This is a genomic window from Geomonas edaphica (assembly GCF_004917075.1).
Taxonomy (GTDB): domain Bacteria; phylum Desulfobacterota; class Desulfuromonadia; order Geobacterales; family Geobacteraceae; genus Geomonas; species Geomonas edaphica.
The window spans coordinates 288,358-403,344 of record NZ_SSYB01000001.1; the positions used below are offsets into that span (position 1 = coordinate 288,358).

Genomic DNA, 114,987 nt, shown 5'->3' on the forward strand with positions numbered 1-114,987 from the left:
ACGGTGAAATACCGATAGGTAAGCTCCAGCGTCTCGATCACCAGGGCATTCTCGCCGGAGTTCAGGTCGCTCACCTGCCACTTCCTCGGTATGGCGTGCGATACCTGCCACGTCTTTAACGGTTCACCTTTTTCATTCATCAGGATGACGTTCAGGTCGGTGGGCTCGAACTGCCGGTCCCGGAAGGCCCGCAAGAACCACTTGATCACCTCGGAATCGGTCAGCATGCCGCGTTTCAACACCAGGTCGGCGTACTTCGTGCGCACGGGGAGCTTGTGGGTGAAGCGGTTTTCGCCCCCCTCCTTGTACTCCTCCGTGTCGTACTCGACCGACAGCCCGGAGACCATCTGGAATCGGACGTCGTCCTTGTTCTTGCTGATGCCGAACTCGACCCGGAAGTAGAAGGCCCAGGGGGGATAGTAGTCCACCATGGCGGCACCCCTAGACCTTCATCAGCTTCAGCCCCTCGTGGGCGACCTCGAGGGTCTCTATGGCAGCCTCGTTCGCGTCCGACTTCAGATCCGGGGCGGTGACCTTGACCGGGAAGCAGCGGGTCGCGGTCCAGGCCGCCACCGGTTCGTGCTTCTCGTTCAAAAGCCTGATGATGATGTCGCGCCGCCCTTCGACCCGCTCGTTGGCAACCGCCTCGAGCCATGTGTTGTAGTCGAAGTCCTTCTCGAACTTGCCGCGCTTCAGGGTGAGGTTGTTGTTCTTAACCAGGCCCGGCATGGCGATCTTGTTGAAATCCCTGCTGTCGCTGTGGCGGTACTCGATCTTTTCCCGCTCCATGACGAGCCCGGTGACCTCGGTGAAGCTGATCTTCGCCCCGCCCCAGTCGACCTGGAAATGAAACCGCGGTAGTGGGTACTCTTGCGCCATGTCTTTCTCCTTTCTATGTTGAACTCATGTTCCCGCCCCCGGAGGGGGAGGGCAGGGAGGGGCGCGCAGCGTCGGCACCCGGCTTCCTTCCCCCCTCCCGACCTCCCCCCTCCGGGGGGAGGAGGATCAGGATTCCGCCATCTTGTGCGAGAACCGGAAGATGATGAATTCGGCGGGGCGCACGGCGGCGAGTCCCACCTCGACGATCATGCGCCCCTCCAGGATGTCGATCGCTGTCATGGTCTTGCCGAGTCCCACCGCCACAAAAAAAGCATGCTCCGGTTTAATCCCCTGCAGCGCCCCTTGGCGCCAGATCACGGTGAGGAAGTTCTCCACCATCCCCTGCACACGGACCCAGGTGTTGGCGTCGTTCGCCTCGAAAACGAAGGGCTCGGTGGCACGCTTGACCGACTCCTCCACGAAATTGAAGAGCCGGCGCACGTTCACGTAGCGCCATTCGTTGTCGTTGCCGGCGAGGGTACGCGCCCCCCAGACCAGGGTCCCCTTGCCGGTGAAGGCGCGGATCGCGTTGACCGATTTTCCCGCCACTGGGTCGACGTTCATCTGGTCCTGTTCCACGTTGGAGAATTCGATGGTCGGCTGGATCACCGAGTTCACGCTCACGTTGGCGGGCGCCTTCCAGACGCCGCGGCTGTTGTCCACCGCCGCGTAAATCCCGGCCATGGTCGTGGAAGGCGGCAGCCTGCAGGCCATGTCGGTGATTGCAGCCTTCGCCTGCTCGTAGACCCTGTTGTTACCACCCTTCAGGGTGTCCAGTTTCACCGGCGCAGCCGCCGTACCGTTCGTGGTGATGGTTACGTCCACCGCGGTATCGTCGTAAGCGAAATCGAGGATGGTGTCGATGTTCGGCGCGTACACCGCTCCGTACTTCAGGTTGTTCACACCGATGCCGCTGGAGCGGAAGTTGTTCACTGCGTTCAAGAGGTTCCCACCGGGATCCGAGAGCGAGATGGAGTCACCGTGCAGGTCCATGATCACGAAGCGGTCCTTGAGGTCGGCGCATTGCGCCAGGGCCGCGTCGTGCAGCGCCTTGAAGTCGGCGATGGAAAGACTCTGGGCCTCGGGGAAGATGATAAGGGTCGGTTCGTCCTTTTTCGCCAGGGTGTCCAGCCCCGCCTTCAGTTCGGTCTCGACCAGCGCACCGCCGAAAGTCGCCTTGTAGGCGCCCACCGAGACGATGTAGCAGGGGCCTCCGCCGTTGGCGAAGAACATCTGCATCGCGTAGTACATGATGTGCTTGGAGCGCGCGTTCTCCGCCACGGTTGCGGTTGACTTCAAATCGACCGTGACGCTGTTTACCTGGGTTTCCTGCACGTCGACGTTGATGTCCTGCTCCTTCTGAGGTCCGCCGAAGTACTTGTCGTACTCGACCAGCGAGGAGATGCGCGTCGGTTTCAGGGTTAGGTCCCCGGGTGTCACGTCCTCCGCCTTTTCCGTGTAGCCGATGAAAGCGGGAATCGCAGTTTCTACCGGGGCCACGGAAGGAGGAAACTTGGGTATCTCTTCGATGTAAACTCCCGGTGTCTTGTACAGTGTGGCCATGGGTGCTTCCTCCTTTTTACGTGAGAGGCTTTGTGCTTGAAGCGCCAGCCGTTATACCGTTACCGCCGGTTTGTGGTGTATGTTGCGTACGATCTCAAGGATCAGGCTCTCTTCCTTTTCCACGAAAGCGAACTTCAGGTCGAGCATGCGCATGATGTAGAGTACGAACGGGTACTGTTTGCCTCCGAGCGTCCCCCATAGATGGTTCACCTCTTCCAGGGTCGGTGAGTATATGTCGAGGATCAGCTTGAAGCTCTGTAACTGGTCGAGCGGGTTGATCGGCACGCTGGAAGTGGTGATGGAAGATGGATCGACGCTCGTCTCAGTGAAAACGTTTCTGAATTGGAAGTACCGGATTACGCGGGAGAGTATCGAAAGGGCATTCACGTAGTCGCTGTGCGTTGCCGTCATCAGGAGCAGGAAGTTCAGGAATACCGGCGGGTTCTCGTAGGTTGCCTTTAGCGTCGCCTCGTTGCGCACGTAGTTGGGAACGTTCTTAAGCGTCTTCTCCTCTTTCACGTTCACTGCCGAGATGTAGAGCTTGTCGCGCGAGACGCTGCCGCTTCCACCGCCTGAGGCAAAGATGTCGGATACGTTGCCAAGGTTCACGCCGTCGCTCATGTTGTACACATCATGAAGATGTTTGTTCAGTTCGTTCATTATGATGGTGAGGGCGTGGGATATCATGGCTTCTCTCGCTGCGCCGTGCGCTTCCGGATTGAAATACACTAAAATTCTGCTGCCTTTGGTGTCCTATTGTCAGGGCGGCGCGCGTCCCGACAAGTACGGACGCAGGTGCCGACGTGGTAATGAGAAGTTAAATTTGAATAAAATAATTAGGATTGGTTAAAAATAGCGCGGCTCCAGAAGATGTCAACTACACCGACAAAAAAATGGAGTCAGCTTTTGGTGGAGGGCACTGCTGAGAACGGTAGCCTTAAAGCTCCCCCCTTTGCGAAGGGGGGACGGGGGGGATTTGCTTCGGCAGGAATTTCAGATGGACTCGGAATCGAGGTCTGCGCGCAGGGAGAGCCCGCAGTGCAGGCAGTGGCGCTTGTGGTAGGTGGGGAAGAAGGACTTGATGTGGAAATAGTTATCGCAGCTCGGGCATCTGGCGAAGGCGACCAGCATCACGCAGTTCCAGAGCATGATGAACCACACGGTGAAGACGATGGCGAGGGCAGTGTTGGAACCGCTGCACTCGATGGTCAGCCAGACCTGGGGGAAGTAGATCGCGATGACGATCCAGAGCATCTTGCGGCGGCGCCGTATGCTTCTAAGCCCGATGCCGACCCGATAACGCTCGGTCGGCGTTTGCGATTCGAGCCTGACGCCGCCTAGCTGTCCCCTCTGACGAAGTAGTTGGCGCATGCCATGTCGATGTTTTCCCGGGTGAGCCTCGCCGGGACGCTGTTGTATCGCGATTCCACCACGATCTGCTCGATGAGGTCCCGTGGGTGGCAGGCATTCGGAACCGCCCCATACCTCGGGTAGCACTCGTTCATCAGATAATCGAACACCGCCTGGTCGTACGGGACGTCGGCGCCCTGGCATACCATTTTGAATATGAGCTGAAACTGCTCCATTGTGGGGCGGTCGATGGCGACCTTGTACCTGATCCTGCGCAGGAACGCCTCGTCCAGAAGGCTGTTCGGGTCGAGGTTCGTGGCGAAGAGGACCAGCATGTCGAAGGGGACGACGAACTTCATACCCGTGTGCAGCGTCATGAAGTCGATGTTGCGATCGAGGGGGACGATCCAGCGGTTCAGGATCTGCCTCGGCTCCACTTGCTGTCTGCCGAAGTCGTCAAGGATGAAGATGCCGTTGTTTGCCTTCAACTGCAGCGATGCCTCGTAGTACTTCGAGATGATGTTGAAGTCCAGGTCGAGCATCCTCATGGTGAGCTCGCCCCCAACCATGACCACCGGCCGGCGCACGAGGACCCAGCGCTGGTCGACGCTTTCCTGCGGCAGGACCGGCACTACCGGCATGTGGTTCACCGGGTCGTACACGGTGATGATCTGCCCGCCGATGTCGATGGCGTAAGGGACGTACACGAGGTCCTCCGGCACATGCCCGATCGCCTCGGCAATGGCGGTCTTGCCGTTGCCTGGAGGTCCGTAGATGAAGACCGTCTTACCAGAGGTGACGGCGGGCCCCAGGCGTTTGAAGAGGTCCTCGCTGCACACGAGATGGGAGAAGCCTTGCCGCAGGCTGGCGTCGTTTATCGCCACCGACCTTATCGTCTGCAGTTCCACCATGTTCCGGTAATCCTCGATGGATACCGGTGCCGGCCCGGCGTACCGGCAGAGCTCCATGAGCTCGGAACTCCTCTTCTGCCCGAGCTCGGTGATCTTGAAGGTGTAGGTCGCGGAGGCGTAGCTTGTGGCCCCCTTGATCTCGACCAGGCGCTCCCGCTTCAGCACTTCCAGCACCGCCCCTACCACGGAGAGGGGGAGCTTCACCCGTTCGACCACGTCGGCCATCCGGAACTCCCCCATGAAGAGGATGTGCTTCGTGATCAGGTCGGCGATGAAGGAGAGGTCGAGCCCGGTATCTTCTACGGTGCGTGGGGGAGGGGGGTCCTTCTGGTATAGCTTCTTGATGTCTCTCTCGGTCACAAAGCCGAGCGCGATGAGGTTCTGCCCCAGTCTCCCGCCGTAGTGGCGCTGTCTCTCTATCCCCGCATCAAGCTGAGCCTTCGTTATCACGTTTTCCTTAAGCAATTTTTCGCCGAGTACTAGCATTGGTGTCCTCAAATGTAGGAATAATTCCGTGTCGACGGGTAGAATTCTAGATCAAATCCGCTATATGTAAAGGGTGTGAGACTGGAACGGCTGGTTGCTGACTTAACGGGGTACACAAAAGCCAAGTGATATATTGACATATTTTAACGCTTGCGTCCACCTGATACAGTGAGACCGTGCGGGGACCATATGGGCAGACTCGATGTGAGAGTCCGGACTAACCTGGACTCTGTCGTCCAATACATCTCGAGGGATGAGCGCCACTGCGAAACGGTGACCATCAAGGAGCTAAGCCTCAGCGGGGCTTTGGTGTCCGGTCTCACCACCCAGCTCCCCGAGCTCTTCGCTATCCGGCCGATACTGCCGGGAGCAGGGGAGGTGGAACTGCGGGCCAGGTTGGTGCGACGGAGCGAAAACGGCGCCGCCATCCGTATTTTCTATTCCGACAAGAAAACCATGCAGGCGCTTTGGCAACACATCAAGGGGAAGCTCGCGCCGAGTGATGATTGCCCGTATTGCGGCCACCCTGACGATTCCCGTGAAGGTTCCTGCGACAGATGCAACCTGTACCTCAATTTCGGTAAGGACAGCTACCTGGAACGGCACATCGAGAACACCTTCGCGCAGCGCCTCAACATCCGCCTGAATCGGCTTAACCTCGAGCACATCGACAAGATCATCGACTTCGTGGATTCCAAGCTGCTGAAGATCAAACATCGCTCTCCCGACAGCGAATTCATAGGCATTTCGGAGGGGATGCTCGCCGTCTTCGCGATGATCCGCAAGGTTGCCCCGACCGAGATGAGCGTCCTTCTTCTTGGCGAAAGCGGCACCGGGAAGGAACTGACGGCAAAGGCCCTGCACGACCTGAGCGCGCGCAGGGGTGGGCCGTTCGTTGCGGTCAACTGCGCCGCCATTCCTGAAACCCTGCTTGAGGCGGAGCTTTTCGGTTACGAGAAGGGTGCGTTCACGGGAGCCTACGCCACGAAAAAGGGGCGCTTCGAGGCCGCCGATGGCGGCACGCTCTTCCTCGACGAGATCGGCGACATCCCCGCTACGCTCCAGGCGAAGCTTCTGCGCTTTCTCGAAGACAGGCTCATCGAAAGGGTCGGCGGCTCCGGCTCCAGAAAGATCGATGTGAGGATCGTCGCCGCGACCAACCGCGACCTGCAGAAGGCGATGGTCGAGGGGGGCTTCAGGGCCGATCTCTACTACCGCCTGAACTCCTTTACCATCAAGCTCCCCCCGCTTAGGGAGAGAGGCGAGGATAAGGTCCGCTTGGCCAGGCATTTCCTGGAGAGATTTGCCGCTGCCGAAAACCGGCGCATCGATTTTTCCGCCGCTTCCGTAGAGGCGATACGTCAGCACCGATGGCCGGGTAACGTGAGGGAACTTGAAAACAAGGTGCGCAGGGGGTTCCTGATGGCCAGCGACGGGCTCATCGAGCCTGCGTGCATGGAGCTGGAAGAGGATTTTCACTATGCCGCTGCGCATCCTTCACCTGATACGCGGCCGGGGCCTTCCCGTGCCGAGTCCAGGCGAGAGAGCGTCCTTCGTGCGCTTGAGCAAAATGACTATGTCGTCGCAAGGGCCGCACGCCAACTTCAGATAAGCAGGCCGAGCATGTACGCCCTTATAAAGAAATACGGCATAAAGAAGGATGACGCGAAGTAAGGACGCCGCCGGGCCTGTTTACAACTGCTTTACACTTTCTTTACACTTTTCCGTTACAGTTCGCTTACACCCGCCTGGTCATTCTTTAGAGCTGGAAATCCAACCGCTCTGTAAAACTTCTTGATAACAGTTACTTACGGCGGATTGGTCCGTTGCGCTGCAGTGGCGGCACACAATGTGCTCAGGATATACTGAATCTAATAATTGCAGAACTGTCTTAAACGTATTTAATGAAATATCAATCGTATACAGAGTAATTATAAAAAAATAATTTTATTATTTTAGCGTACCAAGTTGACTTAATTTAATAACTGATTTACAAGTTAACCCAAACCGACAGCCGCGCGTGACCCCGGAGATTTATGCCAGTAGTCAACCTCAAAGAGTTTGCCAGGACGCGCATTCGGTTTGACAGCAGTGGGCAGGGGCTTGTTGAGTATGCGTTGCTGCTTGTTCTGATAACGGTGGTTATCATCGCCATAGTTGCCGTCTTAGGGCAACAGCTCGGCAATACGTACGAGTTGATCAACGCCACAGTGCCAAACGTCGGCAAGTGACTCGATACCGTTATTCCGCGGCATCTCGCCAACTATATGTTAGCGCCGTATAAAACAAAAAAGGAGACGTGTTATGACAGATTGGATCAATATGCTGTACGTTCGCCTGCTCACCGGGTTCACTTCCCTGAAAAATCAAAAGGGCCAAGGGTTGGTCGAATACGCCCTCATTCTCGTGCTCATCGCTGTGGTGGTAATCGCCATCATGACCACTTTGGGCGCGAAAACAAACAATGTCTTTAAAAATGTCAGCGACGCGATGAATAAGTAATCGGTTTAAGCTATCAAGGTGAGGAAAAGGAGAATCGAAGTCTATGAAAGATATTTAATCTTTTGTACGCTTTGATTCTCTTTTTTTTGTGTTAGATTTTCTTGACATCGGCTGCTTAAAAGATTACCAATGTAGACTAAATCTTGATTTTTTATTTTTAGGAAAAAACAATGAAAGATCAAAGAGGACAGGCGATTGTCGAGACAGCTATAATACTTCCTATTCTTATCTTGTTAATCATGGGGCTGTTCGAATTCGGAAGATACATGTACCTGAAGAACACCCTGAACAATGCAGCCAGGGCCGCAGCTAGAGCCGCGGTCGTAACTCCGAAGTACGACGCTTCGACTCATCCAGACGGTATGGCCACTTCCGACACCACCCATACCCTTATCTGTGCTGATAACAGTAACGCTGAGTTTGTTGCGTCTCCTGGAAACGGAGTAGTCTACAAGACCCTCTGCCAGTCTCTCTATAACGGCATACCTAAAGCCGAAGTCGTCGTCAACGTTTCATATGCTGATCTGGCCAATCCTACGGGGCTTAGCGCCGGTGACAGCGTAAAGATCCAACTAACTTGGGACAAATACGAGGCTATCCTTCCCAATCTCATCCCTATCACCAACATCATCCATGGGGAAGCCTCGATGCGTTATGAATAGTTTGCTGATCTTCTTCAGGAGGTGCTATGACACGCCCCAAGGCAGTAATCGTTGTGGCGATTCTTGCTCTTGTTTTCGCAGGGATTGCAGCCTGGCTCACCTTCAGTTACTTGCAAGGCGAGACTAACAGGACCAAGGCGGTGCAGCCGCAAAGTATCGTCGTGGCGTCCACCGACATCCCCATAGGTAGTGCCATTAGCGAGCCTCAGCTCAAGGTTACTTCCTGGCCGAAAGATACCATTCCACCTGGCAGTTCCTCTGACATCAAATCCCTTGTCGGTCGCGTCGCCATCCGCCCTATTTCCCGTGGAGACGCCGTTACCGAGCAGAAGTTGAAGCCCAGGGCAGGGGTACCCGGCTCGGGTTTCATGACCTACATTATTCCGCTTGGGCACCGAGCCGTGACAGTCGCGGTGAACGAGGTTGCTGGGGTGGCTGGCTTTATTACCCCAAATGACCGCGTCGATGTAGTCCTCACCACCCCGATCCCCGGAACAGAGAAAGAGAAGATCAGCAAAATAATCCTTCAGAACGTGCCGGTTCTTGCTACAGGGCAGATCACCGACCAAAAGGAAGGGAAGCCGGTTGTGGTTCCTACCGTCACTCTCGACCTCACACCAGACGATTCGGAGAAAATCGTTCTCGGCAGCAGCCGCGGTTCACTCCAACTGCTCCTCAGAAACATAGCCGATGTGGGACCGACTGACGCACGCGGCGCCACCATCGCACGGGTGCTTTCGGGCACCCCCCCGCCGGCCTCATACATGCCCGCTGCTGAGCCCGCACAAGCAAAGACTGCGGTCAAAAGGGCGGTGCGTAAGAAAAGCGTGGCAGTCGCACCGAAAGCCAAGGCGCCGGCGCCGACTGTCCGCTCTAGCCACACCGTGACCCTAATCGACGGCGGCGTGCGCACTACCAAGGAATTCGTCCTTCAGTAACGGCAGACCACATAGCTCACGAATGAGGTGCTTTGATGATAATTGTCCTGAAAAAACAACTGCATTTGCTGGTCTGGGCGTTGTTGGTGGTATGTGCGTGCGTATCCGCGGCTCACGCCGGCGTGCCTCTGGAGGTTGGGCTTTACAAGAGCATCCTGGTGGACTTCAAGAGCCAGAACAAGAGGATCGTGCTGGTTACCTTGTCCAACACCCGTAAGGAGGACAAGGAGAAGGACGTCGCGGAGACCGTCGCTGCGGCGAAGCCGGGCACTACTGATCCTTCCAACGTCGTCCCGGCTGGGGCGGCTCGAAAGAGAAGCTCCGAGGCCGATCCGGGAAATACAAACAAGTTCGTGGTACCGGAAATCCTCTCGGAATATGTACTCAAATTGGATGGAATCAGCATCGGCAGCACCAGTATGATCATTTGGACCAAGGCCGATGGGGATGAGCGACCAGTGGCGACCTTTTTCGACCTCAGGGTGGTAGGAGACCGGGAGGCCATCCAGAACCAGCTGAAAGAAATGGCCCCCAACGACTCCATCGAGGTTCAGTACGCAAACGACACCGTCGTCCTTTCAGGAAATGTCGCGAACGATCAGACTAGGGCCAAGGCGGTCGAGGTCGCAAAGGCATATGCTGCCAAGGTGATCAACAACATCACCGTGAACGAGCCTCAGCAGGTGCTTTTGCAGGTCAAGGTCGCCCAGGTCGACAAGACATCACTCAGAAAACTCGGGATCAGCTTCCTGGTCAAAGGAAGCACCGCTGAGGGATACTCCAACCTCGTCGCCGGGCCTGACGGAACTCTTACTGGAACCTCTTCTGCGATAGGGGATCTTGCTTCACTTGGGTCTTTCCAAGCGGGGGTCTCGTATTTCCCTGCCGGTATTGGTGCGGTGCTCCAGGCTTTGAACTCTAAAGGGTTAGCCAAGGTGCTAGCTGAACCGAACCTGCTGGTTAAAAGCAACCAGGAGGGGAACTTCCTGGCTGGGACCAAGATACCTCTCAGCGTAGTTGAAAGCTCCAATGGCACCGCGGCAACGACCATCAGGTACGAGACGGTTGGCATAAAACTTAAATTCAAACCAGAAGTCATGGAAAACGGGATGATTTCGTTAAAGATCAACCCGGCCGAAGTGAGCAGCATTCAGGGATATCTGCCTGTCAACGGGTATCCCATCATCGATACGAGAAACGTGGACACGAGCGTCGAGCTTAAAGACGGCGAGAGCCTGGTCCTTGCCGGACTGCTTCAGGAGGAAGAGATCAAGAACATGTCCAAGATCCCACTGCTAGGAGACATCCCGATTCTGGGTGCTTTGTTCCGCTCCAGCAGCAAGGACATCAAAGAAAAGGAACTTGTCTTCTTCATCACACCAAAGATCGTAAAACCTACGGCGCCGGGAGTAAGGACCGAACTGCCGACCGACAAGAAGCTTACTCCGGAGCAGGAGAGGGAATTGTCATGGATGCCTTTAGGCGAGTGAAAAAAAAGGATGCACGCGGGTTCGCTCTTGTCTACGTCGCGCTAATGATCGTCGTGTTGGTCGGCTTTGTAAGTCTAGCGGTGGATATTGGATACATGTACGTCACAAAGGGGCAGCTTCAAAACGCAGCTGATGCCGCTGCTCTTGCTGGCGCCGCAATGAACCTCACGGACAGCGCATCTGTTAAACAAAAGGCAATCGAATTCGCGGCCAGGAATAATGCGGCCGGAGATGCTGTTACTGTTACTGAGGGAGACGTGAGTATCGGCAATTGGACTGCAAACGCCTCGCCGCCATTCTCAACGGCAAGAACGCCTGTTAACGCAGTCCGGGTCCTGGCGCGCAGGACGGTAGCCGGCGCGACAGCCGCCGAACAGGGGCAGGTACAACTGTTTTTCGGCAAGATCTTTTCCTTGCTGCCTGGGGGAGGGCAGGGGTGGGGCGAGATGGCAGCTGTTGCTGAGGCCATCGCCATGCGGCCGCCCCGGCCCACCATCCCGATCGCCCTTTGCGAGACGCCGTGCACCATGCCCACACCGCCGACTGTGGAAGCACCCGTTAAGTTCTACTTCAAGCAATCTGGAGCCACCGCCCCTCCGCCTGAGTTCACCGTCGGGTGGACCGATTTCTCCTTTTCCTCTCCGGCGACCGACCTAGGTCCTCAAAGCGACATCGCCAAGTACATACACCAGGAACTGCACCCCCCGGACGTATGCAACAAGGGAATCTACACCAACAACGGGGTTGGCGAAGCCGTTCAGGAGTTAAAGCAGGAGTTCACTGTACAAAAAGACGCCGATGGCAAATGGGAGGTCATCGTTCCTATCGTCGCGCCTGGCGTTGATAAGTACGGGGCGACTGTTCCTTCGTGTCCACCCGGCGATCAGCCCATACCGTATCCCCTGAGTCAGTATGCCGTCGCCTGGATCGTGAATGTGGAAAAGGGGGCATCACCGGGGGTCACTTTCAGCAAACTACAATGCTTACCTTGTGGAGATCCATCTCTCATGGGTAAATCGCCCGTGCTGGTCAAATAGCACTGTGCTCAAAAGGATTGTTTCATGCAGCCACTCATCACCCTGGTCATCATAGACAGCGATCACTCCGCCCGAAACGCGATTGAAGCAACCCTGCGCCCATTTTCAGAAACTATAGGGATCGTCGGCTCGGCGAGCAATTTCACCGATGGCCTTAGGATGATCGAGAAGTCGTCGCCGAACGTCGTCATGCTGGAGGTAGACGACATACAAAATGGTATGCGGGAGGTGCAACACATCTGCGCAAAGTTCCCGAGGACCTCAGTGATCGTGAGCGCCGCTGAGAAGAGTTCCGACTGGATCCTGTCGCTGATGCGCGCCGGTGCGGTGGAGTATATGCTGCGCCCCATCACCCAGGAGGAACTAAAACAGGCGTTGCAGAAGGTGGGACGCTTCCTCTTCGCCAAAGGCACCGAAGACACCCCCCGGGGAAGGATCTTTTCTGTCTACTACCCGACAGGAGGTGTGGGAACCACCACGATCGCGGTGAATCTCGCTGCTAGCCTTGCCTCAGAAGGGACCAGGGTCGCCTTGGTCGACCTTAACCTTTACTCAGGCGACATAAGCACTTTTCTCGATGTTAATCCCACTTACACACTCAGTAGCGTCACCAGCAATCTGGATCGCCTGGATGCCAATTTCCTCATGTCGGTCATGACCAGGCATTCCTCAGGACCATTCGTTCTCACCGAACCGAACGAGGTGGACGACGCCATCTCCATAACTCCGGAACAGGTGCATCGCATCCTTGAATTTCTACGCAGCGTATTCACCTATGTCATTGTCGACTGTGGCGGGCCACTTGCAGGCTGCAATATGGCGATCTTCGAATCATCAAACCTGATCCTGTTCACCACGGCGCTTAGCCTTCCCGCAATTAAGAACAGCAAGCGCTATCTCTCCGCCATGGAAAGAAAAGGGCTGCGCAAGGACCGGCTGAAACTAGTGGTGAACCGCTACCTTCCCAAGGCGGATATTCAGGTGAAAGATGCCGAGAAGGTGCTTGGGCATACGGTGTTTCAGACCATACCCAACGAGTACATTGATGTAGTCAATTCCATAAACAAGGGGATGCCCGTGGTCAAGTTGGCGCCAGGATCACCGGTCAGCAAGGCCATATTGAATCTAGCTGGACTGGTGTCAAAGCCTTAATCACAGGCAGTCTCAATCATTACACCTACGTTAAAACAAGGGGTACCAATGACACCCAACGACCCTTTTCGCTTACCTGGGGCCATGAAGGACCAGGAATTTTTTCAGGATCTGAAAAGTCGCATTCATCGTCGTCTTATAGAGCGGCTGGATCTAGCGAAGCTCGACCTCTTAGGAAGTAACGAACTAAACCGTGAGATCGGCTTTGTCATAGAGAACCTGATCATTGAGGAGGGGGTCCCGCTAAATCAGTTCGAACGCGACAGACTCATCGTTGAGATACAACATGAGACCTTCGGCTTGGGACCGCTGGAGCCGCTTCTCGCCGACCCAAATGTCTCTGATATCCTGGTCAATAAAAGCTCGCAGGTGTACGTAGAGCGCTTCGGCAAGTTGGTAAAAAGCGAGGTCTGTTTCAAGGATAACGCGCACCTGTTGCAGATCATCGAACGCATCGTTTCAAAAGTGGGGCGGCGTATAGATGAGTCCTCTCCTTATGTTGACGCCAGGCTTCCCGACGGCTCTCGTGTCAACGCCATCATCCCGCCGCTTGCCCTTGATGGGCCAGTGCTTTCCATCCGCCGTTTTGGGCAGGATCCGCTCAGGATGAGCGATCTCATCAACCTGGGAACTCTCGATCACCGAATGGAGAAGCTCCTCGAGGGGGCGGTCAGGACGCGGTTGAACATCCTCGTTTCCGGCGGCACCGGCACCGGTAAAACTACCATGCTGAACGTACTCTCCGAGTACATCCCGCACGATGAGCGCGTGGTGACCATTGAGGACTCCGCGGAGCTTCACCTGAAGCAGGAGCACGTGGTCCGGCTGGAGACGCGCCCTCCAAACATAGAGGGGAGGGGAGAGGTGACTCAGCGTGACCTGGTCCGCAACGCCTTGAGGATGCGGCCTGACCGCATCATCTTGGGCGAGATCCGCGGTGGCGAGGCGCTGGACATGCTCCAGGCGATGAACACCGGCCACGACGGCTCGATCTCCACGGTCCACGCCAACACCACGAGGGACGCGCTGGCCCGTATCGAAACCATGGTGCTCATGGCTGGCATGGATCTCCCAGAGCGGGCAATACGCGAACAGGTGGCATCAGCACTGAACGTTGTCGTGCAACTCGTCCGGTTTTCCGACGGAACGAGAAAGGTGGTTAAACTCTCCGAGATAACGGGCATGGAGGGAAACACCGTCGTTATGCATGACATATTCGTTTTCGACCAGAAGGGGATTGACCAGGAGGGGAGGGTCATCGGCAATTACCGTGCGACCGGTGTAAGGCCGATGTTCGCAGAGCGCTTTAGGGTTTACGGTTTCGAATTGCCGCAGGGCATCTTCGAGAACTAGGAGGAAGGATAAGTGCTGGCCATAGTTGTCATAACCTTCATCGCAGTGTTCTTCCTGTTTTTCGCGGTGTACCTCGGGGTATCCACGGTAAGGACCTCGCCCAAATACCAGTTGAAGAGACGTTTGCAGCGCTTGGCTAAATCCTCCGACTCCCAGGGGATGTCGGAGGATCTGCGCGCGGAAATCATAAGGGAGATCCCTCCACTGGACAAGCTCTTAGGGTCGCTGCCGCTCACGCGTGACCTGGATAAGAAGCTCGATCATGCGGGACTTGAAATCACCTCCTCGCGCTTTCTTATCATTGCGGTGTCCGCAAGTGCTTTTTCATTCGTCCTGATTCTGCTGCTGTCCAAATCCTTTCTGAGCGCTCTCGTTTGCGGCTTTGTCGTCTCGCTTTTGCCTTTCGCCTTCCTGCATCACAAGATCACCCAGCGCCTGGAGAAATTCACCGAGTTGTTTCCCGATGCGCTCACCATGATTTCTCGGTCGCTGCGGGCGGGCCACTCCTTCACCAGCGGCATTCAATTGGTGGGTGAGGAGATCCAGGACCCTGTCGGAGAACTCTTCAAGACCGCCTACGATCAGCAGCTTCTGGGGCTCAGGATAACCGAGACTTTGAGTAATCTAAATGAGAGGATCGACAGCCTCGATCTTCGCTTTTTCACCACGGCGATCGCCATCAACAACGATGTTGGCGGCAATCTCTCCGATATCCTCGACAACCTGGCTCTTACTATCCGTGAAAGACTGAAGATAAGGAGACAGGTCCGAGTGTACACAGCGCAAGGTCGCATGACCGGGTACGTGCTCGGCGCTCTACCTATCTTTACCTTTATCGTTTTCAACATCCTGAACCCGAAATACGAATCGGTACTATATAAGGAAACCCGCGGACTTTACGTGCTGGGGGTCGCCGTCATCCTGCAGTTGGTAGGCTTCTTCGTGATCAGGAAGATCATTAGGATCAGGATCTAAGGGGGCGTCGATGGTCTATGCAATAACCGCAACTGTGTTCGTCGCTATCGTTCTCCTTACTGTAGCCGCCATCTATCCGTACCTGGCCCGGCGCAGCGTTGTGCAGAGCAGGCTGGAGAAGTTCGAAGTGCAGGTGCCGAGCAAGGTTGAGTTGGTCCCCGAGGCGCCCAAATGGTACGACCGTCTCGGCGAGTTGGGGCGATCGATCAAGCTTTCCTCCAAGGAGCAGGGGAAATACGCAAAAATTCTCGTGGCTGCAGGTTACAAGAAGGAGAGCGTATTCGTCTTTTTCGGCTGCAAGCTATTGCTTGCCATGGTGCTGCCTACTGGGTATCTGCTTTTCTACATGGTGTTTAAGGGGTTCGTGCTTACCACGCTGGTCATGCTCATCGCGCTGATACTGGCCATAATCGGCTATCTCTTGCCTAGCCAGGTGGTGATGCATCAGTACAGGGAGCGGCAGTTGAAGATCTTCCATACCCTGCCTGATATTTTGGACCTTTTAACAGTCTGCGTGGATGCTGGACTTAGTATGGACGCTGCGCTGATAAAGACGACTGAAGTGCCACAGTTCGCCAAGGACCCTCTGGCCATGGAGATCAAGGTCGCCACGATGGAGACTCGGGCGGGAAAACCCCGCATCGAGTCCCTCAAGGATATGGCCGCGCGCACCATGGTCGACGACGTGAAATCCTTTGTCACCATGCTGGCACAGACCGAACGTTTCGGCACGAGTCTAAGCCAGGCGCTGACCGTTCATGCCGAGTCGCTGCGCACAAAGCGCAAACAAAAGGCTGAAGAAGCCGCGGCAAAAACGACCATCAAGATGATCTTCCCCTTGGTTGTGTTCGTTTTTCCGGCCTTGCTTGTAGTCATTCTCGGACCGGCTTATGTGCAGATCAGCAGAACCCTATTTAAATAGCATTTGAGAGCACTCATATCGCCAGTGCAGATAAAGGAGGCAGAACCATGCATTTCGATTTCAACAGCGCCCTATTGATGATCATTGCGGTCGAACTGGCTCTCATCTACTCAAGACTCTGCAGAAAATAGGGTAGAGGTTTGGCTCCCGAGGTGTTCGCAGGTTTGGTGAGGGAGTCGCCATGAGGAGAAACACCGCCGAAAACTGTTATTAATCAAGAAGGAGGCCGCATGCGTTACTTTCATAGGATTGCAATACTGTTACTCCCGGTCTTGATGCTGGCGCTGACCGGATGCGGCAGCAGTTCCGGCGGAAATGCTGACCCGTTCAATCCCGGCGGGACCATCGGCGGGACTGACACGGGAACCGCCCCTTATACTCTGACCGTTATTCCGGCCAAGACCGCAGCGTTGGTCAACGAGGAGATGATAGTCACGGCGACCCTGAGGGACGCCAACAGTCGTCCCGTTGCCGATCAGACCGTCAACTTCTCCATAGCGGCGGGACCCGCGACGGCGGTCATCGCCTCCGCCAAAACCGATTCCAACGGTGTCGCCCTGGCCTTCATAAGGGCCGGTGCAACCGCCGTCACGACCAACGTCATAGTTCAGGGAGCGTCCACCGTTTCCGGCAAGAGCGTTGTCGGCTACGGAAGCTTTCAGGTCTCACCGGCGGACGTAAACCTCAACAGCGCTCGGTTGTCCCTTGCTACCAGTTCCAGTGCGGTCAGTCCCAACCAGGAACTCCTTATTACCGCGACCGCTCGTGACGGTTCGAATAACCCGGTCTCCAATCTCCCTGTGAGCTTCAGAGTCGCTGCCGGACCTGCCACGATGCTCACTACAAGTTCCGTCACCGATTCCAACGGTCAGGCAACGGCTATAGTGAAAGCCGGTAACCCTTCAGCCGTAGCGAACGTGATCGTCGAAGCAACGACTACGGTAAATACCGATCAGGTCGTCGCGAACGTACCATTCCAGGTGGTACCTACGGCGAACTCGACGGTCAGTTATCGGTTGACCATGACTCCGAGCAAACAGGTTGTAGATAACAACGAGGAGTTTTACGTCACCGTCTTTTTGAAAGATAGCGGAGGAACCCCTGTTCCCGGCAAAACTGTCAACTTCAGCGTCGCTACCGGCGAAGCCTCCGTTATAACCGCCGCCGCCACCACTGGTTCGTCAGGCGAGTGCTTCGCGCGCGTTCGCGCATTAAACCCCGCCTCTACCTCTGCCGTCATCTTGCAGGCATCCGCCACTATTGATACCACCACGGTCACGGCGTTGGCGCCGGTGCAGATAACAACGCAGCCTTTGTCCGCCTCCATCATCAAAATGGCACTGGTCAGCGACAAGGCTTCGGTGGGTGTCAACAGCGACGTCATTTTAACCGCCTCCGTCACCGATTTGCAGTCTCCTCCGAAGCCGGTGCAAAACAAAGATATTTCCTTCAAGGTACTGGCAGGCCCGGGCAACATGGTGGACTTCTCAGGTAACGTCTTGGCACAGGGTGTCGCCACCCTCGCAACCACCGATTCTCTTGGCAATGCCGTTTGCCGCCTGAGGTCGGGAACCGTTAATTCCAGTTCCAGTATCATCGTTCAGGCCACCACAACCGTGAATGACACCCTCGTCACCGCGTACACCACCATCGAAGTCGTGCGTCAGAACAGCTATGTGATTAATTTCCTCACCTCCAAAGCGCCTACCGATCCGGATGGCACCCTGAACACGCTTTCCGCGACTCTACCCGCCGATGCCGCCGGACTTTTCACCTTCAAGCAGCTCGTGCCTTTCCAGGCGCTAGATAACAACGGTGTTCCTTTGCCGAATCTCGATGTCTCCATTGAGATAAACAACACGGGGAGGAACCCAGATACCCAGATACAACTGATACCGCCGCTGCCCGGCTCGGCTGTGACATACCCGGGCGCCAATCCTTTAATCGTCACGGTCAAGACCGACGATCACGGCATGGGAATATTCACCTGCAATGTGTCGCTTGAGGCTCCTGGGCCTGGTGGATTCAACGCTGAGTCCATCATTTACCAGGCGACGGCCACCGTTGATGATGTAACGTTGAGGTCTTATGGAGGATTCATAGCATCGCTCACCCAGGAAAAGGCGACTGCGCCGTAAGTTTCCCTCTGAACCTACAGCTACAGGAGGCATGATGCGTAAATTCATTTTCTTGGTATTTTTTATCTTTTCCTTCTCGGCGGGGAGTGTCATGGCCGCAGACATCGACGGCAGGTTGGGCATCAGCGGTAGGGTCGGGTTTGCCGTTCCACTTCAGGATGATTTCATCACGGGAGCAACTGATTCCCAGACCGGGCTTGCCGCAGGGGGAGGGCTCATCTACGGCCTGAATAAGCACCTCGCTGCTGAATTTGAGATAACCCAGGTGCCAACCATAGATCTCGAGGTTTCTGGTGCTAAAGTCGGTGAAGCGGCTTTCACCGATCTTTCTCTCGGACTGCAGTACCGCTTCACCCCTGACAGGCCGCTGGTTCCCTATCTGGGAGCTGGTGTGGATCTAATTACTGGCGACTTCAAGAACCAGTCCGGGCAGAAGTATGATTTCGAATGGACGGCGGGAGGGCATCTGAGCGCGGGCATCGATTATTTCGTCAGCAAAGGAGTCGCCCTGACCGCCGAGATCAAGGGTCTCATCGCGGCAAAGGCCGACGTCAAGTCTACACCTTTGGAATACGATCCAACTAGCGTCGTCGGTACCGTAGGCCTCCGGCTTTTCCTGCCGGACGGTTTGTTTAGGTGACATGAAGGTGATGAACGCCACATCGGGGAGGGAAGTCGCCGGCAACGTGACTGTTGCCGGTTCCTTTTTCAGCCGCTTGAAGGGGCTGATCGGGAAAAAGAGCCTGCCGGACGGTGAGGCGTTGTGGATCAAACCCTGCAACAGTGTCCATACTTTCGGCATGAGATTTCCCATCGATGTCGTTTTCCTCGACCGCGACCTTCAAGTCGTCGCAGTTAAGGCGCGTCTCCGACCGAACGCAATTTCGGGCATCCACCGGAAGGCCTGCAGCGTCCTCGAGCTCCCAGCCGGCGCGCTTTGTGATGCGATCACCGCAATAGGCGACCGTTTCGAGATAGGTTGACGTGGAAAGTGACATCCTAAACGGTGAGACCGCTAGGCGACAGGTTGGAGGGGAGGCCATGCGTTCATTTTGCCTGTTCGTTGCCTGTCTTGTTATCGTCTGCGGCGCCGCCGTCTATGTCGGCGCGGTGCCAACGCACAGGTTTGGTCACGACATCTTCTTTTTCCTGGACAACGGCTGGCGCGTCGTCAACGGTCAGCGTCCTCACCTTGACTTCACGAGCGCCTGGGGACCTCTTTCCTTCTTCATCGCGGCCTTTGGACTTTTCTTGTCCCATTACTCCGTTGATGGCATCGGTTACGGAAACGCCGCCTTCGCCTTGATCATCTCGTTGTGGGGCTACCGGCTCAGCCGTGGCGCGATGCCATCTTTGCCTCGCCTCTTTGTTTGTCTTTACCTTGCCCTGCTGGTCGTATCTCCCTATCCGCTTGGCTGGGGTGTTTTCAGCTCGAGCTACGCCATGCTCTATAACCGTTACGGGTACGCCTTGCTCGGACTCTTGATGTTGGAGACGGCATCAGCCCGTGCACGTATGGAAATAGGCGTTGCGAAAGATGACGCATTCGGAGGTTTCTCAGTTGGAGTTCTATCCGCACTTACCCTTTTCCTCAAGGCGAACTTCTTCGCAGGGGCACTACTGATCCTGATGCTTTCCCCATGCGTCGCGCGCCCATCCGCAAGGCGTATTGCCGCGACGGCTGCTGGTTTCGCACTGACCTCGCTGTTGTTCCTCGCATACCTCGACTTCAATATCGCCGCCATTTATCACGATCTTCAGATGGCTGCCGGGGCGAGGGGGGCTGGTTTTACGTCGAGGGAACTTAGCTTCAAGTTGCTTCTTAACCTGCCGTCACTGTTGTTCATCCTATTTCTGTGCGCTCTGAGCGGTCGCGCAGGCGGGCAAGCACGGTACGTTGCTGCTGCATCGGCAGGGATCTGTGTCTTTGCCATAGACATGCTCTTACTGGTCAGCAACCAGCAGTACCGTGAACTGCCGCTCACCGCGCTTTTGGCTTCGTTTATGGCGGTGGACGCTTATCGGGGGGGGCGTGAAGGTAGCCGACACAGGACGGCCCTGTCGAGGTCCGTAGTCGTTGCCGGAACTGCGTACTTCGCGGTCTCCTTTGGCAGTCAAGCCGTCGGCCTTGGTTACGCGGTCGAGCAGAAGCGACGCCCTGCCGATATTGGAAATGTGACGAAGTTCATCTCCGAGCCTTTGCACCCGCTTTACCTTTATGACGAGCCAAACGAGCCGGCAAGCAACGGCAGCCGGTATGTCGCGTATGTGAATTCAGGGGTGAGCCTGCTGCAGCGGTACGCGGGAACTGGTGATACCGTATTGACCATGGATATGATGAATCCTTTCTCCTACGCCCTCAGGAGACCCTCCCCAAGGGGGGGCATGGCCGCAGCGGCCTACAAATGTACCCTCAGTGATGCGTACCGCCCGTCAGGCTCACGGTTTTTTGGAAATGCTGACATCGTGATGGTCCCAAAGCAGCCGGCATTGCGTCCCGTCATGTTCGACCAACTCATGGCGGCCTATGCCATCCCTTTGCATGAACGCTACCGGTTGGCCGCCGAGACGGACATGTGGTTCCTGTACCGGCGCAAAAGCGCATCCCTAGCAACTTCTTTTCAAGGTGGTGCTGATTGACCTCAAATAAATTAAGACGCTTTTCTCCGCTTCCGTCGATCGCGGATTTTCTGTTCGTTGCCATCTTTCTCCTCATTTCGCTGCACCGAGGAAAAGACCTCCTGAAGGATGGTGACACCGGCTACCACATCCGCGCAGGCGAGTACATCCTGAGGACGATGAGCGTCCCGACCCATGACATGTTTTCCTATCTGTCGCCTCCCTTGCCCTGGACTGCGCATGAATGGCTCTCCGAGGTCATCATGGCTCTCGTGCACAGCGCCTTCGGCCTGACGGGGATCGTCATCTTCTTTGCTTTTCTCATCGCTTTGACGATACAGCTCCTCTTCGAAACGGTCCATGCCGGGGAGGGAAATATTCTCGTGTCCTTGGGCGTCGTGATCCTGGCTACTGCCGCCTCCGGGCTGCACTGGCTTGCGAGGCCCCATGTCTTCTCTTTCGTGCTCATGGTGGTCTGGTACCACATCCTATGTCTCTACCAGTACAAGAGCAGGAACCTCCTCTACACCCTTCCTTTTATCATGGTGCTATGGGCAAATCTCCACGGCGGCTTCATGGGGGGATTCATTCTGCTTTTCGTTTTCTTGGCGGGCAACGCCTTTGACGCGCTCTTCTCTGACGGTGATCGGAAACATGCTCTTAAAAAATTGAAGGTCCTTGCGCTTACTGCGTCACTGTGTGTAGCCGGATCCATTCTAAACCCTTACGGTTACCACCTACTGCTGTTCCCCATTAAGCTTACCTCGTCAAAATACCTGATTGATGGGGTGTGTGAATTCATGTCACCGAACTTTCACGAGATGTATGTCAGAGGATTCGAAATATACCTGTTGGTGTTTGTAGCTGCGTTGGCATGGGCAAAAAAGAAGCTGCAGGCTCAGGACGTGCTTTCCATAGTTCTCTTTCTGCACATGTCGTTGTACTCCGCACGTTACATCCCGCTCTTTGCCATCGTGGCCGCACGTATTTTGGCACAAAAACTGTCTGAATCCATCGAAGAAAAGGACAACGCCTTCACACGTTTCCTTAAGGTGCGCTCGAGGAATATTTCTCGGCTGGATGCATCGGCGGTAAGGTATTTGTGGCCAGTTGCTTCGATTCTTCTTGTTGTATATGCCCTTGCCGCAGGAAGAATTGCATACGGTTTTGATCCTAAAATCGAGCCGGTGGCAGCCACTGAGTTCATAAAAAGAGAGAGCATTGCAGGCAACATGTTTAACAGCGACGAGTTCGGCGACTACCTCGTATACGCTGCTGCACCGGCGTACAAGGTATTCATAGACGGCCGACTGGATATGTACGGTGTCGACCACTTGAAGGAATACCATAAGGTCACCGAGTTTAAGCAGGGGTGGGAAGATGTGTTGGAGAAATACCGCATAACGTGGATATTTTTTCCTGCGGATGCCCCACTGGCGCGCTACCTGTTGCTGCACAAGGATTGGAAACTGATCTATGCCGACAAGGTGACGAATATATTCGTGAAGAACATCCCGCAGTACAGATACCTCATCGAACGTTACCCTGCGGTTAAACCTGCCGTTGTAGACAATAACGAAGCTGAAGATTGAGCAGGGGGGCGCTTAGGCGCATGAGCTGATAATGGAAAACGGTGTCAGGCTTTCAAGAAGAGTGGCGCGAGGTGATGCATGGTGGGCGGTCCTTGGATCGGTTGCCGTGCATGCGCTGCTTTTCGCCATGGCATCGGCCAGCACCATCTATTATCCCCAGACCGGTAACACCGCCAGGTTCGACATCCTCTGGCTTTCCGCTTCGTCTATTCCATCCGAAGTACCACCTGCACCCGCTGTTAGCCCGGCGCCCCAGGCGGCCTCCTCTGATGCAGTCCTTGCAGCCGATTCATCGGAAAAAACTGACGTGGCACCTCCTGAACCGGCCGCATCTGAAACGGCGGCAGCTCCGCCGGCATCCGACCACCCTCTCTTGCAAAAGGATTCTTCTGATGCTGAGCCGGCGATGGAGGTGATGACTACGCGGGTGGTGGTGAAAAAAGTGCAGCTGCAGAAAGCGCTGCCTCCGGAGCCTAAGAAGGAAGCCGCACTGACCGGGCAATCCACCGATGATGTAGAGGACGAAGAGCAGTCTGCAGCGACGACCGAAGACGAGACTCCGGCCGTAAAAGCCGATGCAGAGCAGAAAGAAGCCGAACGCGCGGCGGCTGCGGCGGCGAAGGCCCGGGCGATAGAGGAGCAAAAGGCAGCCGAAAGGCAGCGCAAGGAACAGCAGGCGCAGGAAAGGAAAAAGGCTGCCGAGGAGCGCAAGGCCGCCGAACGTGAACGGCGGCAAAGGCTTGCCCAGGAGAAAGAGCGGGTCGCCGCGGAAAAGGCGGAAAAGGAACGCGCCGCGGCGATACTGAAAAAACGCACCGAGCAGGAACTGCTGGATAAGAGGGTGGCGGAACGGGAACGAAAAACTGCGGCGTTGGCGGAGCAGGAACGTATTACCCGGGAACGTGAACGCGTGGCGGAGGAAAAGGCTGAGCAGGAGCGCTTGGCCGCTTTAGAGAGATCCAAAAAGGCTGAATTGGCGCGACGCGAAAGGACCAGGCGGGAACAGGAGCAACGTGTCGCGGAACGCGCTCTGCAGGAAAAGCTCGCGCGTGAGCGCGCTGAAGAAAAAGCAGCTTTGGAACGTTTAGCGGCGGCGGAAAGAAAAAGGCAGGAAGAACAGGAGTTGCAAAAACGCCTGGCCGAACAGGAGCGGAGGGCTGCGGAGCGAGAGGAAAAAGAGAGGCTATCCCGGATGCGCAAGCGGGCGGCGGCCGAACAGGTCGAGCAGGAGCGCATCGCCGCAGCACAGAAAAAGAAGATCGAAGAGCTGGCTCAACAGGAACGGTTTAGGGCGGAACAGGAGAAGAAGGCAGCACAGAAGGCGGAAGCGGAACGCCTCGCCCGCGAGCGCGAGCGGCTCGTCGCTGAGAAAGTGGAGCGGGAGCGGGTCGCCGCGCTCGAGAAAATGAAAACCGCCGAACAGGCGTTGCAGGAAAAAAAGAAGGCGGAGCAGGAGAGAAAGGCGGCAAAGAAGGCGGAAGCGGAACGTCTCGCCCATGAACGCGAACGGCTCGCCGCTGAGAGGGCGGAGCGGGAGCGTAACGCCGCTCACGAGAAGAAGAGACAGACCGAGCAGGCGCTGCAAGAAAGGAAGAGGGCGGAGCAGGAGAGAAAGGCGGCACAGAAGGCGGAAACGGAGCGTCTCGCCCATGAACGCGAGCGGCTCGCTGCTGAGAGGGCGGAGCGGGAGCGTGTCGCCGCGGCTGAGAAGAAGAGACAGATCGAGCAGGCGCTGCAAGAAAGGAAGAGGGCGGAACAGGAGAAAAAGGCGGCACAGAAGGCTGAGGCGGATCGTCTCGCACGAGAGCGTGAGCGGCTATCTGCTGAGAAAGCCGAGCGAGAGCGGGCGGCTGCGCAAGAGCGCAGGGAGCGGGTAGCCCAGGCCAAACCTGCTCCCTCTTCCGGGCCGGCAGCTGCCATCGCGCCAAACAACGTGTCGCAGCCTGCCAAATCGGTCTCAAAGCCGGACGAAACGGTGACGTCAAGAGCTAAGCCTGCCGAGTCGAAAGGTCTCGTGCTGCCGGTCATCTACGGTGATCTGAAGGTCGTCGTACAAGGGGAGGGGAACCTCAAAGTGACGGTGCTCTTCAGGGAATACCCGAAATCAAAGCGCAGCAGAGCGCTTACCCGTAGTGAATCGAAACGGGAGCAGAAACTCACCCCCATCGTCGTCAGGACCCCCGATCATGCCGAGGAGGCCATCGTCGAAAAGACGGCGGACGGTATTTATACCTTTATCGCGGAAGGAGACGGGGGGGCTCCCGTCAAGGCGAACTGCCTGGTGAAGATCTACGAAAAGAGCAAGACCGCAAAGACCAGACGCCTCGGCGCCAAAGCCATCTCCGGCAAGACCGTGGTGGCGAGGGTGCTCATGCCCGAGGGGATCATATGGGAGGACGATGCCGCCTTTAGTGGGAGCATGCAGGACTCCGACGGGGTCACCAAGTTCATCTCTGACACTGGGCTGGTCTGGAAGGAGTACGTACCCTAAGTATCAAGTGACGGCGCGGGGCGATCCTCTTTCAGGGCGACAGTACCCATGCAAAAACTTGCGAGAAAACAGCAGTTCTCTTCCCATATTGCGACACGTTCCCTGTGTATTCTCTCCGCTCCGGCAACGTACTCATCGTAGTGTTCGATTAGGCTTAGCACTCCGGCCCTGATCGATGCCGGCTCATTGGCCACGAACACCGCGCCGCATGGATAACTCTCCCGCAGCACGCGCCAGTCCGAGAGCACCATGGGCTTTTTCACTGATACCGCCTCGTAGGCTCCCTGCTGCATGGTGTCCTCCGTGTCCACAAGGACCATCACCGCTTGACAGGCATGCAGGAGGGCGAAATATTCGTCATCGGGCAGGAACCCTGTGAAGGTGACGTTCGGCGTACTAATTCCAATCAGCTCAGGGGCGAGGCGTTCGAAGTTTCCGGTCACCATAAAGGAGATCTCGGGAAGCTGCGCCGCGGCCGCGATTATCTCAGCGACGGGTTCGTCGGGATCGAAAGAGCAAATGACCATGACATGGAAGCCGTCGCTTAAGTGGACAGGCCTGCAGCACGGTATGTTCATTACGATGTCGGAGATGATGCGTGTCTTTGCCCCCCATCCGCTGTACACCTCCTGGAAAGTCTCGTTGGTGATCACCACGAGAGCCGCCTTGCGGGCGACAAGGCGGTGCAGTCCCTGGAAGAGGCGCCACCGCTCGGCCAGCGCACCGGAATGGCTGTCCATGATGAAGCGCCCCCCGAAAATCGCGCAATGCAATGCGACCGTCGCAGCCGCGAATACGGGAGGATTGGTGACCAGGATCGTCCTGGGGCGCTTACGCCAAAGTAAAAGAAGCGTCTTAAAGGTCTGCACCAGGTAGCGAAACGGGGCGTTCCAGAGTGTTCTTTTTTTCAGCGAACAGATGAAATGGCACTCCGCTCCCAGTGCCGCCGCTATGGTCTCATTTCTCTTGTCGTAGGGAAACCACTTGAGAAAGACTGTCCCCCGTTCCGTGCCGTTAGCGTTCATATGGCACCTCCGCCGCACTGCGGTCTGCACCGAAAACGTACCTGTCGAAAAGTTTCAGCAGCGGCTCAATTGTCGTCCGGTTGTCGAAATCCCGTTCGATTCGCCTGCGTCCACCTGCACCCAGGCGTTCCCGCAAAACGTCGTCAATGCAAAGGGTGCTGATCGCTGCCGCCAACTCCTCCGGGGCGTGCGGGGGAACCAGCAGACCGTGTCTGCCGTCCTCGATCAGCTCTTCTTGCGCCGTGCTTCTGGTGGTGATGACTGGCAATCCTGTCGCCATTGCCTCCATCAGGACGTTGGGCAGGCCGTCGCGACGCCCATCGTCGGCTATGACGCAGGGAAGGACAAAGATCCAGGCCTGGTGGTAATACCCGATGAGCCCTTCCTGCGTGACGCTTCCTACCAGCCGGACCATCCCGGAAAGCCCAAGTTCCGAAATGAGCTGTTCCAGTTCATCCCGCATCGGCCCCTCGCCAACGATTACGCATTCGAAGTCTGGCAGCTTTTGCCGCAGCAAGGAGCAGGCCCTGATAAGATCAGGGAACCCTTTGGTCGGACCTAGGCTGCCGACGCTCAGGATCCGGTTGCGCACCCTCACTTTCTCCCCGACCGGCGGGATGAATTTCCTCACGTCCAGGCCGTGGTAAACCACATGGACCTTTTCATCACATCCCGTTTGTTCACGACAAATGAATTCTTTTGCGAAAGTGGAACATGTCGCCACGAAAGCGGCTTCCCGGAGTTTTTCAGGCAGGAGCAGGCGGTCATGCCAGATGTCGTGAGCGTGGCCGGTGAAACTGTAGGGGATGCCGGTCAGCAGGTGCACCACACGGGCAACCGAGGTGGACTGTGAGGCGTAATGCGCATGGACGTGAGTTATGCCTTCGCGCATTATGCGACGGGCTAGCACCGCTCCTTCCCCGAAATGGGTGAGACTGCGGATCCTGTCCCGGAAGTTGTTGTGCGTCCCGGTGAGCATCTTGAAAAGGGTGCCTAGGTAGGTGAGGGGGGTGCGGCAGAAGAACCATGCATGGCTTCCCAGCAGCTCGCCAGCTGGTACCGGCAGCAGGTAGGACGTTTCCTCCCGCAGCTTGAGCGCCTCGTTGGAAACCTCAGTTTCGCCTGGCTTACGCAATGAATACAGTGCCACCGCAACGTTGCGCCTCTTAAGCTCCATGACTTCTCGATATATGAAGGTTTCCGTGAGGGATGGGAAGTAGTTGGCCAGGTAGGCGAGCCTTTTCATGAGGTCTCCGTCGATCTGTAGATGCGATTGCCGGCAGGCCCGTCGCCGGTTTAAGTTCGTCACTGCGTGGGATAGCTCTTGAGGAACCTCTGGTAAAAGGCCTGCAGCGGCGCGGTCCATGCGAAGCACCCCTCGAGCTTTGCCTGGAACAGCCGCAGGTCGTCGTCTCGGCCTACGGGCATCCTTCTCAGTGCGAACACGTCGTCTTTCGGGCTGATGTGCCCTCTCTGCATCGTGCAGCAGCAAACGTAGCCGTTGGTATTCAACGCTTCCCTCAGGTGGGCCCTGAAAGATGGCCAGTGTGGATGGCGCATCGGAAACGAGTAGGGGAGGGCAAGCGAATGAACCGGTGCCCCGTGCTTTTCCTCGATCATTCCTTTTGAACGTTCAAGTTCCAGGCACAGCTCGTTTTTTGTGAGGTTCGGGGTGAAGGGGTGCGAATAGGTATGGGAGGCGATCTCGATCCCAGCCTTTTGCAGCTTGCTGACCTGTTGCCAATCCATCGGTTTGCCGCCGTCGCTACCAAGCCATGGAAAAGGCGTGGAGGCGCCGATATGCCCGGCCGCCAGGAAGACGGTGGCTGGCATTCTGAAGAAGTCGAGCTCTGGAAACGCATGGGTGTAGGTATCGAGATAGCCGTCGTCGAAGGTAACGACCACGCTTTTCTCGGGCGGTTCCTCGCCAGCCTCCACCAGCGCGGCCAGCTCTCTCACGGTCATAGGCGCATATCCCTCTTCGGTTATGTACCTCATCTGCTCCTGAAATTCGGTAAGCGTTACCGAATCGGGCTGCAAGGGGGCACTGCCGTCCTCGATGCGGTGGTAGACCAGCATGGTAGCGGCCGGGGCAAGGGGAATGTTGATCAAACTGAGAGCGTCGGACAGCAGGACGGAAATATCTTTTTCAGCTTTCATTTCTTAGGCTCCGTCGGCGCCCTGGGCGGCCGGATCGATCAATCCTTTCACTATGTTGAGGTAGTTCAGCTGAATGCGGTCCCAGCTGTTGTCCTCGACGAATTTAAGAGAGTGCCGCACCTGCCTCAGTCGCATTTCCTTGTTCCTGTAGAGATCGGTCACCGCTGCGGCAAGATCCGCGCTATTGCACGGCTCGAAGAACTTCACCATCTCGTCGGTGTAGTAGAAGCTGTGCCCGGCGGTCCTGGAGATTACGATGGGGATGCCGGAAAAGATGTAGTCGAAGGATTTGCTGCTCACCGCCTCGTTGGAGAAGATGAGATTCTTGGTCGGTACTATTCCCAGGTCCGCATCCTTGAGTACCCTGGGAAGCTCGTAAAATGGGACCCCTTCGTGGAAGAACACGTACTCCTCGAGCTGCAGGGTCTCGCTGCGTCCTTGCAGCGCTTCCAGTAGTCTGCCTCGTTTTGCCGGGTAGATATGAAGCTTTACATGAGGGATGTGCCGCTTGATGAGCGGCATGGCGTCAAGCAGTGTGTCCACTCCGAAGTGCTCCTCGACTGAGCCGTGGTAAAAGAGGTTGAACCGCCCGTCACGCGGTTCGCGCTCGACAAACTTGAAGATCTCGTTGTCCGGCACGTTGAGCATGACCGAGCATTTCTCTGGGGTCGTCGAGCGGGAGATGAGGGCATTGCGCCAGAGATGGGTCACCGTGATCACATGGTCCGCGAAGCGTGCGGCAGCTTTCTCCATGGTCTTCAGCATGCGTACCACCGGATGACTTTCCTTGACGCCCAGTTTGCGCATAAAGAGTTCAGGGCCTATGTCGTGGATATCGAGGATGACCTTCGCTCCGAGCAGCTTTCCGATCACGGTGGTGAAGATGGCGGCGTCTGGCGGCGCAGTGAAGTGAATCAGATGGTATCTCTTGCTGAGACTCATGTAGGAAAGCAACAGGAAGGTCTTGTTGAAGAAGAAAAGGAGTCTGGCAAAGTAGGCGAAGGTGCTTTTTTCAGCACCGTATCGCGGAACTATCTTGCGCACCCTCATGCCTTCATAGATGCCGTCGACCTCCTCACTCGGATGCGCCCTAAGGCATATGATGTCGACGTCGAATCCCCCTCTTTTGAGCGTGATCGCCTCTCGATAAAGCAACTGCGAGAAACACTGGTAGTAAACGAAGCAGGCACGCAGTTGTTTGTTTTCCGATCCTTGCATCAATTCCTCCTCCGGCCCAACAACGTCAGCCTGCAAAGGGATCTTCCAGCGCAGTGACACATAGCCCACTCGCTGATCCAGAACTGTCCAAAGATTAAAATAATTTTACCGTTGCCGAGTATATCTTGACCCCTGGCCGTGTCAAGGGAGTCCTGGAGCAGCTGCGTCCGGACGGACGGTCGGCCCGACGGTACCGGGATGGGACAAAAAGCTGCCCTTAGTGTGACGTTCGTCACCATCAGAGTGGCGGAAGTTTACTAAGCTACACCTGCAACGAACACAAACGAATACGCCGATAACGATAAGACTAGACCACCCGCGAGGGTGGGACGGAAAGCCTATAGGGTCTCACCGAGACAGCCGGGATGCCGAACTATCGCCCACAGACGATTCACGTCTGCCGCAGCAGATCAGGTTCGGTCCATCTGGAGCTTGGGAACACCCCACGCGCCGTTACGGACAACTCTTTTACCTTCAATGACTGCGGCCGACGGCTCCGTCCCCGGCGATACGAGGTACCTCCCGGCCAAACCCAGCACCAGGGAGGTAGAAGTGCAAAAAAAGAAGTGTAAGCTGCCACTGTGGCAACGTTTTTCAGTCAACCCCGCAACATTCCTCACCATTGCCGCCATTCTCTTCGCGTGTATCTCACTCGTCCCGGTTTCGAAGGCCTGCGCAGCCCAAAGCACGCTGTCATGGTCCGCACCTGCCACGTACTCCGACGGCACCTCGATGGCGGTGAGCGGGTACAAGGTCTACCAGGGTACTGCGAAGGGAGCCTACACGGATAGTGTTGACGTCGGCAACCTGACCAGCTACACCCTCAGCAACCTCGTGAACGGGTCGACCTATTACTTCGCCATTACCGCCTATGACGGGGCCAAGACGGAAAGCGCTTACTCGAACGAAATGTCTAAGTCCTTCGGCGCTACCTATTCCGTCACGGCCACCTCTGGCCCCGGCGGTAGCATCAACTTCCCCTCTGGCACCAGCGTAAGTACCGCCACCAGCGGCAGCTCCGTAATCAAGACCGCGTCAGTACCACAAGGAGGCAGCCTTAGCCTCTCCGTTGCTCCGGCATCGGGATACGCCATTTCCGGGGTCACCGTTGATGGTGCCTCGGTCGGCGCGGTCTCCAGCTACACCTTCAGCAACGTCACCGCCAACCATACAGTATCGGCTACCTTCGCATCGACCACTACCACCACGCCGACGGGGCACTGGGACGACATCACCACGGGCACCTCCGCCTACCAGGACGCCACGCCGAGCTATATGGAGTTCAGCCCGGTGACGGCTGACGCAACCGGCAAGGTGAGCGCGCTGCGGGTGAAAATCTATCAGTATGGCTCCCCGACCGCGATCAGGCTGGCACTCTATTCGGCTGGGGGCACGAAGCTCACCGAGGGGACCATGACCGTCTACGCCGCTGGCTACGCCACTGTCTCGGTCCCCGCGGCATACGTCACCCAAGGGACTACCTACTACATCGCGGCTCAGGCCGCATCGAGCATGCTGTACCGGTTCACCTGCGGGTCGACCACGGGCGGGTACGAGGCGCCCAACTCCTACGGCAGCGGTCTTCCCGCGGTACTTCCGTCGGGCAGATGGGGCGGCAAGCTCCTCAATGCGAGCATGTACATCCAGTAACCAGAAGCCTGTAAGATGAAGGAAAATACGCTAGACTTGACCGCTGTGAAAACCGCGGCAGAAGGAGAAAAGATGAAGAAGTCGTTGAGACTTTCCATGATGTTGCTCGGTTTCATGCTGTTCGGCTACCTGCAGCAGGCCCAGGCAACCACTTACTACGTCGATTTCGACTACGGCAGTGACGCCGCGAACGGCCTTGCCACCACCTCGAGCTGGAAGAACATTCCCGGGACCAAAACCGCCGGCAACGGCAGCTTTCTGAGCGCCGGCGGCTGGAAACGGCTGGTGGCGGGGGACGTGGTGATCGTGAAAGGGGGGAGCAAGCACACCTCGCAGGGCGGCGGCATGATCCAGATAGACTCCACCTGGTACGACAACGGTACTGCCTCCAGCCCGGTCACCATCAAGGGTGATCCGTCCTGGGGGTCCGGTCAGAGCGTGATCGACGGTTCCGGCATCACCGTCCCCAACTGGGCCGGCCTCGTGAACATCTCAAAAAGGGATTACATCGTCTTCGACGGCGGCGCCAACGGCATCAAGGTGCAGAACTCCGGCTACAACGGTTTCCAGACCACCGGCAATTACAACACCCTGCGTAACGTGGAGGTGTACAACTCGATCTGGGCGAACGTGATCTTCGTCTCCCCCAGCTACCCGACCACCTTCTTGCAGGGTGCAACCATCGACCGCGTCGTCGCCCACAAAACCGGCATCAACGACGACTGGGCCGCGAACATCTTCCTTACCTACGTCAACAACGCCGTGATCTCCAACTGCACCGCGTATGATTCCAACACAGGTTCCGACGGTATCCACCTGGGCTCCTGCACCAACAGCTGGGTGCTTAACTGCATCGTGCACAACAACGGCGAGCAGGGGGTGGACGTATCCAAGGACGGGGACAACAAGAACCGCGACGACTCATGGAACGTGACGGTGAGGGACTGCATCGGCTACAGCAACTACAAGCAGAACTTCGACTCCAACTCCTCCTCCCGCGACATCTACTTCATCAACAACACCGCCTGGGATACCGCCGAGAGCGAGAAGGGTGACGGCAACTTCCAGGTGTACGAAGGGGGCAGCAGGGTCTTCTTCATCAACAACACCAGCGCCGCGAGCAACGACTTCGGCTACGGCATCGCCTGGTGGGGGGGCTATTACAACCTTGCTTCCGGCACCTACAACATCTACCTGATCAACAACATCTCTTCCGCTGACTCCGGAAAGAGCGTGTCGGTGGAAAACGACTACTCGGGCAGAAGTTTCGCGGTCAAATACTACAACTGCCTCTTCAACTCGGCTTACGGGGGGTACGTGGTCACCGATAAGTCTGCGAACTACACCTCCTCCAGCGTTGCTAACAGCACTGGCGGATGGACCGGCTCAGCATGCATGTCGACCGACCCCTATTACACCTTGCTTGGGTCGAACTGGGACACCACGAACCTGCAACTGCAGTCGAGTTCTCCGGCACTCAACAAGGGGGTATTCCCCTTCACCACCTCGGCCTCCGGCTCCGGCACGACCATCACCCTGAACAAGCTAGTAACTGACATCGACGCGCGCATGGTTTTCCGCCCCGGCGACACCATCCAGATCGAGGGGAGCGGCAGGTACCAGATCGCCTCGGTACCGAGCTCGAACCAGATCACCCTTACCACGTCTGCGACCTGGCAGAGCGGCAAAGGCGTATGGATGCCGTGGCCGAACCAGAAGCTCGACATCGGGGTGATCAAGGCACCGACTACCACCGTCAAGATCCCCTCCGCCCCGGTGCTTCTCTCCGCATCCTAAGCACCGGTTGAAAGCCGATTGAGGCGGCGTGAGCCGCCGACACAAACCAAAGAGGCCCCGTTTTCTCCGGGGCCTCTTTTTGTTCACCGCCCGCAGCCGAACTTCTTCATTTAAGGAGTGAGCGAGCCGGTTTTCTTTGCCGCATCACGGCGGCTCCACGTACGACCTGCATGGCCTCTTCGTTTTTCAGGAGTGCCGCCAAGGTGAGGTAGGCGAGAAAGGTGAGGGGAACCGTGATGGCAAGCCTTGCCAGCGGGGCGAGGAGAGGGAGAAAGGCATTTTCCGCCTGGCGCAAAAGCGGCACCGCGACGGCCACCGCGAGCCCCGAGGTAAGAAGAGAGCGGCCCATCTCACGCAAGGGGAGGGCTACGTACTTCCCATTCAGGATCGCCAGGAAGGCCGATATGGTGGCCAGGCTCGAGAGGGAATAGGCCAGGGGGAGCCCAAGCTCCGACCAGATTCGCGAGAGAAAAAATGAGAAGGCTAGCTGCAGGAGTGCTCCTGCGATGCCGACCTTGACCACCAGCATGGTGTCCTTGTAGGCGTAGAAGACCGGAGTGGTGATGGCACCGATGACGCCGCCGTACATGACCCCGGCGTAGAGGACGAGGCACTGCCAGGTGAGGTGCGAGGAGGCGGCGTCAAACTTGCCGCGCTGGAAAAGAACGGCGATCCCGTCCTCGCCGCTCACCACGGCCCAGCTTATCACCAGCATCATGAAAAAGGTAAGCCAGCGGAAGGTGCCGCCGAAGGTGCCGCCAATCTCACCCTCCTCCTTTCGTGAGGCGAGCTCCGAGACGTGCTGCAGCAAAACGATGGATATGCCCGAGACCACCAGGCTGCTGCAGGTGGTTACCAGCTTGAAGGCGTAGGCCAGCGAGGCGATGCTACCGGCGGTGAACGAGGAGGCTATGAAGCGCTGAATGAGGTCGTCTCCCCGGTAGAAGAGCGCGCCGCATAAAAGGGGCATGATAAGCCTGATCACCCTGCGAGTGTTTTGGTCCAGCGGGAAGGGGGAGAGTCGAAAGCGCGGTATGTGCCGCAGCACCGGGACCAGCATGAAAAAGGTTAGGGCGCTGCCGGCAAGGCCTCCCCACGCGGCGGCCTTGATGCCGAACCCCTTTGCGAATAGCGAAACAACGAGCAGGATAGTCGCACTGTTGGCGACCTGGGCCAAGGCGGGGTAGAGAAAACGCTTCCGGGCGTAGTAGGTACTGCCAAGTAGTGCTGAGAGGCCGGAGAAAACGATAACCGGTGTCTGCACACGGAAGAATGAAGCCGCCTCCCCTTTGGTGGCGTTGGCGAGTCCGGGAGCGGTCGTCCCTATGACGTCCAGCGCCATGATGTAGCTCAAAAAGGTGATCGGCACGAGCACCATGAGGGAAATGTTGAACATGTCGTTCACTATGCGCCACGCCGCGGACTCCTCCCCGGAAGAGAGTTTCTCCACGAAGACGGGGATGAAGGTGTAGTTCAGTGAACCGCCGAACACCGCCACCACCATGGCGGGTATGGTCAGCGAAACGAGGTAGGCATCCATCTGCTCGGTGGTGCCGAAGTAGGAAGCAAGGATCACCTGGGTGGCAAACCCGATGGCGGTCGAGAGAAGCGTGCAGAGGGTGATCCCCGCCGAGGAATGCACCAGGCGCCGCACGCCGCGCCTTTGTTGCCCCTTCGTGTCATCCATGGTCACTCCTTGTTGGCCCCTTCTGCCGCGTTAACGAGGGCGTCACCCAGCCCGAGCATCAGGAAATAAAAGGAACAGATGATCGATGAGGCCCAGGTGAATTCGACCAGGTTAAGAAAAGCGATACCGACAATGGAGGTGACGATCCAGAGCGCGATGCGTCCATCTTCGTCGGTGCTGCACCGGGCGAGAGGGTAAAGCTTGATCACCGGCGTCGCGAACAGGAGGATGACGGCGATGAACCCGATGATGCCGGTCTCGGCGAAGACCAGCAGGAATACGTTGTGCACCACGTAGACGAAAGACCATCCGTAGTCCGGGGGGATGTAGTGGTTCATGGCGAACCAGTAGTTATTTATGCCGACACCGGTCACGAAGTGGGCGCGAATCATCCGGGCGGCGATCAGCATCAGGTACCACCTGTCCTGGGCGGACCCCTGGTCGTCCGAGGATATGCGTGAGTCGACGATGCCGGACAACAGCACCACGGCGACGCCTATCGCCAGCAGCGGGTAGACGTATGGTGGGGGGCGCTTGATGCGGGCGCTACGCACGAAAAGGGCAAGGGCGCTTAGCGCAAAAGTACACCAGCCGCTCCGGGAGAAGGTGAAGAGCAGGGCTGCCGAGCCAAGGCAGAGGATGAAAAAGTAGACGGGGCGATTCGCCTGTTCGTCATGGAGCAGCTTCACCACCACAAGCAGCAGAACCGGGATGATGAAGGCCGCGAGCGCGTTGGGCACCCCAACGGTGCCATGGCTGCGGATCAGATCGCCGAAGCGGGTGAGTGCGGCATGGGTACCGGTGCGCAGGAAGCTGTAGTAATCCTGGGTGAAGAACTGCACCGTTGCCAGGCAAGCTTGGAAGGATAGGGCAGCGATTAGTGCGGAGCAGGCGACCGGGATGTACCGGCGATCCTGGAGTACGATCCGGCTGATGCCGTAATAGATGAGGGCCAACTTCCCGAGCTGGAACACGGCGATGTACCCGAAGACGGACCATATCGAGCCGGGGACGGAGATCAGGCAGGCTGCGATGAAAAAGGCGATCGGGCGCCAGAAGATTACTCTCGCACGCAGGCGGGGGAGGTGCAGGGTTTCCAGCTTCCATGCCACGAGCAGGCTCAGAAAGATCAGGTCCGACAGGGTAAGCAGCATCCCCCCAGCCCATCCGCTGAACGCGTCCCTGGATGGCTCGAATAGTGTGTAGTCTATGGAGATCGGGATGGTGAAAATGGCGAGAAAAAGAATAGGCTTGATCATGATTATGCCCCGGTTGCCATGCCGCTACGCCGGGCTGGCATCGACGGGCATCACTACCTGACGTACCACCGGGGCCTGGCTCTGCAGCGAATACCTTTCCTCAACGGTGCGGCGCGCCTTAGCCCCCATCGTCCGGCGCATCTCCTCGTTGGTTACCAACAGCGACAACTTCTTGCACCACTCCTCGTTGTCCTCCGCCAGGAAACCGTTCTCCCCGTCGTTAATCGCCTCAGCATTGAAGCCCATCCGTGAGCAGACGACGGGAAGGCCGCACCCCATGAACTGAAGGAGCTTGAAGCTGCTCTTGCCGAGCGTAAAGGTGGTCTCCGGCAGCGGCACGATACCGATGTCGAAGGAGAGAAGATCGGACATCTCCCTGGCAGCCTCCCACCTCATGCGGGTATGGGGCACACGAGGCAGCGACACCTCTCCGTTGGTTACGATCCTTATTTCCACCCTCTCACCGAGCCTTTCGCCGACCCGCTCTAAGGCAACTTGCACCAGCTCCAGAAACACCGATGTCTGCGGTGATCCGATCCACCCGATGACCACCTTCGCAGCATGGCCATGTGTCTTTACCGGGTAACTCTCAAGGTCGAGCACCATGGGGACCACCATCACGTTCGCCCCGTGGGGGCGGGCGAAACCGGCGAGGTAGTCGTTAGCGACCATGGTTACGTCGCTTAGGCGCACCATTTCTCTTACCGTCTCCCACCCGGGCCTGCGCTCCAGCGGCAGGTTGTAAACCTGCCCGGGCTGCTCGGCGAAGACCGCATCGTCGAAATCGTATAGGACCCTTTTGCCGAGCCTCTTGAAGAAACTCCACAACGGAAGCCAGAAGATGTCTTTCTGAATGAAGATGGACCTGCTGCGTAGTCCCCAGAAGAAGGTGCGCCAAAACCACGGTATCCAGAGGTGGCAATGGACCCTCTTGCGCCTGGGTGGCTTCACCACGCGGTACGAGATGTTGTTTCGGTCGAAATCTTGGAGGTACTGGAAGACGCGGTACCTGCTGCTTGGAGCGTCGAGGGGATCACCCCGTACCACGAAGAGCACCTGGATGGGCCATCGTGAGCTGACCGCCCGCTCGATCGGGGCGAAAAGCGCGGTCAGTGGAAGCTTCCATTGCATCGTTTCCTCCGGTAGGCCAACTTGAGCCCTTCAGTAAAGCCGCTTGTAGATGCACTCCGGGATGTGGAAGGTCCTTTTGTTGAAGACGACGCCGAGGATGGCGCCTCCATGCTCGGCGATCCTCATTTTCGCGGCCTCAGCTAGACGCCAGCTCCCTTCCGCGGCGAACACCAGGATTACTCCGTCGCAGAACCGGCTGGTGGCCAGGGTGTCGGCAGAGAGTAAGGCGGGCGCCGAGTCGATCAGGACCAGATCGAAGCTTTCTTTGAGTCCGCGAAAGAGTGGAGCGAGTGTCGCGCCGTCCGCGCACCAATGAGGGAGTGAAGCGTTGGGGGCTATCGGTGCCAGATGAAGGGACTGCTCTTCAGCTTCAACGGGGTAGCAGGCCCTCGTCACCGGCTTCCCGTCTGCGATTGCTTCGATCCAGCCATATGGCTCTTCCAGGCCGAAATGGGCGTGCTGTGAAGGGGCGTGGTGTGCCGCGTCCAGGATCAGAACCCGCTTCTTGAGCATGCGAGTCGCAGCAACCGCAAGCTCGCGAACCACGGTGGAAACCCCTTCCTTGCCCTTGATGCCGATGAACTGGATGACCCTCGGGGCGTGCGCCGGATCAAGGTTGTCGATGCTGCGGCAAAGTGCGAGCATCTCCGTATCCGTCGTAAACCGGCTCCAATCATCTGCGTTCTTCAGCGGGGCGGCGCCTTGCTCCTCGAAACTGCAGGCGTCCGTCTTTACGTCGTTTTTGTCCTGCCATGGCCAATGGATCATTTTCAACGCTCGCTCCTTCCATCGCTTGGCGGCTAGAGCCGCTGCCTTATGCTCAGCAGAACCTTGAGTCCCAAACGCCTTTCCACCGCCTGAGGGGTGGCGAGACCGGGGGTGTAAAACTCCGAGACGATGGCAATCCCGACCCCTGCGGCGAGGCCGAGGCCCAGGCCCAGCAACAGAACCTTAACGACCTTGGGCTCCACCGGCTCAACGGGAACACTGGCCTTCTGTATCACGCTGACATTGGCTAACTTAAGTCTGTCCATGGCGTTGGAGATGCGGGCCTCCTCCGCACGGGCCACGAATGATTGGTAGTTCTTTTCATCGATTTCCTGCTGCCGTTTCAGCCTCTGGATTTCCTCCGCACTTTGTTCCAGCAGTTGAATCCGCTGGGACACGCTTTTGCCTTCTTCTTGCAGCGCGACAAGCTTCGCCCTCTGCGCCTTGAGTTCGGTTTCCGCGTTGACCAGCTCCGCTTCTGCGCTTCGGTAGGCGGGGTCCGCCTCTCCCGGCCTGCGGTTTCTTCTGGCTTCCAGCTCTTTAAGCGATGCCCTCACCGCTGCCAGCCGCTCCTTGGCGAGCGGTACCAGCGGGCTTGAGTCGGGATAGCTTGCCAGCAACTGCTACTCTTCCAACTGCATGTTCAGCAGTCTTGCCTCCGCCTCGTCCATCGGCCTCTGGGTGCCGGGTTCCGAGGCGGTCGAACCCAACGCCAGCACCTTTTCCGCTCTGGATTTAAGGATCGGAACCCTGGCTGCCAGGGCGTTGATGCGGTTTTCCACCTCTATCTTTTCACTCTCGATGGAAGCCGCCCTGGTAAGCAGTAGCCGCGCCTGCTCTTCCTGCGAGACGATGCCGTTTCTTTGTCTGAACTTTTGCAGCGAGTTGCCGGAATCGAGCAGTTTCGACTGGTAGTGGGTCAGCTGGTTTTCGATGAAAGCAGTGTCGGCATCGCTGAAGACCTCTAGATGTTTCTCCTTGAACGCCTCCACCATAAGGTTTACCGCGAGCGCGGCGAGTTGCGGATTCTGGTGCTTGAAAGAGATCTCTATCACGTTGGAATTCTTCACCTCCTGCACCGTGAGGCTCCGGCTGAAGTTCAAGGCCGCGGCCTCCAGCCTGTCCTTCTGGTCTGGGAGGTCGAGCAGTTCCGGGTAGAGGTTTTCAAGCTTTATGGTCTTGATCACCTTCTTCACGGAATCGAGGCTGGTCAGAACCTGAATCTCCGAATTGATGATTCCGTCCTGGCTGACCATCAACTGTCTGCCGCCATCCACCTCGGTGCGGTTGCGGAACTCCCTGCCGATTTTGATCAGCAGCGTGGACTTCGCTTCGTAGACGGGGGGCTTTGAAAGGGGTAGTGCGGTCAGAGCGAGAGTCGTCGCTGTGAACGCCATCAGCATCCTGTATCTGAACCGGAAAAGGATGACGAGCAGGTCTCTGGCGCTGAACGCCGCATCCTGTCTGATCTGGGTTTCCTCGGTTTTCATAATTATTTCCCTGGCTTTAGGGGCGATCCGCTGTCAAACTGTGACCGCCTGGCTTAAATGTCATTGGTTAATTTAACTTAATGCAGCGAAGATGATAGCCGCTATGGTTACGGTGTCAACAGATGGGCCGCCGACGGGAGGCAACTTTGAATTCAGCGAAGGGTGAAAGGACAAGAGCAGCTTGACAGACGAGAAGTGTGGCTTTACGCTGATGTCCGTTAGGCGCGTCTAACCGGATAGGTGGGCAAAAAAACTAGTCATGGAGGAGGCGATGAAGATGCAACGAAGGATCAAGCGTGATTATCGGCGACTTTCCCCGACAAAGTTCCTCGCATTCATTCTGGCGGTGCGACATGCACTCACCAGCAACCCAAACTACCCTGATTCCTTTTGGGGGGCGAATCTGGCCCTTCTACAGGTATTGTTCGAAAAGATCTCTGGATATGAAGTGGCTTTCCGGGTCGCCCGCAACGGAGATCGGCTTCTGATTCATGACCGCGAAAAGTTGATGGAGGAGATCGTGGCGCTCTTGGACGAGATTGCCTCGCTTTTGGATGCAGCCTCGGTGCGGAATCCGGACGCTCTATCCACTACGGGCTTCACCATCACCCAGGAGTACAAGAATCACAACAACAGGACCAAACAGCCGTTGACCGCTTCCGATGACTTCACCGTGGTCAACCTCGGTGAACCTGGCAAGGCTCTTGCCCGCGCCTCAACGGTATCCGGTGCTTACAATCACGAGATTCATATCAACAGGGGAGATCCGGCACGCGAGGCCGACTGGTTCCACGGTTCGATGTTCCCGGATGCCACGAAAATGCTCTTGGAGAACCTGCTGCCAGGCAACACTTTTTTCCGCATGAGGCATCACGGTGCCGAGGGGCCAGGGCCTTGGTCACCTATAACCAGCGTTACTATTTCTTGATCAATCTGTTATTCGGTCTGTCGTAACTTGTGGGGGCGCCGAAAACGGCGCTCCCACTTTATCTGGAAACCTCTCCTTACGTCCCCAGATGCTGACAACCACCTACGCAGCTAGATCCCACACGGATACTTTTTCCACAGCGCCAAGTTTGTCCGTTCGACTACGAAGCCCGTGAGGGCCTGTAAAATCCTTTGTGTAAATGGCCATTTTCGGTTAGAACCCACTCGATAGGAGGGAACCGATGGCCAGTGTAGATTAATTGCTTGATGCTTTGATTAAAGACTGCAAGAAACCCGAAGACATCGTAGGTGAAAACGGGCTTTTGAAACAGTTGACTAAGCGCGTCCTTGAGCGGGCAATGCAGGCCGAAATGACAGATCATCTTGGCTACGAGCGACACTCCCCAGATGGCAACAACAGCGGTAACTCACGCAACGGCACGTATAAGAAGACAGTCAAAGGCGAATTCGGTACGCTTGATGTTACTGTTCCGCGAGACCGTAATGGGACATTCGAGCCGATTATCCTCTCAAAAGGACAGAGCCGCTTTACCGGCTTTGATGACAAGATCATCTCCTTGTACGCCCGTGGGATGAGTACCCGTGATATCCAGAGCCACCTTCAGGAGATGTATGGCGTCGAGGTTTCGCCAACGCTCGTCTCGCAGGTTACTGACGCCATCGCTGATGAAGTGAAACAGTGGCAGAACCGGCTCTTAGACGAGGTGTATCCCATCGTTTATCTCGACGCTATCAGAGTGAAGGTTCGCCATAATAGTCACGTAATCAACATTGACTAAGATCTGGACCAGGCCAAATCCGGGGTGGAAATTGGCTCTTAACCAGTTCTCGATCATTTACGAAGGAAGAATGCCAGTTATGTAGCTGAAGTGGCATTTACACAAAATCCTTTACACGCCCGCCCGTGATCGTGATGCCCCGGCGCGCGGTCGTGATGTCACAACGCGCGGTCGTGACGTCGCAACGCGCGGTCGTGATGTCGCAACGCGCGGTCGCGATGACACAACGCGCGGTCGCGATGACACAACGCGCGGTCGCGATGACACAACGCGGGGTCGTGATGACGCAACGCGCGGTCGTGATGTTGCAACGCGGGGTCGCGATGACACAACGCGGGGTCGTGATGACGCAACGCGGGGGCGTGATGACGCAACGCGGAGTCGTGATGACGCAACGCGGAGTCGTGATGACGCAACGCGGAGTCGTGATGACGCAACGCGGAGTCGTGATGACGCAACGCGGGGGCGTGATGACGCAACGCGGAGACGTGATGACGCAACGCGGGGGCGTGATGACGAAACGCGGGGTCGTGATGACGCAACGCGGGGTCGTGATGACGAAACGCGCGGTCGTGATGACGCAACGCGCGGTCGTGACGACGCAACGTGCGGTCACGATGGCAAAGGACTAGGTCTTGTGGACGAATGCGATCACTATGGGCAACCGGAGGGGGCGGTAGGGGGAAATTCAACGACCGACGACTGTCCGGAGACAATTAAGTCCTTACAGAATTTGGCGCTAAATGGTTCATTTTGGGTTGGTTGGTATTCCTCCATTTTCGGGGTAAGTCCTCACTTTTTCGGGGGTCTTATCATTAGAAGGTGGATTTAAGAGACAATAAAGTCCTTACCTTTTCCTGGATTCGTTGATGCGCCTCCCTAGAGCTTGTAAATGTTGTCAACCGGCTTCCAATGATGACCCATTATCGGCGTCCAAAGTTGACCCAGTTGCAACAAGATATCAAGTAGTTAGGATCTGCAGACGGGGTGCATCAATGCCGATGGTGGGTTAAAGTTGCGATCCGATTCACAATCCGTCTACCCCGAATGTCTTTAGGAGCGCACGGACCTCAGTTTTGGTGAGCCCTGCTTGTAACAGTGGACTTTTGATACCTAGCTCGTTGAGCGCTTTGAAGCCGGGGCGATAATCGTCGAGATCGTCGACGTTTGTCCCTTCCAAGACCTCACTGGCCCTAAGGTCCGTTGCCATTCCCTTGAGTAAAGAGAACAGGTGGTATTTGCACAGGTAGCAGTGGTCCGGCGGGTTGTTGCGGATCACTTCAGGGAAGGGGTGATCGACAACGAGGTGCCGGACTCCCGCGTGATCCGCAACTTTTCTTGCTTCGTGGACCTCGGCTTGGGGAACGTAAGGAGGGGCAAGAGTCACGGCTAGAACTTCGTCGCCAAGGGCCTCACGAGCGGCATAGAGTAAAAGGGTGCTGTCAACTCCCCCCGAAAAGGCCACAATTACTCGTTGCATGGCGCGCAGGTTGTTAAGAAGGTTTTGATATTTCTGAAGCATTGGATCTCCCGAAAGTGGTACTTAGGTTCTAGCGGTGAGGAAGCCCGAGCCATTCCCGGATCCGGTCCTCCGCGTAGCGAACAGAGCCACCCACGATGGGGAGCCCCTGCATAACAGTTGCACCGGGGCAAACCCTCCGAATATCCTTCTCGCTGCTACCCATTCCACTACCTTCGTGGGTGCAAAATGGCACGATGGTTTTTCCTGAGAAATCATGCTCTTCTAAAAAGGTGAAGACGGCCATTGGCATGGTTCCCCACCAATTTGGAAACCCGAGGTAGATCACCTCATACCCCGAAACATCCTCCAGGTGCGAAGACAGTTCCGGACGTGCATTCTGTTTTAGTTCCTTTTTGGAGACCTCCGTCGTCTCGTGGTAGTCAATGGGGTATTTTTTTAACGTATCGATTTTATGTACTGTGGCACAGGTGAGCTTTTGGATGATCTGAGCGGCAACCTCGGTATTCCCAACTGCCAGATTGACGATGTCACCGCCGACATAATTGCTGCCAGCGCGCGAATAGTAGGCGATCAAGATTTTTCCTTTGTCCATGTGGGCTTCTCCCTCCATTTGTTTAGTGCACCACCCGAGTATCTTCCAGGTCGTCGGGGTCCCGGCTTTGGTGCAGAGTGATATTACCTCAGGAACATCGCGCAGTAATATCACGATTCTGTTGTATTATTGCCCAATCCGCTTGATGCACTGTATGTTGTTGAAAGCTGTATGTGGGGGGAGTAACATGTGGGCAGAGTTTGGAATTAGGTAACCACTTAAGTAAATGCGGAAAATGGAGGACCTTGTGGAAAAGAAGATGGAGTCTTTAAACGATGCTATTGCTCGATGGACCGAATATGGCGAGCAGCACACCACTGCGATCCCCGGTCTTTCGCTGTTTAGGCGGCAGGAACCTTCCGAGCCGGTAAGCGGCATATACGAGCCGAGCGTATGTGTTGTGACTCAAGGAGCAAAGGTGGTCCAGTTTGGTGAAGAGTCTTTGGTCTATGACGCCGAGCACTACCTGATCACGGCCGTTCATATACCGACGCTGGTTAGGGTAACCGAGGCGAGCCCTGAAAAGCCCTACCTTGGACTCAGGCTGAAACTCGACTTGCGGGAGGTCTCACAACTGATGCTCGACTCCAACCTCCCTAAACCGCGTGCTCAACAAACCAGTCGTGGTATGGCGACCGGTGAGGTCACGCCGCAACTGATCGGGGCCTTTGAGCGATTGCTTGCTTTGCTTGATGATCCTATGGATATCCCCATTATGACCCCAGTCATCCAGAGGGAGATCGTCTATCGCCTCCTGACGGGGGATCAGGGAGAGCGGTTACGGCAGATTGCTTCAACTGGCAGCCAGAGCAGTCAGATAGCCCGGGCGATCGACTGGCTGAAGGGGAATTTCAGCAGCCCATTACGGATCGAAGATCTGGCGAGCAAGGTCAACATGAGCACTTCGACTTTCCACCATCATTTCCGTACCCTAACTGCCATGAGTCCGCTGCAATACCAGAAAATGTTGCGCCTGAACGAGGCCCGGCGCCTGATGCTGGCCGAGCGGATCGATGCTACAACGGCAGCCTTCAACGTAGGGTACGAGAGCGCTTCGCAGTTTTCCCGGGAGTATGGCCGCGTCTTCGGGGCTCCTCCGCTGAGGGACATTAACAGGATGCGGCAAGCAGCAGCATAAGTGATTTAGTGTTGTGAAAGGTGGGGACAGTTCGAATGGAGGGACACCGCAGGGGTCTCTCCATTTTTTTATGTGCCTGTTGTCCTGCCGTTTTCCCTCGGTATCCTCTTTCGCTCAAAGCCATACGCCTCTTCAGGCCGACCAGTTCTTTCGCCTCCATTGCCTCAGGGCAATCGCTTGTAAACCGAGACTCTAGCTGTAGTGCGCTCCCCCCGTAGTTGCGACCTCCCATTGCCACATTCTCTCCCCTGCGCATGACTTTTTATTACGATTCGGACGATCAGGCAAAAATGAGACAGGATCGAAATATCCCCCTGTCTGCGACTTATGTATATTTTAAATAGTGAAAGGCCATGGGCAATAAGGCAATGTCCTGGCTTGGAAGTGGAAAATGACGAGCGTCGTGTAGTCTTCTAACGTGCTAATAATTCGACGGTGTTAGGTCGTGGTGGCATCCGGGGATAGCTGTAATGCCTCTAGTAAAAAGGCGCAAATCGTAGAATCGTGCAAATATCAAGCAGGATCGGGGTAACGGAATCGGTGGCAGTTAACTTATAATTTCAACAGTCGGAATTATGATACAGGGAGAAAAAAATGAAAACGCGAAAATTGGGCAACAATGGACTTGAAGTTTCCGCTATTGGCATGGGGTGCATGAACCTCAGCTTTGGTACCGGGAAAGCGGTAGATTTCAGCGAAGGAGTTCAGGTCATTCGTGCTGGATACGAAAAAGGCATCACCTTCTTTGATACTGCAGAGGCGTACGGCCCTTTCACCAATGAGGAGTTGGTTGGTCAGGCCCTGGAGCCCTTCCGGAAGAAGGTCATCATTGCCACGAAGTTTGGCATGATCTCCGAGGAGGGCGGCCTCAATAGTCGGCCCGAGCATATCAAAAAAGTCCTTGAAGCTTCCCTGAAACGGCTGAGAACGGACTATATCGACTTGTTTTACCAACACCGGGTCGACCCCAACGTCCCAATCGAGGATGTTGCCGGTGCGGTAAAAGAGCTGATACAGGAAGGAAAAGTCAAATACTTCGGGCTTTCTGAGGCGGGAGCAGACACCATCCGCCGCGCTCATGCTGTTCAACCGGTGGCCGCGGTCCAAAATCAGTACTCGATCTGGACCAGAGAACCGGAGAAGGAGGTGCTGCCGGTTTGTGAAGAACTGGGAATTGGATTTGTCCCCTGGGGCCCCCTTGGGACAGGCTTCCTGACAGGAGCCATTACTCCGGACACCAAATTCGACAGCGCAACAGATCTCAGGGCTTCTTTCCCGCGTTTCACCCAGGAAGCGCTTAAGGCCAACATGCCTCTGGTTGAAATGTTGAACGACATTGCCCGCAGCAAAGGCGCGTCCACAGTGCAGATCGCCTTGGCCTGGCTGCTGGCTCAAAAGCCGTTCATCGTGCCCATTCCCGGGATGGACAAGCTTGAATACATCGAAGACAACATCAAGTCGGTTGATCTGGCGCTGACTGCGGCCGACCTGAAGGAGATAGAAGAGCGGCTCGCCGGCATCTCCATTCAAGGAGATCGGCTTTCCAAGGAGTTGCTGTCACTCTCAGAGGAGTAAGCCTGTCAGGCATTGCTCAATGAAGGAGTCAATTATGAAGAACGTCATCGTAGTCATTGGTGCTGGATTGATCGGTCAAGCTATCGCTCGGCGGGTTGGCGCAGGCAAACACGTCCTGCTGGCAGATTTGCGGCAGGGAAATGTTGAGGTTGCAGCGAAAGTCCTAAGCGATGCCGGTTTCGAGGTGAGCATCGCAACCGTTGACGTTTCGTCTCGCGCTTCGGTCCACGCACTTGTCGAAACTGCAACAGCGATTGGCGCTATAGCCGGAGTCGTTCATGCTGCAGGTGTGTCCCCTACGCAGGCGGCTCCGGAGACGATCCTGAAGGTTGATCTCTATGGCACCGCACTGGTGCTCGAAGAATTCGGCCGTGTCATCGCCTCTGGCGGAGCGGGCATTGTGATAGCCTCTCAGTCGGGACACCGCCTTCCAGCACTGTCGCCTGAACAGAACAAGGCTCTGGCAACTACACCGACCGAAGAATTGCTCGCCTTGCCCATGCTTCAGCTAGATGTGGTGACCGACCCGCTTAATGCTTACCAGTTATCTAAACGCGGTAATTCGCTACGGGTTATGGCAGAGGCGGTGCGATGGGGCAAACGTGGTGCGCGGGTCAACACCATTAGCCCCGGCATTATCTGCACACCTCTTGCTAAGGACGAACTGGCCGGTCCCCGCGGCCCCGGGTACAGGCGCATGATCGAACTTTCCGCGGCTGGGCGTATCGGCACTCCGGACGAGGTGGGCGCCGTCGCAGCCCTGCTGATGGGACCGGAGGGTACGTTCATCACCGGCAGCGATTTTCTCATGGATGGCGGTGTAACCGCTGCTTACTGGTACGGCGAACTAGCTCCAAAGTGAAGGAACGTTTGCCGGTAGCCACCAAGATATTTTTGTAGACCACTAATAATGAACAGGAGAATCAACATGAATAACTTCGTTTACAGTATTCCCACCACGGCTTATTTCGGAAAGGGCCAAATCCAGGTCCTCGGTGAAACTATCAAGAACCATGGCGGCTCCAAGGTTCTGTTGGCGTATGGCGGCGGGAGCATTAAGCAAAACGGCATCTACGAGGTGATTCTTGAGCAGTTCCGCAAGGCCGGCCTCGCACATGTGGAACTGAGCGGGATCCAACCCAACCCGAGGATCGAAAGCGTCGAGGCAGGGATTCGGGTCTACCGTGAAAATGGCTGTGACTTCATCCTGGCAGTAGGGGGCGGGTCGACCCTGGACGCCTGCAAGGCCATCGCTGCCGGCGTGAAATACCATGGCCCCGTGACGGATCTTTTCGTCGATGAATCGGGCATCTCGTCAAAGATCGCTGCCGTTGCTCCGCTGGCGACTATCCTGACCATGGCGGGAACTGGGTCGGAACTGGATATGGGGGGGGTCATCACCGTTGGCGACGATCACAAGAAAAAGGTCGTCCTGCATCCTCTACTCAATCCCAAGTTTTCCATCCTTGACCCCGAGTACACCTATACCGTGCCTGAATATCATTCGATGGCCGGAGTCGCCGATATCTTCTGCCACCTGATGGAGCAATACTTTACTCCCGAGGCCGCGACGACCGTTCAGGATCGCATGAACGAGGGGGTCATGAAGGCGGTTCTGGAGGAGGCACCGAAGATCCTTGCTAACCCGAAGAATTACGACGCCCGTGCCAACATCATGTGGGCCAGTTCTATGGCCTTGGCTGGATTCCAGTTTGTGCTCGGTAAGCCTGGATTTCCCTTCCCGCTGCACGGGATGGGGCACGAGCTTTCCAGCAGGTACGACATGACCCATGGTGTCACTCTTGCGCTGCTGACGCCAGCCTGGATGCGTCATACCATGACTACCGCTCCGGAGCACCTGCCAGTCTTCGCAAAGTTCGCCCGCAATGTGATGGAGGTCCGTGAAGCTGACGATGCTAAAGCGGCAGAAGAAGGCGTTAGAAAGCTCGAAGCCTTTTATTCCGTCATCAAGATGCCGGCGAACCTGCGCGAGGCAGGGGTAAAGGAAGAAGACCTTGAGATGATGGCAGCCAAAGCTGTGGAAAACGGGAAATTGGGCATACTGACATCGATTGGTAAGGAAGAGGCGCTTCAAATCATGCAGATGGCATTCTAAAGCCAAAGTAGAAGGATAATGAAATGAAAGCAATTGCGATAAACGGCAGCCCCAGACCGGGCGGCAATACAGAAATCCTGCTCAAGAAGACTCTTGAGCCGTTAGAAGCCGCCGGCTGGGAGACTGAGTACCTGCGTATCGGCGGGAAGCCCCTTAGGGGCTGTATAGCCTGCATGAAGTGCGTTGAGAAACAGAACGGCAAGTGCGCCATAGAAACCGACGGCATGAACGAGGTGATCGAAAAGATGTTCGCCGCCGATGCGATCATACTTGGCTCGCCGACTTACTTCGCCGATGTCACCTCCGAACTGAAGGCCCTGATTGATCGGGCAGGCTTCGTTGCCTTGGCTAATGGCGGCGCCTTCAGCGGCAAGATCGGTGCTGCAGTGGTGGCGGTGCGCCGCGGTGGGGGGACGCACGTTTTCGACACCATCAACCACATGTTCCTCACCTCATCGATGATCGTGCCTGGCTCCCTCTACTGGAATCTCGGCGTGGGCTGTGCCAAGGAAGAGGTGCATGAAGACGCAGAGGCTATTCAAAATATGGAGCATCTCGGCCAGACCATCGCCTGGCTTGCCAGGGGCACTGCGGCAGCCTCTGCCGCTGCTCCTTTCCCGAAAGTTGCAGTTGAGCTCCATTAGGTAGAAGGGAAAAGGACCGGCGAACAGCCGGCTTAGCAACAACTACTGCATGTGAACCATCAAAGGCACAAAAGACGTAACCCCGAACCGGTACCGGCGGACTGCAACGGGGTTACGTCTTTAGCCTAGGAGCTTTAAATGGAAGACGTGGATCAACTTGATTTGTGGGTGGATAGCGATGTTTCAGTTTTTGAGGAACCCAGACCGGGATGGTATGTGCTCGGCGTGCTCAGCCTTTTGATGGGTTTCGCATCTATATCGACTGACCTTTACCTACCCGCCATGCCGTTGATGACTAGCTCCCTGCACGCCGATACCGGGATGATAGAGTGGACCATTTCTGGATATCTGGTCGGATTCAGCTTTGGGCAGTTGTTGTGGGGGCCGCTCAGCGACCGCTACGGTCGTCGCTTGGCTATCGGCGGCGGGTTGATCCTGTTCGTGCTCGGCTCAATTGGTTGTGCACTCTCCAACGATGTCCTGACGTTGATCGGATGGCGGGTGGTGCAGGCGTTGGGCGCCTGTGCAAGTGTTGCTCTTTCCCGTGCCATGGTGCGTGATCTTTACCAGGGGACTAAAGCCGCTCAGATGCTGTCCACGCTGATTACGGTGATGGCCGTCATGCCCCTGGTAGGCCCCCTGTTGGGCGGGCAGATTGTTTCGATGTCGGGTTGGCGCGCGATCTTCTGGTGCTTGGTTGCAGTCGGGCTCTTTACCCTTGGGGCGCTTTGCACCATCCCTGAAACCCTGCCCCTAAGCAGCCGCAACAAAGATCCGCTCGGTAAGGCGCTTCTCAGCTATTTTGAGCTGCTGCAGAATCGCAGGCTGCTTGGTTATTTGGGAGCGGGTGGCTTTCTGTATGCCGGTATGTTCGCCTACGTTGCGGGCACACCCTTTGTCTACATAAGCTACTACCATTTCCCTGCTCGCCTGTATGGTCTGCTGTTTGGCATGGGGATCATCGGTATAATGGGGGCCAACATCGTGAACCGGTGGCTGATTGGGCGCTTCGGCTATGACCGGATTCTCGTGGTGGGAGCCATTGCGGCCTCAGCCACTGGCATATGGGCCGGGTTCGCCGCGTACAGCGGTCTGGGAGGGCTTTGGGGACTCGTGATGCCGTTGTTTCTGTTCGCTTCCACGACGGGACTCATTGTCGCCAACTCTATCACCGGCGCACTGGCCGATTTCCCACAGCGGGCCGGCGCCGTCTCGGCATTGACGGGTGCTGTTCAGTACGGAAGTGGCATCTTTGGTTCTGGACTCGTTGGACTGTGGGCGGACGGCACTCCCTGGCCGCTGGGGCTGGTCGTCGCGCTGAGCGGCGTCGGCTGCCTGTTGTCGACTGTGTTGCTGTTACCCTCTAGAAAATGAAAACGGTGTGCGTCACAGGGAGGTTCCAATCATGAAAAAAGTTGTTCTGAATAACGGCGTAGAAATGCCTATCTTGGGCTTTGGCGTTTTTCAGGTGCCCGACTCAGTGGAGTGTGAGCGGAGCGTCTGCGATGCCCTCGAGGCGGGGTACCGACTGATAGACACTGCGGCTGCGTACATGAACGAGGAAGCCGTCGGCAATGCGCTCAGGAAATGCAGCGTTACCAGAGAGGAGCTTTTCGTAACAACAAAGCTGTGGGTTCAAGATGCTGGTTACGATAGCACCAAGCAGGCTTTTGAAAGATCTCTCAACAAGCTGCAGCTCGATTACCTGGACCTCTATCTGATCCATCAGCCCTTTGGCGACGTCTACGGCTCGTGGCGGGCAATGGAAGATCTCTACCGGGCCGGAAAAATCAGGGCTATTGGTATCAGCAACTTTCACCCGGACCGGGTCATGGACCTCGTCGTCCACAACTCGGTGATACCTGCCATTAACCAGATCGAAACCCACCCGTTTTGCCAGCAGGTCGAGGCCCAAAAGTTCCTGGAGGAGAACCGCATCCAGATCGAATCTTGGGGGCCATTTGCAGAGGGGAAGAACGATCTGTTCGCCAACGAGCTGTTGAGGTCCATCGGCGAGAAATACGGCAAAAGTATCGCGCAGGTTGTACTTCGCTGGCTGATCCAGCGTGGCGTAGTCTCAATCCCAAAGTCGGTGCACCCTCACCGCATCCGGGAAAACTTCGATGTGTTCAATTTTGAACTCAGCGTCGAGGACATGGCGGCAATCGCGACTCTGGACCAGAAACAGAGCAGCTTCTTCGATCACCGCGACCCTGTGATGGTCAAGTGGTTGGGTGAACGAAAACTCGATCTCTAACACATAGGACCCCACAACAGCACATCGCCTCGACGGGGCGCCATAACCGTTTCTGCTCGAGCGATGTTAAAGGAGAATAGCCATGAAGAAGCGATTGCTAGGAAAGGATTTGGAAGTCTCAGCCATAGGTTACGGTGCCATGGGGCTTAGTCACGGATATGGACCGGCAACCGACAAGCAGCAGGCTATTGAGCTGGTCCGCGCGGCCGCCGAGCGAGGCGTGACCTTCTTCGATACAGCACAGATTTACGGCGCGGAGAACGAAGAGATCGTGGGAGAGGCCCTTGCACCTCTGCGTGGAGAGGTGGTGATCGCCACAAAGTTCGGATTCGAACTCGGGCGCACAGACAACCGACAGGTTCTCTGCAGCCGGCCGGAGTATATCCGTGAGGTCACCGAGGGGTCGTTAAAGCGACTCCGGGTCGAGGCCATTGATCTCTACTACCAGCACCGGGTTGACCCCAATGTCCCGATCGAGGAGGTTGCCGGCACGATAAAAGACTTGATTGCCGAGGGGAAGGTGAAGCATTTCGGCCTATCAGAGGCCGGCGTCGAGACCATCCGCCGCGCCCACGCGGTCCTGCCGGTAACAGCGGTCGAGAGCGAGTATTCCATGATGTGGCGACAGCCTGAAGACGAACTGCTGCCTGTCCTTGAGGAACTCGGCATAGGCTTTGTGCCCTTCAGTCCGCTCGGCAAAGGTTTTTTAACCGGTAGCTTTGACAAAAACTCCACCTTTGACAGCTCAGATTTTCGCAGCATCGTCCCGCGTTTCTCACCTGAGAATCTTGATGCCAACCAGGCACTGGTCAACCTCGTAAAGGAAATTGCGGCTGATAAACAAGCGACACCCGCCCAGGTTGCTCTAGCGTGGGTGTTGGCGCAAAAGCCGTGGATTGTGCCGATACCGGGTACCACCAAACTCCAACGTCTGGAGGAAAATCTTGGCGCAGCCGACGTTGAGCTGTCGTCTACGGATCTCGGCACCATCGCGCGTGCCTTAGCGAAAATAGAGGTGCATGGCGATAGATACCCTGCCCACCTGCAGAAGAGGGTGGGACGCTAACTGAAATGACAGCCTCCGGGCCGCTGAGGAGTTAATGAGGGACATGAGACCACTTCTTATCCTAGCAACCACTTGTATCGCGATGTTGATCACTGGTATATCGGAGGCGCAGACCATGCAAAATCGTCTAAACGCGAAACAACGGGCAATGATCCCCATCGCTGCATTCACTGCCAACGGCGATCTCGACAAGTTAAGAGTGGCGCTAAGTGATGGCCTCGATGCCGGGCTTACGGTGAGTGAGATCAAGGAAATCCTGGTCCAACTTTACGCCTACGCCGGCTTTCCCCGAAGCCTTAACGGCATTGGCACCTTCATGACTCTTATAAACGAGCGAGAAAAAAAAGGTATCAGGGACGAGAAGGGGAGGGAATCAAGTCCTCTGCACACGAACCGAACTAGCCTCGAATTTGGCACCGAAAACCAGACCAGGCTAGTGGGACAACCTGTGACAGGCCCTGTTTTTGATTTTGCCCCAGCGATCGACCAATACTTGAAGGCCCACCTCTTCGGCGATATCTTTCAGCGCGATGTGTTGACTTGGCAGGACCGTGAGGTGGCGACAGTGGCGGCTTTGGCGAATATCGAAGGCGTTAATCCCCAATTACGCGGACATCTGGCTATCGCTCTTCACAATGGCCTGTCCCCAGAACAACTGCGGGATCTTATCGGTGTTCTGCGGGCAAAGTGCGGCCCGAAGGTTGCGGAGAACGCTGTAGTCGTTTTTGAGGAGGTTCTAGCTTCCAGAAAGCAAGTACCGGTGGGAGAACGCCCTGTTATGGATAACGTCGAGGCTACTGCAGACCTCCAAAAGGAGAAGAACATGAGTCAACACAGTGATCTCCGCAATGGCGGTGTTTTCCCCGTCGGAGAGAAAAACGAAAAATATGCCAAGTACTTTACTGGCACAAGCTATCTTAAGATGCTGTCGACGGAAAGGATGTTTATAGGCAATGTGACCTTTGAGCCGGGTTGCCGGAATTTCTGGCATATCCATCATAAAGGAGGACAGATTTTGCTCGTCACTGGCGGACGCGGCTGGTATCAGGAATGGGGAAAAGCCGCGAAGGAACTCAGGGCCGGTGACGTGGTTAATATTGCACCAGAAACCAAGCATTGGCATGGAGCGGCTAAAGATAGCTGGTTCTCCCATGTGGCAGTAGAAGTCCCCGCAGAGGGCGGTTCCACCGAATGGCTTGAGCCGGTGTCCGACGAGGCATACACCCGGTTGCCGAAGTGATCAAATCAGTCGAGCGATGACGGCTATAGAGAACGCGGTACAAAATGAACGCCAACGCGTGGGTTGACAAAACGAGCGTGAGCGATCGGTACTAGGGGGATCAGTGAGCCAGGCATTCACTCCATTACTTTCCACATGGCAGAGCTTCTACGTCATAGTTGGTTCGGCAGTTGCGGCGGTCATTGCCATCCAGTTCGCCAAAATTCCTGTTTTCCAAACCAACAAAGAGAGCATTTCGTGCTGATTTGGGCGGCAATAATGCTTTTAAGGGCTCAAGGCTCTTGAGGTAATTACTGATATGTTCCATTGCCTCCGGAATTATCGAAATACGCTCATTTTCGCTATCCTTGCTGTGTCGAATGGTCACGATACTCGTGTTACCGTGACAGGTTATGTCCTCGATGTCAATGTTGGCAATTTCTGTTCGATGTAAAAGGGCGGTTACCGCCAAGGCAATAATGGCCTTATCTCTAATTGCTGTAGATGCATTCACAAGTGCCTGTCGTTGGGTCTTAGTTACCCTGTCTGCAACGCACGATGAACCAAGTCACCAATGAAACTGATGTGACGGAGGAAGTGATGAAAAGCTTATTGGAGACGGAAGCCGACCGTAAAAACAATGCCATTACGATTGACGCGGCAAAGAAGAATTTGAACCATGTGTGCAGGTTCCTTTCAGGGGCCGCTCGGGCGCTAATTACCCCTTGAAGAGCCGCTCCTGCATCAAACAAAGCCGAAAAGCAGATGAGCCTTCAACTGTTGGACATGAACAGGAAACTACAATAATCAAGGCGCCTAGAGCTGTCAAAATACTTCTGGCCGGCGGCAAGCCAGACGACAATACGAGGTTCTGATTACACGGCTTACAGTCGTTTCCTGGCATTAGGCAACAAAAACTGTGGCGTGAATTTACCGGCCAGTAAACGGAGGTAGGTAAATTCATCTACCACTATCAGGTTCTTTTCCCATATTTTAAGCCGAGTTTGCTCATCCTCCCCCTTAAAGTGTTAGGGTTAATGCCGAGTAGTTCTGCTGCACCTCCAGGACCATGGACCTTTCCTTTTGCCATTTTCAAAACTTTACTTATATGCGCAGCCATAGCTTCATCAAGATTTATTGCCCCCCCGGTAAGTTCCTCACTTATGGATGGTGTTTTTGCACTCTTTTCGTCCAGCAGCAGTGAATCAAATTTCAATTGACCGCCTCTGTACCGGATCAGTTCTCTCTCCACGAGATTTTCCAGCTCTCTAACATTCCCGGGCCACCAGTAGTTCATCATTCTTTCCAACACGCCTGGCGCAATGGCAGGGGGGGAGGAGATGCCAAATTCCCTGCACTTAACCTCTACGAAATGCCGTGCGAGGGCTGGGACATCCTCTCTTCTTTGCCTGAGCGGCGGCACGATGATCGGAAACACGTTCAATCTGAACCAAAGGTCCTCCCTAAATTGGTTTTCTGCCACCATACCTTCTAGGTTGCGGTGCGTCGCAGCGATCACGCGGATGTCAACAGGGATTGCCCGATCTCCTCCTACTCGTTCTATCTCTTTATGCTGTAGCACGCGCAAAAGCCTCACTTGTGCTTGGGGCGGCAGTTCGCCGATCTCATCCAGGAAGATGGTCCCGCCATCTGCCCGTTCAAAACGTCCGCGCTTTTCTGTAATCGCCCCAGTGAAGGCTCCCTTTTCGTGACCGAAGAGTTCGCTGTCTATAAGGCTCTCGGAAATGGCGCCACAGTTAACCTTGATAAATGGGCCATCTTTGCGCGAAGAGGCGAAATGGATGGCGTTGGCAATGACGTCTTTTCCTGTCCCGGTCTCCCCCATCAGGAGAACCGTGTTGGAAAGTGGAGCGATTTGCTGAGCCATCTCCATAACATTTCGCAGTCCTGAATTCCCCCCGATGATTTCGTCCCCCAAACGGGGCACCAATTCGCTACGCAAGAAGCGGTTGTCGTCCAGAAGGGTATCCCGGTAACGAAGCACCTCTCCATAAGAGAGGGCGTTCGCTAGTGCTAATGCAAACGGATCTGCCACCGTAGACAGAAGCTCTGCATCTCCTTGATTGTATCTGCCTTCACCGTATGCTCGTAAAGCAAGAACCCCTATTAATTCGTTTTCTACACGGAGGGGTAGGACAAGGTCTGAATTCCCAGCTAATTCGACAAGCTCACTAATCATTTTTGCAGGACCGCTTAAGGCTCGGGCATCCATAATTAGTGGTCCTGAAAGCTTTTGGCCCCACCCCCACACAAGTTCCGGCAACGGCACGATCTCTTTTGCCGCCTCTCCATCACTGTTCGCAAAGTGTGCTATTCGCCGGATAGCTCCGAGTTGGCTGTCCATGATGTCGAGATAAATCTCATCCAAGGGGAAATGCTCCCGCAAGTAGTCAAATGCGCGTTTCACGGCAACCCGGATGTCCAGGCTGCTGCATATCTTGAGGGTAACCTCTCTGAAGAATTCATCTTTATTGACTGCCATAACGATGTGAGCTCCGCTAAACCGACTTGCTCATGAGCCGGTGGAGGACTTTCTGTCCTGTTGTTAGATAAACTGCCCAGCAATAACCAATATCTTGTGACAACAGCCAGCTTGGTTGGTCATACCGGTAATGGAGGGGGCCGCTGGTCTTGATGGGGGTGAAGATGAGCTGGAGATCTGCAACCGGTAACTCCTCTACACGTGTGGGTGTGTTTTTGTTTTGCCCAACAATTGTTATATTAAACGATTTACCAGATCGCGCAATTTAAGGCAATGGCAATTTGTCATATTTGGTTTTTAACTTTGCGGCTATAATCGTAAATAATCAAAAAACAACGATATTGTTGATTGGCACGAATGTGGCTTTGCTTAAACCGTCAACGCCTCGTCTGAGGCATATGCTTGGTTTTTCGAATATAAAATTGAGGTGTACAATGAACAAAATAATTGAAATCGTCGAATTCACCGATCCGGTCTGCACCTGGTGCTGGGGCAGCGAGCCTGTTCTGCGTAAGCTGGAAACTAGATTTGGAGAACAGGTAAAAGTCAGTTTTATCATGGCAGGTTTGGTTAAAGACATCACTGCATTTTACGACAGTTACAATGACATTGGAGGGGACCCGGTCCGCTCCAATAGGCAAATCGCCAAGCACTGGCTTGAGGCTTCCCAGCGTCACGGGATGCCTGTGAAAATCAATGGATTCAGCTTGTTTTCACGGGAGCGCGTGTCTTCCTACCCGTTGAATGTGGCTTACAAAGCTGCACAAATGCAGGATCAAAACCTAGCGGACAGATTTCTTAGGCGCGTTCGTGAAGCATCGGCTGCCGAGGCGAAGTTGACAAATACCACCGAGGTGTTGGTGGAATTGGCCTCAGAAGTAGGCCTGGATGTCGCCCGCTTCGTGGAGGATTTTTCCAACGGGGCCGCCCAAAAGGCATTCGCGCAGGATCTCACGATAACGCAACGATATAATGCCCGAGGTTTCCCCACATTTCTCGTCCGATTTGAAGGGAAGGAGACTCTTTTACGCGGATACAGGAGGTATGAGGATTTCAAGGCTGTGATTGGGCTGATGACAGAAGGAGAGATCGCTGAGCTGCCGATTTCGCCCAGCGAAGAGGCTGTCATGGCGTTTATAAGAACCTATCTCTCGGTAGCGCCGGTTGAAATAAAAATGACCTTTGACCTAGCCGATGCCGAATGGGATTCGATGTTGGATTCGCTGCTGGCAAAAAGAATGATTGTGCGCCGTGAAGCGGGAAATGGATACTTTGTCTCACCCAAAACCGGCGGTGCGGTTTGCGATACCGTAGCCGGCACCTGCACAGCAGTTTGATCATAACCTAGAAAACGTTAGTCCCCATCGGGACCAGCAGGCGTAGTCAAATCAGATGTATGAATTTGATACAGAAGGAGACAATTATGAAAACGGAAAAATTCACAGCAACAAACGCAGCCATGCTTCTCATCGATCATCAGGTTGGAACCTTAAGTTGGTGCTGCAACATCCCACAGGAATTAATCAAGAATAACACGCGTGCGTTGGCTCGAGCAGCGAAGGCCCTGGATATGCCCCTGATTCTCACAAGCAGTATGGAAGAGTACACACAGGGGCCTCTGCTCAAGGATCTGGAAGAGATCGCACCGGAAGAGCACGCTCGCAGAGTGAAGCGTTTTGGGGTGGTGAATGCTTGGGATGATCCCAACTACAAGGCGGCGGTCATGGCTACCGGACGGCGGAACTTGATTATTGCGGGTCTCACCAATGACGTATGCATCGTTTATCCCGCGATGAGTGCGGTAGAGGAGGGCTTCAACGTACAGGTGGTAGTGGATGCTGGTGGCTCTCCAACCCAGATCGCAGATGAGACCGCTCTAAGGCGCATGGAGCGTGCGGGGGTGACTCTTACCTCAACAAATCAGCTTATAGCCGAGTTGGCTGGATCATGGACAACCGAAGGCGGCTCAAAACTGATTCAGATATTGTTCGAGGAAGTGCTGGTGCACCTCGGCAAACCGTCTACCTAAAAGGATTCTGTGCAAGCTGCATGATATTTTGCCCCTCAGGAGCCATCCTGTGGGGCAAAATGCCATCAGAGGTATCATTCGGAGCGGACCGAGTCGATCTCCTAGTTGTTCTCCTTAACCACACCATCTTTCATCACTAGTTTGTTCTATCCCCCCCAGAACGTGAATTGCCCCCCACTTACGCCTCCTGGGCAATAACCTGCAGTATGCAGGCATATCGCACAGGCAGGAGCAAAGCCCAACGGCATTCCCTTATTTAGTAAATTGCTGAATTTAACAAAGGCAAGCCCCGCAGTTTTGCTTTATTTGGTGATTGTCTAAACGCTTGTTTTTAAATACCTGTTATTACATAACAATTTCTTTGGCATGAATGTCGCTATAGCAATGATAAGTGATTTAGCAAGACTGGGGAATTACCAAGTGCCCCCCCTCTGTAAATCCTGATCTCGCTACCATTCATGAAACAAAATGGGAGGGAAAGACAATGTATGGATATCAGCTGACATTTTTTACCCAGCAGGACCGAACACATAAGAATCGGTGCCTGGGGGAATGGCTCATTGAGGAGGCGCTTTGCATGGGCATCAAAGGCGCAACGCTGTTCACTGCCGCAGAAGGTTTTGGTAGAGAGCGAAAACTACACTTCGTAGGATATTTTGATGTCTCCGATCAACCTATAGAGGTCTCCATGGCAGTCAGCGAGGAGGCGGCCAGCATATTTTTAGAGCATTTGAAGCAGGAAGGGATCGATGTCTTTTACATCAAGTCGCCCATCGAATTCGGCACAACGAGGAATCGATAAGCGATCCGGCGACTTTACAAGCTTCGTTCAACACTTGTCTGGGGTAGATCATGCGGTTTGGAAATGAAAACGTTTTTGACATGACTAGAAAGTTCACAAACCGGCCGGATGGAAGAAAATACATCCGCCACTTGCCCGTGTTCCTGAGCCTCGCCTTCCTGAGCGCATGCGCCGTCGGCCCTGATTTCAAGAGGCCGGTGAGCACGCCTCCCGCGCACCTCATGGAGACCACCGACGAAATCGGCAGGCAGAGCCAAGTAGTGACGGGGAAGATGGAGACAGCATGGTGGACGCTGTTCAACGACGAGATCCTGAGCGAACTTCAAGAACGCGCTCAGAAAGGGAACCTCGATCTGCTGTTGGCGGCTGCGCGTCTGGCGCAAAGCCGTGCGCAGACCGGCGTCGCCAATTCTGTAGGGCTTCCGCATCTCAGCCTAGGCGGTTCCTATGCGCGGGCCGCGGACAGTGCAAACGGCCAAATGGCGCTACTTGGCGCTCCCGACAGTCCGTACGATATTATGCAGGCGGGATTCAACGCGAGTTGGGAAATCGACTTGTGGGGGCACGCCCGGAGGACCGGCGAGTCTGCTGCGGCATCGCTGCAGTCAAGTGCGTTCCAACGAGAAGGGGTGCGCGTATCGATTGCCGCAGAGGTCGCTCGCGCCTACATTCAGTTGCGCCACGTCCAGACGCAATTGGACATTACCCGCCAAAACCTGGCCATTGCCGAAAATGCTCTTAAGCTGGCGGACAGTCGCGTGAAAAATGGCGTAGCCACCCGCTTCGAGTCGTCGGCATCGGCTGCACAGTTGGCATCGACAAAGGCGCTGATCCCGCGTCTCGAGGAACAACGTGACGCGCTGATGAATGCCCTGGCATTGCTGCTTGGTGAACCTCCTCGTGCACTGAATTCCTTGTTGACACCAACGCACCAAATCCCGCCCGTGCCAAGCAAAGTGCCAATCGGATTGTCCTCTGAACTTGTGCGCCGTCGCCCCGACATCCTCCAAGCCGAAGCACGCCTGCATGCTGCGACAGCTGCCATCGGTGTAGCCAAAGCTGATTTCTATCCGCGCATAAGCCTGAACGGCAGTCTCGGTTTTCAGTCCCTCAACCTGGACACCTTCGGCAACTGGGCATCGCGCACCTTCGCAGTGGGACCGACTCTCTACCTGCCCCTCTTCGAAGGTGGCAGGCTAAAAGGCACGCTTGCCTTGAGTGAGGCTCGTCAACAGGAAGCGGCGATCGCCTACCAGCAAACGGTACTGCACGCCTGGCATGAAGTTGATGACACGCTCAGCGCCTACGCTGATGTCCAAAGGCGCAGGGAGCAACTCACACTCGCCTTCGACGAGTACCGCAAGGCCTACGCTGTCGCTCTGAGGCGCTATGAGCAGGGCGCCGCAGAATATCTGATGGTGTTGACAGCGCAACGCTCATTGCTGGCCAGCCAGATGGAACTCGCCGACAACACGAGCCGTGTCTCCATCGCCATGGTCAACCTGTACAAGGCGCTAGGGGGGGGCTGGGCAGCCCAGACGGGTGAATCCGGAGGCCCGCAAAAATGAGTGCGAATCAGGCTACATCAACTCCCGCACCTCCTGGTAACCCACCAGCGACTCCATTCAGTGGGCGCCTGTTCACTGGTTTCCTTGGCATCCTCATTTCCGCCATGGTAGCTGGCCTAAGCAATCGCATCGGCTCTCTGGCGCTGGCCGACGTGCGCGGGGTACTTGGCCTTGGGGCAGATGAGGGGAGCTGGCTCAACACCGTGTACGTTGCCGCGGAATTGATCGCGATGCCTTTCTCTATCTGGTTGGCAACGATCATTTCCCTTAGGCGTTTCCACATGTTGATGACGGGACTGTTTGTCCTGCTCTCTCTCATCATCCCCTTAGTACACGACCTGTCTGCCTTGCTGTTGCTGCGCAGCTTTCAGGGAGTTGCGGGGGGGATGCTGATCCCGATTCTCATGCTATCGGCGTTGCGGTTTTTCCCAATACCAATTCGCCTGTACGGTATGTCGCTGTACGCCCTGACGGCCACTTTTTCGCCCAATCTAGGGCTCTGGATGGCCAGTAACTGGACTGATGTTTGGTTTGATTGGCGCCTGCTTTATTGGCAAAACCTGCCTTTCGGGTTACTGGCGATGGGGATGGGATGGTGGGGGATTCCACAGGACCCGACACGGCCAGAGCGTCTAGGACAGACCGACTGGTTCGGCATGGTATGCGGCGCGGCGGCCTTGGGAATGCTAGCCATCGGGCTGGACCAGGGGGAGCGCCTGGATTGGTGGCACTCTGACTTGCTCTGCTGGTTGATCGGTGGCGGCATTTCCATGATGGTCGTCTTCCTGATCCGCCAGTGGTATTACCCGGCCCCTTTCATCAAGCCGCAACTGTTGCTGCAAAAACGAAACTTGGGCGTGGGGTTTTCAGTCTTCGTTTTCCTGCTGATGGTAATGATGTCCAGCTCGAAGTTGCCGGGGATGCATCTTGAAGCTTTATGGGGCTACCGCAGCTTGCAGAGCGCCCCGATCGGGCTGCTGATCGCTTTGCCTCAGCCTGTTCTATCGCTTGCCGTCGCATCGCTATTTTACCGGAAGTGGTTGGACGCCCGCATAGTGATGGCATCAGGAATAGGGTTGATCGCAGTCGCATGTCTGCTCTGCACGCATATAACGGCCAGTTGGATTGTTGATCAGTTCGTACTAGCACAGATGCTGCAGGCCGCCGGGCAGGCCATGGCGGTGGTTGGTCTGTTGTTCTTGACGACCAGCGTGGTGCAACCGATGGAAGGCCCTTTTGTGGCCGGCACCATCAATACCCTGCGCGCCTTTGGGGTAATTTTTGGCGGTGCTATGATCGGTCATTTTTTCCGTCTACGTCAGCATTTTCATTCGGAGATGCTTGTGGATCGCATCGGCCGGATTTCTGCGAATATACCGCTATCCCAAGACAACCTAGCCGCATTAACTGACAGTGCTCGTCAGCAGGCTTTTGTTTTGGCCAATGCTGACAGCTATCTGATGCTCGCCGCGCTGGCGGTCCTGCTCATACCTTTCGTATTACGAATGGATTACATAGCGGCTCCGGCTCGGCAAACCTCAGCACCTATCACAAACAAAGGATAAGACAATGGCATTTCCAAAAACAGCAATGATCATTTCCGGTCTCCTTCTTGTGTCCGTAGTCGGAGCGGGTATTTACCTTCTCAATCATCACCAATCCGATGCGGATAGGCAATCAACCGATGATGCATATGTACGGGCGGATTTTACCCTGGTAGCCCCGCGAGTTAACGGGCAGATAGCTCGTGTTCTTGTGGACGATAACGAAACCGTAAAGGCTGGTCAGCTACTGGCGGTAATCGACGACCACGACCTGAAGGTTTCCGTCCAGAGCGCTCAAGCAGAGGCAGGAGCAGCACAGGCCGCCATTGAAAGCCTGAAGGCAACCATCAAGCGAAATGCGTCAACTATCCAGCAGGCTCAAGCTGCCGTTAGGTCGGATGAAGCTTCGATTGCCCTCGCGAAAGCCAATACTGAGCGTTATCGCAACCTGTCAACTGATGGTTCAGGAACTCGCCAGGAGGCCCAGAATGCGGAGACCCAATTACAGGTGCACCTGGCAGCGCTCGACCGCGACAAGGCCGGCGTAGAAGCGGCCCGACAGCAAACATCGATACTTGAAGCCGATCTGAAAAAAGCGGAAAGCTCGCTGCAGCGGGCCAAGGCCGTACAAGCTGCGGCCGAACTCAACCTTTCCTACACCAAGATCGTCGCTCCCATAGACGGGACCATAGCACGCCGTTCCGTGCGCCAGGGTGCCTTCGTCACCACCGGTATGCCTCTGCTGGCAGTGGTGCCACTGGATAAGGTCTATATCGAAGCCAACTTCCGGGAAACGCAGCTTGCCCGTATTCGCCCAGGACAATCCGTTACGATCCGCGTTGACACACTGCCTGGCGTGGTCCTTTCGGGCAGCGTCGCAAGCTTGTCACCAGCAAGCGGTGCTTCATTTGCCCCAGTCGCACCGCAGAACGCAACAGGCAATTTCACCAAAATAATTCAGCGTTTGCCTGTGCGCATAAGTATTGCCCCCGGCCAGGTCGCAAGCAAGCAATTACGAGTTGGCATGTCTGTGCAGCCAACGATTGAGATTGGAACAGGTCCGAACGCAAAAAAGCAATCGAAGGATGATGAGGAAGGATAAACAACCAATGAAAAGTCGAGAATGCCTCCAATTGATCATTAGATATTAACTGCTTTGGTCTATGTCCGCATCAGTGCTGTCATCTGCAAAATGGGGATATGGGAACACCAGGCGAAAGCCAACAGGAAAAACACTATGAAGGAGAACATCATGGCAAAATTACTCTACGTGACCTGCAACCTTAAACCTATGGAAATTTCCCGCAGTCTTTCAGTGGGGAATGAGTTTCTAAACGAGTACATAAAGCATAACCCGGAGGACGAGGTGCATTTTCTTGACCTTTACCGAGACAACATTCAACGCATCGATGCCGATGTGCTGTCTGGTTGGGGGAAATTGCGTAGTGGAGACGGTCTCGCATCCCTCTCCTACCACGAAGGACGCAAAGTCGACCGCATCTGGAAGCATGCAGACCAATTCATTGCAGCAGACAAGTATGTGTTCGTGACACCGATGTTCAATCTCGGGTTCCCTGCGGAATTAAAGATGTACATAGATACGGTATGCGTGGTTGGCAAAACATTCACCTACACTCCGACCGGCGCTGTGGGCCTGCTGAAAAATCAGGGTAGAAAATGTCTCCATATTCACTCGAATGGGGGCTTCCACTATGGCAATGAAGAGGACCATTCGGTACCCTACCTTAAGTCGATTATGGGCTTCATGGGGATCGAAAACTTCGAAGCAATCGTGCTGGAAGGCGTCGATGCCATGCCGGACCTGGCTGAAGAATACAAAGAAGCAGCTATGATAAAGGCCCGCTTGGCCGCACTGAGCTTTTAGAGGATGAAAGTCGTAGTCTTGCTCACTTTGCTCGTCTGGGTCGGCGTCTGTCTTGTAGCTTTTTTCTACAAAAGAGAGCGTTGAGGAGCGATCTTCATGGGAATGTCTTCTATGGTGTACCAGGGAACGGACAGCCGATTCCACCGGATCGTCAACGTGATAGATGACGTGGCGTGCCATGTGGTCGAAGGTAGACAGCACAATTGGAGAGAATCCATTGCCCTCCTACTTTTGCAGATGGTAGCTCATGTTCAAGATGAGGAGGACCACCTGAAGGTGCTCGGGTTACCGAACTATCAGCAGCACTGCGAGCACCATAGGTTCATCTGCAGACTTGCCGCTAGGATTGTCCACGGGCATGGCTACGGCGAAAACGTCCCTGCCCGCGAACTGCATTTTCTCAAGGCGCAGTGGCTTGAGCACGTGCGAAAATTTGATTGCGACTACTAAACACTCACGCGACCCCCGATATTTCCATCTTAGCGATATGTCCTAATTTCAAACCCTTCTGCTTTACGGTATTTGATACAATAAACCAATATTACCAAATGCGGTGAACATATCACCGCATTTGGTATCCTCCCACCGTTCAAAAATCCCCAATCGTTTTAAATTAGCACGTTACGCAATGGCACAATTCTAGCTCTTAAGCTGCCGGAAATCGTGCCCCCCTATTTTTGCATCTCTCACATCGTAGTGATGTTTCACCATTTATCAAACAGGAGGAGGTGGTCAATTACAGGGTCTTCTGATTCACCAGTTGTTCCAATGCAAAGTAAGGAGGCTTATTTGATGGGGGTTAGAGGGTTGCAAGGAGTGTTGTTCTTCTGCTCGCTGTTCGCCGCCTCAACGAGTATGGCGACGGAGATACATGGCAGGAGTTCCACGCAGTTTCAGTTATTCAGCAATGAAATGCTGAATGGCAAACGACAGATTGAGCTGGCCGAATATCTGCGGTTCTCAATCACTAACATCGACAAGGAGGGAAAGTTCACTATTCATGGCTATGGCAGGGGGGCTCAGGACTTCACCAATGGCGACGGCCTCAATGGCAGACTCTACTACTTCTATGGGGACTACCGTGACCTTTATGAAAAGATCGATCTTAGGATTGGTCGCCAGTTCGTAGATGTCTCAGCTGGCAGTGCCATCGTTGACGGGGCACTGATCGGGGTGAAAAACGTAGGACCTGTTGCGTTTACGGTGCTTGGTGGCCACGACGTGGTGTTCGGCCTTAACGGCGAAACGGGAAACGCTGGCAATACCGTATTCGGTCTCGCTGCATACTTGAGCGGTTTCCGAGAAACCGATGCGGAGGTCAGTTGGCTCCGAAAATTCGATGGCAGTGATATCACGAGAGACATCATCGGTGGCTCGTTTAAGCAGTACCTCTTCAACAACGTGAAGCTGTACGGCAATGCAAAATACGACATCACTGCCGAGGCATTCAACGAGGTTCTGGGCGGGGTAAAGTACTTCCCCACATCGGATCTCATCTTTACCGGGGAGTACTACAGGAGCTATGCGACCTTTGATACAACTTCAATCTACTCTGTGTTTGCTGTGAACGACTACACCGAGGCGCTGTTCAGAGCCGACTACACCTTGAATGACAGGTTGTCGATGAACTTTGGGTACAACCGTCAGTGGTACGGCGACGGCGGCCATGCCAACGTCTACCATGTAGGCACCGGCATCCGCCCGATCGAGCCTTTGAAGGTGAACATCGAGTATGACAACCGAAACGGTTACTACGGCAACACGAACGGTGTAATCATCGATGCGACCTACGACCTCAACAAGGTTTCCCAGGTTGCCGCAGGGTTTACCTACGATGTGTACCAGCGCGATTCCATGACCAACGAGGAAACCGCGCGCAGGTACTGGCTCGGTAGCTTCTACAAGCTTGCCAGCAATATGGGGGTCTCAGGAAGGATCCAGGACGACGTGAACGCCCGCTACGAGACCAACGTGTCGGGGCGCGTGAGCTTTGATATCGACTTCTAGAAAGGGGTACTACAGTGAGGAACTTGTTGTTTATGTGTATGCTGTGCCTCCTGCCCGTCTTGTATACCAAACAGGCATTGGCTGAAAAGCAGCAGCACAAGGAATACGCCCAGGTGACACTCTCTGAGTGCAACGATTGCCACAAGGGCGAGGGCGTCGCACTTAACCACGATAGGGACTGGGTGCGCGGCCATCGCACCTTAGCAAGCAAAGCCAACAACAACTGCGCCCAATGCCACACCCAGGCCTACTGTCTTGATTGTCATCAGGGCGGCGGCATCAACTCGGATCTCACCAGGTCCAACTACGGTCGTGACTATGTGCCTAAGAGCCATCGCAGTGACTTCGTGAACCTGCACCCGATCAAGGCCCAGGAGAACCCGCAGACCTGCTACCGCTGCCACGACCAGAAATACTGCAACTCCTGCCATGCTCGCTTTCCGAAAGGTAGCATGAGGATCAAGTCGCACTTGATGCTTGGGCCGAATAACCAACGGTACGCACCTGCAATCAACGAACATGCCATCGAGGCTCGGCGCAACTTGCAATCCTGCCAGGTCTGCCACCCGGAAGGTGACGTTTGCATCCAGTGTCACTCCAGCGGCAAGACCAATCCGCATCCGCGCAATTGGAAAGGGATCAGCTCGAACTACAAGGACAAGGCCGGAAACAAGGTCTGCCTTAAATGCCACATACCAGGAACATTTTGATACACAGCCAAGGAGGATTCAGAATGATCAATAAGGTAGTAAGATTTTCGGCGGCCATAACGATGCTTTCGACCGCTTTCATCGCAGGATGCGGTTCGAGCAACAAGGAAGGGGGCTCCTCTGCTGATGTGTCTAAAATCAGCGAGGCAGCATGCGCCCAGTGCCATAGCACCGCCATCGACCCGGTTGCAGGAACACCGATATACCAAGCGTACCTGGCGTCGTCACATTATACCAACAACTTCCACGTGGTCGGCTGTCAGGACTGCCATGGCGGCGGTGCGCAGCACAACGGCGTCGGCCCTATCCCCTACACCAACCCAGATGCATCCGGCAAGTGTTTTTCCTGCCATACCGGCCACTTGAGCGCTGCACACTACGCCGCGGCCACCACCAGCGACGTTCTCACTGCGGCGGACGCGATGTACGTCAGCAAGAATTATCAAACCTCTTGCACGAGTTGCCATGATCCCCATCTCGGCAACAACGGCATCCTAGACGGCAAGGTGAACACGCTGACCGGTCAGGCGAAGGGGACCCAGCATTCGGATTGGGCTGAGTCCGGGCACGGAAACGTAAAGGGGGCCGCCTGGGCAACTTACGACTTTAAGAACCGAAAGATCGGCAACAGCTACACCTGCCTGCGCTGCCACACTTCGACAGGCTTCATCCACTTCGTGGACGGAAATTTTGCGTCACCCTTCCCCACGACGACTTGGGCACAAACTGGTGACACCAGCAGGGAAGTTCTTACCTGTAAGGCTTGCCACACCGACTACAACTTCAAGAATCGGGTACGTCGCGTTGGGGCCTATACCGCCTCCTATGGGGTAGCCGGCCCCCAGCAGACCGTAGCCTATGCTGACGCTGCGACCTCCAACCTTTGCGTACCGTGCCACACCGGCTTGATTAACGAGGCCGGCATCGAAGCAGTAACTGACTTCGGCAATGCTGATTTTTCGGCTGTCAACCCGCATTATCTTGCCGCCGCAGCCATCCTCTACAGCAAGGTAGGATTCAAGTACTACAGCGATCCGGCTGCATATGATCCGTCGCTTGATTTCAGCAACACCCATTTCTCTCACAAAAACATCGGCATCAACAACTACGTGTTGCCTCTGTCCATTCCAGGATTCAGCTTCGGAGCCACCGGTACAGATGGTCCTTGTGTCTCCTGCCACATGACGAACGGCACCCACACCCTTTCGGTCGTGCCCGGCATGCAGGCCGGCGGAATCTGCACTAAATGCCATCAGGGTGGTTTTGCAATGACTGCCACAAAACTGGAAGAGGAGAAGGCAGGGTACCAGGCATCGCTTGATTTCTTGCAGGCCATGCTCTCCTACTATGGAATGAGCTACACATCGAATTACCCTTACTTCGCAACGAAGAACTGGAATGCAGTCGGCCCAATTGGTGGGAACGGCAAGCAAAACATGGGGGCTGCTTTCAACTTCAGCCTGCTAAAGCATGAACCCGGCGCCTTCGCACACAATCAGATCTACGCTAAACGGCTGATCTTCGACTCAGTCGACTACCTGCAGCACGGTAAAGTGACTGGGGCCATCAGCTTCAGTTCGTTCTCCAGCGCCACTGTTCCGGTCTCGGCCGCTAGAGGCTACATAGGTACTAGGCCTTAAAAAGACTTTTGTTGTCATAATGAGCCCTACCCACCCAAGGTGGGGCTCATTACGTTTAGGACTGCGCATGGGAAACTGTAGGAATCGTAATTTGAAGGGCAAGATTATCTTGGTAACTGACGCACACAAACGCTTGGGGCAAGCTTTAGTTTGTGCACTGCTAGGACGGAGGTGCCTCCCTTTGGACTAGTAGGGGGGGTAACCGGTCTACTCAACTGCCGATCGACAATTAGATGATGTTGCGTGCAAAGTTGCTAGAAAAAAGTAGTTGACATAAAGTTTTTGAGGGGATATACACAAGTCTACAAAAACGACAGGGTAATAGATGATATCTAAAAAGACGAAATACGGCCTCAAAGCTCTTATCTACCTTGCACGTCAGTATGAGCAGGGACCGATCCTGATCTCAGATTTAGCGCGTGACGAGAACATCCCGAAAAAGTTTTTGGAAACCATCCTGCTCGCCTTGAAGAATAGTGGCATCCTGCAGAGCCGGAAAGGGAAGGGGGGCGGGTACTACTTGGGCAGGTCACCCCGACAAATCACTGTGGGGCAGGCGATCCGAGTGATGGAAGGCCCGCTGGCGCCGGTTCCTTGCGTCAGTGAAACTGCATACGCCAAGTGCACTGAGTGTGGCAACGAGAATACCTGTGGCATTCGACTAGTCATGAAGGACGTACGTGATGCCATCGCGCAGATCGTTGACAACACTACTCTGGCTGATGTGCTGGAGCGTATAGGACAGGCGGAATTAGCCGAAAAGAACGTCGTAGATTTCAGCATCTAGTAAACCCCTTTTTTTTGGCTTTAAAATCTACTAAATCTGTAGACTAACACAACTAGGAGGATGTCATGAGAAAACAGATCCGCACCGCACTTGCCACGCTGCTGGTAGCAGCAATGCCCCTCACCGCTTTCGCGGCACAGGAGTTCCTCAACGTCTCTTACGACCCAACTCGGGAGCTGTACCAGGACTACAACAAGGCTTTCGCCAAGAGGTGGAAGCAGGATGTGACCTTCAAGCAGTCCCATGGCGGCTCCGGCAAACAGGCCAGGGCCGTTATCGACGGCCTGGAGGCGGATGTCGTGACACTGGCACTTGCCTACGACATCGATGAAATCCACGGTAAAGCGAAGCTCATTCCCGAGAATTGGCAGAAGCGACTGCCGAACAACAGCTCCCCTTACACCTCCACCATCGTCTTCCTTGTGCGCAAGGGAAACCCCAAGAAGATAAAGGACTGGAATGACCTCGTGAAGCCCGGCGTCGCGGTGATCACCCCCAATCCCAAGACCTCCGGCGGCGCCCGCTGGAACTACCTGGCCGCCTGGGCCTACGCCTTGAAACAGAAGGGGGGCAACGAGGCGAAGGCGAAACAGTTCGTTGGAGATCTCTTCAAGCATGTGCCGGTGCTCGATTCAGGTGCACGTGGCGCCACCACGACCTTCGTGCAGCGCGGCCAGGGCGACGTGCTCCTCGCTTGGGAGAACGAGGCCTTCCTCGCGGTGAACGAACTGGGCAAGGACAAATTCGAGATCGTGGTTCCCTCGCTGAGTATCCTCGCTGAACCGCCGGTTGCCGTTGTGGACAAGGTGGTCGACAAGAAGGGGACCAGGAAACTTGCCGAGGAGTATCTGAAATATCTCTACTCGACGGAAGGGCAGGAGATAGCTGCCAAGCATTATTATCGTCCGCGTGACAAGAAGGTTGCTGCGAAGTACGCCAAAGTTTTCCCCAAGGTGAAGCTGGTGACCATTGATGATACCTTCGGCGGCTGGCGCAAGGCCCAGAAGACCCATTTCGCCGATGGCGGGGTATTCGACCAGATCTACAGCGCAAAGTAGTGTGTGCTGCATTAAGCTAATCGGTCCTGGAGGGAGCATGAAAGCCATACCCGAAAAATCTGGCCAATGGAGTAAGGAGCTTGAGCAGAGAATCCGTCTTGCACTCCAGGACCTCCGCTTCGGGACGGTGACCCTTGTTGTCCAGGACGGCAAAGTCATCCAACTCGACAAGAACGAGAAGATCAGGATTTAGTAAGTTGTCAGCATGAAGCGGCGGCCCCCGAGGGGCGGCCGCAGGAGTTACATTAATTCCCTACACAAACCTGTCGCCGACCAGACAAACTGGAGGCCAGGCCATAACCGGATGCACGGTCATGCCTGGCCTTTTTTGTTGGCGCAGACATTCCCAGAGGAGAAAGCACCCATGTCCAAGCAGCGATTTCTGTTCACCTCCGAGTCCGTCACCGAGGGGCACCCCGACAAGCTGGCGGATCAGGTTTCTGACGCCATCCTCGACGCCCTGCTGGCCCAGGATCCTCACTCCCGCGTCGCCTGCGAGACCAGCGTCACCACGGGGCTCGTACTGCTGTTCGGAGAGGTCTCCAGTGCTGCGCACGTTAATTTTGCCCGTATCGCCCGGGACACCATCGCCCGGGTCGGCTACACCGACGCCAAGTACGGTCTGGACGCGGAACATGCCGCCGTCCTAGTGTCCCTGGGCCAGCAGTCGGCAGACATTGCCCAAGGGGTGAACGTCGCGCTGGAGCAGAGGAAGGGTGAGGAGCACGACGGCTACCTGGACTCCGTTGGGGCAGGGGACCAAGGTATGGTGTTTGGTTTCGCCACCGATGAGACCCCCGAATACCTTCCTACCAGCATCGCTCTGGCACACAAGCTGGCTAGGCGGCTTGCCGAGGCGCGCAAGTCCGGTGAGATCCCCTACCTGCGCCCTGACGGCAAGACCCAGGTGACCGTGGAGTACGAGGGAGACGTTCCGGTCCGGGTGGACACGGTGGTGATCTCGGCACAGCACGACCCGGAGATTGACCTCAAACAGATCCGAGCCGACCTGATCGCCAAGGTCATTGGGCCGGTGATACCAGACACGCTGCTCGATGCCGGTACCCGCATCTTCGTCAATCCGACCGGTCGTTTCGTGACCGGCGGCCCTCACGGCGACGCTGGCCTTACCGGCAGAAAGATCATCGTGGACAGCTACGGCGGCTTCTCGCGTCACGGCGGGGGAGCCTTCTCCGGCAAAGATTCCACCAAGGTGGACCGCTCCGGCGCCTACGCGGCCCGCTACGTGGCCAAGAACCTTGTTGCGGCGGGGCTGGCGAAAAAGGTTGAGGTACAGATCGCCTACGCCATCGGCGTGGCCCGCCCGGTGTCCATCTTCGTTGACAGCTTCGGCACCGGTTCCTTGGCCAACGAGGAATTAGCAGGTCTGATCGCGTGCCACTTCGACCTGAGGCCTGCCGCGATCATCGAACAGCTCGATCTCAGGCGCCCTATCTACCGCGACACCGCGGCCTACGGCCATTTCGGCAGGGTGGATCTCGATCTTCCTTGGGAACGGACTGACAAGGCGGAGACATTGCGCCAAGCGGCACGCGAAGTGGCGATCAATTGAATCGAAGGAGGCATGGCATGTCAGTAACCATCCCGAAAGAGGCTGCGCAACTTCTCAAGGATCCAGAAACGGTCAAGGTGCTTGCCACGGTCGACGAGGCGGGCTTCCCGCACCTTGCTGTCAAGCAGTCCCTCTACCTGGACGAGTCGGAACGGCTCGTCTACACGGAGCTGCTGGAGTCCTCACGTACGAACCGCAACTTGGTACGGAGCAGCTGGTTCGGCGACACCGTCTCGGTCCTCGTGAGCGGTCCGGAGGGGCGAAGCTTCCTGGTTAAGGGGAGGCCGGTGAAGACCCTCATCGCCGGTCCGGTTTTCCGCTCGCATTACAAAGAGATACGATGTGGATGTCGCGGCGGTCTGGATCATCGAGCCTGAAGAGGTGAGTGACGGCAGTTTTAAAAACAGCAGCAGGGAAGGAGGCCTCGGGCTTTCCCTGTTTCAACCACCTGGCCCGGCTGGCGAGGAACCCGGGGCGGCCGCCTAGGCGTATGTTCAGCAAACACAGCAATCGATAGAGGACGTCATGGCACGTGTAAATGTCGTAATTAAAATGGACGGACCACTCAGCCGCCTAGAGGTGATCGAGAAGTACCCCGAGATCCCGCCGCTGGTTATCCTGAAGGCCGATGTGCAGCGGCGCGGCGTCTACTACAGCGATGCGGCACTGGCTGAGCTGGATCTGGACCTGCATGCCATCACCGGACCCACATCTTTGGGACGCGTGACGGCAGGATCGCAGCGAGGCCGGTGCTCTTCAGCACCGTCGAACGGCGCACCGTGCTGCGCTGGGGCATGAAACTGTGAAAGGAGGCGCAACATGGCCGGACAGCATCTCGTCATCGTAGGGAAAAGAGGCGTAGGAAGGTCAACCGTAGCGGCCAACGTGAGCGCTGCACTGGCGGAGGCTGGACGCCGGGTCCTGCTCATCGGGTACGACAACCACAGGAGCTCCGCGTGCAACCTGGCGGGAGGCAGCGAACTGAAGGCGCTTCCGGCCTGGCGGCACGGGGAGGAGCCTCCCCTATACGCACGCGGCTACCGTGGGGCCCTCTGCCTGGAAACTGGGGGGAGCGTGGCGGACGACGAAACAGCGCAGGCGGCTCTTTTGGACCATCCCCTGATCGAGGCTTATCGGCCGGAGTTCGTGCTGCATGACGTAGCCTGGGAGCCTGGAAGCAGCTTCCGGCTGCCGGCTGGGATTGACGGCGTGGCCAGTGTCCTGGTGGTCACCTCTGCCGACCGTTGCGCACTGCAGGCGGTGAACCGGCTCTTCGGCTGGCTCAACACGGTCGCCGCCGCCAACACCAGGCTGGCGGGCGTGGTGGCCAACAACCTGACGGGGCCGCTGCAGGAGGCCATCGTGTCCGATTTCGCAGGACAATCCGGGGGGGCTGTCACGGCGACCATCCCGCACTCCGTCATGGTTTTGGTAAGCGACTTCTATTGCCAGACTCTTCTCGAGTCCGCGCCCTTCTCGCACGTCACCTACGCCTACCGCAAGCTGGCGAAAAACCTGGTCGAGGCGGCAACGCAGCGCCGTCCCAGGCAGCTTGACGACGACGCCATGAAAAAGTGGTACGGGAAGTGGGGTGACATCATCGCCGAGCTCGAGACTGGCGTGGTGACCGGCGGACTCGGGATCTAGACAAGGAGGATGCCAAGATGGCACCCATTTACGACAGCCTTACCGAGCTCATCGGATCAACGCCACTGCTGCGTCTTAACCGTTTCGCATCCGGTTTCGGGGCGGAAGTCCTGGCCAAACTGGAAGCATTCAACCCTGGAGGGAGCGTCAAGGACCGTATCGGCTACGGCATGCTCATCGAGGCCGAGGAGCAGGGACTCATCAACCATGATACCGTCATCATCGAGCCGACCAGCGGCAACACGGGCATCGCGCTCGCCATGGTGGCGGCGGCGCGCGGATACCGGTTGGTGCTCACCATGCCCGATTCGATGAGCGTCGAGCGCCGCAATCTGCTCAAGGCCTACGGGGCCGAACTGATACTTACTCCGGGGGCGCAGGGGATGAAGGGCCCGATGGAGGCAGCCCAGGAACTTGCGGCCCGCATCCCCAATTCCTTCGTGCCTTCGCAGTTCAAGAACAAGGCGAACGCGGCCATCCATCGCGCTACCACCGCCGAGGAGATCTGGCAAGACACGGACCGGAAGGTGGACATCGTGGTGGGAGGGGTGGGGACCGGCGGCACTCTCACCGGCGTCGGAGAGGAATTGAAGGCTCGCAACCCTAAGGTAAAGATCATCGCGGTGGAGCCCTTGGAGTCCCCGGTACTCTCCGGTGGCCTGCCGGGCCCGCACAGCATCCAGGGGATCGGCTCCGGGTTCATCCCCGAGTTGCTGAACATGAAGATAATCGACGAAATCTTGAGGGTGAGGTCGGGTGAGGCCATCGAGGCTAGCCGGCGGCTAGCCAGGATGGAGGGAGTTTTGGCCGGCATCTCAGGAGGCGCCGCTGCCCATGCCGCCTGCCTGATCGCGGAACGCCCGGAGAACCGCGGCAAACGCATCGTGGTGGTGCTGCCGGACACCGGTGAGCGCTACTTGTCCACGCCGCTCTTCGCCATTCAGGAAAAAGGCCTATGAATATCCTAGTAAAACTATAGAATAGTAAGTTGACATTTCCTGATTCTTGCAGTAGTGTACATGTCACCACTTTAAGGTTGTTACTTTACGGCAAAGGTCGTGAAAATGCGCGGTCGTCCGCGGTCAAGGCATAATTCTAAGGAGGAAACATGAACTGGAAAACTGTGTTGGTTACCGCTGCCGCCGCGGTGGCACTGGCGAGCGGTGTCGCATTGGCGGGGAAACCCGTGCTGAAGGTGGGAACCGAAGGGGTGTACGCTCCCTTCACCTTCAAGGACAAGAATGGCAAGCTGACCGGCTACGACATAGAGGTGCTGCGCGAAGCGGGCAAGAAGGTCGGCTTTGAGGTCAACTACGTCCCCACTCCTTGGGACAGCATGTTCCTCGGTCTCGAATCCAAGAAGTTCGATGTCATCGCCAACCAGATCAGCAAGAACCCGCAGCGTGAAAAGAAATTCCTCTTCTCCGATAACAGCTACCTCATCTCCGGGGCGCAGTTGATCGTTCGCGGCGACAAGCAGAACTTGAAGAGCCTCGAAGACCTGCGCGGCCTCAAGGTGGGAACCGGCGCCGGGAGCAACTACTCCAAGATCCTGGAAGAGGCCAACAAGAACAAGCAGTTCGAGATCAAGTATTATGACGGCAACTTCACCACCGTACTGCAGGATATCGTGACCGGACGCCTCGACGCGACCATCAACGACCGCCTCACCGTCGGCTATAACATCAAGCAACTCAAGCTGAACGTGAAACCGGTCGGCAAGCCGGTGGACCTGGTGCCGAGCTACTTCGTATTCCGTCAGGACGCCGACGGGCAGAAGCTGAAGAAGCTGGTGGACGACGGCCTCAAGGCGCTCAAGAAAGACGGCACTCTCGCGAAGCTCTCGATAAAGTGGTTCGGCGCTGACTACACGAAATAGCGGGAAATCGACATGCCACCGTTTCTAGACTTCGCCTTCATGCGGGAGATTCTGCCGGCAATTCTCGAGGTTCTCCCGATTACGCTGGAACTGACAGCTGTCTCCATGGCGATTGCGCTCTGCATCGGGTTGGTCGCCGCACTGGTGCGCTTCTTCCGGATCCCACTGCTCAGCCAGGGGGCGACCTTCTATATCTCTTTTATCCGGGGAACACCGCTGCTGGTGCAGATGTACCTTGCCTACTACGGCATCCCCAAGACGCTTGAGTACCTCGCCGTACAGGGGATATTCCAGCTTGATGTGAGCAGCATACCCGCCATCGTCTTCGTCTACTTCTCGCTTGCGCTCAACGTGGGTGCCTACCTGTCGGAGACTATCAGGGCGGCCATAGAGGCGGTGGACAGAGGGCAAATGGAGGCTGCAGTATCGACCGGGATGGGGCGATGGCAGGGGATGCGCTGGGTGATTCTTCCCCAGGCGTTCACCATCGCGCTGCCCAATCTCGGGAACACGCTGATCAGCCTGCTGAAGGACACTTCGCTTGCTTTCATGGTGTCCGTTGTCGAGATAATGGGAGCCGCTAAGCTCGAAGGAGCGCGGACATTGCAGTTTTTCGAGGTGTATATCGTCGTAGCCTTGGTGTACTGGACGATCTGCTTCTTGATAGAGCAGGTGCTGACGCTGTTGGAGTCGAGACTCAAACAGTCGCGACTACGCGGAGCGGCAGCCTAGGCGTCAACCTTCAGGCTATAGATGGTGCATCACAACGTGCCGGACTGACTGGAAAACCAGAGGTCAAGGGTAATCTCCCTTGGCCTTTTTTCGTTGTCTGACGACAGAACACAGGAGGGAACAGCTTATGGGCAACATCTATGGAGACAACTCTTTATCGATCGGCAACACCCCGCTGGTGCAACTGAACCACGTAACGGGCGAGGCCAAGGCCACGGTGCTGGCAAAGATCGAGGGGCGCAACCCCGCCTACTCGGTAAAGTGCCGCATCGGCGCCAACCTGATCTGGGACGCCGAGAAGCGCGGCGTGCTGAAGCCGGGCGTCGAGATCGTGGAACCGACCTCAGGAAACACCGGCATTGCCCTCGCCTACGTGGCCGCGGCCAGAGGCTACAAGCTCACCCTCACCATGCCCGACACCATGAGCATCGAGCGGCGCCGCGTGCTGGCTGCCCTGGGCGCGCACCTGATCCTCACCCCCGGTGCGGAAGGGATGAAGGGGGCAATCAAGAAGGCGGAAGAGATCGCAGCTTCGGAGCCGAGTCGTTACTTTATACCACAACAGTTCAAGAACCAGGCGAACCCCGCCATTCACGAAACGACGACCGGCCCGGAGATCTGGAACGATTCAGACGGCGGCGTCGATGTGTTGGTGGCCGGGGTAGGAACCGGCGGGACCATCACCGGGGTCTCCCGCTACCTGAAGCAGACCAGGCAGAAGCAGATTGTGTCCGTGGCAGTGGAGCCCCAGGAGAGTCCGGTCATCAGCCAGACTCTGGCGGGTGAGGAGCTGAAACCGGGACCGCACAAGATCCAGGGCATCGGCGCGGGCTTCATCCCCGACACCCTCGATCTGTCTCTGGTGGACCGGGTGGAGCAGGTGACTAGCGAGGAGGCCCTTGAGTTCGCCAAACGGCTCGCCAGGGAAGAGGGGCTTCTGGTCGGCATCTCCTCAGGCGCCGCGGCCGCGGCTGCCGTGCGCCTGGCACAGCGCGAGGAATTCGCCGGCAAGACCATCGTGGTGGTCTTCCCCGACGGAGCCGAGCGCTACCTGTCCACCGCGCTCTTCGAGGGAATCTGATGGGCGCGCAGAGTCTCGAGCCATGGAATCCGGAACTGGAGCAGATCGTGAGGGAGCTGCTCGCCACTGTTCGCTTCGGGACGCTCACCTTGGTGGTCCAGGACGGGCGAGTTATCCAGGTGGACCGTAACGAGAAGTACCGTCTCAACAAGCCCGGTCACATCGACGGCAGCGGCATCTGAAAGGCCTTACTTGTTGAACTGCGGGGCGTATATAGGACTGAGGGCGCAGGCCGAAGCGGTCAAGGATTAGGACAACACACACAGAAAAGGAGCTAACGAAATGTCCGGTAAGAAAGTGAAAACCATCGCCATCTATGGCAAGGGTGGCATTGGCAAATCCACCACCACCTCCAACATCAGCGCTGCCCTCGCCGCCTCCGGCCTTAAGGTAATGCAGATCGGTTGCGACCCGAAAAGCGACTCTACCACCACCCTGCGCGGCGGCGGCTACATCCCAACCATCCTCGACACCCTGCGCGAGAAAAAGAATGTGAAGATGGACGAGGTCATCTTTCGCGGTTTCGGCGGCATCTACTGTGTCGAGGCGGGCGGACCCGCCCCGGGCGTGGGGTGCGCAGGACGCGGCATCATCACTTCGGTTGAGCTGTTGAAACAGCTGCGAGTCTTCGAGGAACTCGAACTGGACATCGTGGTCTACGACGTTCTGGGCGACGTCGTCTGCGGTGGCTTTGCCGTCCCGGTGCGCGAGGGTATCGCAGACCATGTCTTCACAGTCTCCTCTTCGGACTTCATGGCGGTCTATGCTGCCAACAACCTGTTCAAGGGGATCCAGAAGTACTCCAACAACGGGGGGGCGCTCCTGGGCGGCGTCATCGCCAACTCTATGAACTCGGACTACCACAAGGCGATCATTGACGACTTCGTGGCAAATACCCAGACCCAGGTGGTCGAGTACGTTCCCCGATCAGTCACGGTGACCCAGTCTGAGCTGCAGGGAAAAACGACCATCGAGGCCTTTCCGGATTCGGAGCAGGCAAAGGTGTATCGCGCCCTCGCCGAGCGGATTTACAACCATACCGACTCTAAGGTGCCCACCCCGCTGAACGACAAGCAGCTGCACGAGTGGGCTCTCAAGTGGGCCGACACCCTGCTGGCAATCGAGACCGGCGAGGTGAGAAGCAGCGGTGCCAGCATATAGAAGGACACAGGCGACGCAACTAAGGGAGGGGGCATGGCAAGTTCAAGGACCAGAGAAAGGGTGGCCCAGGGGCATCCCTGTTTTGGCGGGAACCGCCACAAGAACGGACGGATCCATCTCGCCGTGGCGCCGCGGTGCAACATAACCTGCGGCTACTGCGACCGCAGGCATGACTGTGCTAACGAAACGCGTCCCGGTGTGACCAGCAGGCTGCTCACCCCGATCGAGGCGCTGGCACAGGTGCGGGACGTTATGGCCCGCACTGACTACGGTTCCCTCATTAAGGTGATCGGCATCGCCGGGCCTGGTGACCCTCTGGCCAACGAGGAGACCTTTGAGACCTTTAGGCTGGTCCAGCAGGAGTATCCGGAATTGCTCTTCTGCCTGAGTAGCAATGGTCTATTGCTCCCTGACCGGATCGGGGAACTCGCAGACATCAACCTGCACAGCCTTACCGTCACCATCAATGCGGTGGATCCCGGGGTGGGGGCGCATATTTACCGGCAGGTCCGCTACCGTGGCCGCATCACGACCGGCAGGGAAGGGGCCGGGATCCTTATTCGCAACCAATTCGAGGGGGTTCGGCTCGCGGCGGAGCGCGGGATAGTCGTCAAAGTGAACACGGTGCTCATCCCGGGGACCAACGAAGGACAGATCCCGCTAATCGCCGAGAAGGTTAGTAAGGCCGGAGCCTTCTTGATGAACGTGATGCCCATCATTCCGCAGGCGGCCTTCGCCCACGTGCCCCCACCGACAGCGGATCAACTGGAGCAGATCCGCCAAGCCAACGAAGGAACCATCGCGCAGTTTCGCGGCTGTCAGCAATGCCGCGCGGACGCCATCGGACTCATCGGCGGCTGCGCAGATAATAAAGCGGCAGTGAAGGAACACGTCAGAAGGAGCGGACAATGGTGAAGGTGGCGGTTGCTACGACAGATGGACTTACCATCAACGAACATTTCGGGCAGGCACGCGAGTTCCGCCTGTACCGGGTTGAGGAGGACGGCAGCTATGAACTATTTGAAGTTCGGCCGATCGCAAATGCCCCTCGTGACAACGCTCGCGTCCACACGGCGGAGACGACTGTGGAACAGCTGGCGGACGTAAACGTGGTCCTCGTAAGCCAGATCGGACCACATGCCGCAGGGAGCCTCGCCAGGCGCGGTATAAAGTCGTTCACTGTAAAGGGGGGCATCGACAGGGCCTTAAGTGCCTACGGCAAGCGGCACAAGCTGCTCGATCTGGAGAGTGCGGGGGGGACCGGATGCCGGCCCCGGGGCGGCTCCTGCGGCTGCTCGCAGAGGGGGGGCAAATGAGTGCCTCCTTCAAGGAAACCATGTCGTCGAAAGAGCGCACCGTCGCGGCGCTGACCGGCAAGCCTTTCGACCGGATACCGGTCAACCTCCTGATCAGCGATCATGCCGCGCGCGTCATCGGCGTGACCGTGGGGGAGTACAACAACTCCGCCCGGTTGCTCGCCAAGGGGCAGATCGCCGCCTGGCGCCGTTACGGCGCGGACAACGTCAACACCGGCCCGGGGCTTACCGGCGTCGCCGAGGCGATAGGAAGTAAGGTCGCCTTCCCGGACAGTACGCCCTACATCGCGGAGAATGTCGTGGTCCACGAGTCGCTGCTCGACACGCTGCGTATCCCCGATCCGGAACGTGACGGGCGGCTGCCGCTCTTTCTCGACGCGGCGACGCTGGTGCTCAAGGAGATCGGCGACCAGGTGCCGCTGGGGATGACCTGCGCCGGTCCCTTCACCACCGCCGCCGGCATCCGCGGCACCGAGCGTTTCTTGAGAGACCTGCGCAAGAACCCGGCGTTCGCGCACCGCCTGCTGCAACACTCCACCGCGAGCATCATCCGTTTCGCCAAGGCGGCGCTGGAGCGGGGCGCGCGGATCGGTCTTGCCGATCCGACCGCCTCCGGGACCATGATATCGTCGGCGCTTTTCAAGGAGTTCGCGCTTCCCTACCTTAAGGAGGTATGCGCTGCCGTCAAGCAGGAATGCGGCGCAGCCCCGTCCCTCCACATCTGCGGCAACACCACGAAGATCTGGCAGGAGATGACTGATACCGGTGCCTCGGTGTTGAGTCTCGACGACGCAGTCGATCTCGCCGAGGCCAAGCACCAGGTCGGGGAGTGGGTGGCGCTTCTGGGCAACGTCCGGCCCAGCGCCGCCATGTACCTCGGTACTCCGGAGGACGTTACCCGTAACGCCAGGGAATGTCTCGCCAAAGGGTGTGACAACCCGAAGGGGTACATTCTCGGCTTGGGGTGCGGCCTTCCCATCGACACACCGCCCGCCAACATCGATGCCCTGGTCGCCGCCGCCAGGAACTATGGACGCTGGCCCCTGGACCCGTCGCTCTGGGCAGAGGCGAGCGCGGCATAGAAGGGGAGATGGCAGCTGAAATGACATCTTTGGAGTGCGTGCGCTCTGAAACGGACCCGACCCGGATCATCGCCTGCGAGGTGATGAAGGAGGAACTGCTGGCGGTCCCGCTGCACAGGGAGGTCGAGTTCGAATTCGTCTCGATGGGGCTGCACCGCTGGCCGGACAAGATGCGCGAGGAACTGCGCCGGTTCCTGGCGGAGACCGACGGAGTGCGGCGGGTGGTGCTGGCCTTCGGGTTGTGCGGCGGCGCCGTTTCCGGACTTGCCGCAGCGTCGGCCGAACTCCATATCCCGCGGGCACACGACTGCATCCCCGTCCTGCTTGGCTCCAGCTACTCACACGAATCGCTGCTGCAGGAGGAAAAGGGGACCTTTTTCCTGTCCGGCGGCTGGCTGGAGGCGTCAGAGCTAGGGATCTCCCCGGCCGTACCAGCTAAACTGACCTCAACCAATTCCCGGAGTTCCTGGCTTTTACCGAGGTGCTCCTCTTAGGTTCCTGCAATTCCTTGCCCTCCAATGGCGCTTTACTTCTCACGATTTCTCTTTCCTTTTGCTGACCTCTGTGCTGGTGAATATGTCTTTTGTTACTATACCAAATCAGTAGATTTTTTTGTTGACAATGATGATGGAGTAATGATAAACATTAGTCCACCAATTCGATGGAATTATTATTCTAAACCTAAGGGCGCAGCGTGGCCGGCCATTAGGAAGCCTGGCGGTAGTGCAGCAGGGAGGGACACATGGCCTGGTCGAGCGGAAAAAATAACGTCTTACCAGGCTTCACTCCGGCGCTTGGTTACACCATCTTTTACCTGAGCCTTATCGTGCTCATTCCCCTTTCCGCGCTCTTCTTCAAGACCGCCACCCTCACCTGGGACGGATTCGTCGCGGCGGTGACCGCTCCGCGTGTGCTCGCCTCCTACCGGGTCACCTTTGGCGCGTCGCTCGCCGCGGCGGTCATCAACGCCTTCGCTGGGGTGCTGGTAGCCTGGGTGCTGGTCCGCTACCGTTTTCCGGGCAAAAAGCTGATCGACGCTCTGGTGGACCTCCCGTTCGCGCTGCCTACCGCAGTCGCCGGCATTACCTTGGCCAGCATCTACTCACAAAACGGCTGGCTCGGGCGATACCTTGAGCCGCACGGCATCAAGGTTGCCTTTACGCCGCTCGGCATCGCCGTCGCTATGGTCTTCATTGGCCTCCCCTTCGTTGTGCGGACGGTTCAGCCGGTACTGGAGGAACTGGACCAGGAGATCGAGGAGGCCGCTTCCTGCCTCGGGGCCAACCGATGGCAGACCTTTCGCCGGGTGCTTTTGCCCACCATGCTCCCCGCGATCCTAACCGGCTTCGCCTTGGCTTTCGCCCGCGCCGTCGGCGAGTACGGCTCCATCATCTTCATCGCCGGCAACATGCCGATGGTTTCCGAGATCACGCCGCTGCTCATCATCACCAAGCTGGAGCAGTACGACTACGCCGGGGCCACTGCCATTGCCACGGTCATGCTGGTGGTCTCCTTTTTCATGCTCTTGTGCATCAACCTCTTGCAGAAGTGGAGCAGGCGTTTTGCTGAATAGGGGCGATCACCCGGGAGGAATCGATGATGCAGGTAGGTAAGATGACACAAAGATGGGAAGGGAAGGGCGCAGTCACGGAACCGACGTGGGTGCGTTACTTGCTGGTTACCGCGGCGCTCGCTTTCCTGGCGCTCTTTCTCCTGATGCCGCTGGCCGCGGTCTTCGTGCAGGCCCTCGATAAGGGGTGGGAGGCCTACCTCGAGGCTCTCAAGGAGCCGGACACCATCTCGGCAATCCGCCTCACCCTGATCACGGCGGCGGTCTGTGTTCCGCTGAACCTCTTCTTCGGTATTGTTGCCTCGTGGGCCATCGCCAAATTCAGCTTTCGCGGCAAGAGTTTCCTGATCACGCTGATCGACCTCCCTTTTTCGGTCTCTCCCGTGGTGTCGGGTCTCATTTACGTACTGATCTTCGGCCTGCAGGGATGGCTCGGCCCTTGGCTGCAGACGCATGACATCAAGATCATTTTCGCAATTCCGGGCATCATTCTCGCCACGGTGTTCGTCACCTTCCCGTTCGTCGCCCGGGAGCTGATCCCGCTCATGGAGTCGCAGGGGCGCGAGGAGGAGGAAGCGGCCTTGACCTTGGGGGCAAGCGGCCTGCAGACCTTCTTCCGGGTCACCTTTCCTAACATCAAGTGGGGCATCCTCTACGGCGTTATCCTGTGCAACGCGAGGGCGATGGGGGAGTTCGGCGCGGTCTCGGTCGTCTCCGGCCACGTGCGCGGTTCGACCAACACCATTCCGCTCCAGGTGGAGATCCTTTACAACGAGTACAACTACGCGGCGGCCTTCGCCGTCGCCTCCCTGCTGGCCCTGCTTGCCCTGGTGACGCTCGCCATCAAAACGGTGTCCGAGTGGAAGATGCAGCAGTCGATTTCAGTCGCGGGAAAAGAAAGGTAGAGCCATGAGCATCGATATCGAGGGGATCAGCAAGACATTTGGCGGGTTCGTTGCCCTAGACAACGTGAGCCTGAAGGTTCCTTCCGGGGAATTAGTGGCGCTGCTCGGGCCATCCGGCTCGGGGAAGACTTCTCTTTTGCGCATCATCGCCGGACTAGAGACGCCTGACAGCGGCAGGATCCTCTTCGACGGTAAAGAGGCGACCAAGCGCCAAGTGCAGGAGCGCCAGGTCGGTTTCGTGTTCCAGCACTACGCCCTGTTCCGGCACATGACCGTGTTCGACAACATCGCTTTCGGCCTCACGGTCAAGCCCAAGAAGATCCGCCCCGGCAAGCAGGAAATCCGCGACAAGGTCAACAAACTGCTCAAACTGATCCAGTTGGAAAACCTTGCCGACCGCTATCCGGCGCAGCTCTCCGGCGGCCAGAGGCAGCGCGTGGCGCTGGCCCGGGCCCTCGCCGTCGAGCCGCAGGTGCTCCTCCTGGACGAGCCCTTCGGTGCCCTGGACGCCAAGGTCAGGCTGGAACTGCGCCGCTGGCTCAGGCGCCTGCACGACGAAATCCACGTCACCAGTGTCTTCGTGACCCATGACCAGGAGGAAGCGCTCGAGGTCGCGGACCGCATCGTGGTGATGAACCACGGGCGCATTGAGCAGCAGGGGACGCCGTCCGAGGTCTACGACCACCCGGCGACGCCGTTTGTCTACGACTTCCTGGGCAGCGTCAACCTCTTCCACGGCAGGGTGCACGAAGGGACGGCGCAGATGGGTGGCATCAACCTGTCGTCGCCGGAATACGCTTTGGCCAACGACGCACCCGCGGTGGGCTACGTCCGCTCGCACGACATCGCCATCGAGCGCCAAGCGGGCGACCCGGGTGCCATCAAGGCCGAGGTGCGCTACCTTCTCTCCGTCGGTCCACTGGTCCGGGTGGACCTGTTACTCCCCGACGGCAACCGGACCATCGAGGTCGATCTGACCAGAGAAGAGGCTGAACGGTTGCAACTCAGCATCGGCGAGCAGGTGTTCGCGCGGCCGCGAAAGATGCGGGTGTTCGTGGATGACTACCAGATCTGACGCCGGTTCTCTTGCATAACAGTATTAGTCTACAAAAGTTATGGGCTAACTGGAAATATACTTGACTTGTGCCTTTGCAGGCGCTATGATCGGCCCCAACATTTTGGAACAGCTCCCATGGGGTGCTCTTCCATCCCCAAATAAACTGGTTGACCAGACAAACTGGAGGCCAAGGTTCGCGATTCCGTAAGGAGTTGCCACCTTGGCCTTTTTTATTTTCCGAATCGGAAACGGAGGTGCGGCGTGGAACTGAGAGTGGCCTTGGCAACCAGTGATGGAACGTCGGTGGACCTGCACTTCGGGCGCGCCGACCGTTTTGCCATCTACCGGCTGGTCGATGACGGGTGGGAACACCTGGAGGACAGGCTCAATCAACCGGCCTGTGCGGGAGGGGAGCACGCCGACGGCCAGCTCGAACAGACCGCCGAGGTCATCTCCGATTGCCGGGGCGTCGCCGTGGCACTGATCGGTGTTACCGCCATGGATGTCCTTCTCTCGCGGCGCATCATCCCGTTTGTTCTGGAACTTCCCGTGGCAGAAGCCCTTGGCACCCTGCGGAAATCGAAGCTGCTAACCAGAAACATCAACCAATAAAGGAGGCTGTATGTCCAGAATCGCCAACAGTATCACCGACCTCATCGGGAGAACGCCCCTGTTGCGCCTCTCCGCACGCCAGTCCGGCGGCAACGCGGAACTGGTCGCCAAGCTGGAATCCTTCAATCCCGGAGGCTCGGTCAAGGACCGTATCGGCTTCGCCATGATAAAGGCCGCCGAGGAGCAGGGGCTGATCAACAAGGACACGGTGATCATCGAGCCGACCAGCGGTAACACCGGCATCGCCCTCGCCTATGTCGCGGCTGCCAAAGGATACCGGCTCATCCTCACCATGCCCGACACCATGAGCATCGAGCGCCGCAACCTCTTGAAGGCCTACGGCGCCGAACTGGTGCTCACCCCCGGTGCCAAAGGGATGAAGGGGGCCATCGAGAAGGCGACCGAACTCGCAGCGGCGACCCCCAACTCCTTCGTGCCGCAGCAGTTCAACAACGGCGCCAACCCCGCCATCCACCGCGCCACCACCGCCGAGGAGATCTGGGAGGACACCGCCGGAAGGGTGGACATCATCGTCGCAGGTGTCGGGACCGGCGGCACCATCACCGGAGTGGGCGAGGTGCTCAAGGAAAGAAACCCCGCCATCAAGGTGGTCGCCGTCGAGCCGCTTGACTCCCCGGTGCTCTCAGGTGGCACACCGGCGCCCCACAAGCTCCAGGGAATCGGTGCCGGCTTCGTACCCGCCGTCCTCAACACCCAGGTCTACGACGAGGTCTACAAGGTGAAGAACGAAGAGGCGTTCGAGACTGCACGCGCCCTGGCGCGCGAGGAGGGGCTGCTGGTCGGCATCTCCGCGGGAGCCGCGGCCTTCGCCGCACGCCAGGTGGCAAGGCGTCCGGAGAACCAGGGCAAACTGATCGTTGTCGTCCTCCCCGACACCGGTGAGCGCTACCTCTCCACCGCCCTGTTCCAGGATGCCTGATCACGTAACAAAATAACCGAGCCGGAGATACCAACATGCACGAGATAGCTCTACACAACGTCACCTTTTCCTACGGAAGCCAGATCGTTCTGGAGGAGATCAACTTCACCGCGTACGCCGGTGAGTTCGTCTGTCTCCTGGGCCCCTCCGGTTGTGGCAAGAGCACGCTGTTGCGGCTGCTGGCAGGTTTGGGGCAACCGACCTCCGGCCGCCTCACCCTTGACGGCAGCCCCATAACCGGCCCCGGCCTCGACCGTGGGGTCGTGTTCCAGGACTACAGCCTGTTCCCCTGGATGACCACCGGGCAGAACGTGGTCCTGGCGCTGAACCAGGCGTTCCCGGGTAAATCGAAGGCGGAGCAGGCCGAGACCGCCCAGGCCTACCTGGAAATGGTGGGATTGAGCGACGTGTTCGACAAGCTCCCCGGCGCTCTTTCCGGCGGCATGCGCCAGAGGGCCGCCATCGCCCGGGCCTTCGCCATCAACTCGCCGGTCCTTCTGATGGACGAACCGTTCGGGGCGCTCGACGCCATCACCCGCGCGCGCCTGCAGGATCTGCTTTTACAGCTGTGGCAGCACAACGCGCGGGAACGCAAGACAGTCTTCTTCGTGACGCACGACGTGGAGGAGGCGATCCTGCTCGCCAACCGCGTGGTCGTGATGGGGCTCAACCCCGGGGCGGTGCGTGGCGTCTTCGAGGTGGACATCCCGCGTCCCCGCCAGCGCCAAGACCTTTACAGCGACCCCGCTTTCACCAAGCTGCGGGACCAGTTGATCCGCGAACTCAACGCGGACGTGCTCCAGGAACTGGACGGCGGCCGCACGGTGCAAAGCGCCGGCGAGGCGATCTGAGCATGCGGCGCCTCTTCTCATATGTGGTCCTGGCAGCGCTCGCGCTGATTGCACTCGCGGTTAAGCCGGCACCTGCCCATGCTGAGGTGGTCCGGCTGGGGTGCCTGGATGAGACCGGCAGCGCCCTGGTTCTTCTGGCCGATGCCGCGGCGATCTTCAGGGAAGAGGGGGTAGAAGTCAAGCCGGTGCGCTTCAACAGCAGCGCCAGCGGGCTGGCCGCCCTCGCCGCGGGTAAGCTGGACGTCGGGGCCTTCGCCGTCGGCGAGACCTTGAAGGCGATAGCCAGGGGCGACCGGATCAGGATCATCGCGGGCGGCGGCAGCGAAAGCTCCGGATCGCTTCTCGATGAGGTGGATGCGTCAGCCCGCCAGGAGCGCGAGGAGCGCGGCATCGTGGTGATGACCGCTGAACGCCCCGGGGCGCCCGACAAGGAGACACTGGGCAAGTTGGTCAGCGCGCTCATAAAAGCCGACCTGCTGCTGCAGAGCCAGCCAGTCCGTGCCTGGAGCAGCATCGCGCGGCAGCGACCAGGTAGAGGCAGCGATTTCCGCTTCGATCCCGATCCCGATTACTGGCGTCTGGCCAGCATCTGGAAGCGGCTCGACCTGCAGGCCCCCGGCATGGCGCGCAGCTTTCTTGCCGACCACGTCTACGACGAGATCTACTGTGACGCCCTCCATGACCTGAGAGAAGGGGAGGGGGAGTCCAACCCCGTACTGAAAAAGCTGGCTGAAAAGGCGGTCTGTCCCCCCGACTGCTGCCCGACCGGCAAAAAGAAACGCACCGACAAAGGAGGTTCGCAATGAAAAGGATTTTTGCAGTGGTACTCATGATCGCCCTGCTGGCCGGCAGCGCCTACGGCGCGGCCCTGCCCAAGCTGAGGGTGGGGTACGTGCCGGAACCGGCCCACGGACTCTACTTCGTGGCCAAGGAAAAAGGGTTCTTCAAGGAAGAGGGGGTGGACGTCGACCTATACCAGTTCGGCAGCGCGGCCGAAGGCATGGCGGCGCTCAAGGCCGAGAAGCTCGACGTTGGCACCTTCGGCACAACGGCGCCCTTGGTCTTTATCAGCAAGGGGAGCGAGTTCACCTTCATCGGCGGCATGATGATCGGCGGACAGGCCATCATCACCCGTCCCGAGCGGCTCGCAGAGCTTTCCGGCAAGGACCTGAAGGTCTACAAGGGGAAAAAGATCGGCCTGGTCAAGCTCTCCACCGGCGACGTCATCTTCAAGGGTGCCCTGAAGAAGGCCGGGATCGACTACAAGAAGGACGTGAACTTCGTCGAGTTCGGCAGCGTCGCGGCGGTAGTCGAGGCGGTCAAGAAGGGGGCGGTCGATGCCGGGCTGGTATTCCCGCCGCACTTTTCACTGGCGGAAAAGAACCACGGCCTCAAGGTCGCCCACTACATCGAGGATTTCTATCCCGACTACACCTGCTGCCGCATCGTAGCACCCACGGCCCAGGTGAAGGCGAATCCCGACACCTACCGGCGCTTCCTCGCGGGGCTGATCCGCGCCTACCGCTTCTACAAGACCAACCCCGACGAGACGGTGAAGATCTACACCCGCGCGCTGAAGATCGACGAGGACATCATCCGCAACGAGACCTACGTGAAACGGGTGGCCGAATCGAACCCGGACCCTCTCAGGAAGGGGATCCTCGACTTCTGGCAGCACATTCGGGACGCGGGCTACATCACCCATGACTACCCGATCGATCAACACATCAACACGACGCTATACAAGCAGGCGCTCGACTCGATCGTGAAGCGTGAGCCCAAGGACAAGGTGTACCAGCAGATGCTGGCCTTCTACAAAAAGAACAACTGATACGCGCCAGCCGGCGCACAAGGAGCCATACCATGAAACGCATCTTTACCATCATCCTCTCACTGGCGCTGCTCGCGCTGGGTGGTGTGACCGCGGGGGCCGCTGAGCTGCACAAGCTCAAGGTGGGACATCTCCCCACCTCCGGACACCTGCTCTACTTCGTCGCCAAGGAAAAAGGGTTCTTTCAGCAGGAAGGTCTCGACGTGGAACTGTTCCGCTTCACCAACTCCGGCGAGGGGCTGACCGCCATCAAGAGCGGCAAGCTCGACATCGGCTCCTTCGGCACCTCGGCGCCGCTCGCCTTCATCGCCAACGGAGCCGACTTCACCATCTTCGGCGGCCAGATGGGGGAAGGGCACGCCCTGATCGCGAAGCCAGAGAACGCGGCACGCTTCAGGGATCTCAAGAATTACCGCGGGGCCACCATCGGCGCCATCCGTCTCGCCACCGGCGATGTTGTCTTTCGCGCGGCACTGCACCAGGCCGGGCTTGACTGGCGCAAGGACCTGACCATCAAGGAGTTCGACTCGCCGGCGGCGGTGCAGGAGGCGGTGAAAAAGGGCGCGGTAGACGCCGGCCTCACCTGGATCCCTTACTACACGATGGCCGAGAAGCAGGGGCTCGCGGTGGTGAAATACTCCGGCGACGTAATCAAGTCGCACACCTGCTGCCGCCAGGTGGCCCTGACCTCAACGGTCAAGGCGCGCCAGGCCGATTTCGAGAAGTTCATGGTCGCGCTTTTGAAGGCGTACCGCTTCTACCAGGGGAACCACAAGGAAACCGTGGACATCGTGGCCAAGTACGTCCAGGTCGACAAGGCGGACCTAAACAAGGACATCTACGGTGGGCACCTGCTGGTGAGCCCGGACCCGCACAAGGAGAGCGTGGTGCAGTTCTGGGATTTCATGAAGAAGGCCGATTTCATCAAGTCCAGGGACGCCATAGAGCCACACATCAACACGGCCCTTTACGCACAGGCCCTGACGGACCTCTCCAGGCGCGAGCCCAAGGAGAAGCTCTGGGCCAGCCTGGACCGGGATTTCCGTGACGGGGACCCGACCCTGCACATCAAAAAACACTGAGGTTGCCATGGAAGCTGTCCTATCAGCGGGAGCCCGTCTTCAGCGGGCCAGCATTGCCAGACGCCTGATCCTCTCCCCGGCGAGCGTCGTTTTCGTCCTGCTCCTTGCGGAACTGTTCTGGCCGGTACCGGGCGAGGCATATCCCGCTTACCTACTTGCCCTGACCGCCGCGGTGGAGCTGGTTTACCTGGTGCGCCTGAGCCTGGTGCGTCGCGATAAGGGCGTGGCGGCCGCCGGGGACGTCGCCGCCATCATCTTCGGAGTCCTGCTGGCTTGGCACCTCTGCACCACCCGCTTCGTGCTCCTGGACAAGATGCTTTTCCCGAAGCCGGAACCGGTGCTGCGTCTGTTCGTGAGCGAACTCCCGGACATGCTGAAGGGGCTCGTCAACTCCCTGATCCTGCTGGTGAGCGGCTACCTGATCGCGCTTGCCACCGCCATCCCTTTAGGACTTCTGGTCGGCTGGCGCATGCGGCTCTTCAACGCGGTACACCCCTTTACCAAGGTGCTCGGCCCGATCCCGCCTATCGTGTACATCCCCTACGCGATAGCGCTCCTGCCGAGCTTCAGAGCCGCCTCGATTTTCGTCATCTTCATCGGCGCCTTCTGGCCGGTGTTCATCAACACGGTGAACGGGGTCTTCAATATACACAAGGGGCTCCTCGATTCGGCGCGGGTGCTGAGCCTTTCCGAGCGGACCCTGCTCTTCAGGGTGATCCTTCCCGGGGCAATGCCGTCCATCTGCACCGGCGCCACCTTGGGCCTCGTCTTTGCCCTGGTGCTTCTGACCGCCGCCGAACTCATCGGCGCCAACTCGGGCATCGGCTGGTACGTGAAGAACTTCGCGGACTTCGCTGATTACAAGCGCGTGGTGGTCGGCATCATCTTCATCAGCATCGTCGTTACCGTCATCACCTGGGGCACTGAGCGCCTGGAGCGCCGCCTGCTGCGCTGGCGCAACTGAACAAGCTACAAGGAGTGCACATGAGTAACAACAACGGGGTCAAGAGCTGCAGCGACTGCGGCACCCTCAATTGCTACAAACTGAATGCCAGCTTCCCCAAGGGGTGCCTCACCATGGGACTGGACCAAGAGGACCTGGCCGAGGCGGTCGAACTCTATCGCAACGACCCGTTGGTCTCCAAAATATCCTGCTCCGCCGCCGAGGTGGAGGGGACCTACTACGGCCAACTGACGCGGGTCGAGGAGATCGCCGCATTCGCACGCCGCGCCGGTATCACCAAAATCGGGATCGCGAGCTGCGTCGGCCTGGCCGCCGAGGCCCGCACCTTCGCCAAGTTCCTCGAGTCGCAGGGAATTGCCTCCTACAGCGTCCTTTGCAAGGTCGGTGCGGTGGAAAAGACCGAGACCGGCATCCCGAAGGAGCACAAGATCGACCCTGATGCACACGAGTCGATGTGCAACCCCGTCCTGCAGGCGCGGCTTCTGGCCAAACAGGATACCGAGCTGAATGTGGTGGTGGGGCTCTGCGTCGGGCACGACTCCCTCTTCATCAAGTACTCGCAGGCGCCGGTCACCTACCTGGTGGTGAAGGATCGCGTGCTGGCCCATAACCCCGTCGGCGCCCTTTATACCGGCGGGACCTACTACAAGAAACTCTTCGATGGGAAGCTGCGCTGACCTTCTGCGCCGCGCCCGCTTCAAAGTAGAAATGGAGGCACCATGAGTTATTTCGACAACAAGGTCCCGCCCAAGCGCGAGGACCGTCTGAACGCCGTGATCGCCCACCAGGACAGCATCTGCGGCCTGGCCCGGAAAGGGAAGGGGGGCAAGAGTTGCCTCATCGACGACGGCGAACGCGGCTTCACCCAGGGGACCATCTGCCTGTTGCTGCCGGCCCTCGCCATGCTGAACTCCCTGCCGGACAACGTCGTGCTCCTGCATAGCGCCCTTGGTTGCGGCTCCTGCACCCATTCCCAAAACGCCAATGTTCGCATGGGGAGTAACGCCCGCAGGGGCAAGGCGCAGGACGGCATCTGGCTCTCCACCGCCCTCGACGAAACCGACGTCATCAGCGGCGGCGAGGACAAGCTGGAGCGGGCCATCATCGAGGCGGACCGGCGCTACCGCCCAGCCAGCATCACCATCGTGGCGGGATGCGTCCCCGGGATCATCGGCGACGACATCGACGGGGTGGCGCAGAGGCTGCAGTCCCAGGTGAGCGCGAAGCTCCTTCCCGTGCACTGCGAAGGTTTCAAGACCAAGATTTGGGCCACCGCCTACGATGCGGTCTACCACACCATCGGTCGCAACCTGCTGGTAGAGAAGGGGGTGGCCGAGTACACACCGCAGGACGAGCTGGAAGTGCTCCGCGAGCAGGAACGGTTGGCGCGTACCGTCAACCTCATGAACGTCTCGTCTATGGGGCGGGTGGACGAGCAGGAACTGGAGCGTTTGCTGGCGAGCCTTGGCCTGGAGGTGAACGTCTTCCCCGTGTTCGCCCACCCGGATTCTTTCGTCAAGGCGACCCGCGCGGCACTGTCCATCAGCACCTGCCCGACCCATGACGACTATTTCCTGGGCTACCTGGAGGAGCGTTTCAACGTCCCCTCCATCATCAAGCACATGCCGATCGGTATCGAGAACACGAGCCTCTGGATCAGGGACGTCGCCAAGGTGTTCGGCTTCGAGGAGCAGGCCGAGCGGCTGATCGCCGCCGAGGAGGCGGAGCTGAGAGAGGCCCTCGCTGAGTTCCGTCCGCTCTTCCAGGGGAAAAAGGTCTTCGTCAGCGCCGGCGAGTTCCGCGCCCTGGCGACCGCGCGCCTGCTCCAGGAGATCGGCCTCGAGGTGGTCGGCATACGCTCCTTCCACCACGACCATTTCGCCGAGGTGGAGTACGAGAAGCTGGCCCGCGAGGCGAAGACGGATTACGTGGTCGACATCGCCAACGTGCAGCCCTTCGAGGAGGCGAACCTTCTGAACCGGCTCAAGCCTGATCTCTTCCTCGGGCATGCCAATGGCAACATGACGGCGGCGAAGCTCGGCATCCCCACTCACGTCATCTACAACACGGGGCTTGCCTACATCGGCTACCGCGGCGTCTACGAGCTCGCGCGCCGCCTGCACCGCCAACTCTCGAACCCGGCCTACAACAGGAACCTGGCCGAGAACCTGCGGCTCCCCTACAGCGACGCCTGGTACGAGGCCGAGCCGTTTTCCTATCTCAACACCCGCGGGAGGAGCGTCAATGAGTGAGAATTTTGTAGAAAGGGCACGCTATCTCTGCTCCCTGGGCGGGGCCGCCGCCACGGTGACCGCCCTGTCCGGTGGGATTCCGATCCTCCATTCCGCATCGGGGTGCGCCGGCAACTTCGCCTGGACCCAGAACGGCGGCAGCGGCCTGCAGGTCGGCGGGTACTGCGGGGGACTCACCGTCCCCAGCTCCAACATCCAGGAAACGGAAGTGGTCTTCGGCGGCGAGGACCGGCTGCGCGAGGAGATCGCGTCGACCCTCAAGGTGATGAAGGGCGGCCTCTACGTGGTGCTTACCGGCTGCGTCCCCGAGGTAATCGGCGACGACATCTTCGCTGTGCTGAACGATTTCCGCGGGGAGGGGGTGCCGATCATCGGCGCCGTCACCGGTGGCTTCCGCGGCGATTCCTACTGGGGCTACGACCTGGTGCTCCAGGCGCTGGTCAAGGACTACGTGGCCAAGGGGGCCGCCAAGGTAAAGGGGCGGGTGAACCTTTGGGGCGTGGTGCCGTACATGGACCCGTTCTGGCGCGGTAACCTGGAAGGCGCGCGGCATCTGTTGGAACTGCTGGGCCTTGAGGTCAACTCCTTCTTCACATCTGCGGACACGTTGGCAGGAATAAGGGAGGCCGGCTCGGCGGAACTCAATATCGTCCTCTCCGACCTCTACGGCCAGGGGGCGGCCCAGGTGTTCCAGGAAAAGCACGGCATCCCCTTCGTCACCACGTCCCTTCCCATCGGCGTTTCCGCTTCGGAGGCCTTTCTGCGCCAGGTCGGAGCGGCGCTGTCGCTCGACCCGGAACTGGTGCAACAGGTGATCGACCGGGAAAAGCGGCACTACTACCAGATCCTGGAGCCGCTCACGGACTGCTATAACGACCTTGACCTGCAGCGTTACGCCGTGGTGGTCGGCGACGCGAACTACGCCGTGGCGCTGACCCGCTTTCTCGCTGACGACCTGGGGTGGTTACCGGTGCTGACCGTGGTCACCGACAGGGTGCACGAGAGCGGCCAGCCGGCCATCGCTACCCGCGTGGAGCGGCTGGCCTCCGGCTTCAGCACCAACGTCGTCTTCGAGTCCGACGCCTCGCAGGTACTCGGGCACCTGAACCGTGTCTGGCCGCGCGCGGCGGGGCAGAAGTACTACAACTCCTTCAGCCCGGCCTTCGTCGTTGGCAGTTCTTTGGATCGAGAACTCGCGCTGCAGCTCGGGGCGCCGCATCTTTCGGTCTCCTTCCCGGTTGCCAACCGTGCCGTGCTCGACCGTGGCTACACCGGCTTTCGTGGCGGCTTGAGACTCGCCGAGGACGTCTTCGGGCAGATAGTGGCGAACAGGTAAGCATGGTTCCCCCTCCCTTGGCGGGAGGGGGCCTGAACAGTAGAGGAGGAATTGTAGTGAGTGCTAGTGAGCAGGAACTTTTCCAGCGGCTTTCAGATGCCGTAGTGGAAATGGACGAGGATGAGTCGGTAGCAGTTGCAAACGAGGTGGTAGAGCGCGGCATCGACGCCTACCGGGCCATCGAGCAGGGGCTGTCAGCCGGGATGGAGCGGGCTGGGCAGCTCTTCGACGAGGAGGAATATTTCATCCCCGAACTCCTCATGTGTTCCGATGCCATGTACGCCGGCATGGACGTCCTGAAGCCGCATCTGCGCAGCGACGACGTGGCCGAGAAGCGCAAGGTGGTGATCGGCGTGGTCGAGGGGGACACCCACGACATTGGTAAGAACCTGGTCAAGATCATGCTGGAGACCTCCGGTTTCGCCGTGACCGACCTGGGACGCGACATCCCGCCGGCCCGCTTCGTGGAGACCGCCAAGGAGATCGGTGCCGACATCATCGCCCTCTCCACCCTGATGACCACTACCATGGAGGGGATGGGGGCCGTGGTGCGCCAGTTGAGCGAGGAGGGAATCCGGGACCGCTTCAAGGTCATCGTCGGCGGCGGCCCCATCTCGCAGGGATTCGCCGACCGCATCGGTGCCGACGGCTACGCGGTCAACGCCGCGGACGCCATTCGCCTGGCCAGGGCGCTGGTAGCACCCGCTGAGGCCGCCGCCTGATGCGTCGCGACCAGATGACACCGCTTGAGCGCCTGGCGGCCTACGGCGCGGGCGCGCCCATCGACCGGCTTCCCTGCGTTCCGATAGTGGGGAACACGGCGGCGCGGGTGATCGGCGTGAAGGTCGGCGACTTCCGGGGCAACGGCGCGTTGATCGCCGAGGCGCAGGTGGCGGCGTACCGGCTCTTCGGCTACGACACCATCAGGATCTTCACCGACCTCTACACCCAGTCTGAAGCGATGGGTGCCAAGGTGACCTACCCAGAGGACGAGACCGCCTTCCTCGCCGCCCCAGCCATCGACGACCTTGGGGACATCGACCGCCTGCGCCCGGCCGATCCCCATCGGGACGGCTACCTCCCTCAGCACCTGGAGGCGATGCGCCGTGCCGTGGAGCAGGTGGGGAACGAGGTGGCGGTGACGGGAGCGGTGACCTGCCCCTTCACCAACGCCTCCTTCCTGGTCGGAGCCGACAAGCTGGCCCGCCTCATGATGCGCGCGCCGGAAAAGGTGCACCACCTGTGCGAGCTGTCGCTGCAGACCAACATCGCTTACGCCGGCGCCATCATCGACGCCGGCTGCACGCCGAGCCTGACCGATGCCATGTCTTCCATGTCCGTGATCAGCCCGCGCCAGTTCAGGGAGTTCTCCTTTCCCTACCTGAAACGGCTCATCGACTACATCCACGGCCGCGGTAAGAGCGTCACGCTGCACATCTGTGGCAAGACCGCCGGCATCTGGGAATCAATGGTGGAGGCGGGTGCCGATTGCCTGAGCATAGACAACGATGCCGACCTGGGCGAGGTGCGTCTCGCGGTCGGCGACCGGGTGCGCCTCATGGGCAACGTGCACCCTTCCGAGGTGATGCTGCAAGGGATTCCCGATGCGGTGCGCCGCGCGACGCTTTCCTGTCTCGCCCAAGCGAAGGACAGTCCCAAGGGATTCATCGTCGCCTCCGGCTGCAGCCTCCCCACGGAGACCCCCTTCGCCAACATCCACGCCATGCTCGACACCGTTCGCGCCGCGGGCTGGCCGGCTAAGTGCTAATTTAACTATGCCCATCCCCCCTCACCCTCCGGGAGAGGGGCAGGGGGGAGGGCGTCGGAAGCTTCGCCATCAATTGCCGAACTCTCCGCTAACACCACACAGGAGCACCACATGAGCCTAAGCCCAAAAGAGCGGCTGCTCGACACCCTCGCCAAGAAGAAGGTAGACCGACCGCCGGTGATCTGCACCGGCGGCATGATGAACGCCGCCGTGGTAGATGTCATGACCCGCACCGGCCACACCCTCCCGGAAGGACACTTCCGCTCCAATCTGATGGCGGAACTCGCCACTGACGTCAACCACGATACCGGCTTCGAGAACTTCGGCATCCCGTTTTGTATGACGGTCGAGGCGGAGGTGCTCGGCAGCGAGATCGACTTCGGCACCCTGGCCTGCGAACCGAAAATCGCACGCGAACCTTTCGCCTCGAATGCCCAGGTGCAGTTTCGCACCATCGACAGGATGCTCGAATCCGGGCGCATCCGGCAGGTGGCCGAAGCGGCGCTCCTTTTGAGCCGTTCCAACCCGGACGTTCCCGTCATCGGCAGCATCACTGGACCGGTCAGCACCGCCGCCTCCATCGTCGACCCCATGACCTTTCTGAAGGAGCTGCATAAAAAGCGCGAAGATTCCCACCGCGTGCTCGACTACGTGAGCGAGTTCCTGATCTCGTTCGCCCGGCTGCTGGTCGACGGCGGCGCCAGCGCCATCTGCATCGGCGATCCCACCGCTACCGGCGAGATCCTCGGGCCGCGCCTGTTCCAGGAGTACGCGGTCACCTACCTCAACAAGGTCATCGACGGCATCCACGCCACCGGCGTGCCTGTCCTGGTGCACATCTGCGGCGAGATGAAGGCCGTGAAGCCTTCCATCCCGAAGCTGCACAGCGACGCCATCAGCACCGATGCCTTCGTGAATCTGAAACTACTGAAAGAGGAATACCCGCAGCTCACCACCATGGGCAACCTGAGCACCTTCCTGCTGGAACTGGGCGATCCGGACAAGGTTTCGCGTCACACCGCCGGGCTCGTGCGGGACGGCATCGACATCATCTCGCCGGCCTGCGGCCTGAGTACCGCATCCGCGGTCGGCAATATCCAGGCAATGACTCAAACGGTGAAGGATGGAGGCCGTGGATGGTAACGGTCCAGTTTCTTCCGGATGATAAACGGATCAGCGTGCCGGAAGGTTCCACCATCCTGGAAGCCGCTCGCGCCGCAGGCGTCACGATCGATTCCCCCTGTAACGGCGCGGTGGTCTGCGGCAAGTGCGTTGTGCAACTCTCCCCTGAGGATCTGGCGCGAGTGGTCGAGAAGGGGGCACATCAGCTTTCCGCCGAAGAACGATCCCGCGGGCAGGTGCTCGCCTGCGCAGCCGAGGTGCATGGCGATATCACCGTCGTCGTTCCCGAGGGGGCGTCGCTACGGGATTTAAAAATCCGCAGTAACGGCGAGGCAGCCGCTGTCGATCTGGCACCGCACATGACTAAGACATACCTGCCGGAACTGAACGCGACGCGGGTGTACGCGGGTGGAGCGCTGTTGATCGAAGAGGAGGGGGATACCGCCGACGAGAGCTATGGCGTGGTCGTGGACATCGGTACCACCACCTTGGTCGTCGCGCTGGTGAGCCTGACCTCGGGAAGCCAGTTGGCTGCGGCCTCGGCTCTCAACCCGCAGAGCCGCCATGCCCAGGATGTACTGTCGCGCATCAAGATCGGCTCGGAGCAACGCGGGCTTGAGGAGTTGCGCAGCGGAGTCATCGGCGAGATCAACGCCCTCATCGGCCAGACTGTTGCCGAGGCCGGAGTCAACAGGAACCGGATCTACGAAGTGATCTTCAGCGGCAACACCTGCATGCTGCACCTGGCCGCCGGGGCCGATCCCGCGCCGCTCGGCAAATATCCCTACACCTCGACCCTGACCTGCGCCGCCTGGCTCCCAGCGCAGGCCACCGGCATCAAGATCGCCCACGGCGGCGTCGTCTACCTCCCCCCGATCATCTCCGGCTACATCGGCGCCGACATCACCGCGGGGCTGCAGGCGGTTCGGCTGCACGAAAGCGAGGAGACCGTGCTCTTCGTGGATATCGGCACCAATGGCGAGATGGCGATTGCCCGCAATGGCAAGCTCTGGGCAACGTCGACCGCGGCTGGACCCGCATTCGAGGGGATGAACATCCGCTTCGGCATGAGAGCGGGGGAGGGGGCCATAGAGCGCTGCAGCGTCCAGCCTGACGGCTCGCTGGAACTCCGGACCATCGCCGGGACTGAGGCCGTCGGCATCTGCGGGTCCGGACTGATGGACATCGTGGCGGAACTGGTCGCGCATGGCGTGGTCGGCAAGAACGGCAAATTCGTGCGACCGGACAGCGAGGGAATTCCCGCCAAGTTGGCCGAACGGTTAGTGGAGCGGGACAGCAAGCCGGCGTTCCTTCTCACCGAGAAGGTGTGGCTGACGCAGAAGGACGTGCGCCAGGTGCAACTCGCCAAGGGGGCGATCCGCGCCGGCGTGGAATTCCTGTTGCGCGAGGCGTCCGTCCCGGTGAACGAACTGCAGCAGGTCCTGATTGCGGGTTCTTTTGGTTACCATCTCACCGTCGAAAGTCTCACCACCATCGGATTACTCCCCGCCGGCACGGCCGGACGGATCAGTTTCGTCGGCAACACCGCCAAAAGCGGAGGGGAGGCCTTTCTGTTAAACAGCGCCTCCCGCCACGAGATGAGCGATCTGGTGCAGCAGGTCCAGGTAGTGGAGCTGGCTAACTGCAAGGATTTCGATCAGGTATTCGTGGCGGCGCTGTCGTTTTGAACACCGCCTGACAACTACACTATAAAATTTATAGACTTTATATATTTATTGTTGACTCCGGTCGCGGCCGGTGCTATGTTTGCCACCACAGTTCAATAGTGGTGGCTGACCAGAGACACTGGAGGCCAGGCAAGCACGGTGATGAAACCGGCTAGCCTGGCCTTTTTTATTTCCAAGAACAAAGGAGGGAACGATGAGATCGATATGGAAGAGACTGATGGTGGTGGCCGTTGCCGCCCTGGGCTTGGCGGCGCAGGCTGACGCCGCGGTTGCCAGGACAAAGCTGAAGGTAGGGTACGCGCCGGGCGGGGGGAGCGTCCTTACCTTCCTGGCGCAGGATCAGAAGCTGTTCGAGAAAGAGGGGGTAGAGGTGGAACTGGTGCAGTTCGCCAGCTCTTCCGACGGGCTCAATGCGCTCAACAGCGGCAAGATCGACATCGGCGTCTCCTTCGGCACCGCCGGTCCCCTTACCTTCATCTCCAAGGGAAGCGATTTCTCCATTATCGGCGGCCACCTCTCGGGCGGGCACCCGGTGATCGCGCTGCCGGGAAAGGCGCAGAGCTTCAAGACCATCGGCGACTTCCGCGGCAAGACCGTTGCGACCCCGCGCATCTACACCGCCGACATCGTCTGGCGCGGCGCCTTGAAGCGTGCCGGCCTCGACCCCAACAAGGACGTCAAGATCATCGAGCTGAAGAACCCCTCGGCGGTACTAGAAGCCGTTAAATCCGGCAAGGCAGACGTCGGCATCGGCGCGTCGTCGATACTTCTCAAGGCGAAGGAGTCCGGCGTCGCGGTGGTCGGCTGGAGCAACTACTTCTTTCCCCAGCATCCCTGCTGCCGCATCGTCGCCAGGGGCAAGGCGGTCAAGGAAGATCCCGAAGCCTATCGTGCGTTCCTGAGAGCGATCCTGCAGGCGGAAAAAATTAAGACCCAGAACCCGGAACTGGCGGTGGAGGTGAACAAGCGCGTCCTGAATCTGGACGACAAGATGGCGCGGGAGTTCACCCTTGAGCCGCACCAGGAAACCCATGCCGACCCGAACCGGAAAGGCGTCGCGCAGATGTGGCATGACATGAAGAGCATCGACTACGTTGAAGGGGACATCGACCTGAACCGCTACGTGAACGTCGAGCTCTACCGCGACGCCCTTAAGGAGTTGCAGCGGCGCAATCCCAAGGACAAGTTCTATCGCGAGGCGAAAAAGCGCTTCGACCGCCAGAATTGAGGCAAATGGTCATGGTTGAGCAATTGATCAAAAAGTACAGCGGACCGGCGGCAGTCATCCTGCTGCTGGTGCTGCTCTTCGAGGCGGCCACGGACTGGTCCGGTTGGCTGGAGCCGGTGCTTTTCCCGGGACTTTCCAAGATCCTGCCTGCCTTCGGCAAGTCGCTCCCGAAACTGGTGCTGGGCTTTGGCAACTCGATGGGGATGCTGGCGCCGAGCTATTTCCTGGCGCTGGTCCTAGGTATTGGCGGCGGGCTGGTTATTGGCTCCTCGTCATGGCTGCGCGGCCTGCTCATGCCGGTTTTCCGCGGCGTGAGCCCGATCCCGCCGACCATGCTGATCCCGTACGCCATCGCGATACTGCCGACCTTCTGGCTTTCCTCCGCCTTCATCATCTTCGCAGGCGCCTTCTGGCCGATCCTGATGGGAACCATACACGGTGTTGTGCACCTTGAGGAGCGATACATCGAGAACGCCAGGACATTGGGGCTGGGCGGATTCCGCCTCTATCACAACGTCATCCTCCCCGGCGCGCTCCCCATGATCTTCAGCGGTGCCGGCATGGCACTGGTCTTCAGCTTCATCCTGCTGACCGTCGCCGAGATGTTCGGCGCCAAGTCCGGCATGGGGCATTTCATCCAGTACAACGCCGACTTCTCCGATTACCCCAAGGTCCTGGCGGGCATGCTCTTCATGTCGCTGGTGATCATCCTGATCATGGAACTTTTCGACCTGGTGCAGCGCCGCGTGCTGCACTGGACCGGCAAACGCTGACGAGGCACCCGATGAGCGAAAATACTGGCACCAGCAAGTCCCTGTTTGAAAACGAGATCCCGAAATGGGGCGAGCCGTACCCCAGAAAACTGGACCGCCAGTCGGTGCTGGACGCCCTAACTGATTACATCCTGGGCGTCAACTACCGCGGCTATCGCCCCGACGGCCGCAAAGTGCTGGCCGTGCGCAGCAGCGACCGCACCGCCACGCTGCGCAACTTCGCGGCGCCGCTACGGCAGGAGGTGTACTACTTCATTGAAGGGGAGATCTTCCCGGAGCCGGGGATGACCAGACTAGGGGAGGGGGAGACCCCGGGCGAACTTGCCTCCCGACTTTTGGATAGGATCTTCGAACAGCTCCATATCTGGGTGGCTTACGATCTCACCAAGGGCTCTCCTCCCGGGTTCCGAAAGCCCTTCGACCAGCCGCCCGCCGTGAAAGGGTCGCTACACGCGAATCCTGAGCAGGTGACCCGGGGCGAGGCGCGGCGCGAAGGCGTCAACCCTGACTTCTACCTCCCCGATCCAGTTCCCGTCTCAGTCGTGGAACGGGAAGGGGCGGATGATGTCGCGCTGGAGGAGGTGCTGCGCCATGTGTCTGACCTGGTGCGCACGGACTTCCGCAACGCGCTGCCCGAGGGGGACAATCCGCCCATATGGGACCTCCCCCTGATCGGCGTCGCCTCGGCCGAAGATCCGCTGTTCGAGCGGTTCCAGGACCCGGAGGTGGTGGGCCCGATGCACCGGCTGCCGCAGGAGTGGCTGCCCGGCGCCCGTTCCATCATCAGTGTCTTTCTCCCCTTCACCGGGCACATCACCGAGCACTATGCCAAGGATCAACGCTACTCCGCCATCGAGTTCTCCTCCGGGAAGTGGAACGGCTCCAAATTCCTGAACGTGGTGCGCCGGTCGTTGATCCGTTTCGCCGAGCGACACGGGGGGAGGGCGGTCGCGCCCAATATCGATCCCCGCTACGATTCCGACGATTGGCGGCCCTTCTGGTCGGAGCGGCATACCGCCTTCGCCGCCGGCCTCGGCACCTTTGGACTACACCAGAATTTCATTTCCGAGAAAGGCGCGCTCGGGCGTTTGTGCAGCGTGATCACCGATTTGAAGCTCACCCCAACGCCGCGTCCCTACACCGAGGTTTACCAGTACTGTCTCTACGCTTTCGACGGGAGCTGTGACGCCTGCATCAGGCGCTGCCCGACGGGAGCGATCACCAAAACCGGCAAGATCCCGGGGCGCTGCGAAACGCACGGCAACAAGGAACACTTCTCCGCCTGGAACTACGGTTCCTGCGGGCACTGTTCCACCCAGATTCCGTGTGCAAGGCAGATTCCGCCCCGTATCAGGAAAACCCTTCAACTCAAGCCGCGGTTGTGACCGGAGGATCCGCTGTCACCGCCGTATCGGGAGCACATATGGCGACAGCAGCAATAAGTGTCAGCAAGTACCTGGAGTTTTTCCGCAAGAAAGAAGTGCGCTCGGTCCTCGATTACGGCGCGGGCACTCTGCGAAATTCGGCGTTTATGGCCGAGGCAGGTTTCCGGGTCTATGCGGCGGACCTTCCGGTCCAGGTAGCCCGCATCGTGAAGATGGATAGTGCCAGGAAGCTTGCCGGTGTTCTTGCCGTCGATGAGTTAAGTCATGGCAGTCTAGATGTGGACCTGGTGCTCTCCAGTTACGTATTGAACATCATCTCAGACGGCACAGAGAAGAGCCGGTATCTGAAGAACATAGTCCTCAACCTGCGTCCTGAGGGGTACCTTCTGGTCGAGGTGCGCTGCCGGAATTCTGTTCTTCAATGCAGCAGCGGCTGCATGCACGGGGTGAACTGCTCGAACTGCATCAAAACATACTCTCACGAGGAACTTGATCAACTGGTTGAGTCGCAGGGGTTCAGGCGCGTGAGCCACTACTACCGTCGTCATTCCGTGGCAGTTTTGTATCAGCATTTCCAGTAGCGACAAGGGAACTCTTCCGAGGCTTCCGTAAAAGTTCTTGAGTGAACAATTCAGACTCCGGTTTTGGTGAATACCTGATGATGGTTACTCTCTCGAACTTTTGGAGCGTGAAGTGGTAGTGGAAGCTCTCAAGCAAAACTCATGGGTTCAGACTGCAGCCGCAATGTTTGTGAAGATTCCGAGCAAAGCCTCATTTATCGCCTCGAAAGTTTGGCAGTGTCTGGATATAGAGAAAAACGTTGTAATGTCTTTAATTGAAATGTCACTCACCACAGATATAGTGGAATGCCGAATTGCAGTCTTGAGTGGCCCTTAAATTGCCCTTTGTTGTATCACCCCCTCCTTGGTGGAAGAAAGAGGGATTACTGTGCAAGTGAGTCAGTAAGTTATCCATAGCATGTAAACGGAATTTACTCAAAACGAAAGAAGTAAAACAGTTGACATGGGCGAAGTCGGAACTAATTTAATTTACAAATTAATGGCGCTATTTGGGCATCCACCTCTTGCCCCCTCCACGTATAGTCATGCCCTTTCTGCTCTGGCCACCTGTCTAGCAGGCACCAGCCATCCCCACCGCGAAACCATATTTCACGGGATAAGTGTTCGAACAGACTTGATGAAGCGGTTTACTGTTCAACATCCCGCAATATCCCTATAAGGACGAACTTATAACGATTTTAGGTTCTGGTTAATGAAAAATAGTTTATCGCTGCGTTGGGATCAACTTACGTCCATTGTTTATGACATATTCTGCCACGACTCAGTGCGATAATGAGAATCGTTGTTTCTCTCTGCCTGGCCTGTTTCTGGCTGGTTCCTTAAAGCCTCTCTGAATGAAGGATTGGCAAACCCCAAGGGGATTGTTGGGCCGCTAATTTTGGCGTGCAGACCGTCTGGACCGTATTCCCCTTTGCTTTTGCCGCAGACGCAGGAAAGCTCTTGTGCTACGAAGGGCTACGACATCACCACATTGTGTGCAATAATAAGCTTCATCGATAATCCGCCATAGCGAACCACCTAAGCCCCTGAAGATGCTGCATCCTTGAGGGCCTGAACAAATTCACCAGTGACCTCACGCCATTTTAGCTTCAGTGCAGATGCATACATCGCCCAAACCCATTCTGCGTCAGGATCATAACCAGGTGGACCAACCAGTTTGTATATTCGGCCGGACTGGGTAACTCCACGAACCGTTGCGAGATCAAAGGTCTCAATTGGCGTGCTTACTCGGCCCTCACTATTTCCACTGTTGTAACCGACGAAATGGCAGGTACCTTTTTCTGTTTCCATAATCGACCATCGTATGAGGTAAATGCACGGTTGCTCGGACACGGGTGGTGCTTTCCAGATGCTTGCTTTTACAACTTCCTCTAAAACATCCTTAGTTGTCATTTTGCGTTGCTCCTTTAGCTAAATCTTTGAATGCTTGTGCGCATAGCGGCAGACGGTCAAATAAGGTAAATATTCGTAGGTTTAGGCCTGCTGCCTTCACAATGGTTGTTTTTGGCACTCCTTTGCCTAGTCCCTTAATGGTCCTGATAATTAGGTTGCTCCACTCAACATCTCGTGCCTGCCAATCAATGAATGAGTTGCGAACTTTTTGACTGGTAAGCCACGCCTTGTCGTACTTTCTTAAGAACATGTACAGACCGTACTGTTTCCTTCGTGCAACTGTAACTCGACATCGTGAATCCTGATTTAGTAGGCGTAGCCATTTTCTGCGAGCAGTAGATATTTTTTGAAGCAAATCTGATTTAGTTCCTTTTAAAGAAATGAGACGTTTTAGAGATGAAACAGATATATGTAGAATTTTGGCTACTTCCTTCGATTTATACCCTTGGTTGAGCATTCGCTGTGCAAATATGGAGCGACTTCGACCAAACGACCAAATTTCCCCGACTATTGGGATCTGTGTGTTTTCGTCGTCAACTCCGTTAATGGTGAAGGAAAGGCCACACGAGCACCTCGCCTGGCCATAGCACGATTTGTCTTTCCGGCTTCGCATTCTGATCAGTTTAATAGGGAATGCCTCGTCATGTTCTGCGTAAGGATTTGGGCACGTCCATGGGCCAGGTCCAAAGGGATGCGCAGTGCACACCTTTGGTAATGACTCCAAAAACAGCTGGACAAGTATGTGTTCGACTGGGTGGAATACCTGCTTATGGTTATTCTGGAAGATGCTCGACGGGCAAGTGAGCCTCCTTCCCTTGCAAAGTAGGCCCAGTTTTGCTAGTAGCGGTGTACCGTAATACGCGAGAAAAAGCTCTGAGAAGATTTTCGGCGAAAAGATACCTGGAAGCTTAGTTATACCTCTTTCGAGGGCAGCTTCGCGGTAAGAAGCTGCAGTAAAATTACGAGCACATATGAGTTTCTTCCCGGTGAGAATTTCTTTGCACCTTACCGCTATTTTTTTAAGAATAGGGAGTAAACTATCTTCAATATATTCGACCGGTCCTACGGCAGCGGATGACGCTTCTATGCACTGTGTTTGTTTCGGTTGTATGCGCACAAACGTTGTAACTAATGGTGTTCCATGCTCAGGACAGACATGTACGCCTGGTAATTGGTGAGATCTACGCCAATATGTCTCACCCAATATCTGTTTATCAATTTTTGTGCATTTTGCGCACAGACGTAAAAATTCTGGTGGGGCAACCCGGTATGCGTTCGCTCCTACTACGCATTTGCATCGTCCCGACATCAACGCTTGCTTTCTACTCTCGCGGGTGGATTCCGTAAGAAATGGCGCGTAATATGGGAATAAAGTCATGTCGCGAAGAATTTCTTCACCAGACAGGCCCCAGGAGTAGGTCGTTCTTTCTGCTAAAGTCGCCAAGGAACAAGGGAGATCAGCACGCAGTACCACGAAGCATTTCCCGAAGAGGGCGCATGATAGCTTGTGAACTCTCTGACGCGCTTGGGAGCAGTAGCGTGCTACAACGCTGTATAGAAGTTCGTCCTCATGCGGGCAAGGCAGATAGACAAATAGCTCTTTCGTCATCTCAAGTCTCCCGGGGGCGCATGCACATAGCGAGTCTACTTACTTTTTGAGTTACCCTTTGTCCTTCTCCATCCAATTCCTTTGACTGTATAAGAGGTGATTTCGCTTCATTAACCTTATCTGCAGGGTCCCTAGCCTAAATCTGCGCGTTTGAAAGTCCTCAGTTGATTTACTCATGTCCTGCAGAACTTGAATGCATTTATATATTTTAACATTAATCGTATCTATCATGCCTTACCACTTTTTGTCCTTTTGGCATAAATTCATAATATCTGGCCCCATACCTTTTCGAGCCTGGGGAATGGCATAATAGATAGTTAGGATCTACCTTTTTGAGCTTTTTGAAGAGTTTACTTACTACCAGCCCAGCTTCTAATTTATTATGATTCTTTGCAGATTCTATGACTTTGTCCCATTGTCTTCTTAGCGTTATATGAGAACTGTTTGATAGGGATAGACCACTCAAAACACGTCCAACAGTTTTGATTGATATTTTAAGTAAATGGGCAATTTTGTCATTCTCGATGCCTGCCCTATTAAGTTTTCTAATTTCATCTTCCCACGTAGGGCCGTAGTGGATCACCCTGTGGACCTGTGGCAGTGAGATGTCTGATGGACCTGTGGTGTAAAAGGCAAAACTGAACCCGCAGCAGCATATGGCTGTAGCATATAGTTTCTTATGTTTATCCCGCACTGTGGTGACCCTCTTGATAGGATATTGCGAACTGTGCTGTCCATATGGATTCGGGCACTTCCACGGACCTGGGCCAAAAAGGATAGCTTTATCCGAATCATTTGGCAGAGTAGTCAAAAATTCCTGAGCCACAGCATGAGCCACGGGATTAATGATGACCACTTCGGAAAAGAAAATTTGCTTTATCCACTCCTCTGCATCACTGTGTTCACCTAAGGCGTTTAATATAACGCTGCTGTACATTTCTTTGAATTTTTGGACAATCTGTCGTTCACACTCCATTGGTCCTGTGCAGAAGCCTTTTTCCATTGCTATTTTTTGGTAGAGACGTGGCCCCGCACTTCCCCACTGGGAATCGTCATCATAATTGAGAAAGTTACGACAGCGACGAGCGATGGCCAGCAACTGTACCTTTTCATCTTGGGTAAAGGTAGGTGCAGCAGTTTGTCCGTGAAGCGTTGGTTCAGTGGAGGAACTGGCGCAGATGCGGTGGGGGAGTCTTGCGGACACCAACAGGTCCCCATGATCAGGGCATACCGCCACGCCTTTCATCTGGTGAATCCGTTTCCAGTATGTTTCAGAATAACTTGCGATATCGTTCTTTTTACAAGTAGGGCAATATCGTAGGTCCTTAGGGAGAAAGTAGAACCGCGTATTGTTGTTCTCAAGTAAAGAAGCAAGCATACGGTCCTTTTTAAAAGACGAGGTGAATGCTCGATAAAAAGGATACATTGTTAAGAGTAAGGCTATTTCTTCCCCTGTCATATGCCATCCAGCCCAAGTTCGTTTACTAGCTGTCCTCAAGCCCTGTGGAAGAAAAGGATTTAGTACATAATGGTCCAAAAGATCAAAACAAACTTTATACTGTGACTGACTAGAATATGTTATATAGCGCGCCACTACACTATAGAACAACTCGTCAGGATACGGTTGGGGAAGATAGATGTTCATGGCTATTTCCTCGTTTTCGGAGAAAGCCCTGCTTCCTGTAGGCCTTTAAGGACGGATTTCCCCGAGGCTTTTGCCTGTTCAACAATCTGCACCAGCGTTTGGCGAGTAAATTTAATGTCGTCAACTTCACTTTCAATGTTTGAGAGAAACTGCTTGACTGCTTTGTTGGCGTCAAGTTTTGGATTTTGATCAAACATTGTAAGGATAGTTTCCTTGCAAAGGGATTTGTCATATCCCATCTCGATTAGAGCAGTCAAAGTGCGAGTAATTTCAGGTTCTCTCGATAGGATCGTATGGGATGGGGCTGTTGGCCCCATGCTATATGGCCTTATCGCAAGTGTCTTATAAATCAAATCCTCGAATTTTTTTGCTTCTGTGTGAGACCAGAATGCTTTTGGGTCGTCAATATTTTGTCTGAGTGAAGATAGCATTGGCTCAACGAGTGTGAATCTACTAAGTGCTACGTGTTGGATTATTTCTGTCGAGATTTTTTTGTCATTCAAAAGCGCTTCCGTCTGGGCCAGTTGAAATAACCGCACTACCAATGCATGAATTCCTTGTGTGCAGTGGTAAATAATCTCAGATAGTTGTTCTGAAAGTTCCACAGGCTCGCACCACTGGTATTGCCAAAGGCTCTCCAGGAACTGCCTCCACAGTTCGTCACTCTTTGACAGCCTGTCCCAGAGGAAAGGGGTCCCAACTCTCCTGGCCTGCCTGAATGCCGTCTCGCACAGTTCCATTGCGCGGATGGTTCCGACGTAGATTATCGGGAGATGGATCACGTTGTTGAGGGTAACCAAGTAATTGAGAAGAATTTCATTGTTGTGCTGCTTTGCATCAAGAAGGTGCTGGATTTCATCAATCACTAATATTCCGAGGTGATGATAGGCCGCTAAAAAGGCAACGGCTTGAATCAATCCGTCAGTCGCAGAGTGGTTATAGTGGTCGTAATATGTCGACCCCAGTATGTTGTCGAACTCCCGGATGACCGAAAGAAGGAACTGCTTCATAGAGCCATCAGGAGGACAATCGACTTTAATCCAGACCACCTGGGTCATTTTATATTTGGGATGGAAATAGGCTTTAGGAAAGTAGGAAAGCGCACGCTCAATAACAGTCGATTTACCAACACCTGAACATCCAAAAAGAGCAAAACCATGTTGGCTAGTAGGCTGCCAGGGGTAGAGCGGTTCCAACTTCCCTTTGCGTGTCTTTCTATAGAAATTTACCAAGGCTCGAGAATACTTTCTTAAGACCGGGTTTCTAAAGGCATAACCGGAAGGAATACAAAGAAATAACTCTTGGATGACTTCGAAATGATTAGGGAGAGGTTCAAAGTAATTTTGGTCTAACAGGTCAATCATCTGCAAGCGACCCCATGAAGAAAGATTTCTTTGAACTTCTGGGAAATGCCCAAATGTTCTTATGACATCCGTTACGTCCTCAAAACTAGGCAAAGCCTCAATAAGTGGGTTCCCCTGATGTTCAGGGATCTCCACGTGATGGTACTGAGCCGTGACAATCTGGGGTACGGTATTAGGAGCTTTCGTTGCTATTGGTTCGCTCCCTCTTCCGAGCCATACTCTCCTCCCTAAGACGGGAGGCAATATATTGCTCATGCGGCGTGTCATAAGGCACCTCCTTAGCTTGTGAATCTGGTGACTTTGTATCAATACCAAGAGTGGCTAGAATGGAGTTCTTTTCTCGCAGTGCAGCCTTTTCTAGCGCCCTAGCCGCGCGAATGTTTTTTGAACTCTTTGATTTGGATGGCCTCTCCATGGATTGAAGCTGCCGCTTCGCTTTGATTGCGCTTTCGAGTATTTTGCTGCTCGCACTTTCATGAGTTATACGTTCTGACTGCCTGTCGTTGATAGCTGCAGCAATGTTTTTCTTGTTTGCAATTTCAAGCTCTTCTATTTCGAAAAGTGAGGCTGATGGGATACGGGTGATTGTATTAATTTGTTTACACACCTCAAAACCATGTGGAACACGACTATCCAAAAGGAGAATATTCTCCATGTTGTGAGGGGTCATTGCAATTGTGACGTTCCATTCTTGTCTGCGGGCGCGAGCGAACCATTCATGTTTTATGCAACTGGGTGACCAGTAGAATATACCCTTGTATCGTATGCCTTTTTCCGTGACCCTGGCTTCGTCTCTATGCATGACGTTCACCATGGTTTTCTCAATGGTTAATTGATGAAGTAAGCCCGAACGATTTTCGATTCCCCAATTCCACAAATCAAGTGGGGCAGGGGGGAGACCCTCGGTCACCATTCCTGCAGGAGGTCTATAATCTCTGATAGGGGTAATGTTGTGGACCAACACAGCCCGGATAACTAACTGCATGAATTCCAAAAGATTGAGCGTCGCCTTTAAACGGAAGTCTTTAATCTGTTTAGCCAGAAGGAATTTATCTTTTACAAAACCTGGAATGAAGGCTCCAAATTCGGCTTTTATAATCCCGAAACGTCTTTCTACCAATGACTTGAGATCAGGCCTGCGTGCAGTTACATTCAGTATGTCGATACCAAGATTTGAGATAATATCTTGGCCAAGCCTCACACTCATCAGTTCTCCCCGGTCAGCCAATATGCATTTGGGAGCATGGTGTGTTGGCCACTGGTCTTCCGTGATAGCGATTCCAAAGGTCTTACAAAATTCAACTTTTGAAGTCACCATGTTGATGAGACTCATCATTGCTCCTGCCCATGATGGTCCTTCAAAACCCACAGATACTCCGGTAATGAGCCTGCTGAACACGTCAACGATGAAGTAAATGATAGGGTATCCGACAATTCTGCGTCGGTCGAACTGACTGACTAGTGGCACATTCGCCACGCTGGCATCGACCTGGAACTGGTCTCCAGGGCCTTGGACTGAATCGTCTGCCCAACCTAAAAGCGCCCGTTCGTTTAATTCGTAATATTTCGTCCCGTGGCGCTTGCGACGGATGTACTCCTCTGGATATTCTGTCTTGATAAAGTATTGGAGCTGTCTTTCTGTAGGTTTTAGACCCTTCTCTACTGTATAAATCTCTTCTCCTGATTGAGTAAGCTCCATTTGGCTATAGTACGTTTTAACCACTAAATCTATTGCTCTCCGAAGGGTAACTGTTCTTGCTGACAGCCATAAATCAGCACCTATTAAGAGTTTTTTTCTTACATCTTCGTTTACGTTTATTCCGACTCCTTGGGCAATGGTTCTTGGTGCTCCAACTTTTTTTGCTGTTGGTTTAAAGTTTCTTTTAGTTATACCGCTCACGATTGTAATGTTACTTGAGCCTTTGGGGTGTCCGCAATTCCAATAACCAGGTCGTAATGCTTGTTGATTCATACCTCGCTTAAGAAAAAGCTTGAGATAGGTAGTTGCACTCTGTCTCGAGACAGGGATTGATGCGATGATTAATCTGCGGTCATGTCTTATGAGAAGTTTTCTAATGTCGTGTACAAAGGGTTTGATAAGCTCAAATCTTTTGGCTTGGAGAAGGTAGGACTTACTTTTTTCATCAGGCACTGAGGGGACCCCATAGGGGTCTTCAACTAATTTAATTTCTCCTTGGTCAATTCCGGTTTTGAGTAGGTCTGAGCCTCTTGGGAATGCCCAGTCGTCATCATCAAGGTCGATCAGCCATGTTTTTAAGTTGTGGCGGTCAATGAAGACGACTCTGTACTTCCTTTGGGATTCTTCCAACACCATCCCAACAACTATCAAAATGGCGTGAGTATTCATATCTTGGCTCCCTCTGTAAAGTTAAACGCAGACATTGGGAGGTCCTGTATGTAGGCTGCATTGAGGTCGACTCTGATCCACTTCCGAGCCAAAAGCTGACGTAAAAAGCCGAGGGAACTTCCCCTTGGGCATGAAAGTTGGTCATCGATAAATTTGCAGACGTCTCTGATAGGGATATAAGGGTGGGCGCAGCGTTGAATAGCAAGTAGAGAGAATACGGTGCGATGGAGGTCCTCTATTTGAAATGGATTATCGCTGCCATCAAAAATCCACCAAAGATTCCTGCCAATCGGGGTTTTTACCTGAGATTCCACAACTTCGTACCAACGAATGTGGCGTTCTTCCCAATATCTTCTTTCAATTTCAAGTTTGCTCTGGACAGAAATATTTTCTAGAGATTCGTCGGGTTTTGCGGCAAATGCTGCAAAGTCAACCCCTTGGGGAGTTGACATGGTGACCAAAAAATCTGTTGTGACCACCCAAACAGTTTGAAAATGAGGATCGGTGGGGTGCTTGACTCCGAGTTCCTTAGCTATGCGTATGGTTTCTTCCCTACGGAGTGGATATTGCTCTCTAATATCTTCTACCTCCACCACCTCATCCCACACCTCCCATATCAGATGGAGAAACACAAGAAATTCAATGTCGCTTAAAAGATGGTGAACGCGGCCGGTCTTCCACCAATAGACTCGATGACTCCGGCCTTTAGAGGAGAGGTCGGATACAGTGGTCCAGGGTTTGTAAAATGCACCAGAACCAAGCCCTCTACCTTCTCTAAGGAACTTTTGGATCCGGTACTCTGTTAACCCATACTTTTTTCTGCTCATGGCGCAACCTCGATGTTACTTTTAAACTAACCTCCTATGTATGTCTTCCAAGTGCCACAGGTTATTGAAAAAGTTAAATACATAGTGTATATAATAAATACACATAGTATTGATTGACGATAAATAAGGCTCTGAAGACTGGTTATAAACTTTGTCTTCTACGCTATACCTCTGTTGGCCACTAATAGTTATATTTTATATAAATACATAGTTGACTACTACAAAATATTGCAATGTCCGAGTTTGATACCTGAAACATATTTTGTCCGGCGGGTGTGCCTAAGTGGCTGACAACATATGTTGTTTCATGGTCGCGGCGCAACAGGGGCTGACTCGGCCGTATTTTCGGAGGTAGTAGATAGCGGCCGCGGTCATGCATTTATAATTTTATGGTCTAAACACCATAAAGCAACATAAAAAACACCCTTTGCCCTATTAATTTTGTGAGGATTATCTCCTATTCTCCTGACATGGAATCCTTGGATCGATCAGAATTTCTCATTGGGGTTGGCCGGCGTATTAGAACCCTGCGGAAAGAGCGGGGGTTGTCGCAGGAGCGGCTCTCTGAACTGGCTGGACTTCATCCGACCTCCCTGTCTGACATCGAACGCGGCAAGGTCAATGCTGCCCTGGGGACTTTTCGTAACCTAGCGGAGGCCATGGACGTATCATTGGTGGATCTTGTGGAGACATTCACGGACGCAATGGGGGGCGATGCTTGGCGAGAAATGCAAACTCTATCTCAGCGTATAAAAAAGCTTGAGCCAAAAAGACGTGCCGTTTTTATTGACGCTGCATTGAAATTGCTCGATAAAGTTGAATCCATCTAAAAAAAGTGCGGAGGTTCGAATCCTTTATTCCGATCATCTATTGGAAAGGTAAGGCCCTTGGAGAATTCCAAGGGCCTTTTCGTAACGCTCCTAGTCAATGATAATCTCTAGATCACCGTCTATGACGATCGATTGGACGTCGCGGTTCACGACCTTCGACAATACCTACCCACTTTAGCCGACTCAACCATGTTTTCCTGAAAAGGTTCGCCCTTGTCTAGGGCGATAGACCGTACCGTTCGGAGCGCTCTGCAACTGCTCGCTGGTCACTCTCTGGACCGGGATTTGCCCGTGGGGCTGGTATTTGCCGGTTTATTGAAAAAGAAATCCGTTTGGTCAAGCTGCCCACCGTTGGTCACCTTGACGGGATTTTTCAATTCGTGCTCCAGCGACAACGCTGACCGGGTGTGGGCTGCGATGCTGTTGTTAGATAGTATTGTGTTCGTCATAAGCGTAAGAGCTCCCAATATCAGGGTAAAGAACAAGGTTCGCTTCATCGGTTCAGCTCGGTGTACTCAAGCTATACTGGTATGCACCCTTCATCAACACGCCTGGTCGCCGGGTAGAGCAGCAGCATGGAGAGCAAGCTCCCTATCCCGCAAATCGCGGTCACCCAGCCCATCGACCAGGGGGTGCCGTTGGCGAAGATGCCGACCAAACCGGAGCCGACGATGCCGCTGCCGTACTGTACCGCGCCAACCAGCGCGGACACGGTACCGGCACGTTCCGGGAAGTTGTTTAGGGCACCCGTTATAGAGTTGGCGACGATGAAACCGGTAGCTGAGACAAACACGAACAAAGGAAAAACCAATCCCCAAAGTCCACCCCAGCCAGTGCGGGCGGACAGCCCCACCATAAGAGCGGAGAACGCGGCGATGATTGTGCCGGCCAGAAGCATCCGGTCATAGCCGAATCGGGAAACCAAGCTGGAATTCACCAGGTTGGAACCCATAATACCAATAATGCCCAGGCCGAACAGCAGTCCGTAAAGCTGTTCCGGCACCTGGTAATAAGTGATGTAGGCAAACGGAGTACCCGCGACATAAGCAAACATGCCGGCGTAGAAGAAACCACCCGCGCCAACATAGCCCAAGATGCGGCGGTCGCGTAAAAGCTCGCAGTAACCGGCGATCGCGCGGGCAAGCGGCTCCTTGTTACGCCGCGCAGCGGGCAAGGTTTCGGGAATCGTGAACAGCGCCGCGAGGGTCACGATACCGATGCCGACCAGCGTCCAGAAAATAGCGCGCCATCCGGCAAGTGCGACGATTTGCCCTCCCACCAGCGGTCCGACGAGCGGAGCAACCGCCATCACCGTTATCAGTATCGACAACATCTGCGCCGCACGGACACCTTCATAGAGATCCCGCACCATGGCGCGTGACAATGCCACACTGGCACAGGCACCAAGGGCCTGCACCACACGCCAGCCGATCATGGCAACTACGCTTCCCGAAAGAGCGCAACCGGCCGATCCGATCACAAACAGCGCCAATCCGACCGCTACCGAGGACCGGCGGCCATACCGGTCGCTAATTGCCCCCCACAGCAGCTGCCCCAGGCTGAAACCGATGAGATAGCCGGAGATTGTCAGCTCGACCAACCCCTCGCTCGCATGAAGAGAGCGGCTCATCAGGGGCATCGCGGGCAAATAGAGGTCGGTCGAAATCGACGCGAACCCCATCAGCAGGCTGAGGACTGCGAGCACACGCCATCCCGGAGCCGCCGGCGTTGAAGCTTCTTTACCCATACCCAACGTGCTCAAGTTGCTTTTTGTAATTTTCTCGATCATTACCTACTGTCCTGTTCTGGAATATGTTGGACGGCTCGCACCGGTGTCCGTTTTCAACGCCCAACCCGTTTCTGCAGATTTTCCGGGTACCGGGCTCCTTGTACCGCGTTTTGAAACTGCTCTTTCGAGTTAGCGCAGGTCTTCCGGCGCAAGGTGAACTGAAGCGGCTCCGTTGTTCTCGCTCAGGCGCGCTGCAGCTTCGTGGTGCCGTTCAGAATGTACCTCGCATGACCTGAAGGGCTTCACCCTTGGCACTAGGGTAAGATGCCCACGTTCAGATCTTCGGCGGCGCCTCTACGCCCGAGAAAACCTGAATGAAGTCAGGGAGACGTGCCCCACGGGCCTGGATCGCCGATACAGACCGGTTTATTTCGGCGAGTTCGGCAGGCGTGAATCGAACTGCGACAGCGCCAATGTTCTCAAGCATATGCGCCATCTGTGTTGTGCCGGGGATCGGCACAATCCACGGCTTCTGTGCCATGAGCCAAGCCAGCGAGATTTGGGCGGGAGTGGCGTGTTTCCGGACGGCCCAACTCTTCGCCAGTTCCACGAGCGCTAGGTTGTGTGGCAGATTCTCCGGAGAGAACCTGGTCTCGATCTTGCGAATGTCACCGTCAGCGAACCGAGTATTTGCGTCAATGGCACCGGTCAGGAAACCCACGCCAAGCGGGCTCCACGGGACGAAGCCGATGCCCAGTTCCTGGCAGAGCGGGATCACGACCTCTTCCGGCCCACGCCACAGCATCGAATACTCGTTCTGGACTGCGGTTACTGGCAACGCGGCATGAGCACGACGCAAAGTATTAGGCCCCATCTCGGACAGGCCCCAGTGTAGAACCTTACCTTGCACCATCAGATCCTTTACCGCGCCAGCGACATCTTCAATCGGCACCTGCGGGTCGACCCGGTGCTGGTAGAGAAGATCAATGCGGTCGGTGCGGAGGCGCTTGAGCATCCCCTCGACGGCCAGTTTGATATGCTCCGGACGGCTGTTGAGCCCCGGGCGCCGGGCACCGGTTTCAAGATCGATGTTCCAGCCGAACTTGGAGGTGATTACGACCTTGTCCCGGAACGGCGCCACCCCTTCCCCAAGGATACGTTCCACCTCATGGGGACCATAGGCCTCTGCCGCATCGTAAAAGGTGACGCCAC

107 protein-coding genes, 2 pseudogenes and 1 riboswitch (2 of these 110 cut by a window edge) are annotated in these 114,987 nt (G+C 56.5%); of the genes and pseudogenes, 81 read left to right on the top strand and 28 right to left on the bottom strand.

The features are described from left to right. From E8K79_RS01190 to E8K79_RS01215, 6 genes are all read right to left on the bottom strand, one after another. Nucleotides 1–431, bottom strand: partial view of a phage tail protein gene (locus E8K79_RS01190; RefSeq protein WP_135869794.1) — the 5' portion only. It extends 7 nt beyond the left edge of the window; only the first 431 of its 438 coding nucleotides appear in the window; it begins with the start codon at nt 429–431; its stop codon lies beyond the left edge, outside the window. Between the two features lie 10 nt (nt 432–441). Further along, nucleotides 442–879, bottom strand: coding sequence for a phage tail protein (locus tag E8K79_RS01195; protein ID WP_129126110.1), 438 nt, complete (start codon nt 877–879; stop codon nt 442–444). 126 nt (nt 880–1,005) lie between these two features. Continuing rightward, a complete protein-coding gene (locus tag E8K79_RS01200; protein WP_136513103.1) occupies nt 1,006–2,442 on the bottom strand; it encodes a phage tail sheath family protein in 1,437 nt (478 codons plus the stop codon). 51 nt (nt 2,443–2,493) lie between these two features. Continuing rightward, on the bottom strand, nt 2,494–3,129 hold the full coding sequence (locus E8K79_RS01205; RefSeq protein ID WP_136513104.1) for a DUF4255 domain-containing protein: 636 nt from the start codon (nt 3,127–3,129) through the stop codon (nt 2,494–2,496). Nucleotides 3,130–3,435: 306 nt separating this feature from the next. Next, a complete protein-coding gene (locus E8K79_RS01210; protein WP_136513105.1) occupies nt 3,436–3,813 on the bottom strand; it encodes a hypothetical protein in 378 nt (125 codons plus the stop codon). Further along, the gene (locus tag E8K79_RS01215; RefSeq protein ID WP_136513106.1) at nt 3,780–5,189 is read right to left on the bottom strand and encodes an ATP-binding protein; all 1,410 of its coding nucleotides are present in this window, start codon (nt 5,187–5,189) and stop codon (nt 3,780–3,782) included. The genes E8K79_RS01210 and E8K79_RS01215 overlap by 34 nt, the downstream gene beginning before the upstream one ends. 189 nt (nt 5,190–5,378) lie before the next feature. Between E8K79_RS01215 and E8K79_RS01220 the strand changes: the two genes are divergently transcribed. The 17 genes from E8K79_RS01220 to E8K79_RS01300 all read left to right on the top strand — a co-directional run bounded on the left by E8K79_RS01220 (nt 5,379) and on the right by E8K79_RS01300 (nt 25,060). Beyond that, a complete protein-coding gene (locus E8K79_RS01220) occupies nt 5,379–6,863 on the top strand; it encodes a sigma-54 interaction domain-containing protein (protein WP_136513107.1) in 1,485 nt (494 codons plus the stop codon). A 362-nt stretch (nt 6,864–7,225) separates the two neighbouring features. After that, nucleotides 7,226–7,420: a Flp family type IVb pilin gene (locus E8K79_RS01225; protein WP_136513108.1), complete on the top strand. Its 195-nt coding sequence runs from the start codon at nt 7,226–7,228 to the stop codon at nt 7,418–7,420. A gap of 73 nt (nt 7,421–7,493) precedes the next feature. After that, entirely contained in the window at nt 7,494–7,691 is a 198-nt protein-coding gene (locus E8K79_RS01230; protein ID WP_246043662.1) for a Flp family type IVb pilin, read from the top strand. Nucleotides 7,692–7,861: 170 nt separating this feature from the next. Then, entirely contained in the window at nt 7,862–8,353 is a 492-nt protein-coding gene (locus tag E8K79_RS01235) for a TadE/TadG family type IV pilus assembly protein (RefSeq protein ID WP_136513109.1), read from the top strand. Between the two features lie 26 nt (nt 8,354–8,379). Further along, nucleotides 8,380–9,291 (top strand): Flp pilus assembly protein CpaB, encoded by a 912-nt coding sequence (cpaB, locus tag E8K79_RS01240; RefSeq protein ID WP_136513110.1) that lies wholly within the window; start codon nt 8,380–8,382, stop codon nt 9,289–9,291. 35 nt (nt 9,292–9,326) lie between these two features. After that, nucleotides 9,327–10,781: a type II and III secretion system protein family protein gene (locus E8K79_RS01245; protein WP_136513111.1), complete on the top strand. Its 1,455-nt coding sequence runs from the start codon at nt 9,327–9,329 to the stop codon at nt 10,779–10,781. Then, complete coding sequence (locus E8K79_RS01250; protein ID WP_136513112.1) at nt 10,760–11,818, top strand: pilus assembly protein TadG-related protein; 1,059 nt, start codon at nt 10,760–10,762, stop codon at nt 11,816–11,818. Before E8K79_RS01245 ends, E8K79_RS01250 begins: the two co-directional genes overlap by 22 nt. Before the next feature lie 24 nt (nt 11,819–11,842). After that, nucleotides 11,843–12,970 (top strand): response regulator, encoded by a 1,128-nt coding sequence (locus E8K79_RS01255; RefSeq protein ID WP_136513113.1) that lies wholly within the window; start codon nt 11,843–11,845, stop codon nt 12,968–12,970. 48 nt (nt 12,971–13,018) lie between these two features. Further along, nucleotides 13,019–14,323, top strand: coding sequence for a CpaF family protein (locus tag E8K79_RS01260; RefSeq protein ID WP_136513114.1), 1,305 nt, complete (start codon nt 13,019–13,021; stop codon nt 14,321–14,323). 12 nt (nt 14,324–14,335) lie between these two features. Further along, nucleotides 14,336–15,298, top strand: a complete 963-nt coding sequence (locus tag E8K79_RS01265; RefSeq protein WP_136513115.1) for a type II secretion system F family protein — start codon at nt 14,336–14,338, stop codon at nt 15,296–15,298. Nucleotides 15,299–15,308: 10 nt separating this feature from the next. Then, the gene (locus E8K79_RS01270; protein ID WP_136513116.1) at nt 15,309–16,220 is read left to right on the top strand and encodes a type II secretion system F family protein; all 912 of its coding nucleotides are present in this window, start codon (nt 15,309–15,311) and stop codon (nt 16,218–16,220) included. 230 nt (nt 16,221–16,450) lie between these two features. Continuing rightward, nucleotides 16,451–18,358: an Ig-like domain-containing protein gene (locus tag E8K79_RS01275; RefSeq protein WP_136513117.1), complete on the top strand. Its 1,908-nt coding sequence runs from the start codon at nt 16,451–16,453 to the stop codon at nt 18,356–18,358. Between the two features lie 34 nt (nt 18,359–18,392). Next, entirely contained in the window at nt 18,393–18,998 is a 606-nt protein-coding gene (locus E8K79_RS01280; RefSeq protein ID WP_162604577.1) for an outer membrane beta-barrel protein, read from the top strand. 1 nt (nt 18,999) lies between these two features. Beyond that, nucleotides 19,000–19,341: a DUF192 domain-containing protein gene (locus E8K79_RS01285; protein WP_136513119.1), complete on the top strand. Its 342-nt coding sequence runs from the start codon at nt 19,000–19,002 to the stop codon at nt 19,339–19,341. Nucleotides 19,342–19,399: 58 nt separating this feature from the next. After that, nucleotides 19,400–20,998, top strand: coding sequence for a hypothetical protein (locus E8K79_RS01290; protein WP_136513120.1), 1,599 nt, complete (start codon nt 19,400–19,402; stop codon nt 20,996–20,998). After that, the gene (locus tag E8K79_RS01295; protein WP_136513121.1) at nt 20,995–22,569 is read left to right on the top strand and encodes a hypothetical protein; all 1,575 of its coding nucleotides are present in this window, start codon (nt 20,995–20,997) and stop codon (nt 22,567–22,569) included. The genes E8K79_RS01290 and E8K79_RS01295 overlap by 4 nt, the downstream gene beginning before the upstream one ends. 31 nt (nt 22,570–22,600) lie before the next feature. Next, a complete protein-coding gene (locus tag E8K79_RS01300; RefSeq protein ID WP_136513122.1) occupies nt 22,601–25,060 on the top strand; it encodes a hypothetical protein in 2,460 nt (819 codons plus the stop codon). On the opposite strand, the gene E8K79_RS01305 is transcribed toward E8K79_RS01300, so the two are convergent. The 4 genes from E8K79_RS01305 to E8K79_RS01320 are packed head-to-tail and all read right to left on the bottom strand — an operon-like array spanning nt 25,057 to nt 29,463. Next, complete coding sequence (locus tag E8K79_RS01305) at nt 25,057–26,085, bottom strand: glycosyltransferase family protein (protein WP_136513123.1); 1,029 nt, start codon at nt 26,083–26,085, stop codon at nt 25,057–25,059. The two genes, E8K79_RS01300 and E8K79_RS01305, sit on opposite strands and share 4 nt — an antisense overlap. Continuing rightward, nucleotides 26,075–27,331 carry a glycosyltransferase family 4 protein gene (locus E8K79_RS01310; protein WP_162604578.1) on the bottom strand — a complete coding sequence of 419 codons (1,257 nt, stop codon included), beginning with the start codon at nt 27,329–27,331 and terminating at the stop codon, nt 26,075–26,077. Before E8K79_RS01310 ends, E8K79_RS01305 begins: the two co-directional genes overlap by 11 nt. Before the next feature lie 59 nt (nt 27,332–27,390). Further along, nucleotides 27,391–28,245 carry a polysaccharide deacetylase family protein gene (locus E8K79_RS01315; RefSeq protein ID WP_136513125.1) on the bottom strand — a complete coding sequence of 285 codons (855 nt, stop codon included), beginning with the start codon at nt 28,243–28,245 and terminating at the stop codon, nt 27,391–27,393. Between the two features lie 3 nt (nt 28,246–28,248). Continuing rightward, on the bottom strand, nt 28,249–29,463 hold the full coding sequence (locus E8K79_RS01320) for a glycosyltransferase family 4 protein (protein ID WP_136513126.1): 1,215 nt from the start codon (nt 29,461–29,463) through the stop codon (nt 28,249–28,251). A 296-nt stretch (nt 29,464–29,759) separates the two neighbouring features. Then, nucleotides 29,760–29,836, top strand: a riboswitch (cyclic di-GMP riboswitch). A 179-nt stretch (nt 29,837–30,015) separates the two neighbouring features. Between E8K79_RS01320 and E8K79_RS01325 the strand changes: the two genes are divergently transcribed. Further along, nucleotides 30,016–31,113: a fibronectin type III domain-containing protein gene (locus tag E8K79_RS01325; RefSeq protein ID WP_136513127.1), complete on the top strand. Its 1,098-nt coding sequence runs from the start codon at nt 30,016–30,018 to the stop codon at nt 31,111–31,113. Nucleotides 31,114–31,185: 72 nt separating this feature from the next. Then, the gene (locus tag E8K79_RS01330; RefSeq protein WP_162604579.1) at nt 31,186–32,910 is read left to right on the top strand and encodes a right-handed parallel beta-helix repeat-containing protein; all 1,725 of its coding nucleotides are present in this window, start codon (nt 31,186–31,188) and stop codon (nt 32,908–32,910) included. Nucleotides 32,911–33,016: 106 nt separating this feature from the next. Here the strand turns inward: E8K79_RS01330 and murJ are convergent, their stop codons facing one another. From murJ to E8K79_RS01360, 6 genes are read right to left on the bottom strand one after another with little or no spacing between them, the layout of a single operon-like run. Next, the gene (gene murJ / locus E8K79_RS01335) at nt 33,017–34,597 is read right to left on the bottom strand and encodes a murein biosynthesis integral membrane protein MurJ (RefSeq protein WP_136513129.1); all 1,581 of its coding nucleotides are present in this window, start codon (nt 34,595–34,597) and stop codon (nt 33,017–33,019) included. Nucleotides 34,598–34,599: 2 nt separating this feature from the next. Next, complete coding sequence (locus tag E8K79_RS01340; protein ID WP_136513130.1) at nt 34,600–35,856, bottom strand: O-antigen ligase family protein; 1,257 nt, start codon at nt 35,854–35,856, stop codon at nt 34,600–34,602. A gap of 24 nt (nt 35,857–35,880) precedes the next feature. Then, on the bottom strand, nt 35,881–36,987 hold the full coding sequence (locus E8K79_RS01345) for a glycosyltransferase (protein ID WP_136513131.1): 1,107 nt from the start codon (nt 36,985–36,987) through the stop codon (nt 35,881–35,883). A gap of 30 nt (nt 36,988–37,017) precedes the next feature. After that, nucleotides 37,018–37,755 carry a tyrosine-protein kinase family protein gene (locus E8K79_RS01350; protein ID WP_246043740.1) on the bottom strand — a complete coding sequence of 246 codons (738 nt, stop codon included), beginning with the start codon at nt 37,753–37,755 and terminating at the stop codon, nt 37,018–37,020. A gap of 32 nt (nt 37,756–37,787) precedes the next feature. Beyond that, a complete protein-coding gene (locus E8K79_RS01355) occupies nt 37,788–38,375 on the bottom strand; it encodes a GNVR domain-containing protein (RefSeq protein ID WP_136513133.1) in 588 nt (195 codons plus the stop codon). Between the two features lie 3 nt (nt 38,376–38,378). Next, nucleotides 38,379–39,245, bottom strand: a complete 867-nt coding sequence (locus E8K79_RS01360; RefSeq protein WP_136513134.1) for a GumC domain-containing protein — start codon at nt 39,243–39,245, stop codon at nt 38,379–38,381. A gap of 271 nt (nt 39,246–39,516) precedes the next feature. Here E8K79_RS01360 and E8K79_RS01365 point away from each other — a divergent pair, with 271 nt between their 5' ends. The 3 genes and pseudogenes from E8K79_RS01365 (at nt 39,517) to E8K79_RS21045 (ending at nt 41,604) form a co-directional block, all read left to right on the top strand. Then, nucleotides 39,517–40,173 carry a hypothetical protein gene (locus E8K79_RS01365; RefSeq protein ID WP_136513135.1) on the top strand — a complete coding sequence of 219 codons (657 nt, stop codon included), beginning with the start codon at nt 39,517–39,519 and terminating at the stop codon, nt 40,171–40,173. Between the two features lie 259 nt (nt 40,174–40,432). Further along, nucleotides 40,433–40,951, top strand: a pseudogene (locus tag E8K79_RS01370) (IS256 family transposase); the annotation flags it as partial. Between the two features lie 176 nt (nt 40,952–41,127). Further along, nucleotides 41,128–41,604 (top strand): hypothetical protein, encoded by a 477-nt coding sequence (locus tag E8K79_RS21045; RefSeq protein ID WP_162604580.1) that lies wholly within the window; start codon nt 41,128–41,130, stop codon nt 41,602–41,604. 395 nt (nt 41,605–41,999) lie between these two features. Here the strand turns inward: E8K79_RS21045 and E8K79_RS01380 are convergent, their stop codons facing one another. Both E8K79_RS01380 and E8K79_RS01385 read right to left on the bottom strand, forming a co-directional pair. Further along, nucleotides 42,000–42,494 carry a 7-cyano-7-deazaguanine synthase gene (locus E8K79_RS01380; protein WP_136513137.1) on the bottom strand — a complete coding sequence of 165 codons (495 nt, stop codon included), beginning with the start codon at nt 42,492–42,494 and terminating at the stop codon, nt 42,000–42,002. Nucleotides 42,495–42,522: 28 nt separating this feature from the next. Further along, nucleotides 42,523–43,047 (bottom strand): flavodoxin, encoded by a 525-nt coding sequence (locus E8K79_RS01385; protein ID WP_136513138.1) that lies wholly within the window; start codon nt 43,045–43,047, stop codon nt 42,523–42,525. 235 nt (nt 43,048–43,282) lie between these two features. Between E8K79_RS01385 and E8K79_RS01390 the strand changes: the two genes are divergently transcribed. The 9 genes from E8K79_RS01390 (at nt 43,283) to E8K79_RS01430 (ending at nt 53,083) form a co-directional block, all read left to right on the top strand. Beyond that, nucleotides 43,283–44,185, top strand: a complete 903-nt coding sequence (locus E8K79_RS01390; RefSeq protein ID WP_456237318.1) for an AraC family transcriptional regulator N-terminal domain-containing protein — start codon at nt 43,283–43,285, stop codon at nt 44,183–44,185. A gap of 594 nt (nt 44,186–44,779) precedes the next feature. Next, entirely contained in the window at nt 44,780–45,760 is a 981-nt protein-coding gene (locus tag E8K79_RS01395) for an aldo/keto reductase (RefSeq protein ID WP_136513140.1), read from the top strand. A gap of 34 nt (nt 45,761–45,794) precedes the next feature. After that, complete coding sequence (locus E8K79_RS01400) at nt 45,795–46,622, top strand: SDR family oxidoreductase (protein WP_136513141.1); 828 nt, start codon at nt 45,795–45,797, stop codon at nt 46,620–46,622. A gap of 66 nt (nt 46,623–46,688) precedes the next feature. Continuing rightward, nucleotides 46,689–47,876 (top strand): iron-containing alcohol dehydrogenase, encoded by a 1,188-nt coding sequence (locus tag E8K79_RS01405; RefSeq protein WP_136513142.1) that lies wholly within the window; start codon nt 46,689–46,691, stop codon nt 47,874–47,876. Nucleotides 47,877–47,899: 23 nt separating this feature from the next. Then, a complete protein-coding gene (locus E8K79_RS01410; RefSeq protein WP_136513143.1) occupies nt 47,900–48,520 on the top strand; it encodes a flavodoxin family protein in 621 nt (206 codons plus the stop codon). A 138-nt stretch (nt 48,521–48,658) separates the two neighbouring features. After that, nucleotides 48,659–49,894, top strand: a complete 1,236-nt coding sequence (locus E8K79_RS01415; protein ID WP_136513144.1) for a multidrug effflux MFS transporter — start codon at nt 48,659–48,661, stop codon at nt 49,892–49,894. A 31-nt stretch (nt 49,895–49,925) separates the two neighbouring features. After that, nucleotides 49,926–50,777: an aldo/keto reductase gene (locus E8K79_RS01420; protein WP_136513145.1), complete on the top strand. Its 852-nt coding sequence runs from the start codon at nt 49,926–49,928 to the stop codon at nt 50,775–50,777. 82 nt (nt 50,778–50,859) lie between these two features. Continuing rightward, nucleotides 50,860–51,843, top strand: a complete 984-nt coding sequence (locus E8K79_RS01425) for an aldo/keto reductase (protein ID WP_136513146.1) — start codon at nt 50,860–50,862, stop codon at nt 51,841–51,843. A gap of 115 nt (nt 51,844–51,958) precedes the next feature. Further along, nucleotides 51,959–53,083 carry a carboxymuconolactone decarboxylase family protein gene (locus E8K79_RS01430; RefSeq protein ID WP_136513147.1) on the top strand — a complete coding sequence of 375 codons (1,125 nt, stop codon included), beginning with the start codon at nt 51,959–51,961 and terminating at the stop codon, nt 53,081–53,083. 124 nt (nt 53,084–53,207) lie between these two features. Here the strand turns inward: E8K79_RS01430 and E8K79_RS01435 are convergent. Both E8K79_RS01435 and E8K79_RS01440 read right to left on the bottom strand, forming a co-directional pair. After that, a pseudogene (locus E8K79_RS01435) lies at nt 53,208–53,591 on the bottom strand (hypothetical protein); the annotation flags it as partial. 444 nt (nt 53,592–54,035) lie between these two features. Then, nucleotides 54,036–55,565: a sigma 54-interacting transcriptional regulator gene (locus E8K79_RS01440; RefSeq protein ID WP_136513149.1), complete on the bottom strand. Its 1,530-nt coding sequence runs from the start codon at nt 55,563–55,565 to the stop codon at nt 54,036–54,038. 434 nt (nt 55,566–55,999) lie between these two features. On the opposite strand from E8K79_RS01440, the gene E8K79_RS01445 reads away from it, so the two are divergent. From E8K79_RS01445 to E8K79_RS01685, 49 genes are all read left to right on the top strand, one after another. Next, the gene (locus tag E8K79_RS01445; RefSeq protein ID WP_136513150.1) at nt 56,000–56,902 is read left to right on the top strand and encodes a DsbA family oxidoreductase; all 903 of its coding nucleotides are present in this window, start codon (nt 56,000–56,002) and stop codon (nt 56,900–56,902) included. Between the two features lie 86 nt (nt 56,903–56,988). Continuing rightward, nucleotides 56,989–57,594: an isochorismatase family protein gene (locus tag E8K79_RS01450; protein ID WP_136513151.1), complete on the top strand. Its 606-nt coding sequence runs from the start codon at nt 56,989–56,991 to the stop codon at nt 57,592–57,594. A gap of 484 nt (nt 57,595–58,078) precedes the next feature. Further along, nucleotides 58,079–58,396: a DUF190 domain-containing protein gene (locus E8K79_RS01455; protein WP_136513152.1), complete on the top strand. Its 318-nt coding sequence runs from the start codon at nt 58,079–58,081 to the stop codon at nt 58,394–58,396. Between the two features lie 50 nt (nt 58,397–58,446). Continuing rightward, nucleotides 58,447–59,964, top strand: coding sequence for an efflux transporter outer membrane subunit (locus tag E8K79_RS01460; RefSeq protein ID WP_136513153.1), 1,518 nt, complete (start codon nt 58,447–58,449; stop codon nt 59,962–59,964). Continuing rightward, nucleotides 59,961–61,529, top strand: coding sequence for an MFS transporter (locus E8K79_RS01465; protein ID WP_136513154.1), 1,569 nt, complete (start codon nt 59,961–59,963; stop codon nt 61,527–61,529). The genes E8K79_RS01460 and E8K79_RS01465 overlap by 4 nt, the downstream gene beginning before the upstream one ends. Before the next feature lie 4 nt (nt 61,530–61,533). Beyond that, entirely contained in the window at nt 61,534–62,610 is a 1,077-nt protein-coding gene (locus tag E8K79_RS01470) for an HlyD family secretion protein (RefSeq protein WP_136513155.1), read from the top strand. Between the two features lie 150 nt (nt 62,611–62,760). Further along, nucleotides 62,761–63,393, top strand: coding sequence for an FMN-dependent NADH-azoreductase (locus tag E8K79_RS01475; RefSeq protein WP_136513156.1), 633 nt, complete (start codon nt 62,761–62,763; stop codon nt 63,391–63,393). A 96-nt stretch (nt 63,394–63,489) separates the two neighbouring features. Further along, the gene (locus tag E8K79_RS01480) at nt 63,490–63,843 is read left to right on the top strand and encodes a hypothetical protein (RefSeq protein WP_136513157.1); all 354 of its coding nucleotides are present in this window, start codon (nt 63,490–63,492) and stop codon (nt 63,841–63,843) included. A gap of 342 nt (nt 63,844–64,185) precedes the next feature. Beyond that, nucleotides 64,186–65,400 carry a hypothetical protein gene (locus E8K79_RS01485; protein ID WP_136513158.1) on the top strand — a complete coding sequence of 405 codons (1,215 nt, stop codon included), beginning with the start codon at nt 64,186–64,188 and terminating at the stop codon, nt 65,398–65,400. 14 nt (nt 65,401–65,414) lie between these two features. After that, a complete protein-coding gene (locus tag E8K79_RS01490; protein ID WP_136513159.1) occupies nt 65,415–66,110 on the top strand; it encodes a cytochrome c3 family protein in 696 nt (231 codons plus the stop codon). A gap of 23 nt (nt 66,111–66,133) precedes the next feature. Then, nucleotides 66,134–67,750 (top strand): hypothetical protein, encoded by a 1,617-nt coding sequence (locus E8K79_RS01495; protein WP_136513160.1) that lies wholly within the window; start codon nt 66,134–66,136, stop codon nt 67,748–67,750. A gap of 325 nt (nt 67,751–68,075) precedes the next feature. Beyond that, on the top strand, nt 68,076–68,537 hold the full coding sequence (locus E8K79_RS01500) for an RrF2 family transcriptional regulator (protein ID WP_136513161.1): 462 nt from the start codon (nt 68,076–68,078) through the stop codon (nt 68,535–68,537). Nucleotides 68,538–68,602: 65 nt separating this feature from the next. After that, on the top strand, nt 68,603–69,595 hold the full coding sequence (locus tag E8K79_RS01505) for a sulfate ABC transporter substrate-binding protein (protein ID WP_136513162.1): 993 nt from the start codon (nt 68,603–68,605) through the stop codon (nt 69,593–69,595). A gap of 37 nt (nt 69,596–69,632) precedes the next feature. Beyond that, entirely contained in the window at nt 69,633–69,788 is a 156-nt protein-coding gene (locus tag E8K79_RS01510; protein WP_136513163.1) for a YezD family protein, read from the top strand. Between the two features lie 171 nt (nt 69,789–69,959). Further along, a complete protein-coding gene (metK, locus tag E8K79_RS01515) occupies nt 69,960–71,168 on the top strand; it encodes a methionine adenosyltransferase (RefSeq protein ID WP_136513164.1) in 1,209 nt (402 codons plus the stop codon). Between the two features lie 17 nt (nt 71,169–71,185). Further along, entirely contained in the window at nt 71,186–71,545 is a 360-nt protein-coding gene (locus E8K79_RS01520) for a pyridoxamine 5'-phosphate oxidase family protein (protein ID WP_136513165.1), read from the top strand. Between the two features lie 148 nt (nt 71,546–71,693). Then, nucleotides 71,694–71,966: a hypothetical protein gene (locus E8K79_RS01525; protein ID WP_136513166.1), complete on the top strand. Its 273-nt coding sequence runs from the start codon at nt 71,694–71,696 to the stop codon at nt 71,964–71,966. 21 nt (nt 71,967–71,987) lie between these two features. After that, nucleotides 71,988–72,815: a nucleotide-binding protein gene (locus tag E8K79_RS01530; RefSeq protein WP_136513167.1), complete on the top strand. Its 828-nt coding sequence runs from the start codon at nt 71,988–71,990 to the stop codon at nt 72,813–72,815. Nucleotides 72,816–72,832: 17 nt separating this feature from the next. After that, the gene (cysK, locus tag E8K79_RS01535) at nt 72,833–73,774 is read left to right on the top strand and encodes a cysteine synthase A (protein WP_136513168.1); all 942 of its coding nucleotides are present in this window, start codon (nt 72,833–72,835) and stop codon (nt 73,772–73,774) included. Nucleotides 73,775–73,923: 149 nt separating this feature from the next. Continuing rightward, the gene (locus E8K79_RS01540; RefSeq protein ID WP_136513169.1) at nt 73,924–74,694 is read left to right on the top strand and encodes a transporter substrate-binding domain-containing protein; all 771 of its coding nucleotides are present in this window, start codon (nt 73,924–73,926) and stop codon (nt 74,692–74,694) included. A gap of 12 nt (nt 74,695–74,706) precedes the next feature. Then, nucleotides 74,707–75,426, top strand: a complete 720-nt coding sequence (locus tag E8K79_RS01545) for an amino acid ABC transporter permease (RefSeq protein WP_136513170.1) — start codon at nt 74,707–74,709, stop codon at nt 75,424–75,426. Between the two features lie 127 nt (nt 75,427–75,553). Then, complete coding sequence (gene cysK / locus E8K79_RS01550) at nt 75,554–76,507, top strand: cysteine synthase A (RefSeq protein WP_136513171.1); 954 nt, start codon at nt 75,554–75,556, stop codon at nt 76,505–76,507. Continuing rightward, complete coding sequence (locus E8K79_RS01555) at nt 76,507–76,689, top strand: YezD family protein (RefSeq protein WP_136513172.1); 183 nt, start codon at nt 76,507–76,509, stop codon at nt 76,687–76,689. The genes cysK (E8K79_RS01550) and E8K79_RS01555 overlap by 1 nt, the downstream gene beginning before the upstream one ends. A 100-nt stretch (nt 76,690–76,789) precedes the next feature. Next, nucleotides 76,790–77,668 carry a nitrogenase iron protein gene (gene nifH / locus E8K79_RS01560; protein WP_136513173.1) on the top strand — a complete coding sequence of 293 codons (879 nt, stop codon included), beginning with the start codon at nt 76,790–76,792 and terminating at the stop codon, nt 77,666–77,668. A 33-nt stretch (nt 77,669–77,701) separates the two neighbouring features. Next, nucleotides 77,702–78,583, top strand: coding sequence for a radical SAM protein (locus E8K79_RS01565; protein ID WP_136513174.1), 882 nt, complete (start codon nt 77,702–77,704; stop codon nt 78,581–78,583). Beyond that, nucleotides 78,577–78,984, top strand: a complete 408-nt coding sequence (locus E8K79_RS01570) for a NifB/NifX family molybdenum-iron cluster-binding protein (protein WP_136513175.1) — start codon at nt 78,577–78,579, stop codon at nt 78,982–78,984. Before E8K79_RS01565 ends, E8K79_RS01570 begins: the two co-directional genes overlap by 7 nt. Beyond that, nucleotides 78,981–80,066, top strand: a complete 1,086-nt coding sequence (locus tag E8K79_RS01575) for a uroporphyrinogen decarboxylase family protein (RefSeq protein WP_136513176.1) — start codon at nt 78,981–78,983, stop codon at nt 80,064–80,066. The genes E8K79_RS01570 and E8K79_RS01575 overlap by 4 nt, the downstream gene beginning before the upstream one ends. Nucleotides 80,067–80,074: 8 nt before the next feature. Continuing rightward, a complete protein-coding gene (locus E8K79_RS01580) occupies nt 80,075–80,560 on the top strand; it encodes a DUF1638 domain-containing protein (protein ID WP_136513177.1) in 486 nt (161 codons plus the stop codon). A gap of 248 nt (nt 80,561–80,808) precedes the next feature. Beyond that, on the top strand, nt 80,809–81,639 hold the full coding sequence (cysT, locus tag E8K79_RS01585) for a sulfate ABC transporter permease subunit CysT (protein ID WP_136513178.1): 831 nt from the start codon (nt 80,809–80,811) through the stop codon (nt 81,637–81,639). A 23-nt stretch (nt 81,640–81,662) separates the two neighbouring features. Further along, nucleotides 81,663–82,541, top strand: coding sequence for a sulfate ABC transporter permease subunit CysW (gene cysW / locus E8K79_RS01590; protein WP_407925467.1), 879 nt, complete (start codon nt 81,663–81,665; stop codon nt 82,539–82,541). 4 nt (nt 82,542–82,545) lie between these two features. Next, complete coding sequence (locus E8K79_RS01595) at nt 82,546–83,616, top strand: sulfate/molybdate ABC transporter ATP-binding protein (protein ID WP_136513180.1); 1,071 nt, start codon at nt 82,546–82,548, stop codon at nt 83,614–83,616. A 243-nt stretch (nt 83,617–83,859) separates the two neighbouring features. Beyond that, complete coding sequence (locus E8K79_RS01600) at nt 83,860–84,210, top strand: NifB/NifX family molybdenum-iron cluster-binding protein (RefSeq protein WP_162604581.1); 351 nt, start codon at nt 83,860–83,862, stop codon at nt 84,208–84,210. 10 nt (nt 84,211–84,220) lie between these two features. Next, entirely contained in the window at nt 84,221–85,150 is a 930-nt protein-coding gene (gene cysK / locus E8K79_RS01605; protein WP_136513182.1) for a cysteine synthase A, read from the top strand. A gap of 35 nt (nt 85,151–85,185) precedes the next feature. Further along, a complete protein-coding gene (locus E8K79_RS01610) occupies nt 85,186–86,001 on the top strand; it encodes an ABC transporter ATP-binding protein (protein WP_136513183.1) in 816 nt (271 codons plus the stop codon). Nucleotides 86,002–86,003: 2 nt separating this feature from the next. After that, entirely contained in the window at nt 86,004–86,807 is an 804-nt protein-coding gene (locus tag E8K79_RS01615; RefSeq protein WP_136513184.1) for an ABC transporter substrate-binding protein, read from the top strand. Further along, nucleotides 86,804–87,832 carry an ABC transporter substrate-binding protein gene (locus tag E8K79_RS01620; RefSeq protein ID WP_136513185.1) on the top strand — a complete coding sequence of 343 codons (1,029 nt, stop codon included), beginning with the start codon at nt 86,804–86,806 and terminating at the stop codon, nt 87,830–87,832. Before E8K79_RS01615 ends, E8K79_RS01620 begins: the two co-directional genes overlap by 4 nt. 32 nt (nt 87,833–87,864) lie before the next feature. Beyond that, nucleotides 87,865–88,914: an ABC transporter substrate-binding protein gene (locus tag E8K79_RS01625; RefSeq protein ID WP_136513186.1), complete on the top strand. Its 1,050-nt coding sequence runs from the start codon at nt 87,865–87,867 to the stop codon at nt 88,912–88,914. A gap of 7 nt (nt 88,915–88,921) precedes the next feature. Next, the gene (locus E8K79_RS01630; protein ID WP_136513187.1) at nt 88,922–89,878 is read left to right on the top strand and encodes an ABC transporter permease; all 957 of its coding nucleotides are present in this window, start codon (nt 88,922–88,924) and stop codon (nt 89,876–89,878) included. Nucleotides 89,879–89,898: 20 nt separating this feature from the next. Further along, nucleotides 89,899–90,555, top strand: a complete 657-nt coding sequence (locus E8K79_RS01635) for a DUF1847 domain-containing protein (protein WP_136513188.1) — start codon at nt 89,899–89,901, stop codon at nt 90,553–90,555. Nucleotides 90,556–90,597: 42 nt separating this feature from the next. Next, nucleotides 90,598–92,130, top strand: a complete 1,533-nt coding sequence (locus E8K79_RS01640) for a nitrogenase component 1 (RefSeq protein WP_136513189.1) — start codon at nt 90,598–90,600, stop codon at nt 92,128–92,130. Then, nucleotides 92,123–93,466 (top strand): nitrogenase component 1, encoded by a 1,344-nt coding sequence (locus E8K79_RS01645; protein ID WP_136513190.1) that lies wholly within the window; start codon nt 92,123–92,125, stop codon nt 93,464–93,466. Before E8K79_RS01640 ends, E8K79_RS01645 begins: the two co-directional genes overlap by 8 nt. Nucleotides 93,467–93,522: 56 nt before the next feature. Next, nucleotides 93,523–94,188, top strand: coding sequence for a corrinoid protein (locus E8K79_RS01650; RefSeq protein ID WP_136513191.1), 666 nt, complete (start codon nt 93,523–93,525; stop codon nt 94,186–94,188). Beyond that, nucleotides 94,188–95,234: a uroporphyrinogen decarboxylase family protein gene (locus E8K79_RS01655; RefSeq protein ID WP_136513192.1), complete on the top strand. Its 1,047-nt coding sequence runs from the start codon at nt 94,188–94,190 to the stop codon at nt 95,232–95,234. The genes E8K79_RS01650 and E8K79_RS01655 overlap by 1 nt, the downstream gene beginning before the upstream one ends. Nucleotides 95,235–95,345: 111 nt before the next feature. Beyond that, the gene (locus E8K79_RS01660) at nt 95,346–96,377 is read left to right on the top strand and encodes a uroporphyrinogen decarboxylase family protein (protein ID WP_136513193.1); all 1,032 of its coding nucleotides are present in this window, start codon (nt 95,346–95,348) and stop codon (nt 96,375–96,377) included. Continuing rightward, nucleotides 96,371–98,044: an ASKHA domain-containing protein gene (locus E8K79_RS01665; protein WP_136513194.1), complete on the top strand. Its 1,674-nt coding sequence runs from the start codon at nt 96,371–96,373 to the stop codon at nt 98,042–98,044. Before E8K79_RS01660 ends, E8K79_RS01665 begins: the two co-directional genes overlap by 7 nt. A gap of 193 nt (nt 98,045–98,237) precedes the next feature. After that, nucleotides 98,238–99,272, top strand: coding sequence for an ABC transporter substrate-binding protein (locus tag E8K79_RS01670; protein WP_136513195.1), 1,035 nt, complete (start codon nt 98,238–98,240; stop codon nt 99,270–99,272). 11 nt (nt 99,273–99,283) lie between these two features. Beyond that, nucleotides 99,284–100,045 (top strand): ABC transporter permease, encoded by a 762-nt coding sequence (locus tag E8K79_RS01675; RefSeq protein ID WP_136513196.1) that lies wholly within the window; start codon nt 99,284–99,286, stop codon nt 100,043–100,045. 11 nt (nt 100,046–100,056) lie between these two features. Next, nucleotides 100,057–101,430, top strand: coding sequence for an epoxyqueuosine reductase (locus E8K79_RS01680; RefSeq protein ID WP_136513197.1), 1,374 nt, complete (start codon nt 100,057–100,059; stop codon nt 101,428–101,430). A 38-nt stretch (nt 101,431–101,468) separates the two neighbouring features. Further along, nucleotides 101,469–102,011: a class I SAM-dependent methyltransferase gene (locus tag E8K79_RS01685; RefSeq protein ID WP_136513198.1), complete on the top strand. Its 543-nt coding sequence runs from the start codon at nt 101,469–101,471 to the stop codon at nt 102,009–102,011. 1,017 nt (nt 102,012–103,028) lie between these two features. Here E8K79_RS01685 and E8K79_RS21200 read toward each other — a convergent pair. The 6 genes from E8K79_RS21200 to E8K79_RS01720 form a co-directional block, all read right to left on the bottom strand. Next, nucleotides 103,029–103,403, bottom strand: a complete 375-nt coding sequence (locus E8K79_RS21200) for a hypothetical protein (RefSeq protein ID WP_198419757.1) — start codon at nt 103,401–103,403, stop codon at nt 103,029–103,031. Then, entirely contained in the window at nt 103,393–105,012 is a 1,620-nt protein-coding gene (locus E8K79_RS01700) for a TnsD family Tn7-like transposition protein (RefSeq protein ID WP_136513199.1), read from the bottom strand. The genes E8K79_RS21200 and E8K79_RS01700 overlap by 11 nt, the downstream gene beginning before the upstream one ends. Nucleotides 105,013–105,226: 214 nt before the next feature. After that, nucleotides 105,227–106,657 (bottom strand): TnsD family Tn7-like transposition protein, encoded by a 1,431-nt coding sequence (locus tag E8K79_RS01705; protein WP_136513200.1) that lies wholly within the window; start codon nt 106,655–106,657, stop codon nt 105,227–105,229. 2 nt (nt 106,658–106,659) lie between these two features. Further along, entirely contained in the window at nt 106,660–108,288 is a 1,629-nt protein-coding gene (locus E8K79_RS01710) for an ATP-binding protein (RefSeq protein ID WP_136513201.1), read from the bottom strand. Then, nucleotides 108,194–110,389 carry a Mu transposase C-terminal domain-containing protein gene (locus E8K79_RS01715; protein ID WP_136513202.1) on the bottom strand — a complete coding sequence of 732 codons (2,196 nt, stop codon included), beginning with the start codon at nt 110,387–110,389 and terminating at the stop codon, nt 108,194–108,196. Before E8K79_RS01715 ends, E8K79_RS01710 begins: the two co-directional genes overlap by 95 nt. Further along, nucleotides 110,386–111,216 (bottom strand): TnsA endonuclease N-terminal domain-containing protein, encoded by an 831-nt coding sequence (locus E8K79_RS01720; RefSeq protein ID WP_136513203.1) that lies wholly within the window; start codon nt 111,214–111,216, stop codon nt 110,386–110,388. Before E8K79_RS01720 ends, E8K79_RS01715 begins: the two co-directional genes overlap by 4 nt. A 470-nt stretch (nt 111,217–111,686) precedes the next feature. Here E8K79_RS01720 and E8K79_RS01725 point away from each other — a divergent pair, with 470 nt between their 5' ends. Further along, nucleotides 111,687–112,046: a helix-turn-helix domain-containing protein gene (locus E8K79_RS01725; protein ID WP_136513948.1), complete on the top strand. Its 360-nt coding sequence runs from the start codon at nt 111,687–111,689 to the stop codon at nt 112,044–112,046. A gap of 520 nt (nt 112,047–112,566) precedes the next feature. Here the strand turns inward: E8K79_RS01725 and E8K79_RS01730 are convergent. Both E8K79_RS01730 and E8K79_RS01735 read right to left on the bottom strand, forming a co-directional pair. Further along, nucleotides 112,567–113,835 (bottom strand): multidrug effflux MFS transporter, encoded by a 1,269-nt coding sequence (locus E8K79_RS01730; protein ID WP_136513204.1) that lies wholly within the window; start codon nt 113,833–113,835, stop codon nt 112,567–112,569. 274 nt (nt 113,836–114,109) lie between these two features. Next, a protein-coding gene (locus E8K79_RS01735) for an aldo/keto reductase (RefSeq protein WP_136513205.1) crosses the window boundary here: on the bottom strand, nt 114,110–114,987 show its 3' portion. 313 nt of this gene lie beyond the right edge of the window; the window shows 878 of its 1,191 coding nt (coding positions 314–1,191); its start codon lies off the right edge, out of view; its stop codon occupies nt 114,110–114,112.

Excerpts from the sequence above, each read along its gene's own strand:
- E8K79_RS01195 (WP_129126110.1), bottom strand. The coding sequence starts at position 879 with ATGGCGCAAGAGTACCCACTACCGCGGTTTCATTTCCAGGTCGACTGG.
- E8K79_RS01200 (WP_136513103.1), bottom strand. The coding sequence starts at position 2,442 with ATGGCCACACTGTACAAGACACCGGGAGTTTACATCGAAGAGATACCC.
- E8K79_RS01205 (WP_136513104.1), bottom strand. The coding sequence starts at position 3,129 with ATGATATCCCACGCCCTCACCATCATAATGAACGAACTGAACAAACAT.
- E8K79_RS01210 (WP_136513105.1), bottom strand. The coding sequence starts at position 3,813 with ATGCGCCAACTACTTCGTCAGAGGGGACAGCTAGGCGGCGTCAGGCTC.
- E8K79_RS01215 (WP_136513106.1), bottom strand. The coding sequence starts at position 5,189 with ATGCTAGTACTCGGCGAAAAATTGCTTAAGGAAAACGTGATAACGAAG.
- E8K79_RS01220 (WP_136513107.1), top strand. The coding sequence starts at position 5,379 with ATGGGCAGACTCGATGTGAGAGTCCGGACTAACCTGGACTCTGTCGTC.
- E8K79_RS01225 (WP_136513108.1), top strand. The coding sequence starts at position 7,226 with ATGCCAGTAGTCAACCTCAAAGAGTTTGCCAGGACGCGCATTCGGTTT.
- E8K79_RS01230 (WP_246043662.1), top strand. The coding sequence starts at position 7,494 with ATGACAGATTGGATCAATATGCTGTACGTTCGCCTGCTCACCGGGTTC.
- E8K79_RS01235 (WP_136513109.1), top strand. The coding sequence starts at position 7,862 with ATGAAAGATCAAAGAGGACAGGCGATTGTCGAGACAGCTATAATACTT.
- cpaB (WP_136513110.1), top strand. The coding sequence starts at position 8,380 with ATGACACGCCCCAAGGCAGTAATCGTTGTGGCGATTCTTGCTCTTGTT.
- E8K79_RS01245 (WP_136513111.1), top strand. The coding sequence starts at position 9,327 with ATGATAATTGTCCTGAAAAAACAACTGCATTTGCTGGTCTGGGCGTTG.
- E8K79_RS01250 (WP_136513112.1), top strand. The coding sequence starts at position 10,760 with ATGGATGCCTTTAGGCGAGTGAAAAAAAAGGATGCACGCGGGTTCGCT.
- E8K79_RS01255 (WP_136513113.1), top strand. The coding sequence starts at position 11,843 with ATGCAGCCACTCATCACCCTGGTCATCATAGACAGCGATCACTCCGCC.
- E8K79_RS01260 (WP_136513114.1), top strand. The coding sequence starts at position 13,019 with ATGACACCCAACGACCCTTTTCGCTTACCTGGGGCCATGAAGGACCAG.
- E8K79_RS01270 (WP_136513116.1), top strand. The coding sequence starts at position 15,309 with ATGGTCTATGCAATAACCGCAACTGTGTTCGTCGCTATCGTTCTCCTT.
- E8K79_RS01275 (WP_136513117.1), top strand. The coding sequence starts at position 16,451 with ATGCGTTACTTTCATAGGATTGCAATACTGTTACTCCCGGTCTTGATG.
- E8K79_RS01280 (WP_162604577.1), top strand. The coding sequence starts at position 18,393 with ATGCGTAAATTCATTTTCTTGGTATTTTTTATCTTTTCCTTCTCGGCG.
- E8K79_RS01285 (WP_136513119.1), top strand. The coding sequence starts at position 19,000 with ATGAAGGTGATGAACGCCACATCGGGGAGGGAAGTCGCCGGCAACGTG.
- E8K79_RS01290 (WP_136513120.1), top strand. The coding sequence starts at position 19,400 with ATGCGTTCATTTTGCCTGTTCGTTGCCTGTCTTGTTATCGTCTGCGGC.
- E8K79_RS01300 (WP_136513122.1), top strand. The coding sequence starts at position 22,601 with ATGGAAAACGGTGTCAGGCTTTCAAGAAGAGTGGCGCGAGGTGATGCA.
- E8K79_RS01305 (WP_136513123.1), bottom strand. The coding sequence starts at position 26,085 with ATGAACGCTAACGGCACGGAACGGGGGACAGTCTTTCTCAAGTGGTTT.
- E8K79_RS01310 (WP_162604578.1), bottom strand. The coding sequence starts at position 27,331 with ATGAAAAGGCTCGCCTACCTGGCCAACTACTTCCCATCCCTCACGGAA.
- E8K79_RS01315 (WP_136513125.1), bottom strand. The coding sequence starts at position 28,245 with ATGAAAGCTGAAAAAGATATTTCCGTCCTGCTGTCCGACGCTCTCAGT.
- E8K79_RS01320 (WP_136513126.1), bottom strand. The coding sequence starts at position 29,463 with ATGCAAGGATCGGAAAACAAACAACTGCGTGCCTGCTTCGTTTACTAC.
- E8K79_RS01330 (WP_162604579.1), top strand. The coding sequence starts at position 31,186 with ATGAAGAAGTCGTTGAGACTTTCCATGATGTTGCTCGGTTTCATGCTG.
- murJ (WP_136513129.1), bottom strand. The coding sequence starts at position 34,597 with ATGGATGACACGAAGGGGCAACAAAGGCGCGGCGTGCGGCGCCTGGTG.
- E8K79_RS01340 (WP_136513130.1), bottom strand. The coding sequence starts at position 35,856 with ATGATCAAGCCTATTCTTTTTCTCGCCATTTTCACCATCCCGATCTCC.
- E8K79_RS01345 (WP_136513131.1), bottom strand. The coding sequence starts at position 36,987 with ATGCAATGGAAGCTTCCACTGACCGCGCTTTTCGCCCCGATCGAGCGG.
- E8K79_RS01350 (WP_246043740.1), bottom strand. The coding sequence starts at position 37,755 with ATGATCCATTGGCCATGGCAGGACAAAAACGACGTAAAGACGGACGCC.
- E8K79_RS01360 (WP_136513134.1), bottom strand. The coding sequence starts at position 39,245 with ATGAAAACCGAGGAAACCCAGATCAGACAGGATGCGGCGTTCAGCGCC.
- E8K79_RS01365 (WP_136513135.1), top strand. The coding sequence starts at position 39,517 with ATGAAGATGCAACGAAGGATCAAGCGTGATTATCGGCGACTTTCCCCG.
- E8K79_RS21045 (WP_162604580.1), top strand. The coding sequence starts at position 41,128 with ATGTCACAACGCGCGGTCGTGACGTCGCAACGCGCGGTCGTGATGTCG.
- E8K79_RS01380 (WP_136513137.1), bottom strand. The coding sequence starts at position 42,494 with ATGCTTCAGAAATATCAAAACCTTCTTAACAACCTGCGCGCCATGCAA.
- E8K79_RS01385 (WP_136513138.1), bottom strand. The coding sequence starts at position 43,047 with ATGGACAAAGGAAAAATCTTGATCGCCTACTATTCGCGCGCTGGCAGC.
- E8K79_RS01390 (WP_456237318.1), top strand. The coding sequence starts at position 43,283 with ATGGAGGACCTTGTGGAAAAGAAGATGGAGTCTTTAAACGATGCTATT.
- E8K79_RS01395 (WP_136513140.1), top strand. The coding sequence starts at position 44,780 with ATGAAAACGCGAAAATTGGGCAACAATGGACTTGAAGTTTCCGCTATT.
- E8K79_RS01400 (WP_136513141.1), top strand. The coding sequence starts at position 45,795 with ATGAAGAACGTCATCGTAGTCATTGGTGCTGGATTGATCGGTCAAGCT.
- E8K79_RS01405 (WP_136513142.1), top strand. The coding sequence starts at position 46,689 with ATGAATAACTTCGTTTACAGTATTCCCACCACGGCTTATTTCGGAAAG.
- E8K79_RS01410 (WP_136513143.1), top strand. The coding sequence starts at position 47,900 with ATGAAAGCAATTGCGATAAACGGCAGCCCCAGACCGGGCGGCAATACA.
- E8K79_RS01415 (WP_136513144.1), top strand. The coding sequence starts at position 48,659 with ATGGAAGACGTGGATCAACTTGATTTGTGGGTGGATAGCGATGTTTCA.
- E8K79_RS01420 (WP_136513145.1), top strand. The coding sequence starts at position 49,926 with ATGAAAAAAGTTGTTCTGAATAACGGCGTAGAAATGCCTATCTTGGGC.
- E8K79_RS01425 (WP_136513146.1), top strand. The coding sequence starts at position 50,860 with ATGAAGAAGCGATTGCTAGGAAAGGATTTGGAAGTCTCAGCCATAGGT.
- E8K79_RS01430 (WP_136513147.1), top strand. The coding sequence starts at position 51,959 with ATGCAAAATCGTCTAAACGCGAAACAACGGGCAATGATCCCCATCGCT.
- E8K79_RS01440 (WP_136513149.1), bottom strand. The coding sequence starts at position 55,565 with ATGGCAGTCAATAAAGATGAATTCTTCAGAGAGGTTACCCTCAAGATA.
- E8K79_RS01445 (WP_136513150.1), top strand. The coding sequence starts at position 56,000 with ATGAACAAAATAATTGAAATCGTCGAATTCACCGATCCGGTCTGCACC.
- E8K79_RS01450 (WP_136513151.1), top strand. The coding sequence starts at position 56,989 with ATGAAAACGGAAAAATTCACAGCAACAAACGCAGCCATGCTTCTCATC.
- E8K79_RS01455 (WP_136513152.1), top strand. The coding sequence starts at position 58,079 with ATGTATGGATATCAGCTGACATTTTTTACCCAGCAGGACCGAACACAT.
- E8K79_RS01460 (WP_136513153.1), top strand. The coding sequence starts at position 58,447 with ATGCGGTTTGGAAATGAAAACGTTTTTGACATGACTAGAAAGTTCACA.
- E8K79_RS01465 (WP_136513154.1), top strand. The coding sequence starts at position 59,961 with ATGAGTGCGAATCAGGCTACATCAACTCCCGCACCTCCTGGTAACCCA.
- E8K79_RS01470 (WP_136513155.1), top strand. The coding sequence starts at position 61,534 with ATGGCATTTCCAAAAACAGCAATGATCATTTCCGGTCTCCTTCTTGTG.
- E8K79_RS01475 (WP_136513156.1), top strand. The coding sequence starts at position 62,761 with ATGGCAAAATTACTCTACGTGACCTGCAACCTTAAACCTATGGAAATT.
- E8K79_RS01480 (WP_136513157.1), top strand. The coding sequence starts at position 63,490 with ATGGGAATGTCTTCTATGGTGTACCAGGGAACGGACAGCCGATTCCAC.
- E8K79_RS01485 (WP_136513158.1), top strand. The coding sequence starts at position 64,186 with ATGGGGGTTAGAGGGTTGCAAGGAGTGTTGTTCTTCTGCTCGCTGTTC.
- E8K79_RS01495 (WP_136513160.1), top strand. The coding sequence starts at position 66,134 with ATGATCAATAAGGTAGTAAGATTTTCGGCGGCCATAACGATGCTTTCG.
- E8K79_RS01500 (WP_136513161.1), top strand. The coding sequence starts at position 68,076 with ATGATATCTAAAAAGACGAAATACGGCCTCAAAGCTCTTATCTACCTT.
- E8K79_RS01505 (WP_136513162.1), top strand. The coding sequence starts at position 68,603 with ATGAGAAAACAGATCCGCACCGCACTTGCCACGCTGCTGGTAGCAGCA.
- E8K79_RS01510 (WP_136513163.1), top strand. The coding sequence starts at position 69,633 with ATGAAAGCCATACCCGAAAAATCTGGCCAATGGAGTAAGGAGCTTGAG.
- metK (WP_136513164.1), top strand. The coding sequence starts at position 69,960 with ATGTCCAAGCAGCGATTTCTGTTCACCTCCGAGTCCGTCACCGAGGGG.
- E8K79_RS01520 (WP_136513165.1), top strand. The coding sequence starts at position 71,186 with ATGTCAGTAACCATCCCGAAAGAGGCTGCGCAACTTCTCAAGGATCCA.
- E8K79_RS01525 (WP_136513166.1), top strand. The coding sequence starts at position 71,694 with ATGGCACGTGTAAATGTCGTAATTAAAATGGACGGACCACTCAGCCGC.
- E8K79_RS01530 (WP_136513167.1), top strand. The coding sequence starts at position 71,988 with ATGGCCGGACAGCATCTCGTCATCGTAGGGAAAAGAGGCGTAGGAAGG.
- cysK (WP_136513168.1), top strand. The coding sequence starts at position 72,833 with ATGGCACCCATTTACGACAGCCTTACCGAGCTCATCGGATCAACGCCA.
- E8K79_RS01540 (WP_136513169.1), top strand. The coding sequence starts at position 73,924 with ATGAACTGGAAAACTGTGTTGGTTACCGCTGCCGCCGCGGTGGCACTG.
- E8K79_RS01545 (WP_136513170.1), top strand. The coding sequence starts at position 74,707 with ATGCCACCGTTTCTAGACTTCGCCTTCATGCGGGAGATTCTGCCGGCA.
- cysK (WP_136513171.1), top strand. The coding sequence starts at position 75,554 with ATGGGCAACATCTATGGAGACAACTCTTTATCGATCGGCAACACCCCG.
- E8K79_RS01555 (WP_136513172.1), top strand. The coding sequence starts at position 76,507 with ATGGGCGCGCAGAGTCTCGAGCCATGGAATCCGGAACTGGAGCAGATC.
- nifH (WP_136513173.1), top strand. The coding sequence starts at position 76,790 with ATGTCCGGTAAGAAAGTGAAAACCATCGCCATCTATGGCAAGGGTGGC.
- E8K79_RS01565 (WP_136513174.1), top strand. The coding sequence starts at position 77,702 with ATGGCAAGTTCAAGGACCAGAGAAAGGGTGGCCCAGGGGCATCCCTGT.
- E8K79_RS01570 (WP_136513175.1), top strand. The coding sequence starts at position 78,577 with ATGGTGAAGGTGGCGGTTGCTACGACAGATGGACTTACCATCAACGAA.
- E8K79_RS01575 (WP_136513176.1), top strand. The coding sequence starts at position 78,981 with ATGAGTGCCTCCTTCAAGGAAACCATGTCGTCGAAAGAGCGCACCGTC.
- E8K79_RS01580 (WP_136513177.1), top strand. The coding sequence starts at position 80,075 with ATGGCAGCTGAAATGACATCTTTGGAGTGCGTGCGCTCTGAAACGGAC.
- cysT (WP_136513178.1), top strand. The coding sequence starts at position 80,809 with ATGGCCTGGTCGAGCGGAAAAAATAACGTCTTACCAGGCTTCACTCCG.
- cysW (WP_407925467.1), top strand. The coding sequence starts at position 81,663 with ATGATGCAGGTAGGTAAGATGACACAAAGATGGGAAGGGAAGGGCGCA.
- E8K79_RS01595 (WP_136513180.1), top strand. The coding sequence starts at position 82,546 with ATGAGCATCGATATCGAGGGGATCAGCAAGACATTTGGCGGGTTCGTT.
- cysK (WP_136513182.1), top strand. The coding sequence starts at position 84,221 with ATGTCCAGAATCGCCAACAGTATCACCGACCTCATCGGGAGAACGCCC.
- E8K79_RS01610 (WP_136513183.1), top strand. The coding sequence starts at position 85,186 with ATGCACGAGATAGCTCTACACAACGTCACCTTTTCCTACGGAAGCCAG.
- E8K79_RS01615 (WP_136513184.1), top strand. The coding sequence starts at position 86,004 with ATGCGGCGCCTCTTCTCATATGTGGTCCTGGCAGCGCTCGCGCTGATT.
- E8K79_RS01620 (WP_136513185.1), top strand. The coding sequence starts at position 86,804 with ATGAAAAGGATTTTTGCAGTGGTACTCATGATCGCCCTGCTGGCCGGC.
- E8K79_RS01625 (WP_136513186.1), top strand. The coding sequence starts at position 87,865 with ATGAAACGCATCTTTACCATCATCCTCTCACTGGCGCTGCTCGCGCTG.
- E8K79_RS01630 (WP_136513187.1), top strand. The coding sequence starts at position 88,922 with ATGGAAGCTGTCCTATCAGCGGGAGCCCGTCTTCAGCGGGCCAGCATT.
- E8K79_RS01635 (WP_136513188.1), top strand. The coding sequence starts at position 89,899 with ATGAGTAACAACAACGGGGTCAAGAGCTGCAGCGACTGCGGCACCCTC.
- E8K79_RS01640 (WP_136513189.1), top strand. The coding sequence starts at position 90,598 with ATGAGTTATTTCGACAACAAGGTCCCGCCCAAGCGCGAGGACCGTCTG.
- E8K79_RS01645 (WP_136513190.1), top strand. The coding sequence starts at position 92,123 with ATGAGTGAGAATTTTGTAGAAAGGGCACGCTATCTCTGCTCCCTGGGC.
- E8K79_RS01655 (WP_136513192.1), top strand. The coding sequence starts at position 94,188 with ATGCGTCGCGACCAGATGACACCGCTTGAGCGCCTGGCGGCCTACGGC.
- E8K79_RS01660 (WP_136513193.1), top strand. The coding sequence starts at position 95,346 with ATGAGCCTAAGCCCAAAAGAGCGGCTGCTCGACACCCTCGCCAAGAAG.
- E8K79_RS01665 (WP_136513194.1), top strand. The coding sequence starts at position 96,371 with ATGGTAACGGTCCAGTTTCTTCCGGATGATAAACGGATCAGCGTGCCG.
- E8K79_RS01670 (WP_136513195.1), top strand. The coding sequence starts at position 98,238 with ATGAGATCGATATGGAAGAGACTGATGGTGGTGGCCGTTGCCGCCCTG.
- E8K79_RS01675 (WP_136513196.1), top strand. The coding sequence starts at position 99,284 with ATGGTTGAGCAATTGATCAAAAAGTACAGCGGACCGGCGGCAGTCATC.
- E8K79_RS01680 (WP_136513197.1), top strand. The coding sequence starts at position 100,057 with ATGAGCGAAAATACTGGCACCAGCAAGTCCCTGTTTGAAAACGAGATC.
- E8K79_RS01685 (WP_136513198.1), top strand. The coding sequence starts at position 101,469 with ATGGCGACAGCAGCAATAAGTGTCAGCAAGTACCTGGAGTTTTTCCGC.
- E8K79_RS21200 (WP_198419757.1), bottom strand. The coding sequence starts at position 103,403 with ATGACAACTAAGGATGTTTTAGAGGAAGTTGTAAAAGCAAGCATCTGG.
- E8K79_RS01700 (WP_136513199.1), bottom strand. The coding sequence starts at position 105,012 with ATGACGAAAGAGCTATTTGTCTATCTGCCTTGCCCGCATGAGGACGAA.
- E8K79_RS01705 (WP_136513200.1), bottom strand. The coding sequence starts at position 106,657 with ATGAACATCTATCTTCCCCAACCGTATCCTGACGAGTTGTTCTATAGT.
- E8K79_RS01710 (WP_136513201.1), bottom strand. The coding sequence starts at position 108,288 with ATGACACGCCGCATGAGCAATATATTGCCTCCCGTCTTAGGGAGGAGA.
- E8K79_RS01715 (WP_136513202.1), bottom strand. The coding sequence starts at position 110,389 with ATGAATACTCACGCCATTTTGATAGTTGTTGGGATGGTGTTGGAAGAA.
- E8K79_RS01720 (WP_136513203.1), bottom strand. The coding sequence starts at position 111,216 with ATGAGCAGAAAAAAGTATGGGTTAACAGAGTACCGGATCCAAAAGTTC.
- E8K79_RS01725 (WP_136513948.1), top strand. The coding sequence starts at position 111,687 with ATGGAATCCTTGGATCGATCAGAATTTCTCATTGGGGTTGGCCGGCGT.
- E8K79_RS01730 (WP_136513204.1), bottom strand. The coding sequence starts at position 113,835 with ATGATCGAGAAAATTACAAAAAGCAACTTGAGCACGTTGGGTATGGGT.